Here is an 83,068-nt window from a genome sequence, read left to right on the forward strand (position 1 = left end):
GTCTGCCGTCCAACCGGGACCGAATACGCCTGCCGCCGTGCTCAGGGGAGCCGCCGTGGGGTCCTTGAGCGTTGTCAATGTGCGTCCGATCGATAGCCCGCCCAGCGATGACACGGCCGAAGCATCAGTCTCAGAGACCTGCAGGTCGCCGGTAAGGAGCGACAACGCCCCCGGTCCTACATCGGTCGCCGCTGAGGCGTACCCGAACGATGCTGGCGCATAGGTGAGGTTCCAGGCGGTCGCGCAAAGCGGCGATGGGTCGCTGGAACCCGTGGAATAGCAGGCGCGGGCCTGCAAACTTCGTCCACTCTGGTAATCCGCGCCAAGGGTCCCGGACACGTCCCATGTGTACGGTGCGAACTCCGCTGCGCTCCCCGTTCCGACCGCCTGGACCGGCCAAGAGCCAGGCTGAGCATTGGTCGAGTCCCTCACGTTCACGAGTGGTACGTCGTTCCAAAGACCACTCGTCCCTTCCCGATACTGGTACCTGACCCAGGTCCGCGAAGCCGCCAACCCGACACTGGAGGCCTTTAGCGTGACTTTCTTTTGAGTGATCGACTGACCACCCACAACAACCGCATCAGATGCCGCGAACCACCCTTGCAGTTGAATGAAGATCGAGATCGGCTGAGAGGAGTTGTTGTAGACATTGATCCTTCCCTCGGAGCCGACGCCAATAGTGGTCGAGGTCGACCGATACGAGGTCTCAGGGAAGACGAGAGAGGTCACATTCGGAAGGGGGAATCCGTCCGGCCACATCGAGACGTTGCCGGCGCCGCCGACATTGGCCTGATGCACGACGACGCTTGCCGCAACAGCGTTCACCCCCGAGCCGTTCACCGGAACCCCGCCAACCCCCGCGATGCTGTACGTGGCAGTGGTGTGAGCGGCGATCGTCTTGTTGTTCACAAGCCAGGAGTCCGCCGGGGTGAAGGTACCGGCGGCGTAGTCGTTGTCGGTGGCGGTGTAGAAGCCGACGATGTCAGCCACCATGTCCGCGGTGCCGGTCGTTGGAGTGAAGGTCAAGGTGACCTTCATCTTCCCGTCGGCAGACAACGGGACTACCGCGCCCAACGTGGTGTTCGCCGACGCCATGAAGTTCAAACCAGCGCCAGCCCCCGAGACATCTGCCGCATTCCCGTGAATCTGCCCGGCTGCGGTGGAGCCGTTGATGACGGTGAAGTTCACAAACACAGCCGACGCACCCATCGGAACCCCGCTCGCGGGGAGTCCATTCGAGCCGCTCGCCACCTGAACGGTCACGGGCACGTTGTTCGTCAACTTCGCCTGGGGCACCCCGTTGCCGTACCGCGAGTCGGCCACTCGGTAGGGCGTCAACGACGGGACGAAGCCGCCGGGCGCTGTGGATCCGGCCGTGAAGTAGCCCTGGGCGCCGATGATGACATCGATGCCCCAGTCGGCCTGAATGTCGAACTTGCCGGATCCAGAGAGTTTGATGACGACGGTGTTTGACATCCAGCCGGGCTTGTTGAACAGCATGGCGGTCCAGCCGGCCTGGCCGCTTCCCGTGGGGCGCACATAGATGTGCCCGTCGACTGTGACTGATGGAACGATCATGACGACCTGGACGGCGGAGACTCCGGTTGAGGGGATCCCGCCAACCCCCTCGACTGAGACCGTCCGCCAGGTACCGGCCACCAAGGAGCCGCCTGACCCAGCGGACCTGGTGTCGAGCAGTTGCGTCTGGTACGGCACGAAGACGCCGCCCGAGCCCGGGTCTGTGTCCGCCGCCGCCGGCGGCACGAGCGATGGTGCGGCCAGCGTCACGATCTGCAGTCCGGCCGCGACCAGCACCGCGATCACGGCGGAGATGAACGCGCGAGCACACCTTGAAACGATCATCGGGACCCCTTCCGGGTTACGGCCCCTTCGCGGCGCCTCGACAAAAGGCAAAGTGCCAGACTGTCCCGCTAGTGCAACAGGCTTCGGGCCGATTCGGGACCAATGTCCCGCCACGCGGGCTGCCGTCAAGGGCGAACGGGCGAATTTGGGGTGCAATGCGGGAATGTTGGGCGCACGCACGGCCAGTGGGTGTCAACCTGCGTGTGCGTGCGGCCCCAGGACGTCGGTTCTGAACCCGTCTCGATCAGGTACACACGCGCCAGATCGCCAATGCAGCGATCACCACGAAGAAGTTGGCGACCGGCTCGGTCACCAGCAGCAAGATCGCGACTGGTTCGGTCTCCGCGGCGAAACTGGCCACCGGCTCTGTCGGCGCTGCCAAGCTCGACACCGCGACACGGAGCAGCATCGTCCCGCCGTGGGGCACCATCCCCAAGGGCAGGTTGGTCACCGGAACCTTCGGCAGCGAAGGGCCCTCTGACGGCTCGCAGGTGATACAGGTCCTCACGCTGCCTGCCAAGGCACCCGTCGTTCTCACCGCTGCGAACCTGGCATTCGGAACCGACGTGAGCATCCCTGGCGATCCCCGCTGCGCCGGCGACTCGACCGCACCCAACCCCGCGTCCGGCGTGTTCTGCGTCTACTTCTACAACCGCAAGGGCCTCAGCAAGCCCTACCTTCAGCCCTATGACATCTTGGGCGGGACCCGGTCAGTGTTCATGTACGCCGACCCCAGTGTGGCCGTCGGCTCCGACGTCATGTGGTGGGGCGTGTTCGCCTACCAGGCGCCCTGACCTGGAACTGAAGGCTGTCGTTCTCACCGCGACACACTGCGCGGGCCGCGCGCCCTTGCTTCCTGGAGTGCAGTGATCCCAGACTCGCACCATGACGCACGAAGGCAGAGCCCATCGGCGCAGCCCGGCCGCTTCCCGATGAGCATGGACGAGGTGGCGATCGGACTCGTGTCGGCTCCGGGTGTGGCCACTGAGATCGCATCGTTGCTCGCCGACGACCTGCACGCCGAGCTGAGTCTGCACGTGCCCACCGTCCAATGGCGGGTGTCCACCGTGGTCGACGCCCTCGTGTCTCCACCTTCGGACGACGCAGCGCTGGTCGCCGCCGCACGGCACCGGCTCTTGAAGGAAGGATGGGACCTGGTCGTCTGTCTGACCGATCTGCCGCTGAAGGTTCGCCGGAGACCGGTCGTGGCTCACGCGAGTCCACTGCAGAGCGCCGCTGTCGTGTGCCTCCCGGCGCTCGGTGCCATCGGGCTGCGTCGACGCACCCGTGACACGGTCGTCGGGCTGGTGCGCACCTTACTCGGGGACACGGCGGATCGCGCCCTCTCGGGTGGTATCGCGGGTCTCGGGCGCCGCGCCAACGAGCTCGGAAGGAGCCAGCAGCGGGACGGAGACGGCAGCGTCATGTTCACCGCGCGAGTCCTCAGCGGGAACCTGCGACTACTCATCGGAATGATCCGAGCCAACCAGCCGTGGAGACTGGCGATCGGGCTCTCGGGAGCGCTGACCGCCGCTCTGGCAGCTGGGGTGTTCGCCCTCGTCACCCCCGACATCTGGCACCTGAGCGCCGCGCTCGACTGGATCCGGCTCTCGGCGATCGCAATGGGGTCTGTCGTCGGGATCACGATCGCCCTGATCGCGGGGGCCGGTCTGTGGGAGCACACGTCGCATCCGGTCGTTCGCAAGCAGGTGACCCTCTTCAACCTGGCTACCACCGCAACGGTCGTTCTCGGTGTCCTCTTCCTCTACGCGGCACTGCTCGTGCTCGCACTGCTGACCTCACCGGTTCTGGTGCCGACACACCTGCTCGGTGAGGGCGTCGGGCACGCCGCGGGAGTCGGCGACTACCTGAAGCTGGCGTGGCTCACCAGCTCTCTGGCAACACTGGGCGGCGCCCTCGGGGCCGGTCTGGAGAGCGACGATGCAGTCCGGGCGGCCGCCTACACCCACCGGCAGGAGTCGCGCCAGAGCATGCGCGAGGAGCGACCGGAGTCACCGCCGTACTCCCCGGAGTGACCTCGCGCAGCCAGCTATCAACTCGGACTTGCTGACGACCGCTGGGCCTCCCTCGTGAGCGCGTCGGCCAGTGCGGAGAACTCTTCGCGTGGGAAGCGCCGGAGCTCGGCGGCCAGTGTGCTTGTCTGCGTCTTGATCCTCGCGAGGTACGTGGTGTCGGCGACGGTGACCTGACGGGCGATCCGCGAAAGGATCCGCTTCGCGATTCGACTACTCATCGTCGGCATCGTCTGGTCCTTGATGTTGCTGGCGTGCTCCCGGACCGCTCGGTCGATCTGGGTCTTGATGGTCGCGAACGGTGTCTCTCGGGCGCCGATGAGAGTCGTCCACGTCGCGGCGTACTCCCGTAGTGCTGCGTTCTTCGAGGTGGCGAGCGACGCCAGGGTCTTCCTGCACGCGGCGGCTCGTTCCTGAGCGGCCACCCGTGCCTCGGCGGCCGCCAGCAGGCCGTCCGCTTGGCCTCAGGCGTCGCCGACGTCGAAGGCGTCGGGGCAGACGTGAGCCGATAGCCGGTAGTCGGAGAGGGCGTCGTAGTGGGAGTCTTGAAACCGGTTCCACGTCGTGGCGGCCGCCGTCATCTCGTCGTACGTGTCTCTGAGGTCCCCGTCCTGAAGGACGCTCGTTGCGCCCAACTGCTTGATTCGATCGTCGCGCTCGGCTTCGAGCTTGTGCAGGTTCGCCAGCCCGCTGGCAACGTTGCTAGGGGATTGCGTCGCTGCCTTCGCGGCGGTCGCCTGGTAGACGCCTTCCGCATGGATCAACGTCGCGTACGCCTCGGCCATCGCACGGTACGCCTTCGACGCTTCGGCGAGATCCTGAGCTCCCCGGCTGACGCCGGGGGTGCGTGAACCGGTTGGCGACGATGTCGCGCCGGCTCGATGGCCCTCGACCTGCGATGCGGTGTCGCCGCAGCCGACGAGAATGCCGGTCACCAGCGCCGTGCAGCCGACAAGCGAGGTCCATCGTGCGACGCCGGAAGGATGCCTCCGTGCCGAAGCGAGCATCGTCATCGCTGCGTTCCCTCCCGCAAGCCAGCACCGGTCGCACACGGGCGGCGGCCGACCGACCACGGACGTGGTCGTACGAGAGACGTAGGTCTCCCCACGTTCGTTACTGCCTTCTCGCAGAAACGCCACCGGGTGAGCGTCGGCGCGGTCCCATGTTGTGCCCGACGGCCGCCGCGTCGCGCCCTGGGCCTTCGAGGACGACCTGATCGGCGAGTCGCTCGGTTTCCTCCAGCAGGCCGACCGAGACCATGCCGCTTCCGGCCCCGCGCCCGCCCCGCTGGACATCGACTCCGATTCCTCCGCACTCGTCATGCTGGCACTCGCCGACGGTGGGACTTTGACGCGCTCGCCAGCGCCGCTGCTATCGGGCCAGCCTCCTCGGAGTCTGACCGCAGCGAACGTCCACGTTTCTGATGAGGCCGCCGCTGTCCTCGCGAGGACACACGACCTCGGTAGGTCGGTCCGCTTGCCGACTCACTCCTTCACGGCTGCCGCGAGGCGATCAACAGGCTCGCGTCGTCGTCGCCTGCAGACAGGCAGCTGACCGCAAGTGGTCTCAACTGGCTTGCGAGCCGTGATCGAGATCGCCCGTTCAGACCAGTTCACGACCACGCCGCCATGGGCTCCGCGTAGCTGCGCCGGTCCTCGGCGACTGCGCCGACGCGGTCCTCCAGGCGTCGGGCCTCGACGACGGCCTCGGACGAAGGGCCGCGGCCCGCTCTCAGCCGCGCATCTGTGCCCTCGGTCCGACGAGAGGTTCTCAGCCCGCCGCAGGCGCGGTCGTGGCGGGCGTGCCCTGGCCTGTCGAGTCCGGCGCGGCCGCCGGGTCGGGAGCGGGAGCCGGGTCCGGCGCAGGCGCCGGGTTCGGCGCGGGGTCCGGAGCCGGTGCAGGGTCAGGCGCGGGAGCGGGGTCGGGAGCCGGTGCCGGGTCGGGCGCAGGAGCGGGCGCCGGGTCCGGTGCAGGTGCCGGGTCGGGCGCAGGAGCGGGCGCCGGGTCCGGTGCAGGCGCCGGGTCAGGCGCCGGCGCCGGGTGAGGAGCGGGCGCTGGGTCGGGTGTGGACGCAGGCGTCGCGGCGGTGCCGCCTGTGGCGTGCCCCGGCGCAGCCGCGTGCTGTGCCGCGTGGTGGCCGTGGTGGCCGTGGTGGCCGTGGTGGCCGTGGCGGTGACCGGCATGACGGCCCCCCGTCGACGGGGACGCGCTTTCCTGGTCCGCGGCAGGCGTCGGCGCGGACTCATTCGTCAGCGACACGGCGGGCACGAACGCACCCACGGGGCCGGTCAGCGCGCTGGTGGGTGGCAGATCCGAGGAGCGGTAGGCGTCGGCGGTGCCGAGGACGGTCTCGACGTACGACGCGCTGTGGTTGTAGCGCAGGACGGCGGCCGTCTGCCCGGCGAGGGTGGCGAGGTCGTCGGGACCCGAGCAGAGGTAGACCGCCGCGGCCAGGGCGGCGTCGTCGATGTCCTGGGGGTTTCGTTGGCCGTCGCCGTCGGCGTCGACGCCGATGGTCGACCAGGTCGAGGGGATGATCTGCATGGGGCCGACGGCGTGGTCGAAGCTCGTGTCCCCGTCGTAGAGCCCACCGTCGGTGTCGCGGACCAGGCCGACGCCCTTGCCGTCGAGCGCCGGGCCGACGATGGCCGGTGTGGCGACCCCGTCGGCGTTCAGCTCGCTGCCGTGCGCACGGCCGTGGTCGGACTCGACGCGCCCGATCGCGGCCAGCAGCGGCCAGGCGAGATGGCAGGAGGTGTCCGCCTCGTTGATGACGTAGGTGGCACGCTGGTAGGCGGCCAGCGCTGCCGGCGGGATCGCCGTCGCGTTGGCGGTCGCCACGATGTCCGCCGCCGGCTCGGCCGTCAGGCCCGGCGCAGCGGGCAACGGCGTCGCAGCCACCGTGAGCGGCGCGTCGTACGTCGTGTCATACGGCGCGCTGGCGGTGTCGTCCACCGTTGTCGGGACCTGGAAGTCGTCCGGGACCATGGCCATGGCGGCCGATCCATAGACGGTCAAGGCGCCCGTGATCAGCGTCAGCGAGACGAGTCGCGTCGTCCGCCTGCGTCGAGCAGGTCGTGTGTCCATCCTGTGCTGTCCTCCCACGCACAGCAAGGTGACATCCGGAAGCGACACGCGGAGCCGAATGGGAACGTTTGACTAATTCGGTGGGTGTCGGCCCACGTTCGGGCCATCCGAGCACCCCCCATGTGGTATTGGCCACATCCCCGGCTGGCCCATGCCGGTGCATCGACGAGGCCTCGCGCCTAGCTCGGTCGGCCGTCGGCAGGTTCGGTAGCGCGCGGTCTGGTGGCATTCTGATCAACAGGGGCAGGACAGGGCTGCCCGGGGAGATGACACATGATCGGCAAGCCCGCGAGGGTCGCGATCGCCCTGGTGATCGCAGTGCCGACCGCCGTGCTGGCTGCGTGCGCCGCCACCAGCTCGACCAGTGGGAGCACCGCGTGGTCACTGGTGGCGCTGGGAGACTCGGTGCCGGCCGGCACCGCGTGCGACTGCACGCCGTACCCGCAGCTCAGCGCTCCCGAGCTGGCGCCCTCGGGATCACCGGCCACCACTCGGAACGACGCGGTGGGCGGATACACCACCGTCGACGTGCTCGACCAGCTGAGCGGAGGAGGCGAGGTCGCCAGCGACGTCGCCGGCGCTCATGTGGTGGAGGTTCAGGTCGGTGCGAACGACGTGCTCTACTCCAGCTCGTGCGGCGCCGTGGCGGCCTGCTACGAACCACAGGTCCCAGGGGTGGCGGCCAACCTGCGCGCCATCGTGGAGCGGCTGCACGAGCTGGGGAAGGGGCGCACCCTGGTCGTGCTGCTCGACTACTGGAGCGTCTGGCTGGGCGGGACATACGCCACCGAGCAGGGGCAGGCCTACGTCGACGCCGCCGCCACGGTCACGTCCCAGATCAACACCACGATCCGAGAGGTCGCCACCGAGACCGGCTCGGCGTACATCGATCTGCGCGCAGCCTTCAAGGGTCCCGACTATCAGTACGACGAGACGCACTATCTGGCCTCTGACGGCGAACACCCGAACGCCGCGGGACATCAGCAGATCGCGTCGGCGGTCGTGGACGTCGTGAACGCGCGGTGAGACTCAGTCGGCACGCGCTGGCCGGCCACGTCCGCGTCGCTCGGGCTCATCCGGGATCGCGTCGGATGCCACCTGCGCCCAGAGCCGAACCTGCTCAGGGGTGACGGCATGCCCGGCCTCGGTGATCGACTGACGGATGCGACGGCGCTGGTAGTCGGAGAAGCCCGCCCAGATGCCGTCCGCCTCGCGGTTGATCACGCTCGTGATGAGGCAGTCGACCCACACGGGACAGGTGGCGCACACGGCTCGCGCGCGGGTTCGGCCGGTCGCGGCTGTCTCGAAGAAGATCTCAGGGTCGCTGTCGACACACGCGGCGCGGGCTCGCCAGCCACGGTCCGTTCTCGTCGTCGAGGCGCCCTCCGCCCGGCTCACGGCCCGACCAGGGACGCGCGCCGTGGTCGTCGCGGTGTACACCGGTTGGAACGGCCGTCGGGGCGGCGTGGTGGGGACGGCTGCTGACACGGGCTGACCTCGGATGCGGAGCGGGGCATTTCCTTCGAGACGTCGGAGCCGGGTCGGTCGTGACGCCGGGCGGCCAGACCATCCTCAACAGGCGGCAGCGTGGTCCTCCACACTCCGGTGAGCTGCGGCGAGCGCCTTGTGAGCACGATGGAGCAAGGCCGCCGCGGCATTGGGCTTGAGGCCCAGCAGCTCGGCGACCTCGCTCGTCGAGTAGCCCTCGACCGCCCGGAGCCACAGCGCGTGTCGGTGCCGAGGGGAGAGCCGTTCGACGACCGTCCGGAGCAGGTCGGCGTCGTCGACCGACACAGTGGGGTCCGCCACTGCGCCGCCCGTCGACGGGTGGGCCTCGATGACCGTCTCGAGGCTCACGAGGCGCGCCCTCTGTCGAAGCGAGTCGACGAACCCATTCCGGACGGCCCTCAGCAGATAGGAGGGGAAGGAGTCGATCTCGTGCCCGCTGGCGAGACGCTGCCAGGTCTTGAGGAAGGCGTCCGCGACCACGTCCTCGCTGTTCGCCGCTCCGCGGGAGAGCTGACGAGCATGACCGAGCGCGAGCGCGGCATGGCGTCGATAGAGCTCGGCGACGGCCGCGCCGTGGCGGTCGCGTCCCTCGCGGATGGCGTGACAGAGCTCGGCGTCGGCGAGCTCTGCCTCATGATCTGGGCACCCTCCCGCGAGTTGGACGAAGGGGGCAGCGCTGATCAGCGCCGCATGGCGTTGCGACATGTCGAATCTCCCGTTGAAGCGCTCCCAGGAAGGGCTGCCTCATGACGGTAGAAACCCCATGCGTCAGCAGAAAGCCGCATCGCGCAGGCGATCTAGCCGCTTCGCGCGGGTCAGCTCGGGTCGGCGTGGCGGGCCGCCTCAGCCAGGCGCCGACGGGTCGGAGCGGCCCTTGGCGGGCTCCCCGGTGGCGATGGCCTCGAAGTAGCGCAGCATCTCGACCGGGAAGGGCAGCACAAGTGTGGAGTTCTTCTCCGCCGCGACCTCGACCATGGTCTGCAGCAGGCGCAGCTGGAGCGCGGCCGGCGTGCGGGACATCGCGTCCGCCGCCTCGGCGAGCTTCCTCGATGCCTGGAACTCGCCGTCTGCGGTGATGATGCGCGACCGCCGCTCCCGCTCGGCCTCCGCCTGGCGCGACATCGACCGCTTCATCGACTCGGGCAGCTCGACGTCCTTGATCTCGACGCGGTCGATCTCGATGCCCCACGGCACGGCGGGGCTGTCGAGCATGATCTCGAGGCCCTGGTTGAGGTTCTCGCGGTTGCACAGCAGGTCGTCGAGCTCGCTCTTGCCGATGATGGACCGCAAGGACGTCTGTGCTACCTGGGCGATCGCGTAGGAGTAGTCCTGCACCTCGATGACGGCCCGCACGGGGTCGATCACCCGGTAGTACACGACGGCGTCGACTCGCACCGTCACGTTGTCGCGCGTGATGCCGTCCTGGGCCGGGACCGTCATGGTCACGACCTGCATGTTCACGCGCTTGAGCCGGTCGACGAGCGGGATGAGCGCGGTGAGGCCGGGCTCACGGACCTCGGGCAGGACGCGGCCGAGCCGCAGCACCACCCCGCGCTCGATCTGCTTGATCACCCGAGCGCTGGCCGCCGCGACCACCAGCCCGAGCACGACGACGGCCACCACGATCGCCAGCACCATGTCCACGGCGCCTCCCGCAGGGAAGAAGTTCACTCCCAGCGTACGTCGGCCTCACAGCGAGGGTCAGAGACCAGAGCTCTCGGCCCCGATCGTGGTGTCGTCGCCGTGTCCGGTGTGGACCACCGTGTCGTCGGGAAGCTCGAAGAGCCGTGCCCGGATCGACTCGCGGATGAGGTCGGCGTCGGAGTAGGAGCGTCCGGTCGCACCAGGACCGCCGTTGAAGAGCGTGTCGCCGGTGAAGACGCAGCCCAGGTCGGGGGCGTAGAGGCAGACCGCGCCTGGGGCGTGTCCAGGCGTGTGGAGCACCTCCAGCGTGGTGCCGCCGACCACGATGCTCTGACCGTCGGTCAGGTCGTCATCCCAGCGTCGGGCGGGATGGGTGAGCTGCCACAGCGGCTCGTCGTCGGGGTGCAGCAGGATCGGAGCGCCGGTCCGAACGCTGAGGTCCGGGGCGACGCGGACGTGGTCGTCATGGGCGTGGGTGCACACGATCGCCGTGACCCGCCGCTCCCCCACCACCGCCAGGATCCCGGCGACGTCGTGCGGGGCGTCGATGACCACGCACTCGGCGTCGTCACCGACCACCCACACGTTGTTGTCGACCTCGAACCTCTGCCCGTCCAGGCTGAAGGTCCCCGTGGTGACGCCGTGATCCACCCGCACCGATCCGGCAGATCCCGTCACAGGATCACCACGCTGCGCAGCACGGTCTCCCCCGCAGGCGCGTGGTGCATCTTCTCGAACGCCGCCTCGACATCGCCGATGCCGATCTCCTCGGTCACGAACGCGTCCAGGTCCAACCGACCCTGCTGATAGAGGTCGATCAGCATCGGGAAGTCCCGGCTGGGCAGGCAGTCGCCATACCACGACGACTTCAGTGCCCCACCACGACCGAAGACGTCGATCAACGGCAGGTCGGGCACCTTCATGTCCGGGGTCGGCACCCCGACCAGCACCACGGTGCCGGCCAGGTCGCGGGCATAGAACGCCTGCTTCCACGTCTCCGGACGCCCCACCGCCTCGATCACGACGTCCGCGCCCTCGGCACCCTCATAGGTCTGCGCGCAGATCCGCTTGATCTCCGCCACCGGGTCCAGCCCCGACGACGCCGAGGAGTCGACCGTGTGGGTCGCGCCCAGCTCCTTCGCCTTGGCCAGCTTGGCCGCGTCGATGTCGACCGCGATGATCGGGGACGCTCCGGCCAGTGCCGACCCGGCGATCGCCGCCACCCCGACCCCACCGCAGCCGATCACCGCCACCGACCTGCCACGCGTCACCGCGCCGGTGTTGATCGCTGCGCCCAGCCCGGCCATCACTCCACAGCCCAGCAGGCCGGCCGCCGCCGGACGCGCCGACGGGTCGACCTTGGTGCACTGCCCCGCTGCCACCAGGGTCTTCTCCGCGAACGCCCCGATCCCCAGCGCGGGTGAGAGCTCGGTCCCAGCCCCAGGACCCTCAGCCAGCGTCATCCTCTGAGTGGCGTTGTGGGTGTTGAAGCAGTACTGCGGCTCGCCGCGCCTGCAGGCTCGGCACTCACCACACACGGCCCTCCAGTTGAGGATCACGAAGTCCCCCGGCGCCACAGCGCTCACATCGGGACCGACGGCCTCCACGATCCCAGCGGCCTCATGGCCCAGCAGGAACGGGAAGTCGTCGTTGATCCCACCCTCGCGGTAGTGCAGGTCGGTGTGACACACCCCGCAGGCCTGCACCTGGACGACGGCCTCGCCCGGACCGGGGTCGGGCACGTTGATCGTCACCACCTCCACCGGCTTCCCACGCTCGAGGGCGACGACCGCACGGACCTGCTGCATGTGGACACTCCTTCGGTGTTGAGCCAGGGACGAGACGAGTGTCCGCCGAGGCCGCGGACGTCCCTCGTCTGCTCCGACCAACGTAGCGGCACACAGGCGGGCTCCCGGCGCGGGTGTCCCCTCAGCGCCGGCCGGCCTCGCGCTCGAGTCGGAGCGCGAGCGCCGGACACGCGGCCACCGCCCGACGTGCGTGCCGCACCGCATGCGCCGGGACGCTCGGATCCGTGATGACGGGAAAGCCGTCGCGATCTGACGCCACGTGCTCGGGCAGGAGGAGCGAGCACATCGCGTGGCCGTCGCACCTGGTCCAGTCGACCTCGAGCCTCATCGTCGCCCGCCTCCCACCGGGAGGACACCGAGGTAGGGGCGCCCGCAGCCACGCCCTCCGGCATGCGCGGCGATCTCCTCCGCCATGGCGGCTAGCGCGCTGCCGACGAACGCAGCCGTGCCGTCCGGGTGGGCGCACGCCCCGCGCCTGGCCATGCCGCGCAGCCTGGCCGTCACCTCCGGAGCGGCTCGACCGGCGACGAGCGCTCCCACGTCCTGCGCGACCGCGTAGGTGCCGAACAGGCACGGACCGCACTGTCCGACCGACTGGTCCGCCAGCCACGACGCGACGGCCGCGACCTCCGCGAGCGGGCAGGCCTCCCGCGGGAGGCGCGCGACAACGCCGGCGTTGAGCGGTGCTCCCGCAGCGCGCAGCTCCGGACGGCTCACCTGCAACCCACGGATGTCGGTGACCCAATGACCGTGGTAGCCGCCGATCAGCACCGGTGCGCCGCGATCCGCCTCGTGGAGCAGGGCCTCGAGCGGGAGACCCGTCGGCACCTCGAGGACGCCGGGATGAGGCACGTCGCCCAGCAGGGTCAGCAACGTCGTGCCAGGCTCGCTCCGGTCCCCGACGGCGGCGTACTCCCGCACGCCGAGGGAGACGAGCACGGCGATCTGCGCGAACGTCTCGACGTTGCTCGCGAACGTCGGGTGGCCGTGCAGACCTCGGACGGTCGGCAAGGTACGCCGGCCCGGCGGGACCGCTGCGCCTCCGTCGAGCCCGTCGAGCACCGCCCGGACCTCGCCCGCGACGAACCGGGCGGGCTGCAGCCGCACCCGTACCGATTCGGGGTACGGCTCGTGGCGGCGCCTCTCCTCGAGTGCGTCCTTCAGCGAGGCACGGGCACGGGCGTCGTGCACGGCGATCGTGATGCGGCGGGTCTGCAGCGCACGGGCGACAACGAGAGCGCCGTCGAGGACCAAGTGGGGCGCGTAGGTCATGAGCGTGCGGTCCTTGCGGCTCGCCGGCTCGCTCTCGGAGCCGTTCACCACCACCTCGACGCCGCGTCCGGTCGGCATCGCCGCCAGCTTCGTCGCCACCGGGAAGGCGGCGCCGCCGCGACCGAGCAGCCGCACGCTCTCCGCCTCGCGCACCAGCGCGTCCCGTGTCCGGTGCTGCTGCACTCCGTGCATCGATCGGTGCATCCGAAGGTTGGCACGTCCCGTGTGAACGACACCGGCCAGCAGCCGTGCGGAGCCGAAGGCAGCCGGTGCATCCGGCATCTGAAGGGTCGTCATGACGTCCTTCCCGTTCCGATCATGGAGTGCTGCCGACCCTGCCGGCGGAGCAGATGTCGCCAACCGGCGAGCGGGGCGGCGGCGTGCTCCTCCTCGGCGGAGAGGCGTGTCCAGACGGCGGCAGTCACGGCCAGCGTGGAGCCGCCGTACAGGCACCAGGCCCACCAGCGCATCGAGTCCGTGCCCGCGAGGAGGCCGTGACCGACGGCGAGTGGCCAGGCGGCGTAGGCGAGGGCGTGCACCGGTCGCCACCACCGCACTGCGCGGGGGGAGCCGGCCAACCGTCCGCGCGCCGCACCAGTGAGGGCGACGACAGCGAAGCAGTACAGCGCCAGCGTGCCCAGGCCGACCGCGATGCCGCGGTATCCGGCCGTGAAGGGCACCAGTGCGCCCGGCACTGAGATGGCGACGTGGCTGTCGAGCACGAGGAGCACGGCATGGAGCCCGAGAAGGGCCAGCGTCACCACGGCGGCGGACCGGTGAGCGAGCTGCAGGACCAGGCGCGACTCCCGTCTCCGCAGCCGCGTCGACGGTGACGAACCCGCGGTCGTCGCGCCGAGGCACACGGCGGCCGTCGCGCCGATGAGGGCCATGAAGCCGGCGGCGCGTGCCAGGAACCACCACGTCATGCCGCACTCTCCTCCGCCGGCCAGCCCGACGTGCGCAGGACGGTGCCGGCCTGGTCGACGAGACGCGCAGAGATGCTCGCCAGCTCGAGGTAGGCCTGCGCCGCGGCACCCCAGACCAGCGCGGCGGTGCTGTAGGCGTTGGCGAGCGTGCAGCTGGGCGCCCAGACCGACGCCGTGCGGATGGGTCCCTCAGCCGGCACGCCCGAGCTCGGGTCGATGATGTGGTGTGCAGGACCGGAGGCGGTGCTCCAGCGGCGGGCCACCGTGGACGACGTGGCCAGGCCGCCGTAGACCAGCGCGATCACCTGCCCGGGCCCGTCGGCGACCTCCGCGACACGCACGTGCCACGGGGCGTCAGATCCTCCGGCGACTGCCACGTCGCCGCCGATCTCGACCATGGCCGGGCGCCGGTGCTTGGCCGCGACACGGCGCGCCGCCTCGTCGGCCGTCCATGCCTTCGCCGTCGCTCCGAGGTCGAGCCGGTGCCCGCGTGCCACGCCCACGCGGCCGAGGGTGCGGTCGACCACGACGTGACGCCAGTCGGCCGGTGCGGGGTCGTCGAGGACGCGACCGCGCCGGTCCGGCGCGGCACGGACCTCGTCGATGTCGGCGTCGTAGCCCCACGCCACCAGATGACGGCCGATCGTCGGGTCGACCGCGCCATCGGTCCGGCGGGCGGCATCGAGCGCAGTCTCGACGAGCTGGAGCGCGAGCGGCCCGACGGGCAGCAGTCGGGGGGCTGCGTCGTTGACGCGCTCCAACTCGGAGTCGTGCCGGAACCGGCTGGCCGCCCGCGCCACGTCGTCCATCAGCCGGCCGACCATCACCGCCGCGTCGTCCGCGACGTCGTCCGGGGTGGTGTCATCCTGGCCGACCACGACCCTGACCTTGCAGGACCAGTCGCGCCACTCGCGGGCGGTCATGATGCGTTCGACCCGCCTTGTGGCTGGCTGCTCGACGGCGCCGGCGCCACGCCGGAGCCGCCGCTCGACGAGCCCGAACCTGACTGGGTCGAGCCCGAGGAGCCGGAGGAGCCCGAGGAGCCCGAGGAGCCCGAGGAGCCCGAGGAGCCTGACGACCCTGACGAGCCGGAGGACTTCGACGACGAGCCGACGCCGGTCTGGGCGCCGCTCTTGCCGGAGAGGCTGGACCTGCCGGCTCCGCCTGTGGTGCTCTGCCCGGTCTGCCCGGTGTGCGCCGTGCCGGTCTGCGCGGTGGCGTGCGATGCCGCGGCCGTGAGGCCGGCCGTCCCCGCGGCCGCCGTCACGATGATCCCGACGGTGGCGAAGCGGGCCCGGCGGAGGATGGTGCGGCGAGGGTTCTCGGTCATGAAGCTACCGTCCCTCGACCGGGCTCAGACGAACCGGAACCGGCTCTCAAATCGACGTCAAATCATGCTGTGCCGGGGCAATGGGCCGGGGCAATGGGCCGGGGCCATGGGCGGACGGCTCCCGCGGCCGCCAGACCGCTCAGGGACGCCCGAGCAGGAGCGTGACGACGGTCCAGTCGTCCTCGCGGCGCACGTCCAGCCGGCCCCCGCTCGCCTCCGCGCAACTGCGCGCGATGTCGAGCCCTAGCCCCGTCGAGCCGCGGTCGCTGCGGCCGCGGTGGACGCCGCCCTCGGGGATGCCGGGGCCTCGGTCGCGCACCTCGAGACGGACCAGGTCGCGCGAGTGCAGGCCGGGATCGACCAGCACCACCGAGATCGCGGCTCCCTCGGGCGTGTGCGCGATGCAGTTCTCCAGCAGCGCGTCAACGGCGGCACGCAGATCGTCGCCGGCGCTCCGCACCGGCACCGGGTGATCGGGCACCTCCAGCGTCGTCGAACGGCCCTGGTCCTCGGCGAGCGGACGCCAGAAGTCGACCTGGTCGCGGAGCACCGCGGCCGCGTCGCAACGCGGCCGGACGCCCTCGCGCTCGGGACGCCGCGCCGCCCGGATGACGGCCGTCAGGGTCCGCTCGAGGTGATCGAGGTGCGCGTCCAGCTCGTCGGTGCGCTCCGAGGCCGGGAGCGCCTCGACATCGAGGCGGACGGCGGTCAGCGGCGTGCGGAGTCGGTGCGAGAGGTCCGCGACGGTCTCCCGCTCGGCGGCCAGCAGGTCGCCGATCCGCCCGGCGAGACGGTTGAGGGCGGCCGAGACGCGGCGCACCTCCGAGGCGACGCCCTCCTCCGGCGCCCGAGCCGACAGGTCGCCCTCACCCAAGCGGTCAGCGACCGCTGCGGTGCGGTCCAGGTCGCGGACGAGCCGTCGCGCGACGACCTCGGCCGCGCCCGCGGCGAGCAGGAGGAGCGCAAGAGCAGCGGCGGCAAGCCAGAGCAGCCGATCGACCGCCCGCGAGCGCTCGTCGCTCGCTGAGCTGAAGGCGAGGACCGTCACCGGGCCGTTGGAGGTGGTCGCCCGCACGCTGACCAGCTGGCCTCCCGCGACCTCGTGAACCTCCGGCTCCGAGACCGGCATGAGCCCGGAGTCGTCGGCACTGCCGCCGCCGTCTTCGTCGCCGTCGGCGTCCTGTCGGGTGGGCGCCGGGTGGGGGTCGATCCGGGCGCCGGCAGGGAGTGACGCCCCGACGTGCGATCCGTCAGGGAGGACGACGGTGACGATCGCCCGCTCGTTGCGGTCGTTGAGCCGGTCGACGTACGCCGCCAGGACCTTGCTGCCCGTCGGGCCGGTGCTCACGTAGTCGGCCACTCCACGGGCCACCGCGGAGGCCCCTTCGCGGCTCTCCTCGCTGGCGGCGTGGTCGAGCAGCAGCCACAGCGGGATCGCGAAGAGCACCATCACGCTCGCCGTGGCGCCGACGGTGAGCAGGAGGATGCGCTGACGCAGGCTCATCGCCGCGCTCACGGGGCGTCGGGGGCGGTGAGCTTGACCCCGACCCCGCGCACGCTGATCAGGTAGCGCGGCTCAGCCGCCGTCTCCCCGAGCTTGCGGCGCAGCCACGAGAGATGCACGTCGACGGTCCGGTCGGCACCGCCCCACGGCATCTGCCAGACCTCGGCGAGCAGCTGGCGCTTCGTGACGACCTCGCCGGCCCGAGAGGCGAGCGCGAAGAGGAGGTCGAACTCCTTGCGGTTGAGGGTCAGCTCGCGGTCCTCCAGCCGCGCCGTGCGCGAGACCGGGTCGATCACGAGATCGCCGACGACGACGCGGGGGTCCTCGCGGACAGAGGGCGTCGTACGCCGCAGGACGGCCCGCACCCGCGCGAGCACCTGCGCCGCGGAGAACGGCTTGATCAGGTAGTCGTCGGCGCCGGCGTCGAGCAGACGGACGATCTCGCGCTCGTCGTCACGCGCGGTGGCCACCACGACGGGCAGGTCGCTGCTGGCGCGGATGAGCGCCAGCACGTCGGCGCCGTCGAGGTCGGGCAGCCCGAGGTCGAGGACCACGGCGTCCGGGCGTTCGGTGCTCACCGCCTTGATCGCCTCCACAGCGGTGGAGACCGGCACCACGGTGGCACCGTGCTCGGTGAGGCCGCGAGCGAGCGTGCGCCTGATGTCGGGGTCGTCCTCGACGAGCAACAGCCGCACCATGCCCGCCACGCTACTGCTCTCAGCCGTCTGAGCTCCCCGAACCGCTGCCGGTGTCGGCCCAGGCGGCCTTGGCTCCACTGTGACCGATCCGTGCGACCTGCACTCCGGTGCCGACCGCCGCGAGCAGGGCGAGCAGGCCGACGGCGACCGCGAGCCCGCGCAACCGGTCGTGGCCCTCGGCGCCGGGGCCACGCACGGGCCGACGCCTCCCCAGCCACCACTGGGCGGCGGCGAGGACGAAGAGGACGATCGTGAAGCCGATGAGCTGGTCACCGAGCTCGGCGTGCTGCTCGATGAGCGAGTTGTGCGGCAGCGAGCGCTCGAGGTTCTCGCCGGTCGAAGTGGAGAGAGGTGTCAGCACCAGCGCGACGAGGCTCAGCAGCGCGGGCAGCGGTCCTGCCCAGCGGCGGAAGCGCGGCGCCAGCACGGCGGCCGCGACGGCGAGCGCCGCGAGCGGCACGAAGACGACGGTGGCGTGGACGATCAGGGGGTGCAGGGGCAGGCCGAAGATCGTGGACGGCATCAGGTTCCTCTCATGGGGGACGGTCGTCGTCATCCTCGCGTGCCGCGGTCAACACCGAGGACAACGCAACATCAAATGCAACTCAAATCCGACGAAGGCCTGGCGAAGCGGCGGACCTTCGGCTCTGCTGTTCCACTCGCGTGCGCGCTAGACCGGAGTCGAGAGAGGACGAGCACCAGACCTCGAGGGAGGCCGGACCATGAGCCAACAGCGAGCGTTGCCGTCCCCCCTGCCGCCGTTCGAGCCCGGCGGTGACTTCCATCTGGGTGCCGAGGAGGAGATCATCCTCGTCGATCGCGACGGCTGTTTGACCGACGCCGACGTGGCCCTGCCCCGACTCACCTCATGGTCGAGCCCGGCGGGTCGGTTCTCGCCGGAGATCTACTCCTGCCAGGTGGAGTTCGGGACTCCGGTCGTCGCTACTGCTGACGAGCTCGTGCGGAGCCTCGCCTACGGCCGGCGGCGGGTCGCGGCGGAGGGCTTCTGCCTCCTGGCGACAGGGCTGCACCCACTCGCGGGGGTCGGCGACGTCCACTTCGTGCGCTCGGCACGATACGACGCCATCTCGGGCGAGCTGGCCGGGCTCATGCGCACCCCGACGGCGGCGTACCAGGTGCACGTGGGCCTCCCGGACGCAGCGACGATGGTGACCGCCTTCCGCGGTCTGCGCAACCAGCTCTCCCTGTTCCGCGCCCTGGCTGCCGGATCTCCCTTCTGGCACGGGCGGGACTCCGGGCTCGCCTCGACACGAGCCGGGATCATGTGGTCCTATCCACGAGTCGGCGTGCCACCGGTCTTCCACAGCTTCGACGAGTACGCCACAACCGTTCACGAGCACATCACCGCAGCCGGCGTCCCCGACTACACCTACTTGTGGTGGGATCTGCGCCCGCAGCCTCGTCTGGGCACCATCGAGGTCCGAGTGATGGACTCCGTGCCCTCGCTCGAGCTGGCCGGCGGCCTCGCCGCCCTGGCGCAGGGGCTCGCGAGGCATGCGGTCGAACGACACTCGGTCACCGACCTGCCGGACATCGTGCTGCGCGAGAACGACTTCCGCGCGGCACGGTTCGGCCTCGACGCGTCGATCACGGACGTCGACGGCTGCCAGCGCCCGATCCGGGACGTCGCCCGAGAGGCGATCGCGCAGGCTCGCGGTGCGCTCGGCCCGGGATCCGCGGACGCGCTCGACACCTTGTCGGCCGCACTGACCTCCGAGTGCGAGAGCGAGCGACAGCGCCGCTTGGTCCGGCGCGGCGGCTTCGGCCTCCTTCTCGACGACCTGGCACACCGAACCCTCGCGGCGTGTCCAAACCCACGACTCCCGGCACTGGTCTGACGGCGTCGCCATCACGCGAGCGCAGAACCTGACTGCCCGAGACCAACTGCCGCGGGACCAGGGCCTTTCGGCCGTGCCGGGCAACAAGCGCCCGGCGCTGCACTGGACGGACGCGAGGCCCGGCCTGCCGGTCTCGCCGACAGCGCCAGAGGCAGAAGCGTCCGACAGCGAGGGCAGCATGACCAGTGCGGCGGCCGGTCCCCGAGCCGGTGAGCGAGGACGAGGGGCGGCGCGTCCCAGCTATGCCGACGCCTGCGGTGCCTTCTCGTGGGAACGGGCGCGGGAGCGGATGGCGGGTCTGCCCGGGGGCGGCCTCAACATCGCCCACGAGGCGGTCGACCGGCACGTGTCGGAAGGTCGAGGTGCTAGGACGGCGATCCGTGCGATCGCTGAGGACGGGAGGGCGACGTCGGTCGACTTCGAGGAGCTGCGCGAGCGCACGAACCGCTTCGCCTCGGTGCTCTCATCACTGGGGGTCGGCAAGGGCGAGCGGGTCATGTCGCTCCTCGGCCGGGGCGTCGACCAGTACGTCGCAGCCATCGGGACCCTGAAGCACCGCGCGGTGTTCAGCCCGCTGTTCTCGTCCTTCGGCCCGGAGCCGATCCGCGACCGACTGCTCCTGGGCCGAGGCGCGGTGCTCGTCACGACGCCGGCGCTGTACCGCCGCAAGGTGCTCTCCATCCGCGCGGGCCTGCCAGACCTGCGCCACGTGCTGCTGACCTCCTCGCCGGAGAGCGAGGGGACGAGCGACCCGGCGACCATCGACCTCGCCGCGGCCATGGCGGCGGCCGAGCCTGAGTACTCGATCGGGCCGACCGATCCCGAGGACATGGCGCTGCTGCACTTCACCAGCGGGACGACAGGCAAGCCGAAGGCGGCGATCCACGTCCATGACGCCGTGGTCGCTCATCACGCCACCGCGGCGTACGCGCTTGACCTGCACCCCGAGGACGTGTTCTGGTGCACCGCGGACCCCGGCTGGGTGACAGGCACGTCGTACGGCATCATCGCGCCGCTCACGCACGGCGCCACGCTCCTCAGCTACGCCGGCGAGTTCGAGCCTCATGCCTGGTACCGGCTGCTCGAGCAGGAGCGCGTCAACGTCTGGTACACAGCCCCGACGGCCCTGCGCATGCTGATGCGGCACGGTGTCGAGCTGGCGCGTGGGCACCACTTCGCAGCACTGCGCCACATCGCCAGCGTCGGCGAGGCACTCAACCCCGAGGTGGTGGAGTGGGGCGAGAAGGCCTACGGCCTGTCGATCCACGACAACTGGTGGCAGACCGAGACCGGCGCCATCATGATCAGCAACTACCGCGGGATGCCCCTGTGGCCGGGCTCGATGGGCCGGCCGGTGCCGGGCGTCGAGGCCACCGTGCTGACCCGTGGCCCCGACGGGCGGGCGAGCGTCGTCGACGGGGGGTCAGGGTCGCGGCTCCCGGCGAGGTCGGCGAGCTGGCCCTTCGCCCCGGCTGGCCGTCGATGTTCCGCGGCTACCTCGGAGACGTCGAGCGCTACCGGGACTGCTTCGCCGGAGGCTGGTACCTCAGCGGCGACCTGGCCAGGATCGACCACGACGGCTACTTCTGGTTCGTGGGACGCGCCGACGACGTGATCAAGTCCGCCGGCCACCTCATCGGTCCCTTCGAGGTGGAGACGGCCCTCATGGAGCATCCCGCTGTCGTGGAGGCCGGTGTCATCGGCAAGCCCGACCCGGTCGCCGGTGAGCTGGTCAAGGCCTTCGTCACCCTGCGCGAGGGGGTCGAGGCGACCGATGAGCTGAAACTGGAGCTGCTCGCCTTCGGCCGGCGGCGCCTGGGCGGCCTGGCCCCCAAGGAGATCGCCTTCGACCAGCACCTGCCGCACACCAGCAGTGGCAAGGTGATGCGTCGCCTGTTGAAGGCCCGCGAGCTCGGTCTGCCCGAGGGCGACACGTCGACGATGGAGGCGACCCCGTGACACGGAGACGTGCCGCCGCGCCCGCGGATCGCAACGAGGCAGCCGACACAAGCGACACCACCGACTCAGCCGGGACGCCCGTCGCCAAGCACGAGCTCGACCTGCTCCGGACCATGCTGCTGATCCGACGCTTCGAGGAGACCTGTGCCGAGCTCTACAGCGCGACCAAGATCCGAGGCTTCCTCCACCTCTACGTCGGCGAGGAGGCCATCGCGGCGGGCGTGCTCGCGGCCGTCGGCGCCGACGACAGCGTCGTCTCGACCTACCGGGAGCACGGACACGCGCTCGCACGCGGCGTCTCGGTCGACTCACTCATGGCCGAGATGTTCGGAAAGGTGACCGGCTGCTCACGTGGCCGTGGCGGGTCGATGCACATCTTCGATGCCCAGACGAGGTTCGTGGGCGGGAACGCGATCGTGGGAGGCGGCATCGCTCTCGCGGCGGGGCTGGCCCTGGCCGACAGGCTGCAGGGTCGCAGCCGGGTCACCGTCTGCTTCCTCGGCGACGGCGCCGTCGCCGAGGGGGCCTTCCACGAGTCGCTGAACCTCGCGGCGCTGTGGCAGCTGCCCGTCCTGTTCTGCTGCGAGAACAACCAGTACGCGATGGGCACCGCCCTGGCACTCGAGCACGCCCAGACCGACCTCGCGCTGCGCGCCGCCTCCTACGGCCTCGCCGCCTGGCCGGTGGACGGGATGGACGTGCTCGCGGTCGAGAGGGCGGCCCAGCGCGCGGTCGAGGACATCCGAGGCGGAGCCGGGCCCCACTTCCTCGAGATGCGCACCTACCGGTTCCGCGCACACTCGATGTACGACCCCGACCGATACCGGGACAAGGCCGAGATCGCGACGTGGAAGGAGCGCGACCCGATCCGGCTCCTCTCCGACCGGATGCGAGCCGACGGCCGCCTCTCTGATGCCGCTCTCGCCTCGATCGAGGACGACATCGCGAGTCGGCTCGCGAGCGCCGTCGCAGCAGCGGAGTCCGCACCTGAGGAGCCGGTCGAGGACCTGACCCGCTTCGTCGTCTCGGAGCGCCCGACATGAGCACCGATGTCGAGACGACCTACCGCGAGGCGCTGCGCGAGTCCCTGCGAGAGGCGCTGATCAAGGACGAGCGGGTGTTCCTCATGGGCGAGGACGTCGGGCGATACGGCGGCTGCTTCGCCGTGAGCCTGGGGCTGCTGGAGGAGTTCGGACCCGAGCGGATCCGCGACACACCCCTCTCGGAGCTGGCGTTCGTGGGAGCCGGGATCGGCGCCGCCGTCGGCGGGATGCGCCCCATCGTCGAGATCATGACCGTCAACTTCAGCCTGCTCGCGCTCGACCAGATCGTCAACACGGCCGGGTCCCTGCTCCACATGTCCGGCGGACAGTTCAACGTCCCCCTGGTCATCCGGATGACGACCGGGGCGGGCCGTCAGCTCGCGGCCCAGCACTCGCACAGCCTCGAAGGCTGGTACGCCCACATTCCCGGTCTTCGCATCCTCGCACCCGCCACTCTCGAGGACGCCCGCGGGATGCTCTGGTCCGCCCTGCTCGACCCCGATCCAGTGCTGCTCTTCGAGCACGGCTCCCTCTACAACATGAAGGGCTCTCTCGCGGCGGACGCTGGGCCCGTGGACATCGAGCATGCCGCCGTACGCCGTCCCGGCGACGACGTCACCCTCGTCACCTACGGAGGGACGCTCCCGACGACGCTGGCCGCCGCCGATCTGCTCGCCGAGGACGGCGTCTCCGCGGAGGTGATCGACCTCCGTGTCCTGCGGCCGCTCGACGACGAGACCGTCCTCGGGTCGGTGCGCCGCAGCCACCGGGCCGTCGTGGTCGACGAGGGCTGGCGCAGCGGCAGCCTCTCGGCAGAGATCAGCGCACGTATCACCGAGCAGGCGATGTTCGACCTCGACGGGCCCGTGGAGCGCGTCTGCTCGGCCGAGGTGCCGATGCCGTATGCCCGGCATCTGGAGGAGGCGGCACTGCCGCAGCCGGCGGCGATCGTCCGAGCCGCTCGACGCACACTCGGAATGCACGATGGTTGAGTTCACGATGCCGTCGCTCGGCGCGGACATGGATGAGGGCCGGCTGCTGGAATGGCTGGTCAAGCCCGGCGACGCCGTCCACAAGGGCGACGTCGTCGCCGTGGTGGACACCTCCAAGGCTGCCGTCGAGGTCGAGACCTTCCGCGACGGCACCGTCGAGGCATTGCTGGTCGAGCCAGGCACCATGGTCCCGGTGGGCACGCCCCTCGCGAGGATCACGACGCCGCCCACCGTCGCACCCACCGTCCCGGCCTCCGCCGCGCCCACCGCGGCCCACACCACCCCACGGGCTGCCATCCCCTCACCGTCGGCCCCTGAGCCGCGGATCCGGCGCCTGGCACGCGACCTCGAGGTCGACCTCGCCACGGTCCACGGCACCGGGAGCGGCGGGCGCATCACCCGCCAAGATGTCGTCCATGCCGCGGACGGAACAGCACAGCGTCCCCCTGCCGTCGAGCGGGTCGACGCCCGCGTCGCGACGCCGGCGCCGTCTCCGCCGCAACGGTCGCAGGTGACGCCGTACGCTCGCAGGCTCGCGGCCGAGCTCGGCGTCGACCTCAGTGACGTCCCCCTCCCGGAGACCGGGGTGGTGCGGGCGGCGGACATCCGCGCGGCCGCTGCCGCGGCGCCCCCCGAGCCGGAGTCGACTCCTGCAACCGCGGCCCAGGTCGCATCGTGGAGCGGTGACCGCAAGGAGCGCATGCGCGCGACGATCGCCGCGGTGATGTCACGGTCGAAGAGGGAGATCCCGCACTACTACCTGTCATCGACGGTCGACCTTGGCGCCGCACTCGACTGGATGGGCAGACGCAACCTGGAGCTGCCGGTCTCCGAGCGGCTGGTCCCCGCCGCGCTGATGCTGAAGGCGACCGCCCTGGCAGCCGTCGAGGTCCCCGAGCTCAACGGGTTCTGGACCGACGGTCGCTTCCAGCCCGGTGCCGGCGTGCACCTCGGCGTCGCCGTTGCGCTGCGGGGCGGCGGCCTCGTGGCGCCGGCGATCCACCACGCTGCCGACCGATCGCTCACCGAGATGATGGCCGCGATGCGCGACGTCGTCGTCCGGGCCCGCAGCGGGCGGCTGCGCGACGCCGAGCTGCGCGACCCGACGCTGACCGTGACGAATCTCGGCGAGCAGGGGGTCGAGTCCGTCCTGGGGGTCATCTATCCCCCGCAGGTGGCGCTGGTCGGATTCGGTCGCGTCATGGAGCGCCCCTGGTCGGTCGACGGCCTCCTGGGCGTGCGTCCGCTCACCGTTCTCACCCTTGCCGCGGACCACCGTGCGACCGACGGATTCACTGGCAGCCGGCTGCTCGCCGCCATCGACCGACACCTACAACGACCGGAGAAGCTGTGAGCCTCACACCGTTGACGACACCCCGCGCCCGCACGCTCGTGACCGACGCCCTCCACCACGTCGTGCCCGACGCGGACGTGGACGGCCTGGGCGACGACCTCCCGTTCCGGCCCGAGCTCGAGCTCGACTCGCTGGACTTCCTGTCCTTCGTCGAGACGCTGAGCACCACCTCAGGCGTACGCATCGACGAACGCGACTACCCCGCCCTGACGACGATCGCGTCGTGCGTCCAGTTCCTCACTGGACAGGGCTGAGGCGATGCCGAGGGCTCGGGACTTCCTCGACCGGTTCCGCCCGATCGGCACCGGGGGCCGGCGTGCGGTTCAGTCAGCTCTCTTGGTCATCGCCGTGGTGATGACGCTCGTGCCGGGATCGAGCAGCGGGGCGCCACCACAGCCAGGCACGTTCCGCGGGGGCGGCTTCGACGCCTGCAGTGCTCCGCCGTCGACCACGATGGACGCGTGGCTGACCTCGCCCTACCGCGCGGTCGGCGTCTACATCGGCGGTGCGAACCGCCACTGTGCCCAGATCGAGCTGACCGCAGCGTGGGTCGCGCATCAGCAGGCAGCGGGCTGGCATCTGCTGCCGATCTATCTCGGCCTCCAGGCGCCCTGCACCACGTCAGGAAAGCGTTATCTGATGGATCCGGCGCATGCTGCGGCACAGGGGCGGGCGGAGGCGAGCGCCGCGGTCACCGCAGCACATTCGCTCGGCATGTCTCCCGGCACCGCCTTGATCTTCGACATGGAGGCCTACCGGCCCGCGGATGCCGGCTGCAGCAGGCCGGTCCTGGCCTTCCTCGGCGCTTGGACGGCACGGCTTCACGACGTCGGCTACCTGTCGGGCGTCTACGGAAGCCTCGGCTCGACCGTCCACGATCTGGTCGACGACTACCACTCGGTCCGGTGGCCCCATCCCGACTACCTCTACTTCGCCCGGTTCGATGGTCGTGCGAGCGTCGACAGCCCCCAGATCCCCGCGACCTACTGGTCGCCACATCGCCGGATCCACCAGTACCGCGGCGGCCATGATGAGTCCTACGGGGGCGTGACGATCAACATCGACAACGACTACGTCGACGTCCGCCCCCTCCCGCGTGCCCGGTTCGGCGACTTCACCGGCAACGGGTGGAGCGACCTCCTCGCCCGCGACACGACCACGGGCTCTCTCTACGCCTACCCCGGCAACGGAAGCGGACTGGAGTCACCGGTGCGGATCGGCGCGGTTCGACATGCTCGCGGTCAGATCACGAGGCTCGGCGACTTCAACCGCAACGGCCACGAGGACGTGATCGCGCAGGACTCGTCGACGGGCTACCTGTGGCTCTACCCCGGAACAGGGTCAGCGCTGCGCCCACGCGTCCGGCTCGGCACGGGCTGGAACAGGATGAAGGAGATCACCGCCGTCGGCGACCTCGATGGCGACGGCTACCCGGACATACTCGCCATCCGGAAGTCGACGGGACACCTGCTCTTCTTCCCTGGCCGCGGCACCAGACTCGGCCGACGCGTCGACCTCGGCCCTGGCTGGAACACCATGAGTGAGCTGACCGGCATCGGCGACCTGACCGGTGACGGTCACCCCGACCTGCTCGCCAGACACACGGCGAGCGGCCAGCTCTTCCTGTATCCGGGCCATGGCGTCGGGTTCCGGCCGCGAGTCAGTCTGGGCCGCGGCTGGTCGGGACGGCGAAGCCTCGTCGGCGTCGGAGACTTCAACCGGGACGGGCATCCCGACCTGATGGCCGTCGACTCCGAGACCGGGACGCTCCGGCTCTTTCCCGGTCGGACCGGCGGCCTCTCCGCCGGCATCAGACTGCCAGGGGCCTGGGCGAACCGACGGCCGCTCCTCTGACCGCGGGTCGTGATGCTGCTGGGGCGGTCGGCGGAGTCGAAGGGGTCCTCGGTCGGCCCGGCTGGGGACGTTGGTCACTCCCGCGGCGGCGCCCGCGTGGACGAGCCTGGAGGTGCGAGCGACGAGGAGGTCGAGATGTCGAGGATGCAGACGAAGCTTCCCGAGCGCCGTCATGACGCCCAGCGACCAGCCGCGGACGCCGATCGGTCCGGCGTCTCCGCGGCCGCTGATCTGCCGGCGATCCAGACCGAGGGGCTGACCAAGGTGTTCGGCAAGCAGGTCGCCTTGGACGGGGTCGACCTGGCAGTGCCGCAGGGTCTGGTGTTCGGCTACCTCGGGCCGAACGGGGCAGGGAAGAGCACGACGATCCGCGCGGTGACAGGACTGATCCGTGCGACGTCTGGACGCATCGAGGTCCTCGGACACGACGTGGCCCGCGGACGCGACGCAGCACAGCGGCTGATCGGCTACCTGCCCGGCGACTTCGTCGCCTATCCCGATCTGACGGCAGCCGAGTACCTCCACCATCTGGCTTGCCTGCGCGGCGGCGCCGGCGCCTCAGCGATCAGCGTGTTGGCGGAGCGCCTGGAGCTGCCGCTGGACCGCCGGTTCGGCTCGCTCTCCCACGGCAATCGGCAGAAGGTGGGGATCGTCCAGGCCTTCATGCACGATCCGCCGCTCCTGGTCCTCGACGAGCCGAGCTCCGGGCTCGACCCGCTCGGCCAGCGGGAGTTCCTGACGATGGTGCGGGAAGTGCGCGACCAGGGACGCACCGTCTTCCTCTCGTCCCACGTGCTGAGTGAGGTGGAGGCCGTCGCCGACATGGTCGGCGTCCTCCGACGCGGTCGCCTGTTGCTGACCGACACACTGAGCAACCTGCAGGGTCAGGCGATGCGGCGCATCGACCTCGTCTTCGACGGCGCTCCCCCGGTCGAGGCGCTGCGACGTGCAGGCGGCGTACGCGAGGTCGTCGTGACGGCCTCGACGGCGCACGTCAGAGTCGAGGGGTCGACCGCCGAGCTGCTGCGCGTGGCCGCCCCCTACGGCGTGGAGAACGTGCTGACCCACGAGGCAGACCTCGGCGATCTCTTCCTTGGCTGGTATGAGGAGGACGGCACGTCATGAGACTGATGAGGAGCGTCTTCGGCAAGGGCGTGCGCGACCAGCGCTGGGCATTCCTGGGTTGGGGCCTCGGCGTGGGCCTGCTGGTGCTGATCGAGGCCGCCGTCTGGCCCTCGATCCGCGACATGCCCAACTTCGACGAGCTCATGAAGAACTATCCCGAAGCCATGCGCAAGCTGTTCAACGTGCAGGAGATGACCACGGGCACGGGGTTCATGAACGCCGAGCTGTTCACCCTGATCCTCCCGATGCTCTTCATCTTCTACGGCGTGAGCCGTGGCGCCCGGATGGTGGCCGGCGAAGAGGAGCGCGGCTACCTCGAGACGGTGCTGGTCACGCCCGTCTCCACCCGATCCCTCCTGCTTCAGAAGGCGGCTGCCCTGGCGACGGGCGTCGCCGCACTCGGGGTGGTCCTGGCAGTCGTGCTGGTGTCCTGCTCAGCGGTCTTCGACATGGGCATCGGGCTCGGTGAGACCTTCGTGGGCTGCTTGGCCATGGTCCTTCTAGGCTTGGAGTTCGGCTGGCTCGCGCTAGGCGTCGGAGCGGCCACCGGCCGTCGTGCCGTCGCCATCGGCGTCGGTGGTGGCGCTGCCGTCGCGGCGTACGTCCTCTATGCCCTCGGCCAGCTCGTGGACTCCGTCGAGGCCTACCAGACGCTCTCGCCGTTCCACCAAGCCCTGCACAACGGCCCGCTCGGCGATGGCGTGCCGCTGACCATGATCTGGGTGGCCTTGGGCGCCGTCACCGCCGTCGTCGCCGCAGTGCCGGTCTTCGATCACCGCGACCTGCGCCTCCACTGAGAGGCGCAGGAGGCTCGTCGAACATCACGGTGTCGTGAGAACATCACGGTGTCGTGACCCGCGCCCTGCCCCGCTATCGACGGATCACGACCTTGAGGGCCTTGGTCTCCGCGGCGTTCCCGAAGGTGTCGTAGGCGTCGAGGATCCGGTCCAACGTGAAGTGGTGAGTGCCGAACTTCTCGGCGGCGAGTTGGTGCTGCGCCACGAGCTTCAGCAGCATCGCCGTGGTGTTGGTGCTCACCAGACCCATCGTGATCGCGATGTCCTTGATCCACAGCTCGTTGAGCGCCAGCTGCGCGGGCGCGCCGTGCACACCGATGTTGGCGACTCGCCCGCCGGGTCGCACGATCTGCGTGCAGGCCTCGAACGTGGCGGGGATGCCGACGGCCTCGATGGCGACGTCGACGCCGAGCCCATCAGTCATCGCGAACACCTGCTCCTTCCAGTCGACGGCCCCGCTGTCGACGGTGTCGGTCGCGCCGAAGGAGCGTGCCTGATCCAGCCGGTTGGCGTCGAGATCGAGGGCGATGACACGCGCTGCGCCGTACAGGTGGGAGGTCAGCATCGCGGCCAGCCCGATCGGCCCCGAGCCGACCACGGCGACCGTGTCGCCCGGCTTGACCTGCCCGTAGCGCACACCGATCTCGAAGGAGGTCGGGAGGATGTCGCTGAGCATGACAGCGGCCTCGTCGGGGACGCCGTCGGGCAGCTTGTAGACGGAGTTGTCGGCGAAGGGGACGCGCACATACTCGGCCTGGGTGCCATCGATCAGATGCCCGAAGATCCAGCCGATGCCGCTCGCGCCCTCGTCTGCCAGGCAGTGCGCATAGAGGCCGGCGTGGCAGTAGGAGCAGGCCCCGCACGCGCTGATGCAGGAGATGATGACCCGATCACCGATCGACACCGTCCGCACGGCGGACCCCACCTCGATCACGGTGCCGACGCCCTCGTGACCGAGGATCCGCCCTTCGCTGACGGCTGGTACGTCGCCCTTCAGGATGTGGAGGTCGGTGCCGCAGATCGTGGTGGTGTCGATCTGCACGATCACATCGGTGGGCTGCAGGATCCGCGGGTCTTCGTGCTCTTCCCATGCCTTCTGGCCGGGGCCGTGGTAGACGAGTGCCTTCATTGCGCAAGCCCTTTCCGCTGTGCGAGGCGACCGGGCGTCTCCCGGTCGCCTCCCACGCTGCTCCCCCCGGCAGATCCGGACACGGGCCAAAGGACCTCGGTCTGGCAAATCGAAGGTCCCGCCTCACGCGGGCACGAGCCGCCGGCCGGTCACGCGGGTCGGGTGGATCCGCACGTAGTCCCAGTAGCTGCCGGCGGGCCACGGCACCGGCCGGTCGGTCTCGCTGACGAGGGTGTCGGCCTCGGCCGCACGCGCCGTCCCGTTCACCAGGACGCTCCAGCCCGACTCGGTGTACTCGTCGTAGTCGTCGACCTCGAAGGTGAGGTCGGCGTCCGGCCCGTTGTCGCGCAGGTAGCGAGCCGTCTGCCCGGACGGCGAGAGGCGGACGACGATCTCGCCGCCGATCACGGCGTGGTTGACCGGCAGGACGACGGCGCCTCGGATCGTGCAGTAGCCGATCCGTCCCACCGAGGTGCTCTCCAGCAGCTGAAAGCACTCCTCGCGCGCGATCTCCCGCAGCTGGCCCCGGAACCACAGCTCCTTCATCGTCCCTCTCCTCCGCCTGATCCGCGTCCGCCTGTGCGGGCGACTCCACCGTGCGTGCCCCGGTGCCGGCGACGTCAGAGGCGCAGGTCCCGCCCCCCGGGCACAAGGACCTCCCGCGCCGAGCGTCGGGCGGTCAGCACGCCGTGGCGATCCATGACCTTCATCAGCACCCCCGGCAGTGTGGCGAGGGCGAGCACGAGCGCCCAGGCCGGCGCCGGAAGCGGCTCGGTGCCGAGCAGGGCACGCAGCGGCGGTGCGACGATGGCCAGGGTCTGCAGGAGCACCGACGTGGCCACCGCGCACTCGACCGCGCGCTCCGCCCATCCGCTGCCCGAGCGCGGAGCACGAAGCGCAAGCGCGACGCCGAGCTGAGCGAACCCGAGCGTCGCGAAGATCGTGGTCGAAACGTGCCACCCGTGCTGGACGGCCAGAAGGCCGCTCACCAGCGTCACCAGGGTGATGAGGAGGCCACCGACCGCGACCTGGGTGCCGAGGCGCCGTCCGAGCACGGACTCCTGAGGGGACGGCGAGGGCTGCCGCATCAGCGCCGGGTCGAGGGGCTCCGCGCCGAAGGCGACGCCCGGCACGCCGTGAGTGAGCATGTTGATCCACAAGATCTGGCCCGGCAGCAACGGCGCCGGCATGCCCAAGAAGGGCGCCAGCAGGATGACCAACACCTCGGCGAGCCCACCGGACAGGGCGTAGCGCAGGAAGGTGCGGATGTTGGCGTAGATCCGCCTGCCCTCCCCGACGGCGGTCACCACGGTCCGGAGATTGTCGTCGGCGAGCACGAGGTCCGCCGCCTGCCGGGCGACCTCCGTCCCGCGGTCGCCCATCGCAACGCCGATGTCGGCCCGGCGTAGCGCGGGAGCGTCGTTGACCCCGTCGCCCGTCATCGCGACGACGTGGCCGCGGCGCTGCCACTCGTCGACGATGTCGACCTTCTGATCCGGCTTGATGCGGGCGAAGACGTCGATCGACTCCAAGCGCTCCGCGTGCTCTCCGGCGGTCACGGCGGCGCCGTCCACCACGCCGCCATCTGGACCTGTCACGCCGACCTGACGCGCGATCGCGAGCGCGGTGGCGGGGTGGTCTCCGGTGACCAGGACCGTCCGGATCCCCGCCTCCCGGCACGCCGCGACCACAGATGCCGCGTCGGGCTTCGGCGGGTCGACGAGGCCGACGAGGCCGACCACCTGGGCTACCTCGGATCCTTCGGCGTCACCAGCGCCCACCTCGGCCACCGCCAGCACCCGGAAGCCGTCCGCCGCCATGGCGGCCGCCGCAGCACGAGCCGCCTGGGTCTGAGCCGTGCCCGGCGTCAGGCCCAGCACGACCTCGGGGGCGCCCTTGACGATGCGGCACCGACCACCCGGCAGGTCGTGCACCGTCTCCATGCACTGGCGGACGCTGTCGAACGGCGTCTCGGCGACGCGTGGCCACCTCAGCGACGCATCGAGCAGGGCGGCGTCGTACGACACGGCGGCGAGGAGAAGGGCGCCCTCCATCGGGTCGCCCACCACCGACCACGTCCCCTCCGGGCGGACGAGTCTGGCGTCGTTGCAGAGCACCAGGTCCCGGAGCAGCCGTCGCAGTGAGTCGGGAGACCCGCCCGCCTTCTCAGGCTCGCTCGCCTCTCCCACTTCCTCGGCCTCGCGGGCGGTGTCAACCACGCCGGACCAGGGCGCGCCGACCCCCGCCGGCACGTCCACGACCCCCTCCGGCAGCCAGAGCCGCGTGAGGGTCATGCGTCCTTCGGTGAGGGTGCCCGTCTTGTCGGAGGCGAGGATCGAGACCGACCCGAGCGTCTCCACGGCCGGAAGCCATCGGACGATCGCCGACCGTTGGGCCATCCGGTAGGCGCCGAGCGCAAGCGCCACCGACACGGCGGCTGGGAGGGACTCCGGGATGGCGGCCACCGCCAGGCTCACCGCAAGCACCAGCGACTCGCCGAAGGGGTCGCCGCGGAGGACGGCGAGGAGCAGCACCAGTCCGGCGAGCGCCGTGACCGCCACGATCAGCTGCCGTGAGAGGCGGCCCAGTCGGGTCTGCAGGGGCGTACGACGGACAGGAGCCGATGCGACGAGGGCGGCGATGCGGCCCAGGCCACTGGCCGCGCCCGTGCGCACGGCGACGCCGAACCCGCGCCCGCGCGTGACCACGGTGCCGGCCTGCACCTCCTCGCCCAAGCCACGCGACACCGGCACCGACTCGCCCGTCAGCGACGCCTCGTCCAGCATGAGCGAGACCGCCTCGACCAGCCGGAGGTCCGCCGGCACCACGTCGCCCGCCTCCAGGCGCACGAGGTCGTCGGGCACGACGTCTCGGGCAGCGATCTCAGCGAGGTCGCCGTCGCGCAGGACCCTCGCGTGTGGGGCCGCCATCTGGTCCAGGGCCGCCATGGCGTGCTCGGCGCGTCGCTCCTGCAGCACGCCGAGCGTGGTGTTGAGGGCCACGACGGCGGCGATGATCACCGCGTCGGAGGCGTCGCCGAGCCAGCAGACGATCACGAACGCCGCGCAGAGCATGAGGATCATCGGATCGGCGAGCTGGAGGCCGATCCTCGCGAGCATGGTGCGGGGCCGCGGCCTCGGCACCTCGTTCGGGCCGACGACCTCGAGTCGCCGTGCCGCCTCGCCGGAGCTCAAGCCGCCCTCACGCGGCTCCACAGCATCTTGGATCGTCACGGCGCCCTTCCGGCCGAGCTCGCGTGAGCTCGGCTGTTCCGAGGCCAGCGTCCGGCCGTGACGACCCGGACCTGCAGAGCGCAAGGACTTGCGAGAGGGGGTCGAACGTCCCTCCCACCGGGGGCGGGAAGCCCCTCTGCCCCGGGGCCATCACGGCCGCACGCTGGGTGTGTCCGAAGAGCAGTGAGGAGATGGAACGATGTCACCCTCGACTCCGCGGCCACGAGCCGTCGTCGTCTACGAGTCCATGTTCGGCAACACCTCCGCCATCGCGTCCGCCGTCGCCGAGGGGCTCGCGGAGCAGGGCGTGGAGGCCACGATCACCGACGTCCGGGAGGCCGAGCCCACCGCGTGCCTCAGTGCCGACCTGCTGGTTTTGGGCGCTCCGACCCATGCGTTCTCGCTGAGCCGCGCGAACACCCGCGCCGGGGCCGTGCGCCAGGGAGCTGAGGAGAGCAAGGCCGTCACGGGGCTGCGCGAGTGGATCGCGACGATCCCCGTGAGCGGGACGCGACCCGTCGTCGCGACCTACGACACCCGTGCGTCGCAGGTGCGCCGTCTCCCCGTGGGCGCCGCGCGGTCGGCTGCTCGTCTCGCCCGCCGGCATGGCCTCCAGGTCATCGACAGGCCGACCGGCTTCGTCGTGACCGACACCAAGGGGCCCCTGCAGGACGGCGAGCTCGAACGCGGCGCTGCCTGGGGCCGCATGTTGGCGCGAACGCTCGCCGCAAGCGACCGGCCCGGTGGAGATCGAGCCTCGACAGGCGAAAGCCGGCCCGAGGGTCGGACGTCATGACTGACCGACTCCGGATCACGGTCGGCATCGACGGGTCCGACGGAAGCAAGGCGGCCGCCATCTGGGCCGCGAATGAGGCTCGCAGGGTCGGCGCCGACCTGCGCCTGCTCCACGTCTTCACCGACTACGCCCCGACGATCGGCTACTTCGCCTCTCCCGGCTCTCCCGGTTCGATGGAGGGTCATCGGATGGCCGAGAAGCTCGTCCGGGAGTCGGCGCGGGGACTCGAGTCCTCCGCCGGCGAGATCCGCGTCGAGCCCCTCGTCCTGCGAGGTGACAGGCGCGCGGGCCTGCTGCGGGCCGCCGCCGACTCGGCGCTTCTCGTCCTCGGTGACGAGCCGCACCCCGTGCACCATCGGCTCATCACCGGCTCGATCATCGGGGGCGTGGCGGGACACGCCGCCTGCCCCGTCGTCGTCGTGCCCGCCGGCACCGAGCGACGTCCGGCCCTCGGCGTCATCGTGGCCGGGGTCAAGATCGTCTCGGCCAGCCACGACCTGGTCCGTCAGGCGTTCGAGCTGGCGGCAGACCGCGGCTCGCGACTGGTGATCCTGCACGCCTGGGAGAGCCCTTCGCCGTACGACGACCTCCTCTCGTCCCGACTCGACGTTCCGGGGTGGGAGGAGCGGTCCGTCAAGGAGCTCGATCAGATCGTCGATGAGGTCTCGGCGGACTTCACGAACGTCACCGCAGAGGTGCGCATCGTGCACGGTCAGCCGGCACGCGCCCTCATCGACGCCTCCGCGGAGGCGGACCTGCTCGCGATCACCCGGCGGCTGCACGGCTTCCCCCTCGGCCACCTCGGCGCTGCCGGCCGAGCAGTGCTGCGTGAGACGAGGGCCCCGGCGATCGTCCTCCCGCCCGCCCTCCACGAGATTCCGCTCAGCGAACCCGTCGAAGCCCCCACGAGGTGATCGCCATGGAGCCGACCCATCACCGCATCGTCGTCGGATACGACGGCTCGCCTGACGCCGACCTGGCGCTGCAATGGGCAGCGTCGATGTCGCGTCAGCGCGGCCTGGCCGTCGAGACCGTCATCGTGGTCAACGAGACCGACCTCCTTCTCGGCCGGCATCAGGAGCGGGCCGATCGCGAGGCGGCCGCGTGGCGAGAGCTCGCGGTCACGGTCCTGCGCTCCTGCGATCTCGACGACGCCGGGATCACCATCCGGCACGGATCGACGGTCCCCGCACTCCTGGCAGCCTCCCACCGTGCCGAGATGCTGGTCGTCGGCAGCCGGGGGCACGGGCTGCTGACGGGCTCCTTGACGGGATCGGTCAGTCAGCACGTCGCCCGTCACGCCACGTGTCCGGTGGTCGTCGTCCGACGGTCGCAGCGTCCGCGCTCGCGCCACATCGTCGTCGGCATGGACGGATCGGCCGAGAGCGGCCGAGCCCTTCGGTTCGCCTGCGAGCTGGCGAGCGGGGAGAAGCAGGCCGTCATCGCTCTTCACGCCCTTCCCGCCGTCACGGCGCCACTGAGCCCGGACGACGACTTCTTCGCGCCCGAGGACGAGATCCGGATGAAGCATGCGGAGCGTCTGCTCGGCGACTGGGCGGCGCAAGCGGTGCGCGACCACCCTGACGTCGACATCAGCACGGAGGTGGTCGCTTCGTCGCCGGTGCGGGCGCTCCTCGACTCGAGCGCAGCGGCCTCGATGGTCGCCGTCGGGTCCCGGGGGCGGGACGCATTCGCCGACCTGCTGCTGGGCTCCGTCAGCCAGCGCGTCCTGCACGACGCGCTCTGTCCGGTGGCGGTGGTCCGGTGACAGCAAGCTGCGGCGTGACCGGGCTCCGACTCTCCAACCGCAGGTGAGGAACATGAGCGACAAGACCTGGAGCATCTACATCCGCATCGCCGACAGCGACGTCACCAGCCAGGCCGACGTCGTGCTGACCACCGACAGCGGGAGGACGCTCCATGAGGTCGGCGTTGCACACCGACGCACAGACCCACATCACCAGGGCATCGACAACCGTCTGGCCGCCTGCCGTGCGCTGGCGGCGCTGGGCCAAGCGCTCCGGGAGGAGGCCATCGAAGGCGTGCTGTCCTCCGCCCCAACGGTCCGCCTTCGGTCCGACACCGGCATCGTCTGACGTCGCCGATGGCCGGTGCGGCAGAGACGATGGTCCCTTCATTCACCGACTTCTGACTGTGCGACCGGCGTAGGGCGGGGGGTGATCCTGAGTCCATGACACGCGAGGGTGACGAGATCGTGGTCGGAGTCGACGGATCAGCGCACGCAGAGAGAGCCGTGTGCTGGGCCGCTGACGAGGCGTGGCGGGAAGGTCGTCGCCTCGTCGCGGTGACGGTGGGCGAGGGCGATGTCGAGAGCGCCTCGCGAGCCGTCGTGACGGCACGGGCCCACCACCCGCTCCTGGATGTCGAGCCACTGGCCATCCCAGGCGATCCACGCCGAGTCCTGCTCGATCTCGCACGCGAGGCGGAGATGGTCGTGCTCGGCTCCCGCGGTCGCGGTGCGATGAAGTCCCTGCTCCTGGGATCGGTCAGCGCGACGGTGGCGGCACACGCGGCGTGTCCGGTGGTGGTCTGCCGTCCGGATGGCCACCGACCGCAGCCGCGTGGCGTGCTGGTGGGGGCCGACGGCACCGCGGAGTCGGTTCCGGTGATCGAGTTCGCCTACCGGCAGGCCGCGCTGCACGACTGTGCGCTCACCGTCCTGCACTGCTTCTGGGACGTGGCGGCTGCCGTCGCGCAGTACCACGAGGCGCGAGGCGAACCGGTCGCAGGACCCGAGCTGGAGGATCTGCGAGCGTTGGTCGCAGAGTCCGTGGCCGGTCTGGCCACCCTCTATCCGGACGTGCCAGTCGCGCTCGACCTGAAGCACGGCCTCGTGGATGAGGCCCTGACCTCCGACGTCGAGCGGTGGGAGCTCGTGGTCGTCGGGCGCCACCCGATGGACAGTCTCGGCAGGACGCTCACGGGATCGATCGCGACGACGGTCCTCGAGCGCGCGCGCACCACCGTGGCGGTCGTCCCCGAGACACGCCCGGCGGCGATGGCGCAGGCCCGCACGTCGGACTAGCGCGATCAGGGCCGACCAGCGAAGGAGGACGGGGTGGACCTGCACATCATCGGCATCAACAAGCCTGAGGACATGAACGTCATCGTCGCCCAGGCCCACTTCATCAAGACGGTCGAGGACGTCCACGAGGCGCTTGCCGGAGGGGTTCCCGGACTGCGTTTCGGGCTGGCCTTCTGTGAGGCCTCCGGGCCCTGCCTGGTCCGCAGGTCGGGCAACGACCCCAGCCTGGTCGATCTCGCGGTGGAGAACGCGCTCGCCGTCGGTGCCGGACACTCGCTGATCGTCCTGCTCGAGGACGGCTACCCGGTCAACGTGCTCAACGCGATCAAGCAGGTCCCCGAGGTCTGCACGGTCTACTGCGCCAGCGCGAACCCGGTGGAGCTCATCGTGGCCGAGACGGCCCTGGGCCGGGCCATCCTCGGCGTCGTCGACGGCAGCTCCCCAGCTGGAGTCGAGACCGAGGCCGACGTCGCCGACCGCAAGAAGCTGCTGCGGGACATCGGCTACAAGCTCTGAGAGACCCGGGCGCCACCTACGCGTGGATGCGCACGCACGCCTGCGGGGTCTGCGGCTCCGGACCGTGCGTCGAATCGAGCACGAGCCGACCGGCGAGGAGCTCCCGGGCCAGCCACTCGGCCTCGGTCGCCAGCTGTGTGGTCGGGCAGCCCACGCGCCGCACGTGCCCGACGGCGCGTGAGAAGCACCGCAGGACTCGTCCGGCGGGGACCTCGTCAAGCTCGTCGACGAGCCGGGCGACCGTGTCCAACAGTGCCTGGTTCGCGACCTTGACCTCGGCCACCGTCATCGTCGTCTCCCTCCGCCGCCCGACATGGCCCGCCCAGTTCACGGGCGAGACACAACCCCGCCATAGGGACCAAAGTCCCGAACATCGAGAGCAAACCGGCCCGCTCCGATCCGGCGGCGGCCGCGCGGGACGCCCCGTAGGCCCAAGAGCCCACGACGCCGGTCCTTCCGGCCCTGTCCGCGCCGCGGGACCCTCGAGACCGTGTCATGACCACAAGGACGAGCTCTGAGGGAGGCGCATCATGCGCAAGAAGGTCGTGGTGTTGGGCGGCAACTTCGCCGGGTTGACTGCTGCCCTGCAGGTCAGGCACGAGCTGCACGGCGACATCGTGGTGACGGTCGTGTCCGCTGCGGACCGCTTCCTCTTCACCCCCAGTCTGATCTGGTTGCCGTTCGGGAAGCGCACCGCCTCGGACATCACCTTCGAGGTCGCCCCGACGCTCGCGCATCACGGCATCGAGTTCGTCCACACTGAGGTGACCGGCATCGATCCGGTGACGCACGTCGTCACGACCTCCGACGGTCAGATCCGGCCCTACGACTACCTCGTGATCGCGACCGGCTACCGCAACGACGACGACGTCGCCCCGGGATTCCGCGAGCATGCCCACACCATCACGACGCTGCCGCGGGCCGAGGAGACCGGTGCAGCGTGGCGTTCCTATCTCGAGAAGCCGGGTGACGTCGTGATCGCCGCGACGCAGGGCGCTGGCTGCTTCGGTGCAGCCTACGAGTTCCTGTTCAACACCGCCTACCAGCTGAAGAAGGCAGGGCTGCGCAAGGAGGTCAACCTCACCTACGTCACCGCCGAGCCGTTCCTCGGCCACTTCGGCATCGGAGGCCTGCCACACGGCGAGCAGCTGTTGGGCATGTTCTTGGAGAAGCAGGGCATCAAGGCCAAGCTCTCGACCGCGATCGAGGGTGTCGAGGAGGACGCGCTCGTCCTCGCCGACGGTGAGCGCGTGCCGTTCACGTTCGGCATGGTGGTGCCGCCGTTCCTCGGCCAGCGGTTCCTGAGCGCGGTCGACGGCCTGACGGACGCCAAGGGCTTCGTCCCCGTGCGCGGCACCTATCAGTCCGAGAAGCACGATGACATCTACGCCATCGGCGCCGCCGCGGCAGTCGCGGTGCCGTGGACGACGCCCGTGCCCGTCGGCATCCCGAAGACCGGGTTCCCCACGGAGACGCAGGCAGTGACCGCGGCGCACAACATCGCGGCACAGGTGCGCGGTGACCAGCCGAGCCAGGAGAAGCCGTTCGGCGAGATCCCCGCGGTCTGTGTGATGGACGCGGGCAACAACGGCGTGGTGATCCTGGCCGACAAGATGCTCCCACCGCGCAAGCACGGCGTGCTGGTGCCAGGCCCGCAGTCACACCTCATGAAGCTGGGGTTCGAGCGCTACTTCCTGTGGAAGATGCGCAACGGCTACGTGCAACTGCCCTGAGGGCCGCTTAGCCGCCTATCGGCCCAGCTTCCTATCGGCCGAGCGCCCGGCGCAGCCAACCGTCGTTGCCCGAGCGGACGCGCCGGTCACCGCCGGGTGCGTCGTGGCCGGCGCACCATTCATCGGCCGGCACGCCGGCCTTGACTTGGGCGACGTGGCGGCCGCAGCCGGTCCAGGTGACCTTTCCGCAGGTCCTACAGCGCGTGGGACGGCACATGCCGCCCTCCTTCCAGGTGTGCTGACGGGCGTGGTTGCCGGGCGTGGATGCCGGTGGAGGCTCAGGCGGGCAACTCGTCGGCGTCGACCGCGTCGGCGAACTCGCAGAACGCCTCGTAGGCGCGCGCGCCGTGGATCGTAGCCGGGCCGCCGTGCATGACGAACGTGACGCCGATCGCCTCAGCCGCCTGCTGCCTGGTCGCGCCGGCGCGGGCGGCCGCCTGGCCATGGGAGGCGATGCATCCGTCGCAGCCCTCGACGACGCCGATGGCGAACGCGATCAGCTCCTTGGCCCGGCGGTCGAGCGCGCCGTCGGCGAACGCGGCCTTCGACAGCTCCCCGAAGCCGCGGTAGACGTCGGGGACCGCCCTCCGCAGCTCGCGGTGCTGCGGAGTGAGCTCTCGCAGGACGCCCTTGCCGTAGGCCGATGCCGACGTCGAGCCGCCATGGATGTCGGTGCCGGCGTCGCCCGGATGGGTGGTGGTCATCATGTCCCCTTCCAGAGGAGGTTCCTGTCCTATCCCCCAGGGGGGATCCAACGAGTGATAGCATATCCCCCATGGGGGATGTTTCCAACCAGAGACCGGAGGACACAGATGCAGCTCGAGCCTGACGAGATCAAGGCGGTCACCACCCGTCTCAAGCGGGCCAACGGCCATCTGGCCTCGGTCATCCGCATGCTCGAGGAGGGCGCCGAGTGCGAGGACGCGCTCACCCAGCTGGCCGCCGTCACCAGGGCGGTGAACCGTGCCGGCTACGCGCTCGTCGCCACGGGACTGCAGCACTGTCTCGCCGAGGGCGGCCGCGACAGCGTCGACATGAAGAAGCTCGAGAAGGTGTTCCTCGCGCTCGCGTGACGTCGTGGTGAGCGTCGGGAAGGTCGTGGCGTGCGTCGGGAAGGAGGGCTCATCGGCTCAGGCACAAGGACCCTGTGCCGGCCGCGCGCATCCGGCTTGACTGGACACGAGGACGACGAGGGCCCGAAGTGGGAGGGACGACGGCAACCGCGGTCGACCATGCCGCGCCCGTCACGACTCCGAAACCGTGTCAAACGGCAGCAGGACCCCCGTCGTCCTCCTTTCCCATCGGGGCGCTCACGGGAGGCGGAGATAGATGCCACACGAAGTCGACATCGTGAAGGTGCGGCCGATGACGGTCGCGGTCGTCCGCTTCACCGTCCACACCGACGATCTGCCGCGCATCGGTGAGCAGATGGGTCCAGCGTTCGAGAAGGTGGCCTCCGAGCTGGGTGCGGCACACGTGCCGCCGCTCGGGGCGCCGATGGCCTACTTCGAGCCGGCCGCCGACGGGTTCGAGGTCGCCGCCGGCTTCCCCGTCCCAGCCACCGCCACCGTGCCCGCGAGCCTGGGCAGACTGGACGTGGCCGAGACCGAAGCCGCGCACACGACCCACATCGGGCCCTACCAGGAGATGCCGAGCACCTACGAGGACCTCCTGGCACAGGCGTCTGCCGCTGGGCGAGCACCACGTGCAGGCGGACCGATGTGGGAGACCTACCTGAGCGCGCCCGAGACGCCCGCGGACCGGACCCGCACCGAGGTCTACTGGGTGCTCTCCTCGTCGGCGACAGACGCCGCCCTCCCTCACTGAGGCGAGGGCCGCGGCGATGCAGTCCGCTCCTGCGCGGTCCGGGCAGGTCCGGCGCGAAGCGACGCTGCTGATTGCCACCTTCAGCGCCGCAGGGGCCGTCATGGCGCTGCTGTTCGGTCTCGTCGGCGTGGTCTCGATGCTGAGCATGGGCCTGCTGATCGTGGCTCTGCGCCCCCGAGTGCCCGTGGTCTGGCTGCTGTGGATGTATGGCGCCGAGCCGCTCCCCCGGTGGGTCGCTCCGGGCCTGCACGACATGGTCGACCTGCTGGCGGGACGAGCGGAGCTGCCACGGCGTCCGGGCCTGTACTACGTGGCGAGCCCGATCGCCAACGCCTTCGTCGTCGGACCGCCCGACGGCGCCGTCCTCGTCGTGTCGGACGGCCTGCTGCGCCTGCTCAACGGGCGTGAGCTGGCCGGCGTGCTGGCACATGAGGTGAGCCACCTGCGCAACGGCGACACCTCGCTCATGAATCTGTCCGATCTCGTCGCTCGCTTCGCGCAGGCGCTGGGCTGGTTCGGATGGGTGTCGTTCCTCGTGACCGTGCCGGTCGCCTTCTCGACCGGAGAGCCGCGCCGGCTCATGCTGTCGGTGCTGCTGGTGCTGCTGCCCTCGCTCGTCGGACTGACCCAGCTGGCGGTGTTCCGCCGGGCGGAGTACGCCGCCGACCGCGAGGCAGCCTTCCTCACCGGGGATCCCGAAGGCCTCGCCAAGGCCCTCATCACACTCGAGTACGTCGAGGGGCGGATCTGGGAGCGGATGCTCATCGGGCGCACGCGGCCACCGGATCCCCTGCTGCTCCGAACTCATCCCCGCACCCGCGAGCGCGTGCGACGGCTTCGCGCCCTCGAGCTGTCGCCGAGGAGGTTCGACCACCCTGAGCGCCCGACCCCCGTGGGCTACCCGGCGGCGACGCACCGCCCCCGGCTCCGCCGCACCGGAGCCCATTGGTGACCCGATCAGACCCGTGTCGAGGGTCGAAGCAGCGAGGCCCAGCACACGGCGCCGATCGGGATCGGCAGCCAGAACTGCAGCAGGCGCCAGGTCAGGACGCCTGCGAGCGCCACCGCGGCGGGAGCACCCGCAGCAGCCATCGCCGGCACCAGCAAGCCTTCGACGATGCCGATCCCGCTGGGCGTCAGCGGAAGGAAGGCGAGCATGTTCGCCAGACCGTAGGAAGCCAGGACCAGCTCGACGGGAACGGTGGCGCCGAAGGCCCTCAGGCTGACCCACAGGCAGATCGCGTCGAGCAGCCAGTTGGTCGAGGCCCACGCGATCCCGCGTCGCGTCAGACGGCTGTCCCGCAGCCAGCGCGCACCGCTGACGACGGCGGTACGGACCGAGCTGCGCCACCGGACCGGCAGGACCTGCAAGGCCCGGCTCCCGATCCGGCGAAGCCGCGGCGGCAGCTGCGGCCGGCGAGGGGCGACCTCCAACGCCAGCAGCACGGCAGTCGTGGTGAGCACCAGGGCGACGACGGTCGTCGTGACCCCTGTGCGGGGCACTGCCATCAGCACTCCCAGGAGCCACACCGTCATCAGGCCGCTCACCGAGAGTGCAAGCTGGACGACCGTGAGTGCCAGCGCGGTCGCAGATGCGACGCCGTGGCCGACCATGAGCCGCACACGGAGTCCTGCGCCCGTCGCGCCGCCGCCGGGAACGGCGTGGCTGAGACCGCATCCGGCCAGGTCGATGCGCCACTGAACCCCGAAGCCGAGTCGCACCGACGACTCGAGCAGCGACTGCGTCAAGCCCGTGTACGCCGCCAGCGACGCCGCCTCGAGCGCGCCGGCAACGAGCAGCAGCGGCCAAGAGACCTCGTCCAGCACCGAGGCCTCGTGGCGCGCTCGCGCCAGGAAGGGGATGACGCCGTACTCGAGGGCGGCGATCGCCAGGACCGCCGCACCAGCGCCACGGAGCCAGGTCCATGCCGACGTGGTGAGGGCACGGTGTGCCGAAGTCGTCATCTCCACTCCTCGACACGGGCCTCTCGCCCGGCCATCGACGTCCTCGCTGAAGTCAACCGGTCCCGGGTCCGAGCACCTAGGGTCCTTGGGCCTGCCGATCAGGGGCGAGCGCCCGTGCCGGCGAACTGCTCGGCGTAGCTCCCCGCAGGTGAGCGGACCATGGTGCGCCCGCGCTGCCAGGCCTAGACTCGGTGTGCCGAGCCCTAGGAAGGTCGGGGCTCTCCATCCCGGTCGTCATGGGCAGGGTGCACGGACCCGTCATGGCGGTCGATGAAGGCAGGGCGTCCTCCGACGGGTGGGGATTCGTCGGCCGCGTGATGATCGGCGACCACGAGTGCTACCGCACCCTCCGCGCCTACGTCGCACCCTCCGAGGCCCTCGAGGCGGCCAGGTCCTGGTCGGTCACGCCCCGACGCGCCAGGACCTCAAGCTCGGCCTGTCTCGTCCCCGAGGGCCTTAGCCGGAGGACAGCCGGCAGGCGCGCGACTAGCCCCTCACGGGCGCAGCGTCTGCCCGCACAACCGTCCCTTTCCGGGTCCAAGGTCCACTTCGCAGCAGGCCCTCCTCCCCTCCCGGGCGCCGGCCGGGTGACCACACCATGTCGGTGGAGCGCAGGGTGCGCTGCAGGACGAGGAGGTGGGCGACGTGACGTTCGGGGTGCATTCCGAGGTCGGTCGGCTCCGCAAGGTGCTCGTGCACCGGCCGGGGTTGGAGCACAGCAGGCTGACACCGTCCACGGCTCACGAGCTGCTCTTCGACGACGTGCTCTGGGTGACCCGTGCGAAGGCGGAGCACGACATGTTCTGCGAGGTGATGCGCGAGCGCGGTGTGGAGGTCTTCCACGCAGAGGAGCTGCTGGCCCAGGCACTGGCTGACGAGAAGGCCCGCGAGTGGGTGGGCGACCACATGCTCAACGAGCTGGAGGTCGGCGTCACCGCCGCCCCACGCGCGCGGGAGTGGATCACCACCGCCGATGCCCCCGAGGTCGCCGAGCTCCTCATCGGAGGGATCACCAGGGCCGACGTCGCGCAGGACCTGGGCCTGCTCTGGCAGTCCTCCGACCCGACGTCGATGCTCCTGCCGCCCCTGCCCAACTTCCTCTTCCAGCGCGACCCGTCGTGCTGGATCTTCGAGGGGGTCACGCTCAACCCGATGACGAAGTCGGCGCGCAAGCCCGAGACGCTCATCATGGAGACGATCTACCGGTTCCACCCGATGTTCGCGGCCGAGACGTTCCCCTACTGGCTCGGCGGCGCCGACGCCGACTGGGGCCGCGCGCACGTCGAGGGCGGAGACGTCCAGCCGATCGGCAACGGGACCGTGATGATCGGCATGGGCGAGCGTACGACGCCACAGGCTGTCCTCTGGATCGCCCGGTCGCTCTTCCGAGCCGGTGCGGCGCGCCTCGTCCTCGCGGTGAAGCTGCCGGCGTCGCGCAGCTACATGCACCTCGACACGGTCATCACGATGTGCGACCGCGACCTGGTCACGGTGTTCCCCAAGGTCGTCGACGGGGCCCGCACGTGGGCGATCCGGCCCGGCGACACGGCCGAGGACCTCGTCATCGAGGAGCAGACCGCACGGCTCCCCGAGATCATGGCGGTCGCGCTCGGCGTCGGGGAGATGAGGGTCGTCGAGACCGGCGGGGACTCCTTCGAGGCCGAGCGTGAGCAGTGGGACGACGGCAACAACGTCGTCGCACTCGAGCCCGGCGTCGTGGTCGCCTACGAGCGCAACGTCGGCACGAACACCTCGCTCCGCAAGGCAGGCATCGAGGTCATCACCATCGAGGGCTTCGAGCTCGGCCGCGGTCGCGGCGGCTCGCACTGCATGACGTGCCCGATCGAGCGCGAACCCGCGTTCTGAGACCGAAGAGAAGGCGAAGATGTCGTACAACCTGAGGAACCGCTCCTTCCTGAAGGAGATCGACTTCACGCCCGCCGAGCTGCGCCACCTGCTGCGGCTCGCCGAGGCGCTCAAGCTCGCCAAGTACGCCGGCACCGAGCAGCGGAGACTGGAAGGCAAGGAGATCGCGCTGATCTTCGAGAAGACCTCCACCCGGACCCGGTCGGCCTTCGAGGTCGCGGCATTCGACCAGGGCGCCCACGTCACCTACCTCGACCCCACCGGGTCCCAGCTTGGCCACAAGGAGTCGATCGCGGACACCGCAGCGGTGCTCGGACGGATGTATGACGCGATCGAGTTCCGGGGCAACTCCCAAGGCGAGGTCGAGACGCTCGCGCAGCATGCGGGCGTACCGGTCTACAACGGACTGACTGCGGAATGGCATCCGACCCAGATGCTGGCCGACTTCCTGACCATGCACGAGGCAAGCGGCAAGTCCTACGACGCCCTGGCCTACGCCTACCTCGGCGACTGCCGATTCAACATGGGCCGCTCCTTGCTCGTCATGGGCGCCCTCATGGGCAGCGACGTCCGTCTGTCAGGCCCCACGGATCTCCAGCCACCCAAGGACATCCTCGACCTGGCCCACGACATCGCTGGACGCACCGGCGCTCGCATCACCATCACCGACGACCCCAACGCCGCGGTCGACGGGGTCGACTTCGTCCACACCGACGTGTGGGTGTCCATGGGCGAGGCCAAGGACGTCTGGCAGGAGCGCATCGACCAGCTCTCGCCATACCAGGTCAACTCCGCGCTCCTCGCCGCCTCCGGCAACCGCTCGGTGAAGTTCATGCACTGCCTGCCGGCCTTCCACGACCTCGAGACGGTCGTGGGCCGGCAGATCATGGAGCAGGTCGACAGGCACGACGGGCTCGAGGTGACCGACGAGGTGTTCTCCTCCGACGCCAGCATCGTCTTCGACCAGGCGGAGAACCGCCTCCACACCATCAAGGCGGTGCTCGTCGCGACCCTGGGCTGAGTCCCAGGACGCCCGGCGCCCCCACCCAGAAGGAGACCAGCCATGTCGGCTTCAGTCACGACCCACAAGGGTCAGAGCCAGGGACAGACTGCGGACCAGGGCTTCGGCCTGACGACCGCGGTCGCCCTGATCATGGGCAGCATCATCGGGGTCGGCATCTTCAACCTGCCGACGTCGCTGGCGTCCTACGGGCCGATCACGCTGGTGTCGATGGGCCTGACCACCGTCGGCGCCCTGGTCCTCGCCCTCCTCTTCGCTGCCCTGTCTCGACGCATGCCGGCCGACGGCGGGCCCTATGCCTACGCACGCTCGGCGTTCGGGAACCCACTCGGCTTCGCCAACGCCTGGTCCTACTGGATCACCGCGTGGGCGGGCAACGCCGCGATCGCCGTCGGGTGGGTGCTCTACGTCGAGGAGTTCGTGAACAAGGGGCACAACCGGTTCTTCTCTGTCCTGCTGGTCCTGGTGGGGCTCTGGCTGCCGGCCGCCGTGAACCTGTCGGGCGTCAAGAACATCGGTGCGGTCCAGGTCGCGACGACGGTCCTCAAGTTCGTCGCCCTCGCGTTCATGTCCACTGTCGGGCTGTTCTTCATCAGCTCCGCCAACTTCACGCCGTGGAACACCAGCGGGGAGAGCGCCCTCAACGCCATCGGCGGCGGGATGGCGATCGCCCTGTTCAGCTACCTCGGCGTGGAGGTCGCCGCGGTCGCCGCCGGCCGCGTGCGCAACCCCGACCGCAACGTCCCGCGCTCCACGATCCTCGGCACGCTCGCGACGGCGGTCGTTTGCATGCTCTCGCTGACTGCCGTCTTCGGGATCCTGCCGGCCTCGAAGCTGACCGACTCGACCGCGCCCTTCTCCGACGCGGTCAACCAGATGTTCGGGGGCACCTGGGGTGGTGACGTGATGAGCATCGTGGTGATCATCTCCGGCCTCGGCGCGCTGAACGGCTGGACGATGATCTGCGCGGAGATGCCCTTCGCCGCGGCCAAGGACGGCCTCTTCCCCGAGCAGTTCGCCCGTCAGTCACGCAAGAACGTCCCCGCTTTCGGCATCGTCGCCTCGACCGCGCTCGCCTCGGTCGCGATGATCATCAACTACCTGGGCTCGAACGGCGCCACCGTCTTCACGACGTTGGTGCTCATGACGGGCATCACCGCCGCGATCCCCTATGGGTTCTCGGCACTGGCCCAGCTGAAGTGGCGGATCGCCGACCACCGCGCCTTCGAGACGCCGCGGTTCGTCCGCGATGTCGTCGTGGCCGCAGTGTCGGTGGTCTTCTCCGTCCTGTTCATCTGGTATTCCCGCAACACCGGCCACAGCTTCTGGGTCTACTGGGCTCCCTTCCTGCTCGCCGGCGGGGCCCTCCTCCTCGGCATCCCGGTCTACCGGCACCAGCGGGGCAGGATGACCGACCCCGCACCCGTGCCCGAGTACCGCTGATGCGCGTCGTCGTCGCCCTGGGCGGCAACGCGCTGCTGCGGCGAGGCGAGCCCATGACGGCCGAGGCGCAGCGGGCCAACGTGCGGGCCGCCGCCCCGGGGCTCGCCGCCGTCGCAGAAGAGCACGAGTTGGTGCTCAGCCACGGCAATGGCCCCCAGGTCGGGCTGCTGGCCCTGCAGGCGGCCGCCTACACCGAGGTGGCGCCCTACCCGCTGGACATGCTGGGCGCACAGTCGGAGGGCATGATCGGCTACGTGCTCGAGCAGGAGCTCGGCAACGTGCTGCCCACCGAGGCCGCGCTGGCCACGATCCTGACGATGGTCGAGGTCGACGCCGACGACCCGGCCTTCGCCGACCCCACCAAGTTCGTCGGCCCGATCTACACGCAGGAGGAGTCGGAGCGGCTGGCCAAGGAGAAGGAGTGGACCTGCAAGCCGGACGGCGAGGCCTGGCGCCGCGTGGTGCCTTCGCCCGAGCCCCGTCGGATCTTCGAGATCCGGCCCATCCGCTGGCTGCTCGACCACGGCGTCGTGCTCATCTGTGCCGGTGGCGGTGGCATCCCCACCATGTTCGAGGGCGACGGGGAGCGGAGGCTGACCGGCGTCGAGGCGGTCATCGACAAGGATCTGGCCAGTGGTCTGCTCGCCCAGCAGGTCCAGGCGGACGTCCTCGTCATGGCCACCGACGTCGACGGCGTGTACGTCGACTGGGGCACGCCCGCGCGACGCCGCCTCGACCGCGTCACCCCGGCAGAGCTGCGGGCCACCCCGTTCCCCGCAGGCTCGATGGGGCCGAAGGTGGAGGCGGCGTGCCGCTTCGTGGAGGCGACGGGAGGGCGTGCGGCCATCGGCGCACTCACACAGATCCAGTCGATCGTCGACGGCACCGCCGGCACCCAGGTCGTCGCCTCGTGACTCAGCCTCCCTCAGCAGGGCACGGGCACGGATCGGTGATCGGCAGCCTCCGCCAGCGGCTCGACATACGTGCTCTCGACATACGTGCTCCAGCGCGCGACCGGCCAATGGACGCGCAGGGTCTCGTCGATCCTGTCGACGTCGCCACCCGCGATGACCAGTGCCGACGCCGTCGGAACGACCTCGTCGCGCAGTCGATTCACCGCCGTGCGGTCCAGACCCAACGGCGGCTCGCGGTCGACCTCCGCCGCGATGCCTCCGTCGAGCGCCCGCAGCGGCGCCAGGAACACGGCATCGAACAGGGCGCTTCCCCATCTGACCGCATCCGGGGCACGGCGTCGCACGGCATCTCGCCCGGCGAAGGACAGCTCCGGCGCAGCCCGTCCGGCGCGCCAGCCGATCACGACCGCCGGAGTGTCGGCTGCGAGTGCCGCTCGCTGACGAAGGGTTCGTGACGCCGCCCGTGCACCGTCAGCCGTCCCGAACACCCAGACGTTCAACGTCGACATCGCGGGCGGAGCCGTCTGCGCATGGATCGTCATGCCCCTAGCGTCAAACGCGCCGCTGGGGCGCCTGTAGGGACCAAGTTCCTCACCTCAGGGCCCATGGACCGGGCGCGATCGGCCAGGACGTTCGTCCCCTCGAAGCGGCACGACGACCCTCCCGCGTCCGGCCTGAGGCGCGGAGAGTCGAGACATGACCAGTTCGTCCCGCCTCCGCACAGCGCGGCACCGTGTCGTCGGTGCGGTGGACCGCTCGTGGCCCGTGCTCGCCGGCGCCCTCGTCGCCGTCGGCGGCGTCTCCTTGATGCGCGCCTGGAGCATCGCAGGCCTGGTCGCCGTCGCGGTGATCACGTGGGCTTTCGTCGCTGCGCTGGTCTACGGGCTGCTCTCGGACTTCGACGTCCCGACCGACAAGGGCATCTGGCTGGCGACGGTCGTCACGGTCGCCTCATTGGACCTGATGGGCCTGTTGCTGCTCTCCCCGATGATCGGCTCCGCTGCTGCCCTGGTCGCTGCTGCGACCTCGCCGCTCGTCACGGACCGGCGCCTGGCGATCCTGCGCCGGTCCGCGTCCCGCGCCAGCCAGAAGACGGTCGATCGGCGGTTCGCGCACATCGTCGCCGAGCTGGACGACGACCCGTCGTGGAGAGCTGGAGCGTGAGCAGGTGAACCTCTCCTGGCTTCGGGGCCACCACATCGGATCCCGCGACGGCGAAGTGGATGATCACCGCCTGCTGGCGAGGCCTGCGCTGACACATCATCACCGGCGGGTCGACTTCGAGTTCACAGGAGCGCCCGACGCGGTCCCCGCCGATGCCGCCGCAGCGCTCGCCCGTGTCGTCCGCTGGTGGCTGGGCCATGCCGACCGACACGATGCTCGTGCGGCAACCGCTCGCATCGGGCTCACCGAGACAGAGCTCAGCGTCGCGGTGGTCGACCCCGAGTGCTCGCCGACGTGCCTATACGGCGTCGGTGAGGCGGATCTCGCCGCAGCGCGACCTCCGTCCGACCTCCTCGACGGACGGATGTCGCTGCTCCGAGCCGGAGACGGCGCCCTACGCCTCGAGTGGGCTCTCGACCCGGCGGCTCGACGACGTCACGAGTCGGCGACGTACCGACAAGACAGCCGACCGCCACGGTGACCTGCTCCTGTTGACGTCCCCTCGTACTCTGGGGTCAGGACCTCGGCGACGAGCCGGGTGGTGGGAGGATCAGCCGCAGATGCATGTCCTTGTCGCGGTCATGAAGTCGCGGGCCGCGCTGGTCGTCGGCACGATCGTCGCCCTCTCCGTCCCCCTCATCACGCTTCCTCGGCTGCCGCATGTCGACGCCTGGCCGTTGCTGCTCGGTCTGCTCCCGTGGGTCGTCGGGAAGTATCTGCTGTGTCCGCTTCGGTGGCGTGCCCTGACGCGGCCGGCGCGTCCGAGGTCCTGGCATCTGCGGGCGTACGCCGAGTCGGAGCTGCTCGGTCTGCTCACCCCCGGTCACGTCGGCGCCGACCTGTGGCGCATCGCACGGCTCACTCGCGCCGGCGCGGCTCGCGGCGACGCTGTCCTCAGCGTCGGCGCGGACCGTCTGGTCGGCGCCGTCGCGCTCGCGCTGTTCGTCGGGTTTGCCGGCGCGGCGCTGCCGACACGGATGCTGGTCGTCGCAGGCATCCTGGGTGTCGTCCTCGTCGGTGGTGTGCTCGTCCTCCGGCGCCTGCGACCGCACCTGTTCCCGACGCGCCCTTGGCCGCCGCCCAAGGACCTCCTCCACGGGCTGGTGCTCTCACTCGGCTACCAGCTCTCGATCGCCGGCCTCCTGCTCGGCGCCGTCGCCGCCACCGGTCACCACGTGGCGCCACTCGCGTTGCTGGGCGCCTTCGGCGCCAGCCAGCTGGCGGGAGCCGTGCCGGGTCCCAACGGTGCCAGTCCACGTGACGGCGCCCTGGTCGCGGCACTCGTCGCGCTCGGCATGCCCTGGACCGCCGCGCTGGCCGCCGTCTCGCTCAAGGCCGCCCTCGCGTGGCTCCCGGCGATCCTCTTGGGCGGCGCGAGCCTTCTCATGACGCGTCGTGCCATGCGGCGTGCCGACGAGGCGTCGCCCGCCTGACCGCGGACCGGACCCGAAGGGCTTTCCTCTGCCCCTCGGGACCTTCGCCTCCCGACATCCGCCGAGACCCGTCGCAGGATCGAGGTGATGACCAGATCCCACAGCGATGATGTCCAGCGCCCGGGGGCCACGCCGGCACTCTCCCCCGCCGCGTGGGCCGTGGCCTGCCGCCGACTCGCGGCCCGCACGCCGTGGGCCGCCCGCCAGGCGCTGGTCGCGACCGGGCTGGTCGCCATGTACTTCCTGGTGCGAGGGCGCACCGAGGGCGCCGCGACGACAGCCGTCGCCCACGCTCATCAGCTCGAGCGGGCCGAGCGCATCCTGGGCCTCGACGTCGAAGGAGCCCTGCAGTCGGCTGCCGCGCGCTCCGACCCGTTGATCGACGTGGCCAACTGGATCTACATCTGGGGTCATTGGCCGGTCATCGTGGGCACCCTCGTGTGGCTCGCCCTGCGGCACCGGGACCACTATCGGCGTCTACGCGACGCGATGGCGATCTCCGGCGCACTCGGCATGCTGGTCTTCGTGAGCTATCCCGTTGCTCCGCCTCGGCTGGTCGACGACGGCTTGGTCGACACGGTCACGGAGCGGTCGACGTCCTATCGCGTCCTGCAGCCGCCGTTCTTCGTCGACCGCTATGCGGCCATGCCCAGCCTCCATGTCGGGTGGGATCTGCTGGTGGGCATCGCGATCGCCACGACGGCGAGCGTGGTGGCGGTGCGGCTGGTCGGCTGGCTGCTGCCCCTGCTCATGACTCTCTCCGTCATCGTGACGGCGAACCACTACGTGCTCGACGTCGTGGTCGGTGTCGCCTTAGTCCTCGCCGGCCACGCGTGCGCCCTCTGGCTGGAACGTCGACGCCGTCGTCGGGCACCTCGGGCGGTCTCATGAGTGTCCTGGCCATCGCTCACCGTGCCGGCAACTCGCTGGCCGGTCTCCACGCCGCCAACGAGCTCGGGGCCGACGTCATCGAGTGCGACGTGCACGCCTATCGGGGCAATCTCGAGGTCCGCCATCTCAAGACGGCCGGTCCCTTGCCGTTCCTCTGGGACCGGTGGGAGCTCGTGGCCGCGTCGGCGCCGCGGCTCGGACTGGCCGAGCTTCTCGCCGCACACCGTCACGATGCCAGGTTCATGCTCGACATCAAGGGACGCAGCGTCCCGGCCGCCCGCGCGGTGGCGCGGATGCTGCACGAGGGAGGGCACCACCGGCCGGTCCTGGTGTGCAGCCGTCACTGGCCCTCGGTCGACGTGCTCGGGCAGCTGCCCTACGTGCAGCCCGTCCTCTCGGCCCGCAACCGCGTCGAGCTCGCCTCCCTCCTGCGCCGCCTCGAGCTGCGACCGGCGAGCGCGCACGGAGTCTCCGTGCACCGGTCGCTCCTGCAACCGGCGGTCATCGCCGCGCTGCGTGACCTCGTGCCGCTCGTCATGAGCTGGCCGGTGAACGACCTGGCGACCCTCGATCGTCTGAGCTCCAGCGGCGTGAACGGGATCATCTCCGACGAGGAGCCGGTGCTCGCGGCCGTCATCGCCGCCCGCAACGCTCCGCCCTGACGTCCGTGCCACGAGGGTCCGCGTCACGACGTCCGCGCGGCGGCCGCCGGTCGCTCCGCTCTCCCCAGCGCGAACGTCGAGGCGAGCGCGCCTGCCTCCTCGGCGGCCCGCGTCTCACGCTGGAGGAACGTCGACAGGTCGCCGATCGTGCTCATCAGCGGCGCGGGGAAGACCACGGTGGTGTTCTTGTCGACACCGATCTCCACCAGGCTCTGCAGGTTGCGCAGCTGGAGCGCCAACGGGTGGGCCATCATGGCGTCCGAGGCCTCGCCCAGGGCGGTCGCCGCCGCGGCCTCACCCTCGGCGGCGATGATCTTGGCGCGCTTCTCGCGCTCGGCCTCGGCTTCGCGAGCCATCGCGCGCTTCATGCTCTCGGGCAGCTGGATGTCCTTGAGCTCGACCAGCGTCACCACGACGCCCCACTCGGTCGTCGTGCGATCGAGGATCTCCCGGATGCTGACGTTGATGCTGTCGGTCTCCGCCAGCGCCTGGTCGAGAGTGTGCTGACCGACCACATTGCGAAGCGTCGTCTGGGCGATCTGGTTGATCGCGGTCTCGACGCTCTCGATGGCGACGACCGACTTCACGGCGTCGACGACGTGGAAGTAGGCGACACCCGCGACGTCGATGCTCACGTTGTCCTTCGTGATGATGCCCTGTGACTGGATCGGCATCGTCACCGTGCGCAGCGACACGTGTCGGAGGACGTCGACGAACGGGATGATGAGCCGCAGCCCCGGCTCACGGACGCCGTGCAGACGGCCCAGTCGGAACTGGACGCCCTTCTCGTACTGCTGCACGACCTTGACCGAGAGCGCCAGAAGCACCACGCCCACCGCTACCACGATCAGGACCACGAGCCAGGTCGACATCTCTCTCCTCGTTCCTTCCGACGACGGCAGACCCGCCGCCCTCTCACACTGGATCTCGGGGTCGACCGCGGGACAGAGCCAGACGTCCTCGTGCGAGGGACCTCACGCCCTCATCACGGGGCCTGACGTCCTCCTCAGGGCTATGACGTCACGTCGAGTGCGGCCCGCCCGTCCAGCCGATCCCGGCGAGCTGCAGCATGCGTGCGATGTCGGCCGCCGTCACGACGCCGACCGGACGGCCGTCCTCGACGACCACGATCGTCCCACTCTGCCAGTGCTGCGGTGTCACCAGCGCCGCGATGTCATCGTCCGGCTCGATCTGGGTGAGGCGGTCCGGCGGGACCGCGAGCTCTCGCAGCCTGACATCGGCGGCCCGGTCGGAAGGCAGCCGAGCGAGCGCCGGAGGCGACAGCAAGCCGGCGAATCGACCGTCGAGATCGACGAGCGGGTAGACGGGCTGCCGGGCCGCCTCCGGCGTGAGCGAGCCGATGAACGTCTCGACCGTCCACCATGCAGGTGCGACCACGGGTGTCGGCGTCATGGCGGCTCGAGCCTGCACCCCGTGCAGCCCCTCGCCCTGCCGGGCCCGCCGCTCACTCTCGGCACCCGCCAGGATGAACCAGCCGAGAAGGGCCGACCAGAGGCCGACGTAGGCGCCCATCACGAGCTCGATCAGTCCCACAGCGACCAGCACCTGCCCGACCCGGCGTCCTGCGTGCGCGGCCTGGGTCGCAGCCCGGCGACGGTCATGGGTCCTCGCCCACAGCGCCGCTCGGAGCAGCCGTCCCCCGTCCAGAGGTGCGCCCGGCAAGAGGTTGAACAGCCCTATCACGACATTCATGCCGGCGAGCCAGGCGAGGGTGGCGGCGGGGAGCCCGGTGCTTCGCGTGAGCCAGGCGGTGCCAGCCAACAGGGCGCCGGTCCCGAGGCTCGCGAGGGGACCCGCAGCAGCGATCGCCGCATCTGCCCGAGGTGTCGGCGGCTCCTCAGTGAGCTCGGTGAGCCCGCCCAGCATCCACACGGTCAGCTGCCTCACCTTGACGCCGTAGTGGCGCGCGACGAGTGCGTGCGCGACCTCGTGGACCAGGAGCGTGACCATGAGGACGACAGCGCCCACGACTCCGTCCAGCCAGTACGCCGAGGTCGAGGAACCCGGGTGGGAGGCAGGGAGGTCGAAGGCGGCGATCAGCGCGGTGAAGAGCCCGAGGGTGACGAGGACGGACCAGTGCGCGCGCACCGGGATCCCGAACCACGTGCCGAGAGAGAACGCGGACCCGAACGCCGTGCGTCCCGGCGGTGGAGCAGGGGTTCCCGCGGGCTCATGGTCGGCCCGCGGACGGTCGGTGGTGCTCAGCATCGCGCGCCTCCCCAGGACCCTCGGCTCGTCACGAGTCCGGCGACGGCGCAGCCACGCACCCAGCGTCGTCGCAGCCAAGGTCGCACGACCGCGTATCCTCCGAACAGACCGGACTGCGCGCTCATCGCTCACTCCGCTCTCTCGGCCGCCGGCCTGACGCGGTGCCGCATGGCACGGACCGTGTCGCTGAGCGCCTGCGCCGTCTGGACCCTCGTCGCCTCGGGCCACGCCTCGAACCTGGCCCGCATGGCCCTCGCCACCTCCACGTCGGCATCGGAGACGCCGGCCGGTCGGGTGGCGAGGCGAGACTCCGCCACGTCGTCCGAGACGGTGCACTGGAGCTGGACGAGGTCGCTCGACGTGCAGCTCGCAACCGCGGCAGCCTCGTCTCGGCGACCCTGTTGCGACCAGGTCGCGTCGAGGATGACGGTCTCACCCATCGCCAGCAGCCGGGCGGCGCGATCCAACAGCTCGCGGTAGGTGCGCTCGGTCCACGAGGGGGTGTAGATGCCCTCCTGGAACGCGGCGCCGCCGCGAGCAGTCGGCGTGATGCCCGCCAGCTCCTTGCGCAGCCGGTCGCTCGAGAGGTGCACGGCGCCCAGGTCGTCGGCGAGTGCGGCGGCCGCCGTGCTCTTGCCCGTCCCAGGCGCTCCGCCGACGAGCACGAGCGCGACCGCGCTCTCCCGAAGGTGATGGAGCGCCAGACACGTCAGCGTAGCCGCGTCCGAACGAGTCCGGTCGTCATCGGCTCGCAGGCAGGTGACCTTGGCACGCATGAACGCGCGGTAGGCGATGTAGTGGTTCAGGAGGGACACCGGCCCGGGGTCCCCGCTCAGCTCGAGGTAGTGCGCGCAGAAGGCCCGTGCCGCATCGGGCGCACCCAACCGCTCGAGATCCATCGCCAGACACGCCACGTCGTCGAGCCGGTCCAAGTGGCGCAGGGCGTCGTCGAAGTCGAGGCAGTCGAGGATGCGGGGCCCGTCGGGCAGGCAGAAGATGTCGTCGGCCAGCAGATCGCCGTGCCCGTCGACGACCGCGCCCCGAGCGATGCGGTCGGCGAAGAGCGCCTCCCTGCCGTCGAGGAACCGCCCGGAGAGGCGCTCCACCTCGTCGAAGGCACTCGCCCCCAGAAGCGTGCCGCGGAACCGGCGGGACTGACGGAGGTTGTCGCGCCAGCGGTGCGCCACCGCGTCGCGAGTGCCCTCGGCTGCGACAGCAGGTCCGGCATCGCATCGGGTGTGGAAGTCCGCGACCGAACGCGCGACCGCCCACAGGTCGGCGTCGCCCAGGAGTCCTGCCACGACCAGCCGCGCCAGCCGGCGCTCACTCGGCATGCGCCTCATCAGCACCAGGTGCTCCAGTGTTCGGCCCTGAGCGTCTCGGACCTCACCGACCCCCTGGTAGACGTCCGGCGCGAGACGTCGGTTGAGCTCGACCTCGCGCCGGCAGGACGCCTCACGACGCTCGGGCGTCGAGAAGTCGAGGAAGCCGAGGTCGACCGGCTTCTTCAGCTTCCATGCACGGTCGCCGACGAGCAGGACGACGGCCGAGTGCGTCTCACGCAGCTCGACGTACTGCTCGTCGGCCGGCCTCGGGCTCCGGCCGTGGTTGCTGGCGCCCATGGCCGAGTGCTCGTCAGCCTCGGCTGACGGCGACCTTCTCCGGCGGCTTCGCCGCCGGTGCCGGCGGGTTCGGCACGCGGACCTCCAGGATCCCGTCCTTGTAGGTCGCTCGGACCTGCTCCGCGGAGACCCCCTCGGGCAGCGCGAAGCTGCGCACGAAGCTCCCGTAGTGGAACTCGCTGTGATAGCCGTCCGGGCGCTCCTCCTCCGACCGCTCCTCACGCGAGGCGCTGAGCCGGAGGACACCGTCCTCGAACATGATCTCGATGTCCTTCTGGGGGTCCAGGCCCGGCAGCTCGGCGCGGACCACGATCTCGCCGTCCTCGACGAACTCCTCGGTCCGCATGAGGCGACCGCCGTTGTCGAAGATCCGCTCGAACGGCCCGTCCCCGGCCATCAGACCCCGGAGCCGGTCGTTGAGGAAGGCGTCGAAGAAGTCGCGGCCCCACAGACCCTCCAGGGTGCGCGGCGTGTGCTGCTCGCGCTTGATGATGCTCATTCGGTGACTCCTCTCTGCATCAGTGGTGCCTCCATGCTGCTGACCTGCGGCGCCCCGTCACAGGGCCGTTCGTCCCGCCTCCGGTGACCTTTGACCGATGGCACGCGACCTTGCCGAGCGCAGGCTGGTGGCCACCGCCGTCGAGGGAGGACGCCATGACCTCGCAGATCACCGACCCCGTTCCCGAGCCTGTCGGCCATCCGGTCGTCGTGACCGGCGCGCTCGAGCCGCACCTCAGTCGAGGGCTGTGGCTCGTCAAGTGGCTACTCGTCATCCCCCACGCCGTGATCCTGTTCTTCCTCTGGGTCGCGGCTGCGGTGCTGACCGTGGTCGCCTGGTTCGCGATCGTGTTCACGGGCCGCTACCCGCGGTCGATCTTCGACTTCAACGTCGGCGTGCTGCGGTGGTCGTGGCGCGTGTGGTTCTACGCCTACGGTGCGCTCGGCACCGACCGCTACCCGCCCTTCACCCTCGCCGACGACCCCGGCTACCCGGCCCGCCTCGACGTCGCCTACCCCGCCCGGCTCTCACGCGGGCTCGTCTTCGTGAAGTCATGGCTGCTGGCCATCCCTCACTACCTGGTCCTCGGCTTCTTCCTCGGAGCGGGCGTCGCCGCGTCGAGCGCGGACCGGCGCCCCGCATGGCCGTGGAACGTCGGCCTCGTCGGCGTTCTCGTGCTCATCGCCGCCGTGGTCCTCCTCTTCACCGCGCGGTATCCACAGCCCATCTTCGACTTCGTGCTCGGCATGGACCGATGGGCCGCTCGCGTGGGGGCCTACGTCCTCCTCATGACCGACGTCTACCCGCCCTTCAGGCTCGACCAAGGAGGCGAGGAGGCCCCGCGTCCACCGGCTCCCGGCTCCCCGCCCACTCCTGCGGCGGCCTCGGCGTCTGCTCCCGGGTCCGCTCCCGTGTCCACTTCCGGGCCGACGGGACCGCGGCGTTGGACGTCCCTGCGGATCGTCGGTCTCGCGGCGGGCAGCGTGCTGCTCGCGGTCGCGCTGGCCTCCGGGCTCGGTGGAGGCGCCCTGCTGTTCGCCCACCAGGCACTGCGCGACGACGACGGCTTCCTGATGACCGGCGGCGAGCGGTTCACGACCGCGTCCTACGCCATCACGACCCAGGACATCGACCTCAACACCGGCAGCCTCACGCATGCCTTCATCGGCGACGTGAAGCTGACCGCCCGCGACGCGAGCAAGCCGGTCTTCATCGGGATCGCGCCCACGCCGCAGGTGCGTGGCTACCTCGCCGGCGTCGCCCACGCTGTCGTCATCGACATCCGCAACGGCACGCCTCTCTACCGCGAGATCGGCGGCGGACCGATCAGCAGCGCACCGACGCAGTCGCTCTCGTGGTCGGCGTACGCGTCGGGCAGCGGCACGCAGACGCTCCGCTGGAACGCCGACGACGGTCATTGGACCGTGCTGCTCATGAACGCCGACGGATCACCGAACGTGTCGGCCGTCCTGTCCACCGGCGCGACGCTGCCGGCGCTCGGCTGGGGCGCGGCGACTCTGCTCGTGACCGCGGGCCTGCTGGCCATCGTCGGGCTCGTCCTCGTCCTCGTGTCGCTGCCGCGGGCTCCAGCCTCGCCTCCGGTGAGCACGCCCCCGGCAGCGGCACCGCCTGGCGTGGCGAGCACCACGCTCTGACCGGCGGAAGGAGAGCCGGCGATGGCGAAGGCGAGCGGCGCGACGTGTGCACCGTCGGGAGCCCTCTACGGGTTGGGCATCCTCGGCGCCTGGGTCTGGTTCTGGCAGCAGAGCGACGGGTTCTGGGGTCACGTCTGGGCGCTGGTCGAGGGGGTGCTGTGGCCCGCCTATCTGGTGTACCAGGCGTTCGCGGCGCTCTCGTGACGACGTGGCTGTGGCATGCGACCGCTTGGCACCTCCTTGACCTCTCGGCTCATGGCGCTCTCCGTGGGCCCATTCATCGGGCTTGGGCCGAACAGGACCTTCCTCTCGCCTGACCGGGACCTTCCGCACTCCCGTCCTGACCCACGGCCGAGAATCGTGGCGTGCATGAACGTCCAGCACGCTGCCTTCGCGACCGGCACCCACTATGTGAGCCTCGACGTCGGGGGCGCCCTCGATGCGCCCGTGTCGTGCCCGTCCTGTCACGACGAGACACTCGGACCGGTCGGCGACGGCCAAGCAATGGTCTTCGGTTGCCGACGCTGCGGTCGGCTCTGGCGGGCGGAGCTCGACATGCTGGTGGAGGTCGACCCGTCGTCGACGCATGCTCACGCGGCGAGGCACGACTGAGCTGAGGCCGCCATGTCGGACCCATGGCTGTTCACCGGAGCACCCGAGACGCGCGGCGGCACTGCCGTCACCTTGATGGAGGGCACGACGTTCTGCATCAGCGACCCGCACGGTGACGTGGGGACGCAGGCCGTCGACGGCCTCTTCGTGCGCGACACGCGAGTGCTGAGCGCGTGGCGACTCCGACTTGTCGACCGCCGGCTCGGCCAGCTCACCGTGGCCGTCGAGTCGGCACACGAGGCGACCTTCCACCTGCTCTCGACAAGCTCGCTCGATCACGGCACGTCCGTCGTGGTGAGCCGACGCCGGCAAGTCGGTGAGGGTCTGCGAGAGGACCTCACCATCCGCAACGGGGGTCCGCAGCCCGCGCACCTCGATCTCGTGCTCGAGGCGGACACGGACTTCGCCGACCTGGTCGAGGTGAAGGAGGGCCGAGTCCGACCGACGGTGACGACGTCGTCCGCGGTCGCCGGGACCCTCGCCCTGCATGCCCGTCGAGACGGTGAGGATTTCCAGGTCGCGATCAAGACCGATGGGCACGCCGACCCCCACGCGCGCGCGATCGCCTGGACGGTGGACGTGCCAGCCCGCGGGTCATGGAGGTCGAGCGTCCTGGTGCAGCCCGTCCTCCGGGGAAAGTCTCTCGAGACGCCCTTCCCCCGGGACTCGCCCCCGGAGCAGGCGACGCCCGCCGTTCGCCGCCGTCAGTTCCGCAGCAACGCTCCCGGACTCTGGACGGCGGACCGGCGGCTCGCCGACGCCCTCGGCCGGTCGATCGAGGACCTCGCGACCCTGCGGATCTTCGATCCGGATCGTCCCGAGCTGCCCGTGGTCGCGGCCGGCGCGCCGTGGTTCATGGCGCTGTTCGGCCGCGACTCCCTGCTGACGTCGATCATGCTCCTGCCGGTCGACGCGTCGCTGGCGCTGGGAACGGTGACGGCACTCGGTCTCCACCAGGGTGTCCGCGACGACGACCTCACCGAGGAGCAACCGGGCAGGATCCTCCACGAGCTCCGGTTCGGTCCGGCCGGCTCGCTGGCACTCGGGGGACGACCCGCCTACTACGGCAGTGCCGACGCCACTCCGCTCTTCGTGATGACCGTCGGCGAGCTCTTCCGCTGGTGCCCGTCGGCGGTGACGCCCGCGCTCCTCGACCAGGTCGACCGCGCCCTGGAGTGGATCGTGGGGGCGGGCGACGCTGACGGCGATGGCTTCGTGGAGTCCGAGAGCAGCAACGGCCGCGGGCTCGCCAACCAGGGCTGGAAGGACTCCTGGGACGGGGTGAACTTCGCGAACGGCACGATCGCGAGCCCTCCGATCGCACTCGCGGAGGTCCAGGCCTACGTGTACGGCGCCTTCGTGGCGCGGGCTGAGATCGCGGACGGCCTCGGTGACGTGCGCACGGCTGCGACGTGGCGCGATCGTGCCGCCCGCCTCTGGTCCGCCTTCGACGAGGCGTTCTGGCTGCCGGACCAGGAGTGGTACGCCGTCGGCCTGGACCGTGACAAGCGGCCGATCGACGCGCTCACGTCGAACATCGGCCACTGCCTGTGGACAGGCATCGCCGACCCACTGAAGGCCACCGTCGTGGCGCAGCATCTCTCCTCTCCCGAGATGTTCAGCGGCTGGGGCGTCCGCACGCTCGGCGTCTCGATGGGCGCCTACGACCCGCTGAGCTACCACAACGGCTCGGTGTGGCCGCACGACACGGCGATCTGCGTCGCCGGCCTGGCTCGCTACGGGCATGTCGAGGAGGCGCGCCGCCTCACTCTCGGGCTGCTTGACGCCTCGACGCACTTCGGGCACCGCCTGCCGGACCTCTTCGCCGGCTTCGCCCGCGAGGAGATGTCCGTGCCGGTGCCCTACCCTGCTGCGTGCTCACCTCGAGCATGGGCGGCCGCAGCGCCGATCGAGCTCGTGCGAGCGCTTCTGGCTCTTCAGCCCGACGGCGAGACACCGACCTGCCGCCCGGCGCTCCCTGAGCAGTTCCTGCCGTTCCGACTCACGAACATCGCCTACCGCGACCAGCACTACGACGTGGTCGTTGGCGCGTCGGGCTGGACGATCCGTCCGGCAAACAGACGGGGGTAGCCACGTGCCGTGGTCGCGCGCCTCTTCCTCAGGCCCGGCGTGGGTCTGGCCGCGTCAGGTCTCCGGATCACCACCCAGACCGTGGAAGCGGCACCCGCCACTCGACCGAGGTGCCGACTCCGGCGGCGGGCACGCCGAGGACCAGCTCCCCGGACCGTGACTCGGCACGCGTCTGCATGTTGCCCAGTCCGCTGGACCGGGTGATCTCGCCGAGCCCGCGGCCGTTGTCGCTGACGAGCACCCGAAGCTGGTGGCCGCGCGCCTCGACGAGGACGTCGATTGCCGTCGCGTCCGCGTGCTTGGCCACGTTCGAGAGCGCCTCGCGGACGACGGCGGTGACGTCGTTGAGGAGGTCGGCCGTCGTCAGAGAGTCGACCGGCCCGTCGAAGACGACGTGTGGCTCGAACCCGAGGGTGCTGCGGACCTCGCCGACGACGTCGAGGATCGCTCCACGCATCCCGCCCGGGGTCGGCCTGAGCTGGAAGATCGCGTTGCGGATCTGCTTGATCACATCGTCGAGGTCGTCGACGACCGCGTCGATCGCGTCCGCTGCATCGCCGGCCCGCATCGCCAGCGCCTGGAGACCGAGACCGGCCGCGAACAGCCGCTGGATGACGTGGTCGTGGAGGTCGCGGGCGATCCGGGCGCGATCCTCGAGCAGCTCGACGCGCATGTTGGCCGTTCGCGCGTCGGCCAGCTCCCACGCGACTGACGCCTGGTTCGCGAAGGTGGTCAGCATGTCCTCGTCGGAGGCCGTGAACGGCCGCTCATGCCTCATCCTCGCCACCCAGAGCACCCCGCGGGCGCCGCTGCCACCCATCAACGGCACGACCACGGCAGGACCCAGCGCGACCTTGTCGGCGAGGAACGCGCGGCGCGACCCGTGCGCGCGGGTGTCGCTCGCGTCCGACAACCGCATCGCCGCGCCCGTCTCGAGCACCAGCTCGGTGAACGTGTCCTTGAGGGGATAGATCGCCCCGGCCACCGACGGCGCCGACGCCCCGACCGCCACACGCACATGGATCGCCTCACCGTCATCCCCGACCTGGGCGACGGTAACGAGGTCGGCCTGAGCCAGCTGGTAGACGCTTTCGGCGATCACTTCGAGCGGCTCGGCCGTCGCATCGGCGAGCAGCCGCCGCGTCACCTCGGTCGAGGTGCTGAGCCAGTCCTGTCGCCGGCGTGCGTCGTCGAACAGGCGAGCATTCTCGATCGCGATGCCTGCCGTCGCCGCCAACGCGGTCACGAGCTGCTCGTCGTCGTCGCTGAACTCCTTGCCTTCACGACGAGTCAGGTAGAGGTTGCCGAACACGTCGCCGCGTACGCGCACGGGCACTCCGATGAAGGCCTGCATCGCCGGATGGTGGGCGGGGAATCCGGCCGACTGAGGGTGATCGCGCAGGTCGCGCAACCGGATCGGCTTCGGGTCGTCGATGAGCAGGCCGAGGAGGCCCTTGCCCTCGGGAAGGTGGCCGATGGCCTCGGCCGTCCCGGCATCGAGGCCTACATGGATGAACCGCTCCAGTCCCTGCCCCTCAGGACCGATCACGCCGAGCGCGGCGAAGTCCGCCTCGACGAGCTCGCATGCCGCTTGGGCGATACGGGTGAGCACGACCTCGATGTCGAGGTCGCCGACGATGCGGCGGTTGGCGCGCAACAGGCCACGGAGTCTGCTCTGCGAGGCCAGCACCTCCTGCGCGCGCTGGATCAGCGTGGCCAGGTTCTGGTCCAGCTCCAGCCCCGAGCGCTCGAGCGGGTCGTCCCCGCTCAGTGGGGACTCGCCCAGTGGCTCCTCCATGAGGAGACGGTATTCCGCTCGTCTCCACTGGTACAGGCCCAAGTCCCGTGCACGGGTGACGGATGCCTCCCGCCGCCGGGACTTGCGACCCTGTCCGCCCGGCATCTGCGAGCCGGAGGCTGGAGTCGACCCAGATGGCCCGAACGAGGAGCGTGCACCGTGGCCGAGACCGGCGAGGACCGACGCCAGGACGTGCTGCTGGTCGGCGTCGACGGCTCCTCCGCTGCGGACGCCGCGGTCCGCTACGCCTCGATCGAGGCAGACGGACTGGGTATCGGCGTGCGGCTTCTCCACGTCGTCCCACGGATCACGATGGCCGGCCTGGATGACAGCCCCCGGCTGCAGCGACGCCGCGAGCAGGTGCTCGGCAGTGCCGAGGAGCTGGCCCGGACCATCCTCTGCACCGACCGTGTGGAGAGGTCGTTCGTCGTCGGCGAGCGTGTGCCGACCTTGGTCGACGCGGCCAGGAGCGCTCGCATGATCGTGCTCGGGGCACCGTGGCACGGCCGCGTCGACCGACTCGTGACCGGCTCGGTCGTCGGCGGCGTCGCGTCCCGGGCGACGGTGCCGGTGGTCGCCGTGCCCGAGGACTGGATGACCGCCCGCGAGCGCGGGCGCATCGTCGTCGGCGTCAAGAGGCCCGATGATCCGGCGTCGCAACGCCTCGTCGCGCGCGCCGTCGAGATCGCGGCGGCTCGCAAGTGCCGCCTCACGGTCCTCCACGCCTGGGAGTTCCCCGTCGTCTACGACGAGATGATCGCCACCACGTATGAGGAGTCCGCGTGGAGCGACATCAAGCGCGGCTCCCTCGAGGAGCTCGTCAGCCGCGCACGAGGCTCACACCGGGAGGTAGGGGTCGACTACGTCGTCCGGCACGGGCAGGGCGCCCACGCTCTGGTGGACGCCTCACATGGGGCAGACCTCGTCGTGATCACACGCCGTCGGCACGGCCTCCCCTTCGGCTACCTCGGCGCACCCGGTCGTGCCGTGCTGCGGGAGAGCCGTTGCCCGGTCGAGGTCATCCCCCCTGCGGAGCTCGCATCCGGCGGGCCGCCGAACGCGCCCGACGAAGACTCTGATCTCACTCTGGAAGGACGGGAACATGACACACCGTGACTGGATCGCCGTCGGCGTCGACGGCAGTGAGGGAAGCAAGGCAGCCGTGCGCTGGGCCGCCCGTGAGGCCGAGCGGGCCGGCTCCCGCCTCTTCCTCGTGCACGCCTACATCGGCTACCACGCGATGGGCAGCTTCTACAGCTCCGCCTACCCGTTGACCCCGGTGGAGGAGCGCATGCTCCCGCAGAACATCCTCGAGGAGGCGGTCAAGGAGGCCGAGCGCATCCTGCCCCGCGACCGCATGGACACCTCAGCCCTGCGTGCGGATCCGCGCCGAGCACTGCTGCAAGCAGCTGCGGAGGCCGATCTGCTCGTCCTCGGTGACGAGCGGCACCCGGCCCTCTCGCGCCTGGTCACCTCCTCGGTCGTCGGCCCGATCGCCGCGCACTCCCCCGTGCCGGTCGTCGCCGTGCCGGCGAACTGGGAGGACGCGCCCGCGCACGGAGCGGTCATCGTCGGGATCAAGAACGACGACTCCTCCGCCGGCCTGATCCGGCACGCCTTCGAGCTCGCCGCCGCCCGGAAGGCACGGCTGACGCTGCTCCATGCCTGGGAGTTCCTGGCCCTCTACGACGACATCATCGCCCGGCACTCCGAGTTCCCGGACTGGGAGAAGCAGACGAGCGCCGACCTGACCGAGCGAGCCGACCGGGTCGCACGCGACTTCCCCGACGTCGCCTTCGAGGTCCGGCTCGTGCACGGCCAGCCCGCTCAGGTGCTGGTCGAGGCGTCCTCCGAGGCCGACCTCCTGGTCATCACGCGGCGGCCGCACGCCTTCCCGTTCGGTCACCTCGGCGGGACCGGTCGCGCCGTCCTGCGCGAGACGCGTTGCGCCACCGTGGTGCTGCCCCCGACGGCTGAGCGCCTCGAACTCCCCGTCGAGCAGGAGACCAGCGACCAGGCAGGCGACCGGCCAGTCTCCGCGGCGCAGGGCTGATCCCGGCCATGGCCGTGCCCGCACCCATCCTCACCTTCTACGGCGCCGCCGGCTCCGTCACGGGCAGCCGCTTCCTGGTGGAGCACGGCGGGCAGCGGGTGCTGGTCGACGCCGGCCTCTACCAGGGGGTCCGCGCGCTGAGGGCTCGCAACTGGGATCCGTTCCCGGTCGCGCCGAAGACGATCGACGCCGCCGTTCTCACGCACGCCCACCTCGACCACACCGGATACCTCCCGGTCCTCGTCCGTGACGGGTTCGTCGGGCCGGCCCTCTGCACGCCGGACACCGCCGCTCTCGCAGCGATCGTCCTGCGCGACAGTGCCCACCTCCAGGAGGAGGACGCTCGGTATGCGAACGACGGCGGCTGGTCGCGCCACAGCCCGGCGCTTCCGCTCTACACCGCCGCCGATGCCGAGGCGGCCATCCGGTCGCTGAGCCCGATCCCCTTCCGCGAGCCGCACGATCTCGGAGAGGGCACCCACGTGACCCTGATGCCCGCCGGACACATCCTCGGCTCGGCCGTGGCAGTGCTGGAGGTCGGCGGGGAGCGCGTGGTCTTCAGCGGCGACCTGGGGCGTGCCGGACACCCGCTGCTCGCTCCGCCGGCCCCGCCGCCCGCCGCGGCGACGCTCGTGCTGGAGTCGACGTACGGCGACCGCCGGCACCCTGAGCCCGATCCGCACCGGCTCGCCGACGCGATCCGCCGGACGGTGGAGCGTGGGGGCAGCGTGCTCATTCCCGCGTTCGCCGTCGATCGCACCGAGCTCGTCCTGCTCGAGCTGTTGAGGCTCGAGCAGGACGGCGCCATCCCGCGCGTCCCGGTGTTCGTCGACAGTCCCATGGCGCTCGCCACGCTCGCGATCTACCGACGAGCGCTCCACGAGTCGTCGCCCCAGCTGCGCGACGGACGCGCATCCCCTCTCGACGAGCTCGACCATCTCGACGTACGCCTGGTCAAGGACGCGGCCGGCTCAGAGCTCCTCAACCGGCCGAGGACGCCCTGCATCGTGATCTCCGCCTCTGGGATGGCCACGGGCGGGCGGGTCGTGCACCACCTCGAGCACCAGCTTCCCGACCGCCGCAACTGTGTGGTGCTGACCGGCTATCAGGCGCCCGGCACGCGTGGGCGTGACCTGGTCGAGGGGACGCGGCACCTGAAGATGCACGGGCGCTATGTGCCCGTGCACGCCGAGATCGTCGACATCCCCGACTTCTCGGTGCACGCCGACGCCGACGAGCTCGTCGCCTGGGTCGGATCGGCCCCGTCGCCTCCGCGAACGGTGTACGTCGTGCACGGCGAGCCGGCCAGCTCCGAGGCCCTGGCCCATCGCCTCGAGGACGAGCTCGGCGTGTGCGCGGTCGTGCCGCGGCTCTTCGAGCGGGTGCGCCTCGACTGAAGGCCTCACGGCTGGTAGGGCGGGCCTCACCGCTGGTGGAGGGCCGCCAGCTCTGCCGCCAGGGAGCGGCCCCATGAGGTGGCGCGCAGGATCTCACCCTCGAGGACGGGGCCCCGGGTGTGCTCGACGAAGAACCCCATGGGTTCGCCGACGACTCGGAAGCCTCGCTCCCGCGCGAGGTCTCCCATGGCGGTGGCTGCGGCGAGCGTGAGGCGCTCGAACAGCGCCAGCCGCGTGTCGAACGTCGCCACGACCAGTCCTTGTCGATCGGCCTCGAGGTGCGTGAGCCACTCCTGGAGGCCGATGGTCGCATGGCCGGGCGGGGCGCCGCGCCGCAGCGCCTCCTCCCGCGTGCCGGGCGAGCTCAGCGTGAAGCGGTGGGTCGGGGCGCCGACGACGAGCAGGTCGGCGTACACCGGCTCACCGACATCGAGCCCGCTCACGTCGCAGCAGGCGACGTCCGCGACCTCCTCCGCCAGCCCACGAGCAACCGCGTCGGCAATCGATGCGGTGTCGCCGAACATCGACTCGTAGACGACCACGGCCTGTCGGTCACCCATCGTGATCCCTCCCTCCGTCTCCCTCACCATCCTGCGCCGAGGCGCGCATCCGCGGCAGGTCGCATGGTCCGCCACCGATGGGACTTCCGACCCTCCACACCTGAGTCGCTCGACGCGAGGCTGACAGCATGACGACACGGACGCCAGCGGTGCCGGACCTTCTCGCCCACACGTCCGCGCCACGGGTCGGACGGCGCATCGTGGGCGGCTTCTTCGTGTGGACCGGAGGCATCCACGTCGGCATCCTCGCCGCCGACCCGTCCACCTACCGGCACTTCGCCGACCAGGCACTGCTCGGGTTCGTCTCCCGCGGCTGGTCCGACGTCTTCATGGCGCAGCCACGCCTGTGGGCGCTCGCGCTGGCCATCGCCGAGACGGCTGCGGGTGTGCTCCTGCTGACCCGCGGTCGCGCGGTGGCAGTGGGATGGTGCGCCGTGATCGTCTTCCACGCCCTGCTTCTGCTCTTCGGCTTCGGCTTCTGGCTGTGGGCGGTCCCGGCCATCGTGGTCCTGAGCACGCTCGCCTGGGCCGACCGCGCCGAGTGGCGCCGCGCGGGCACCCGTGCCGGTCGACATGCCACCGCCGTCTCGGCGCCGAGGCAGATGCACGCGTGAGAGCCTGGCGCACCGTCGGCGACGGCCGGCTCGAGCTCGGCCACCTCGCCCTGCCGGAGCCGGCGGACGGCGAGCTGCTGGTCCGGGTCGAGGCCTGTGGCGTCTGCCGCACCGACCTGCATGTCATCGCCGGCGAGCTCCCTCGCCATCGCTCGCCCGTGGTCCCGGGCCATGAAATCGTCGGCGAGGTCGTCGGCACGCTCGGCCACACAGGCCGCATCGACGTCGGCGACCGTGTCGGGGTGCCATGGCTGCGCGCGACGTGCGGGACCTGCCGCTGGTGCCGCTCAGGTGCGGAGAACCTGTGCCGCACCTCCCGATACACCGGGTGGGACGCCGACGGCGGCTATGCGGAGTATGCCGTCGCCCCCGCGGCGTACGTCTATCCCGTGCCGGCCTCGCTCGACGCCGTCCATGTCGCGCCGCTCCTCTGCGCCGGCATCATCGGCTACCGAGCTCTCAAACGTGCCGCCGTCCCGCCAGGGGGCCTGCTCGGTCTCTACGGCTTCGGTGCGAGCGCACACCTGACGGCGCAGCTGGCACTCGCCTTCGGCGCCGAGGTGCACGTGGTCACGCGGGGTGAGGAGGCGCGGCTTCTGGCTCGTGAGCTCGGGGCGTCGACCGCGGTGTCGCCCGGTGGATCCGTGCCGCCGCTCGACGCCGCCATCGTCTTCGCGCCTGCCGGCGACGTGGTCGCCGAGGCGCTGGCTGCCGTGGGCCCGCATGGCACCGTGGCGGTCGCCGGGATCCACGTGTCGCAGATCCCGCCGCTCGACTACGCGACCCAGCTCTTCGACGAGCGCACGTTGACCAGCGTCACGTCCAACACGCGCACCGACGGCGCCGAGCTCATGAGGCTCGCGGGCCGGCTCGGGCTGCGCCCCAGTGTGGCCTGCTACCCGCTCAGCCGGGCCGACGTCGCCGTCAGCGACCTGGCGGCAGACCGAGTCCGGGGCGTTGCGGTCCTCGAGACCGAACGACCTTGAACACCCACAGCAAGCGACAGGAGAGGTGATAACCATGTATGCAACAGTTGGCGACCGACTCATCGTCATGGGCGTCCACGAGGGCGTTCCCGCTCGCGACGGCGAGATTCTCGAGGTACGGCACGCGGACGGCAGCCCGCCCTACGTCGTGCGCTGGTCAGACAACGGTCACGAGAGCCTGGTCTTCCCGGGCCCCGATGCCCATGTCCAGCACTTCGAGCACGAGGCCTGAGGGATCAGACCACACTCACGTGGGCGGCGGGGTCGACCGCGTCGCCCACCAGCGCCGCGCCGCATCGGGGGCAGTGCTCGCGCGAGCAGTCGTCGAGGTCCTGGCCGCACCCGCACAGCGTCGGTCGCCGCGTCGACGGGTGGAGGGAGAGCCACAGGTAACGATCGGTGGTCATGGCCAGGATCCCTCCTCGAGTCCGACTCCGCTGCTGCTGCGCCGATGTCTCCATCCTGCTCAGCTCCACCGACCACAGGCAGAGCAGCTCGTCGCATCCGGGACGGACCTTGGGCACCTCGGGCACCGCACCTTGGCCCGGACCTTCGGCCCTCTGCCCGCCGAGCGACGGCCGCCGGCGTCTCAGCCGGCGTCTCAGCCGGCGTCTCAGCCGGCGTCTCAGCCGGCGTCTCAGCCGGCGTCTCAGCCGGCGTCTCAGCCGGCGTCTCAGCCGGCGGGCATCGCCGCCGGGTGGCGACGGCCGAGGTGGGCCTCGAGGTCGAGGACCGCACGGGTCGTGCGGATGACGCTGTCCGGGTTGAGGCTGATGGAGTCGATGCCGATCCGGACGAGGAACTCTGCCATGTCGGGGTGGTCGGACGGCGCCTGCCCGCAGAGGCCGGAGTGGCGACGGTTGCGTCGTGCGCCCTCCACCGCGAGCTCGATCATCCTCTTGACGCCCGGATCCCGCTCGTCGTAGTCGAAGGCGACCACCTCGCTGTCGCGGTCGACCCCCAGGGTGAGCTGCGTGAGGTCGTTGGACCCGATCGAGAAGCCGTCGAAGCGCTGTGCGAACTCGTCGATGAGGATGACGTTGTTCGGGATCTCGCACATCGCGTAGACCTCGAGGCCTGCCCGGCCGCGTTCGAGGCCCATCTCGGCCATCCGACCGAGGACGAGGTCGGCCTCGGCCAGTCGTCGGACGAAGGGCAGCATGACGACGACGTTGACCAGGCCCATCTCCTCGCGGACGCGGCGGATCGCACGGCACTCGAGCGCGAAGCCCTCCTCGTAGGCCGGATGGGCGTAGCGCGACGCTCCGCGGAACCCGAGCATCGGGTTCTCCTCGTGGGGCTCGAAGTCGGCGCCGCCCAGGAGGCTGGCGTACTCGTTGGTCTTGAAGTCCGACATCCTGACGACGACCGGCTTGGGCCAGAAGGCAGCGGCGATGGTGCCGATCCCCTCCGACAGTCGCTCAACGACATACGCTCCCCCGTCGGCATAGCCCCGCAGCAGCTCCCGGACCCCCGCTCGGACGCGCTCGTCGCCGATGCGCTCGGGGTGGAGCGCCGCCATGGGATGAACCCGGATGGACTCGCTGATGATGAACTCCATGCGCGCGAGCCCGACTCCGTCGTTGGGCAGGAAGGAGGTGGCGAACGCGATGTCGGGGTTGCCCAGGTTGAGCATGATGCGCGTGTGCGGTCGGGGTAGGTCGTCGACGCGGTGCTCCTCCACGTGGAAGGCACCGGGTCCTCGGAAGACGCGACCGGTGTCGCCGCCGGCGCACGAGACCACGACATCCTCTCCGTCGCGGAGCACGGTCGTCGCCTCACCGGTGCCGACGACGGCCGGGATCCCGAGCTCGCGGGCCACGATCGCGGCATGGCAGGTGCGCCCGCCGCGGTCGGTCACGATGGCGGCGGCCAGCTTCATCACCGGCTCCCAGTCGGGGGTCGTCGTGTCGGCCACGAGCACGTCCCCGGGCTGCACCTCGGCGAGCTGGGCGAGGCTCGACACGACCCGGGCCACTCCCACCCCGATGCGATCGCCGACGGCACGACCGGTGATGAGCAGGTCGCCGTGGCGGTCGAGCACATGGCTCGTCAAAACCGCTCCGGACCGCTGGGACACGACGGTCTCGGGTCGGGCCTGGACAATGTAGAGCAGTCCGTCCACTCCGTCGCGCGCCCACTCGATGTCCATGGGCCGGCCGTAGTGCCTCTCGATCGCCAGGGCTGAGCCCGCGAGCTCCAGCACGTCGGCGTCCGACAGGCTGAAGCGGGTCCGGTCACCGACGGGGGTCGCCTCGGTGAGCGTCGTCGTCATCGCCGACGCCCCGTCACCCAGCACCATCCGGACCGACTTGTCCCCGAGCCGGCGGCGCAGCACCGCCCGATGCCCCTCCTCATAGGTCGGCTTGTGGACGCAGAACTCGTCGGGGTCGACCGAGCCCTGCACGATGAGCTCGCCGAGCCCGTAGGACGAGGTGATCAGAACGACGTCGCGGAAGCCCGACTCGGTGTCGAGCGTGAAGATGACCCCTGAGGAGGCGAGGTCCGAGCGCACCATCTTCATCACGCCGACCGACAGCGCGACCTCGAGCTGTCCGAAGCCCTGCGTGGCGCGGTAGTGCACTCCACGATCGGTGAACACGCTCGCGAAACAGCGGAGGACCGCGTCGACGAGCTGCTCCTCGCCGCTGACGTTGAGCACCGTCTCGTGCTGGCCTGCGAAGCTCGCGGTCGGCAGATCCTCGGCGGTGGCCGAGCTGCGGACGGCGACGGCGACGCCTGTGCCGTACTCCTCCTCGAGAGCACGGTAGGCCTCGCGCACCGCCTCCTCCAGGTCGGCGGGGAGCCCCGCCGCATAGACGAGGTGGCGCGCCGCCCCCGCGCGGCGCGCCAGGTCGGCAGGGTCGCCGGGTCGCAGGCCAGCGAACAGGTCACCCAGCGGCTCGCGAAGGTCCGCGCTGTCGAGGAGGTGCCAGTAGGCCTCGGCGGTGATGGCGAAGCCGTTGGGGATCCGCACACCCAAACCGCCGAGCCGTTGGTACATCTCCCCCAGCGAGGCGTTCTTGCCCCCCACCGCCGCGACGTCGGCGATGCCGATCTGCGCGAAGCCACTGATGAACCCCATCGTCTGCTCCTTCGTCTGCGCGCGCCGCGCCGGTCACGCGTCGCGACCCAGCACACCGCCCGTCGCCGACGGTTCCTACCGGCCAAGGTCCGCGGTCTCGGGACCTATGTCCGTCGCGACAGTGACCCTTGGCTGGTGCGCGACGGGCTACCGGCGGCGCACGCTGGCGGGAGAGCCGAGTCGCCGCCCGCGGCACCGCTGAGCCTTGAGGAGGAGCCATGCACACGAGGACCTGGCACGTGGAGATCTACCTCTACGAGAACGACGACAGCACGCGCGCGGAGGCCGTGCTCCGCACAGACGCCGGGACGGAGCTGCGCCATCAGGGCATCGCGCGCCGCAACCCCGCGGATCGGAACGTCCCGGAGGTCGGGGACGAGCTGGCCGCGTGCCGAGCCGTCACCGGACTGGCGCACGACCTCCTCGAGGCGACGCTCATCGACGTCGCAGCGCTCGACCCCGAGCACAGCCCGGCCGCGATCAGCGTCGAGTGACGCGATGACCACGACCGAGCGACGAAGTCTCGCCAGTCTGGGGCTGGATCCGGGCAAGCGCAGCCGCCTGCACACGATCCTCTTCGACCATGGGCTGAGGAACGGCACCGGGCTGTTCCTGCCCTATGACCAAGGGCTCGAGCACGGACCTCGCGACTTCTTCGCCAACCCTGCGGCCTCCGATCCGCGCTACATCCTCGACCTGGCGGTCGAGGGTGGCTTCAACGGCGTCGTGCTGCAGATCGGCCTGGCACAGAAGTTCTTCTGGGAGTACGCCGGCGAGGTCCCCCTCATCCTGAAGCTCAACGGCAAGACGGAGATCCCGTCCGACGCGCAAGCGCTCTCTCCGCTCAACGCCTCCGTCGAGGAGGCCGTCCGGCTGGGCGCCGACGCGGTCGGCTACACGCTCTACGTGGGCACGCCGGCGCAGGAAGCCGACTTCGGGCAGCTGCGCCGGGTGCGGGCCGATGCAGCACGCTTCGGCATGCCGCTCATCGTGTGGGCCTATCCCCGGGGCTCTGCGATCGAGGCCAAGGGCGGCCGCGACTCCTTCTACGCCGTCGACTACGCAGCGCGGACGGCGAGCGAGCTCGGCGCCGACGTCGTCAAGCTGAACTTCCCGCACCCCGAGAAGACCGACCAGGTCCCCCAGCCCTATGCCGCGGCGGCCTCGAGCCAGCAGGCCGTCGACGCCGTCGTACGCTCCGCGAACCGGTCGCTCGTCCTCATCTCGGGTGGCAGCCAGGCCGGCGACGACGCGATGTTCGAGAAGGCCCGCCGCTCGATGGACGCCGGCGCGACGGGACTCATCTTCGGGCGCAACGTGTGGCAGCGCGAGCGCGACGAGTCGCTGCGCTTCGTCGCCGCCCTCCGCAAGATCCTCGAGGAGCACCCCAGCTCTGCGGGGTGAGAGAGAAGCAGTCATGGACGCGACATCATCACCATCGTCACCGCGCCTCGTCGTCGGCTACGACGGCTCGCCGGACGCAGACCTGGCTTTGACCTGGGCAGCCGAGACTGCCCGGCGGCGCTCCCTCACTCTGGAGACGTTCATCGTCGCCGCCGCCACGGAGCCGCTCGTCGGCGATCCTCACGAGCTCCTCGACCACACCGCGTCCGAGGCGCGCGAGCGTGCCATCAGTCTGCTGAAGTCGCTGGAGCTCGACGACGGCGGGATCGCCGTCCGACGGGGCCCGGTCGTCGCGAGCCTGCTGGCGGCCGCCCACGGCGCTCAGATGCTGGTGGTCGGCAGCCGCGGTCATGGTCTCGTGGCCGGGTCGCTCACCGGCTCGGTCAGCCAGCACCTGGCGCGCCACGCATCCTGCCCGGTCGTCGTCGTACGACGCCCCCAGCAGCCCGATGCCACCCGTGTGGTCGTCGGGATCGACGGCTCCTCGGAGAGCAAGCGCGCTCTCCGGTTCGCCTGCGACATGGCCTCCGGCACGGGGCAGCAGGTCGTGGCCCTGCACGGCTATCGCGCATTCCCGGCGGCTTTCGGCTCACGCGACGCCGTGTTCGCCCGAGACACGGCGCACCGCATCCAGAACGCGGACCGACTGGTGCACGACTGGGTCGCCGAGGAGCGCGAGGCCCATCCCGAGCTGGACCTCGCCGCCGAGGCGATCGCGGTCGCGCCCGAGCGGCTGCTCGTCGACGCGAGCGCCGCCGCCTCTCTGGTGGTGGTCGGGTCGCGCGGCATGGACGCGTTCGCCGATCTGCTCCTGGGTTCGGTCAGCCAGCGCGTCCTCCACGACGCGCACTGCCCGGTCGCCGTCGTCCGCCGGATCGCGGCCGCGCCGAAGGCGTGAGGCGATGGCGGCCGACGTGCTGCTGGCGGACGGGCGTATCGCATCGATCCGCCCGGTCGCCGGCTCGGACCGGGCCGGTCTCATCGCGCTCCACGACGAGGCCGGTGAGGAGAGCATCCGGCTGCGCTTCTTCACGGCGGGTCGCACGAGCGGGCACCGGTACGTCGAGCACGTCCTCGACGCGACCGACGACGCCGTCATCGGCCTGGTCGCTGTCATGTCCGGACGGATCGTCGGTCTGGTCACCGCCGAGCGAATCGGGACGGACGCGGCCGAGGTCGCCATGCTCATCGCCGAGGAGGAGCACGGGCACGGGCTCGGCAGCCTGCTGCTCGAGCACGTAGCCGCCGCCTGCCGCAGTCAGGGCATCCACCGCTTCGTCGCCGAGGTGCTCGCCGACAACGACGCGATGCTGCGCGTCTTCCGCGATGCCGGCTTCGACCTGACCCGGCGGACGGACCGTGGCGAGGTGACCATCGAGATGAGCACGGAGGCGACGGCACGCGCGATCGAGGCCGCCGACGCCCGCGAGTGCGCCTCCGAGGCGCACTCGCTGCATCCGCTGCTCTACCCGCGGAGCGTCGCCATCCTCGGAGCACGCCGCGACGGCAGCGGCCTCGGTCACGCCGTGCTCCGCTCGGTGCTCGACGGAGGGTTCACCGGCCGGGTCCACGTCGTCCATCCGGACGCGCCCGCCATCGAGGGCATCGCCGTCCACCGCCGCCTCCAGGACATCCCCGACCCGGTCGACCTCGCCATCGTGGCCGTGCCCGCCCCGCAGGCGCTCGCGGCCATCGAGGACGCCGCGGACGCCCATGTCGGGGCGGCCGTCGTCATCAGCTCGGGCTTCAGCGAGCTGGGACCCGCGGGCGCGGACCTCCAACGCCGGATGCAGCAGGTGGCACGCAGTCATGGGCTGCGCTTGATCGGCCCCAACTGCATGGGTGTCACCTGCAACGCCCCGGAGATCAGGCTCAATGCGACGTTCACCGACAGCGTGCCGGGTCCGGGCGGTCTCGCCATGGCCTCGCAATCGGGGGGCGTCGGCATCGCCCTCCTGGATGCCGCCCGCGGGCACGGGGTCGGCGTGCACAGCTTCGTCTCGCTCGGCAACAAGGCCGACGTCTCGGGCAACGACCTGCTCTCGGCCTGGATCGACGACCCGTCGGTCACGGCTGCGGCCCTCTACCTGGAGTCCTTCGGCAACGCCCGCAAGTTCGCTCGGGTCGCGCGCCGCTTCGCGATGAGGAAGCCCCTCCTCGCGGTCGTCGGCGGCACGACGACGAGCGGCCGACGGGCCGGCACGTCCCATACCGCTGCGGCGGCCACGCCAGCGGTCGGCATCGACACGCTGTTCGCGCAGGCCGGCGTGATCAAGTGCCGCGGTGCCGAGTCGGTGGTCCTGACGGCGATGCTCCTCGAGCAGCAGCCCCTGCCCGCAGGCCGACGGCTGGGAGTGGTGAGCAATGCCGGTGGACTCGGCGTCCTCGCCGTCGACGCGGCGGAGTCCGAGGGACTGCTCGTCCCGGCGCTCTCGGGGCCGACCCGCGAGGTGCTGGCTCGACACGTGAGCGTGACGGTCGGCACGAGCAACCCCGTCGACCTCGGCGCGGGCGCGAGCCCTGAGGACCTGACCGCCGTCGCGCAGACGCTGCTGAGCTCCGGCGAGATCGACGCCCTTCTGGTCGTCCTCGTCCCCACCACCGTGGCGCCCGCCGCACCCCTCGTCGAGGCGCTCGGTCGTCTCCGCGCCGACCATCCCGACACGCCGATCGTCCTCGTGGGCTTCGGCGGGCTCGGAGCGGGCGCGGAGGACATCACCGTCTTCCATGCTCTCGACGATGCGGTCGAGGCGATGGCGCACGCGGCGCGATACGCCGAGTGGCGACGGACGCCGGAAAGCCCTCTCCCGGCGCGTGACGTCGAGCGCGCCGAGTGCGCGCGGGCGCTCGCCGGCAAGCTGCTCGACCCCGCGTCGCCGGCCATCCACTGGTTGGGCCCAGCAGACGTGGTCGACCTGCTGCTCCCCTATGGCCTGACGCCCGTCGGCGTCGTGGCCGAGGACGCCGACGAGGCGGTCCTGGCTGCCGAGGAGCTGTCCTTCCCCGTCGTGCTCAAGGTCGCCGATCCGGACATCCTCCACAAGACCGATCGCGGGCTCGTCCACGTCGGCCTGCGCACGCCCGCGGACGTACGCGCCGCCGCCGCCGACCTCGACGCGAAGACGGGTCGAGCGCGCACCCCGCTCGTGGTCCAGCCGATGGTGGACGGCGTCGAGATCGCCCTCGGTCTCACCCGGGACCCGAGCTTCGGACCGATGATCATGGTCGCCGCCGGCGGCATCGCGACGAACATCCTGGAGGACCGGACCTTCCTCCTCCCGCCCGTCTCCGCCCAGGACGCGGCACGGGCGATCCGGTCCCTGCGGATCTGGCCGCTCCTGGACGGCTACCGCGGCACTGCTCCGGCCGACGTCGCGGCACTGGAGCGGATGATCGTCGCCCTGGGCGAGCTCGCGCTCGACGTCCCGCAGGTCGCCGAGCTCGACCTGAACCCCGTCTTCTGCCGCTCGCGTGGTGCTGTCGCCGTCGATGTCAAGGTCGGCCTCCAGGAGATGGCCACTGCGGGCGACGGGATTCCGCGCCAGCTCCGGGCACCGGTCTGACCGGACTGCACCACGGATGCGGCGATGACCTCCACTCTCGGTCGTGCAGCGACGGCACGCGCGGGTGACACCAGCGAACTGGAGGAGCTCGACGAGGAGGCACGCGAAGGACCAGACCCGGTTGCTCGCCGGACTGCGCACCTCTGCGGGTGGCCTGACCGACCGCGAGGCCGCGCGTCGCCTCGAGGTCGACGGCGCCAACGAGCTGACCGGCCACCGGCGCTCCGGCCTGGCCACCGAGGTCGTGGGCCAGCTCGTCCACCCACTAGCGCTGTTGCTGTGGCTCGCTGCCGCGCTCTCCGCCGTGAGCGGCTCCCTGCCGTTGGCCACGGCGATCGTGACGGTCATCCTCCTCAACGCCGTCTTCGCCGTCGTGCAGGAGCGCCATGCCGAGCGCGCCGTGGAGGCGCTCGCCAGCTACCTTCCGGCAACCACCCGGGTCGTGCGCGACGGCGCGACCCGGGTCGTGCCGGCGCGTGAGCTCGTCCGTGGCGACATCGTCCGAGTGTCCGAAGGTGAGAGCGTCAGCACAGATGCCCGGGTGATCTCGGGGAGCCTCACCGTCGACATGTCGATGCTGACCGGCGAGTCTGCGCCGGTCCTCCGCTCGGTCGCCACGCCGACGTCGGCCGGTCCCCCGGTCGAGGCGACGAACCTCCTCTTCAGCGGCACGACGTGCACCCAGGGCAACGCGGTCGCCGTCGTGCTCGCGACCGGAATGCGGACCGAGATCGGTCGCATCGCATCGCTCTCCCAGCGGGTCCGGACCAAGGACTCCCCCCTGGAGCGGCAGGTCAAGCGAGTCGCCAGGGTGATCGCTCTGGTCGGGCTGGGCCTCGGCGCCGCCTTCGTGCCGCTCGGAACCATCGGCGCCGGTCTGCCGCTGAGCGACGCGATCACCTTCGCGATCGGGCTGCTCGTGGCCAACGTCCCGGAGGGACTGCTCCCCACCATCACACTCTCCCTGGCCGTCGGTGTGCGGGTCCTCGCACGGCAGGGGGCCATCGTCAAACGACTCTCGGCGGTGGAGACGCTCGGGTCCACCAGCGTGATCTGCACTGACAAGACCGGCACCCTCACGATGAACCGCATGCAGGTCCAGCGATGCTGGACACCGTCCGGCATCGTCGATCTGGCGACGGCGGAGGCCGATCTTGCCGACACGGGCGGCGATTGGGGCGCCGACTGCCGGCTGCTGCTGGCCACGGCCGCTGCCTGCACCGATCTGACCGCGCTCGAGGGCGGTGGGCTCGCCGGCGACCCTACAGAGACAGCGATCCGTGCGGCCGCAGACGCCTGGGGCGTTCGCGCGATGCCCGAGCGCATGGTCGAGTTCCCCTTCGACCCGACACTGCGCCGCATGACGACGATCGACCGGGACGAGAGCGGGCTCTGGGCCCACAGCAAGGGAGCACCCGAGGATCTGCTGCCGCTGTGCACCGAGGTCACGGGGCGGCCTCTCGACGACAGGGAGCGCGACCGCGTCATCGCGATCGTCGAGAACTGGGCGGCGACGGGACTGCGCGTGCTCGCCGTCGCGCGGCGGCCGGTCGACGTCGTGGGGGTGCAGCCGGAGCGGGAGGAGATCGAGTGCGCCCTGGAGCTGCTGGGACTCGTCGCGATGATCGACCCTCCGCGAGCAGAGGCACGCGCTGCCGTGGAGCAGTGTCATCACGCTGGCATCCGGCTCGTCGTCGTCACCGGAGACCATGCGCTGACGGCCCAGGGCATCGCACGACGGGTCGGCATCGGAGACGACCAGACCCCCCTGGTGACCGGGCGTGAGCTCGACGCGATGACGGAGCGACAGCTCGATGCTCTGCTCTCCGATCACGACGAGCTCGTCTTCGCCCGCACCTCCCCTGAGGCGAAGCTGCGGATCGCCGACGCCTTGCGGAGCCTGGGTCACGTCATCGCCATGACGGGCGACGGGGTCAACGACGCGCCGGCGCTGCGACGGGCCGACATCGGCGTGGCGATGGGCCGCAGCGGCACGGACGTCGCACGGGAGGCGTCGACGATGATCCTGACCGACGACAACTTCGCCACCATCGTCACCGCCGTCCAGTCCGGGCGTCAGGTCTACGACAACGTGCGCAAGTTCATCATCTACATCTTCGCCCATGCGACGCCTGAGGTCGTCCCGTTCCTGCTCTATGCGCTCTCCGGTGGACAGATCCCCCTCCCGCTCACGGTGATGCAGATCCTCGCGATCGACCTCGGCACCGAGACGCTCCCAGCACTCGCCCTCGGCCGGGAGCCGGCGGAGCCCGGCCTGATGGACCAGCCGCCGCGACGGCGCACCCAGAACGTCATCGACGGCCCGATGCTCGCTCGGGCGTGGGGGATCCTGGGTGGCACGTCGGCGGTGCTCGTCACGGGCGTGTTCCTCTGGACTCTCCTCGAGGGCGGGTGGACCCCGGGAGCCGACGTGAGCATCGGCCCGCTGCACGATCTGTGGCGACAGGCGACGACGATGACGTTCCTCGGCATCGTCGCCTGTCAGGTCGGCACGGCCATCGCCGCCCGCACGCAGATCGCGTCGCTGCGCGATGTCGGGCTGAGGACGAATCCGATGCTGTTGTGGGGCATCGGGTTCGAGATCGCCTTCTCCGCACTGGTCGTGACCGTGCCGGCGTTCCAGCGCGTCTTCGGGACCGCGGTGCCCTCGTCGTGGATGCTCGCTGCTCTTCTGCCGCTGCCGGTCGTGACGTGGGGGGTCGACGAGCTGGTGCGTGCGGCACGACGTCGGCGGCACGTCCGTCAGGCAGAGTGACGGCCGCCCCGGGGATCCCGGAGCGGCCGTCAGGTCACTGCGATGTCGAGCGTGTCGTCAGCGCAGCCAGGGGAACCTCTGGACGAGGGCGGTGCGTGACCACCACCCGCCGAGACCCCAGGTGTCGCCGGCCTGCGTGAGTGCCAGCGCCACGACGGTGATGGCACCGAGGATGTGCTCATCGATGACGGGGTTGTTCGTCGGTGGAAGCACGACGCTCCACATGAGCACGTAGAGCAGGGCGCCCGCCACAGCGGCGATCCTCATCCCGACGCCGAGCGTGAGCGCGAGTCCGATCCCCAGCAGTCCGATCATGAACAGCCAGTCGGCCCACCAGGTGCCGGCGATGTTGTGGTACAAGTCCTTGAGCGGTCCGTCGGCGCCGTTCTTGAGGAAGCCCTCGGTCGGGCTGCCGCCGTGGATCCACGCGGCGTCCCCGAAGCGGTCCACCGAACCGTCCGGTGCCGTGCCCGTCGCGTAGCCCAGAGCGAGCAGTTTGTCGAAGAAGGCCCACAGGAACGTGAAGCCGAAGGCGAGACGCAGCGTCGCCAACACCCGGCGGGCGGCGACGGAGCGTACGACGGGCTCAGCCTGTGCGACGACCCTGATGTTGCCGCGTGTGCTGGCGCCTGCCGATCCACGGAATAGGTGATGGTGCGTTGCGGTCATCGCGACCGCCTCCTCGATAGGTGAAGGTTTGCTTGTCCTTGCACCTTCAGCGTCGTCCCATGGGCCCTCGACGGGCAGTGCCGAACGTCTCCGACCGGACGGGTCCTTGGTCCTCCGGCCCGCTGAGCTCGCCCGGCGGCTCAGGCGTCGTGGTTGCCCTGCCGAGCGATGAGGATCGCGGCCTGGGTGCGACTCTCCAGGCCGAGCTTGGCGAGCATCGAGGAGACGTAGTTCTTCACCGTCTTCTCCGCCAGCGAGAGACGCGTCGCGATCTGCCGGTTGGTCAGCCCCTCCCCGATCAGCTCGAGGATGCGCTGCTCGTGGACGGTCAGCCGGGCGATCGTCGGGTCCTGCTTCGGGCCGGTCCTGATGCGGTCGAGCACCTGCGCCGTGACGGCAGGGTCGAGCATCGAGCGGCCGGCAGCCACCTGGCGGACCGTCTCGACGAGGTCGCTGCTGCGCACCTGCTTGAGGAGGTAGCCGGCGGCACCGGCCATGATCGCGGCGAACAGCGCCTCGTCGTCGTCGTACGAGGTCAGGATGAGTGCCGCGATGCTCGGGTCCACCGAGCGGACCTCGCGGCAGACGTCGATGCCGGAGCCGTCGGGAAGGCGGCCGTCCAGGATGGCCACGTCGGGCCGAAGCGCCGGAATGCGGCGCTTGGCCTCCTCGGCGGAGTCGGACTCGCCGACGACGACGATCCCGCCCGCTGTCTCCAGCAGGGTCCTGATGCCCTGCCGCACCACTTCGTGGTCGTCGAGCAGAAAGACCTTGATCAGTGCGCGCTCCTCGTCCTCCATCCGCTCACCGTAGGCCTTGACGCCACTCCTCGGACAGGCCCATGACCCCGATGCTGCGGGACTTTGGTCCATCGCCGTCCCCGCGGCAGGGCCGTGCAGGGGACCTTGGCCCTCGCCTCCGTGGCCCCAAGCCTCCTCACGCGCGGCTGCGCGCGAGGCACGCTCAGCCAATGACCTGGTTCCTGCGGACGATCGAGCTTCCCGATGGGCATTGGCAGTGTCGCCACGGCCTCCTCGAGATCGACACCCATCCCACGCTCGCAGCGGCTGCGGAGCACCTCGCTGCGATGGCCGCGAGCCTGAGGTCTGCCGAGTGCTTCGCGCACTATCAGGACGGCCGCATCGTCCAGGTCGGCAGCACCGGTGAGACCTGAGCCGGCTACTCGAGCAGCCCGGTCACCGAGCGTGTGTCACCGTCGCGCTCGGTGACCAGCTGGACACCGTGGGCGTTGTCGAGATACTCCCGCACGACGTCCAGATCGAGCCCGGTCGATGACGCGATGGCGGTGTCGGTGACCGTCGCCGATCCATCCGGCGCGTCCCACCAGAGCGCGCGGATGGTGTTGTAGAGGTCGTCGGTCGTCGTCTCCAGATCACTGGTCATGGGGTGCGCGGTACCCCCGACCGCGGGTGTTCACGAGTGCTCGGGCGATCCCGATGCCAATGGAATCGCAGCTCCCGCCTCATGGTTACCTGCCATGGACCCCTCGTCCGGCCACCGACCAGGAAGCAGTCACCTGTGAGCCAGATCTTCACACCCCTCACGCTTCGCGAGGTCACCGTCCGCAACCGCGTGTGGGTCGCACCGATGTGCCAGTACTCCGCCGCCGACGGCGTGCCGAACGACTGGCATCTCGTGCATCTCGGCTCGTTCGCGCGTGGCGGCGCAGGACTTGTCTTCACCGAGGCGACCGCTGTGTCGCCTGAGGGGCGCATCTCCCCTGAGGACACGGGTCTGTGGAATGGCGAGCAGCAGGCGGCGTGGACGCGCATCGTGGCGTTCCTCCACCAGCAGGGAGCGACCGCCGGCATCCAGCTGGCCCACGCCGGCAGGAAGGGGTCGACGTACTCCGGCTTCGACGGCCGACGTGGCGGCGTTGCCGACGCCGACGGTGGCTGGCGCCCCGTGGGGCCGTCTCCCTCGCCGTATCCGGGGCTGCGCGAGGATCCGGAGCCGTTGGACCCCGACGGCATCGCGCGGGTGGTGCGTGACTTCGGCGACGCCGCCGAGCGTGCCGTGGCAGCCGGCTTCGATGTGCTCGAAGTGCATGCGGCGCACGGCTACCTGTTGCACGAGTTCTTGTCACCCCTGTCGAACCAGCGCGACGACGAGTACGGCGGCTCCTTCGACAACCGCGTCCGGATCGTGCTGGAGGTGGTCCGCGAGATCCGCACGCGGGTGGACGGCGGTGTTCCGGTCATCGTTCGGGTGTCTGCCACCGACTGGGTCGAGGGCGGCTGGGACGACGACGACACGGTCCGTCTGGCCGTGCTCCTGCGGGAGGCCGGCGTCGACCTCATCGACACCTCGAGCGGCGGCAACGCGCGAGCGGACATCCCGATCGGACCCGGCTATCAGGTGCCGTTCGCTCGCCGGGTCCGCACGGAGGCCGGCATCCCCTCCGGCGCCGTCGGTCTGATCACCGAGCCCAAGCAGGCCGAGGAGATCCTCGCCGAGGGCTCTGCAGATGTCATCCTGCTGGCCCGTGAGCTCCTGCGTGAGCCACACTGGGCCCTTCGGGCCGCCTACGAGCTCGGCGAGACCGACACGGACCTGTGGCCGGTGCAGTACCGGCGGGCGGCTCGCTGAGGGTGCCGGGCTTCGCCGGCGATCGTCGGTGACCTCTGGTGAGATGCCTCTGTGTCCATCTCGGGCCGTCTTCTGCCGCTGGTGCGGCTGGTTGGCGACCACTTGTGCTCCACGGCCAGGCTTGAGGAGGCTGATTCCACAGGCGATCGGACGGCACAACAGATTGTCGGTGGCCTCTGATTGGCTTCTTCCATGTCGATCTCGGAACCGCCTCCGGCACCTGACGGGGAGGAGTGGCCGCTCCCGTCCGATGAGGATGTGCCGCCGCTCGACGAGGAGTGGCCGCTCCCATCCGATGAGGATGTGCCGCCGCTCGAGGAGGAGTGCCCACCCCCGCCCGATGACGAAGGCCCGTCGCCGCAGGACGGTGGGTCGTGGGAGTCCAGTGGGGAGTTGTTGGAGGCCTTCACCGCCGCGCAACGCCGCGAGGCCCGCGAGCAGGTCCGCAAGATCCAAGTCGCGGTCGACTACTGCGCCTTCAACTCCCCCGACTCCACCCACCCCGCCGCCCGACTCCCCGGCACCCAAGGCACCATGGCCCTGGCCGGG

The 83,068-nt window shown here is 70.6% G+C and carries 87 protein-coding genes; 50 read left to right on the forward strand and 37 right to left on the reverse strand.

Going from position 1 to position 83,068, the window contains the following annotated elements; all coding sequences use genetic code 11:
- The coding region (locus ACYQ1K_RS20405) for a hypothetical protein (RefSeq protein WP_459985095.1) at window positions 1-1,863 on the reverse strand (1,863 nt) is incomplete at its 3' end.
- 244 nt (window positions 1,864-2,107) lie between these two features.
- Window positions 2,108-2,314 carry a hypothetical protein gene (locus ACYQ1K_RS20410; protein WP_459985096.1) on the reverse strand — a complete coding sequence of 69 codons (207 nt, stop codon included), beginning with the start codon at window positions 2,312-2,314 and terminating at the stop codon, window positions 2,108-2,110.
- Between the two features lie 115 nt (window positions 2,315-2,429).
- On the opposite strand from ACYQ1K_RS20410, the gene ACYQ1K_RS20415 reads away from it, so the two are divergent.
- Both ACYQ1K_RS20415 and ACYQ1K_RS20420 read left to right on the forward strand, forming a co-directional pair.
- Window positions 2,430-2,657, forward strand: coding sequence for a hypothetical protein (locus tag ACYQ1K_RS20415; RefSeq protein ID WP_459985097.1), 228 nt, complete (start codon window positions 2,430-2,432; stop codon window positions 2,655-2,657).
- Window positions 2,658-2,801: 144 nt separating this feature from the next.
- A complete protein-coding gene (locus tag ACYQ1K_RS20420) occupies window positions 2,802-3,899 on the forward strand; it encodes a hypothetical protein (RefSeq protein ID WP_459985183.1) in 1,098 nt (365 codons plus the stop codon).
- 17 nt (window positions 3,900-3,916) lie between these two features.
- On the opposite strand, the gene ACYQ1K_RS20425 is transcribed toward ACYQ1K_RS20420, so the two are convergent.
- From ACYQ1K_RS20425 to ACYQ1K_RS20435, 3 genes are all read right to left on the reverse strand, one after another.
- On the reverse strand, window positions 3,917-4,321 hold the full coding sequence (locus tag ACYQ1K_RS20425; protein ID WP_459985098.1) for a hypothetical protein: 405 nt from the start codon (window positions 4,319-4,321) through the stop codon (window positions 3,917-3,919).
- A gap of 39 nt (window positions 4,322-4,360) precedes the next feature.
- A complete protein-coding gene (locus tag ACYQ1K_RS20430; protein WP_459985099.1) occupies window positions 4,361-4,909 on the reverse strand; it encodes a hypothetical protein in 549 nt (182 codons plus the stop codon).
- 757 nt (window positions 4,910-5,666) lie between these two features.
- A complete protein-coding gene (locus ACYQ1K_RS20435) occupies window positions 5,667-6,983 on the reverse strand; it encodes a lytic murein transglycosylase (RefSeq protein ID WP_459985100.1) in 1,317 nt (438 codons plus the stop codon).
- A gap of 273 nt (window positions 6,984-7,256) precedes the next feature.
- Here ACYQ1K_RS20435 and ACYQ1K_RS20440 point away from each other — a divergent pair, with 273 nt between their 5' ends.
- Window positions 7,257-8,009, forward strand: a complete 753-nt coding sequence (locus tag ACYQ1K_RS20440; protein ID WP_459985101.1) for an SGNH/GDSL hydrolase family protein — start codon at window positions 7,257-7,259, stop codon at window positions 8,007-8,009.
- 3 nt (window positions 8,010-8,012) lie between these two features.
- On the opposite strand, the gene ACYQ1K_RS20445 is transcribed toward ACYQ1K_RS20440, so the two are convergent.
- From ACYQ1K_RS20445 to ACYQ1K_RS20505, 13 genes are all read right to left on the reverse strand, one after another.
- Window positions 8,013-8,471 (reverse strand): WhiB family transcriptional regulator, encoded by a 459-nt coding sequence (locus ACYQ1K_RS20445; protein ID WP_459985102.1) that lies wholly within the window; start codon window positions 8,469-8,471, stop codon window positions 8,013-8,015.
- 84 nt (window positions 8,472-8,555) lie between these two features.
- A complete protein-coding gene (locus tag ACYQ1K_RS20450) occupies window positions 8,556-9,197 on the reverse strand; it encodes an RNA polymerase sigma factor (protein WP_459985103.1) in 642 nt (213 codons plus the stop codon).
- 138 nt (window positions 9,198-9,335) lie between these two features.
- Entirely contained in the window at window positions 9,336-10,163 is an 828-nt protein-coding gene (locus ACYQ1K_RS20455; RefSeq protein WP_459985104.1) for a slipin family protein, read from the reverse strand.
- A gap of 30 nt (window positions 10,164-10,193) precedes the next feature.
- Complete coding sequence (locus ACYQ1K_RS20460) at window positions 10,194-10,814, reverse strand: MBL fold metallo-hydrolase (RefSeq protein WP_459985105.1); 621 nt, start codon at window positions 10,812-10,814, stop codon at window positions 10,194-10,196.
- On the reverse strand, window positions 10,811-11,944 hold the full coding sequence (locus ACYQ1K_RS20465) for an S-(hydroxymethyl)mycothiol dehydrogenase (RefSeq protein ID WP_459985106.1): 1,134 nt from the start codon (window positions 11,942-11,944) through the stop codon (window positions 10,811-10,813). The genes ACYQ1K_RS20460 and ACYQ1K_RS20465 overlap by 4 nt, the downstream gene beginning before the upstream one ends.
- Window positions 11,945-12,065: 121 nt before the next feature.
- Window positions 12,066-12,272: a ferredoxin gene (locus tag ACYQ1K_RS20470; protein WP_459985107.1), complete on the reverse strand. Its 207-nt coding sequence runs from the start codon at window positions 12,270-12,272 to the stop codon at window positions 12,066-12,068.
- Window positions 12,269-13,513 carry an NADH-ubiquinone oxidoreductase-F iron-sulfur binding region domain-containing protein gene (locus tag ACYQ1K_RS20475; RefSeq protein WP_459985108.1) on the reverse strand — a complete coding sequence of 415 codons (1,245 nt, stop codon included), beginning with the start codon at window positions 13,511-13,513 and terminating at the stop codon, window positions 12,269-12,271. The genes ACYQ1K_RS20470 and ACYQ1K_RS20475 overlap by 4 nt, the downstream gene beginning before the upstream one ends.
- Window positions 13,510-14,142 (reverse strand): hypothetical protein, encoded by a 633-nt coding sequence (locus tag ACYQ1K_RS20480; protein ID WP_459985109.1) that lies wholly within the window; start codon window positions 14,140-14,142, stop codon window positions 13,510-13,512. The genes ACYQ1K_RS20475 and ACYQ1K_RS20480 overlap by 4 nt, the downstream gene beginning before the upstream one ends.
- Window positions 14,139-15,065 (reverse strand): FAD:protein FMN transferase, encoded by a 927-nt coding sequence (locus tag ACYQ1K_RS20485; RefSeq protein WP_459985111.1) that lies wholly within the window; start codon window positions 15,063-15,065, stop codon window positions 14,139-14,141. The genes ACYQ1K_RS20480 and ACYQ1K_RS20485 overlap by 4 nt, the downstream gene beginning before the upstream one ends.
- A complete protein-coding gene (locus tag ACYQ1K_RS20490; protein WP_459985112.1) occupies window positions 15,062-15,472 on the reverse strand; it encodes a hypothetical protein in 411 nt (136 codons plus the stop codon). Before ACYQ1K_RS20490 ends, ACYQ1K_RS20485 begins: the two co-directional genes overlap by 4 nt.
- A 139-nt stretch (window positions 15,473-15,611) precedes the next feature.
- A complete protein-coding gene (locus ACYQ1K_RS20495; RefSeq protein WP_459985114.1) occupies window positions 15,612-16,976 on the reverse strand; it encodes a sensor histidine kinase in 1,365 nt (454 codons plus the stop codon).
- Between the two features lie 8 nt (window positions 16,977-16,984).
- Window positions 16,985-17,674 (reverse strand): response regulator transcription factor, encoded by a 690-nt coding sequence (locus tag ACYQ1K_RS20500; RefSeq protein WP_459985115.1) that lies wholly within the window; start codon window positions 17,672-17,674, stop codon window positions 16,985-16,987.
- A gap of 19 nt (window positions 17,675-17,693) precedes the next feature.
- On the reverse strand, window positions 17,694-18,197 hold the full coding sequence (locus ACYQ1K_RS20505; protein ID WP_459985116.1) for a DUF2231 domain-containing protein: 504 nt from the start codon (window positions 18,195-18,197) through the stop codon (window positions 17,694-17,696).
- A 199-nt stretch (window positions 18,198-18,396) separates the two neighbouring features.
- Between ACYQ1K_RS20505 and ACYQ1K_RS20510 the strand changes: the two genes are divergently transcribed.
- From ACYQ1K_RS20510 to ACYQ1K_RS20555, 10 genes are all read left to right on the forward strand, one after another.
- The gene (locus ACYQ1K_RS20510) at window positions 18,397-19,533 is read left to right on the forward strand and encodes a carboxylate-amine ligase (protein WP_459985117.1); all 1,137 of its coding nucleotides are present in this window, start codon (window positions 18,397-18,399) and stop codon (window positions 19,531-19,533) included.
- A 178-nt stretch (window positions 19,534-19,711) separates the two neighbouring features.
- Window positions 19,712-21,148, forward strand: coding sequence for an AMP-binding protein (locus ACYQ1K_RS20515; protein WP_459985118.1), 1,437 nt, complete (start codon window positions 19,712-19,714; stop codon window positions 21,146-21,148).
- Window positions 21,127-21,492, forward strand: a complete 366-nt coding sequence (locus tag ACYQ1K_RS20520; RefSeq protein WP_459985119.1) for an AMP-binding enzyme — start codon at window positions 21,127-21,129, stop codon at window positions 21,490-21,492. The genes ACYQ1K_RS20515 and ACYQ1K_RS20520 overlap by 22 nt, the downstream gene beginning before the upstream one ends.
- A complete protein-coding gene (gene pdhA / locus ACYQ1K_RS20525) occupies window positions 21,489-22,535 on the forward strand; it encodes a pyruvate dehydrogenase (acetyl-transferring) E1 component subunit alpha (RefSeq protein WP_459985120.1) in 1,047 nt (348 codons plus the stop codon). Before ACYQ1K_RS20520 ends, pdhA begins: the two co-directional genes overlap by 4 nt.
- Window positions 22,532-23,527 carry an alpha-ketoacid dehydrogenase subunit beta gene (locus ACYQ1K_RS20530; protein WP_459985122.1) on the forward strand — a complete coding sequence of 332 codons (996 nt, stop codon included), beginning with the start codon at window positions 22,532-22,534 and terminating at the stop codon, window positions 23,525-23,527. Before pdhA ends, ACYQ1K_RS20530 begins: the two co-directional genes overlap by 4 nt.
- Window positions 23,520-24,881: a dihydrolipoamide acetyltransferase family protein gene (locus ACYQ1K_RS20535; protein ID WP_459985123.1), complete on the forward strand. Its 1,362-nt coding sequence runs from the start codon at window positions 23,520-23,522 to the stop codon at window positions 24,879-24,881. Before ACYQ1K_RS20530 ends, ACYQ1K_RS20535 begins: the two co-directional genes overlap by 8 nt.
- A gap of 11 nt (window positions 24,882-24,892) precedes the next feature.
- Window positions 24,893-25,135: an acyl carrier protein gene (locus tag ACYQ1K_RS20540; protein WP_459985124.1), complete on the forward strand. Its 243-nt coding sequence runs from the start codon at window positions 24,893-24,895 to the stop codon at window positions 25,133-25,135.
- Between the two features lie 4 nt (window positions 25,136-25,139).
- On the forward strand, window positions 25,140-26,735 hold the full coding sequence (locus ACYQ1K_RS20545; RefSeq protein ID WP_459985125.1) for a glycoside hydrolase domain-containing protein: 1,596 nt from the start codon (window positions 25,140-25,142) through the stop codon (window positions 26,733-26,735).
- 135 nt (window positions 26,736-26,870) lie between these two features.
- Window positions 26,871-27,860: an ABC transporter ATP-binding protein gene (locus ACYQ1K_RS20550; RefSeq protein WP_459985126.1), complete on the forward strand. Its 990-nt coding sequence runs from the start codon at window positions 26,871-26,873 to the stop codon at window positions 27,858-27,860.
- Window positions 27,857-28,657 (forward strand): ABC transporter permease subunit, encoded by an 801-nt coding sequence (locus ACYQ1K_RS20555; protein ID WP_459985127.1) that lies wholly within the window; start codon window positions 27,857-27,859, stop codon window positions 28,655-28,657. Before ACYQ1K_RS20550 ends, ACYQ1K_RS20555 begins: the two co-directional genes overlap by 4 nt.
- Before the next feature lie 73 nt (window positions 28,658-28,730).
- On the opposite strand, the gene ACYQ1K_RS20560 is transcribed toward ACYQ1K_RS20555, so the two are convergent.
- The 3 genes from ACYQ1K_RS20560 to ACYQ1K_RS20570 all read right to left on the reverse strand — a co-directional run bounded on the left by ACYQ1K_RS20560 (window position 28,731) and on the right by ACYQ1K_RS20570 (window position 33,019).
- Window positions 28,731-29,786 carry a zinc-dependent alcohol dehydrogenase family protein gene (locus ACYQ1K_RS20560; RefSeq protein WP_459985128.1) on the reverse strand — a complete coding sequence of 352 codons (1,056 nt, stop codon included), beginning with the start codon at window positions 29,784-29,786 and terminating at the stop codon, window positions 28,731-28,733.
- Window positions 29,787-29,909: 123 nt separating this feature from the next.
- Complete coding sequence (locus ACYQ1K_RS20565; protein ID WP_459985129.1) at window positions 29,910-30,332, reverse strand: pyridoxamine 5'-phosphate oxidase family protein; 423 nt, start codon at window positions 30,330-30,332, stop codon at window positions 29,910-29,912.
- Between the two features lie 74 nt (window positions 30,333-30,406).
- Complete coding sequence (locus ACYQ1K_RS20570) at window positions 30,407-33,019, reverse strand: cation-translocating P-type ATPase (protein ID WP_459985130.1); 2,613 nt, start codon at window positions 33,017-33,019, stop codon at window positions 30,407-30,409.
- A gap of 199 nt (window positions 33,020-33,218) precedes the next feature.
- On the opposite strand from ACYQ1K_RS20570, the gene ACYQ1K_RS20575 reads away from it, so the two are divergent.
- The 6 genes from ACYQ1K_RS20575 to ACYQ1K_RS20600 all read left to right on the forward strand — a co-directional run bounded on the left by ACYQ1K_RS20575 (window position 33,219) and on the right by ACYQ1K_RS20600 (window position 37,377).
- Window positions 33,219-33,815 carry a flavodoxin domain-containing protein gene (locus tag ACYQ1K_RS20575; RefSeq protein ID WP_459985131.1) on the forward strand — a complete coding sequence of 199 codons (597 nt, stop codon included), beginning with the start codon at window positions 33,219-33,221 and terminating at the stop codon, window positions 33,813-33,815.
- On the forward strand, window positions 33,812-34,729 hold the full coding sequence (locus ACYQ1K_RS20580) for a universal stress protein (RefSeq protein WP_459985132.1): 918 nt from the start codon (window positions 33,812-33,814) through the stop codon (window positions 34,727-34,729). Before ACYQ1K_RS20575 ends, ACYQ1K_RS20580 begins: the two co-directional genes overlap by 4 nt.
- 5 nt (window positions 34,730-34,734) lie before the next feature.
- On the forward strand, window positions 34,735-35,583 hold the full coding sequence (locus ACYQ1K_RS20585) for a universal stress protein (protein ID WP_459985133.1): 849 nt from the start codon (window positions 34,735-34,737) through the stop codon (window positions 35,581-35,583).
- A 52-nt stretch (window positions 35,584-35,635) separates the two neighbouring features.
- Complete coding sequence (locus ACYQ1K_RS20590; RefSeq protein WP_459985134.1) at window positions 35,636-35,911, forward strand: dsRBD fold-containing protein; 276 nt, start codon at window positions 35,636-35,638, stop codon at window positions 35,909-35,911.
- 95 nt (window positions 35,912-36,006) lie between these two features.
- Window positions 36,007-36,861, forward strand: coding sequence for a universal stress protein (locus tag ACYQ1K_RS20595; RefSeq protein WP_459985135.1), 855 nt, complete (start codon window positions 36,007-36,009; stop codon window positions 36,859-36,861).
- Between the two features lie 33 nt (window positions 36,862-36,894).
- Entirely contained in the window at window positions 36,895-37,377 is a 483-nt protein-coding gene (locus ACYQ1K_RS20600) for an adenosine-specific kinase (protein WP_459985136.1), read from the forward strand.
- Window positions 37,378-37,393: 16 nt separating this feature from the next.
- On the opposite strand, the gene ACYQ1K_RS20605 is transcribed toward ACYQ1K_RS20600, so the two are convergent.
- Window positions 37,394-37,666, reverse strand: coding sequence for a hypothetical protein (locus ACYQ1K_RS20605; RefSeq protein ID WP_459985137.1), 273 nt, complete (start codon window positions 37,664-37,666; stop codon window positions 37,394-37,396).
- Between the two features lie 241 nt (window positions 37,667-37,907).
- On the opposite strand from ACYQ1K_RS20605, the gene ACYQ1K_RS20610 reads away from it, so the two are divergent.
- Window positions 37,908-39,110, forward strand: a complete 1,203-nt coding sequence (locus ACYQ1K_RS20610; protein WP_459985138.1) for an NAD(P)/FAD-dependent oxidoreductase — start codon at window positions 37,908-37,910, stop codon at window positions 39,108-39,110.
- A gap of 31 nt (window positions 39,111-39,141) precedes the next feature.
- On the opposite strand, the gene ACYQ1K_RS28100 is transcribed toward ACYQ1K_RS20610, so the two are convergent.
- Together ACYQ1K_RS28100 and ACYQ1K_RS20615 are read right to left on the reverse strand one after the other, a co-directional pair.
- Window positions 39,142-39,327, reverse strand: a complete 186-nt coding sequence (locus tag ACYQ1K_RS28100; protein ID WP_488199520.1) for a hypothetical protein — start codon at window positions 39,325-39,327, stop codon at window positions 39,142-39,144.
- Between the two features lie 61 nt (window positions 39,328-39,388).
- Window positions 39,389-39,814, reverse strand: a complete 426-nt coding sequence (locus tag ACYQ1K_RS20615; RefSeq protein WP_459985139.1) for a carboxymuconolactone decarboxylase family protein — start codon at window positions 39,812-39,814, stop codon at window positions 39,389-39,391.
- Window positions 39,815-39,922: 108 nt separating this feature from the next.
- On the opposite strand from ACYQ1K_RS20615, the gene ACYQ1K_RS20620 reads away from it, so the two are divergent.
- The 3 genes from ACYQ1K_RS20620 to ACYQ1K_RS20630 all read left to right on the forward strand — a co-directional run bounded on the left by ACYQ1K_RS20620 (window position 39,923) and on the right by ACYQ1K_RS20630 (window position 41,889).
- A complete protein-coding gene (locus ACYQ1K_RS20620) occupies window positions 39,923-40,183 on the forward strand; it encodes a metal-sensitive transcriptional regulator (RefSeq protein WP_459985140.1) in 261 nt (86 codons plus the stop codon).
- Between the two features lie 256 nt (window positions 40,184-40,439).
- Window positions 40,440-40,937: a GyrI-like domain-containing protein gene (locus ACYQ1K_RS20625; protein ID WP_459985141.1), complete on the forward strand. Its 498-nt coding sequence runs from the start codon at window positions 40,440-40,442 to the stop codon at window positions 40,935-40,937.
- 16 nt (window positions 40,938-40,953) lie between these two features.
- The gene (locus tag ACYQ1K_RS20630) at window positions 40,954-41,889 is read left to right on the forward strand and encodes a zinc metalloprotease HtpX (protein WP_459985142.1); all 936 of its coding nucleotides are present in this window, start codon (window positions 40,954-40,956) and stop codon (window positions 41,887-41,889) included.
- A 5-nt stretch (window positions 41,890-41,894) separates the two neighbouring features.
- Here the strand turns inward: ACYQ1K_RS20630 and ACYQ1K_RS20635 are convergent, their stop codons facing one another.
- A complete protein-coding gene (locus ACYQ1K_RS20635) occupies window positions 41,895-42,902 on the reverse strand; it encodes a lysylphosphatidylglycerol synthase transmembrane domain-containing protein (protein WP_459985143.1) in 1,008 nt (335 codons plus the stop codon).
- Window positions 42,903-43,547: 645 nt separating this feature from the next.
- On the opposite strand from ACYQ1K_RS20635, the gene ACYQ1K_RS20640 reads away from it, so the two are divergent.
- From ACYQ1K_RS20640 to arcC, 4 genes are read left to right on the forward strand one after another with little or no spacing between them, the layout of a single operon-like run.
- Window positions 43,548-44,768 (forward strand): arginine deiminase, encoded by a 1,221-nt coding sequence (locus tag ACYQ1K_RS20640; RefSeq protein WP_459985144.1) that lies wholly within the window; start codon window positions 43,548-43,550, stop codon window positions 44,766-44,768.
- A 19-nt stretch (window positions 44,769-44,787) separates the two neighbouring features.
- The gene (gene argF, locus ACYQ1K_RS20645; RefSeq protein WP_459985145.1) at window positions 44,788-45,789 is read left to right on the forward strand and encodes an ornithine carbamoyltransferase; all 1,002 of its coding nucleotides are present in this window, start codon (window positions 44,788-44,790) and stop codon (window positions 45,787-45,789) included.
- Window positions 45,790-45,831: 42 nt separating this feature from the next.
- On the forward strand, window positions 45,832-47,232 hold the full coding sequence (locus ACYQ1K_RS20650; protein ID WP_459985146.1) for an amino acid permease: 1,401 nt from the start codon (window positions 45,832-45,834) through the stop codon (window positions 47,230-47,232).
- Window positions 47,232-48,146, forward strand: a complete 915-nt coding sequence (arcC, locus tag ACYQ1K_RS20655; RefSeq protein ID WP_459985147.1) for a carbamate kinase — start codon at window positions 47,232-47,234, stop codon at window positions 48,144-48,146. Before ACYQ1K_RS20650 ends, arcC begins: the two co-directional genes overlap by 1 nt.
- Window positions 48,147-48,157: 11 nt before the next feature.
- Here the strand turns inward: arcC and ACYQ1K_RS20660 are convergent, their stop codons facing one another.
- On the reverse strand, window positions 48,158-48,688 hold the full coding sequence (locus ACYQ1K_RS20660) for a hypothetical protein (protein WP_459985148.1): 531 nt from the start codon (window positions 48,686-48,688) through the stop codon (window positions 48,158-48,160).
- Window positions 48,689-48,842: 154 nt separating this feature from the next.
- On the opposite strand from ACYQ1K_RS20660, the gene ACYQ1K_RS20665 reads away from it, so the two are divergent.
- The 5 genes from ACYQ1K_RS20665 to ACYQ1K_RS20685 all read left to right on the forward strand — a co-directional run bounded on the left by ACYQ1K_RS20665 (window position 48,843) and on the right by ACYQ1K_RS20685 (window position 52,296).
- Window positions 48,843-49,310 (forward strand): hypothetical protein, encoded by a 468-nt coding sequence (locus ACYQ1K_RS20665; protein WP_459985149.1) that lies wholly within the window; start codon window positions 48,843-48,845, stop codon window positions 49,308-49,310.
- 4 nt (window positions 49,311-49,314) lie between these two features.
- Window positions 49,315-49,791, forward strand: coding sequence for a hypothetical protein (locus ACYQ1K_RS20670; protein ID WP_459985150.1), 477 nt, complete (start codon window positions 49,315-49,317; stop codon window positions 49,789-49,791).
- A gap of 79 nt (window positions 49,792-49,870) precedes the next feature.
- Entirely contained in the window at window positions 49,871-50,743 is an 873-nt protein-coding gene (locus ACYQ1K_RS20675; RefSeq protein ID WP_459985151.1) for a lysylphosphatidylglycerol synthase domain-containing protein, read from the forward strand.
- 87 nt (window positions 50,744-50,830) lie between these two features.
- Complete coding sequence (locus tag ACYQ1K_RS20680) at window positions 50,831-51,634, forward strand: phosphatase PAP2 family protein (RefSeq protein ID WP_459985152.1); 804 nt, start codon at window positions 50,831-50,833, stop codon at window positions 51,632-51,634.
- Window positions 51,631-52,296 (forward strand): glycerophosphodiester phosphodiesterase, encoded by a 666-nt coding sequence (locus tag ACYQ1K_RS20685; protein ID WP_459985153.1) that lies wholly within the window; start codon window positions 51,631-51,633, stop codon window positions 52,294-52,296. Before ACYQ1K_RS20680 ends, ACYQ1K_RS20685 begins: the two co-directional genes overlap by 4 nt.
- Before the next feature lie 23 nt (window positions 52,297-52,319).
- Here ACYQ1K_RS20685 and ACYQ1K_RS20690 read toward each other — a convergent pair whose 3' ends face one another.
- From ACYQ1K_RS20690 to ACYQ1K_RS20705, 4 genes are all read right to left on the reverse strand, one after another.
- Complete coding sequence (locus tag ACYQ1K_RS20690; RefSeq protein WP_459985154.1) at window positions 52,320-53,168, reverse strand: slipin family protein; 849 nt, start codon at window positions 53,166-53,168, stop codon at window positions 52,320-52,322.
- A gap of 148 nt (window positions 53,169-53,316) precedes the next feature.
- Entirely contained in the window at window positions 53,317-54,525 is a 1,209-nt protein-coding gene (locus tag ACYQ1K_RS20695) for a site-2 protease family protein (RefSeq protein ID WP_459985155.1), read from the reverse strand.
- Window positions 54,526-54,653: 128 nt separating this feature from the next.
- Window positions 54,654-56,147, reverse strand: a complete 1,494-nt coding sequence (locus tag ACYQ1K_RS20700) for a bifunctional aminoglycoside phosphotransferase/ATP-binding protein (RefSeq protein WP_459985156.1) — start codon at window positions 56,145-56,147, stop codon at window positions 54,654-54,656.
- A gap of 13 nt (window positions 56,148-56,160) precedes the next feature.
- Window positions 56,161-56,646 carry an Hsp20/alpha crystallin family protein gene (locus ACYQ1K_RS20705; protein ID WP_459985157.1) on the reverse strand — a complete coding sequence of 162 codons (486 nt, stop codon included), beginning with the start codon at window positions 56,644-56,646 and terminating at the stop codon, window positions 56,161-56,163.
- Window positions 56,647-56,801: 155 nt separating this feature from the next.
- Here ACYQ1K_RS20705 and ACYQ1K_RS20710 point away from each other — a divergent pair, with 155 nt between their 5' ends.
- From ACYQ1K_RS20710 to ACYQ1K_RS20725, 4 genes are all read left to right on the forward strand, one after another.
- Window positions 56,802-58,301, forward strand: coding sequence for a DUF4389 domain-containing protein (locus ACYQ1K_RS20710; RefSeq protein ID WP_459985158.1), 1,500 nt, complete (start codon window positions 56,802-56,804; stop codon window positions 58,299-58,301).
- Between the two features lie 21 nt (window positions 58,302-58,322).
- Window positions 58,323-58,505: a hypothetical protein gene (locus tag ACYQ1K_RS20715; protein ID WP_459985159.1), complete on the forward strand. Its 183-nt coding sequence runs from the start codon at window positions 58,323-58,325 to the stop codon at window positions 58,503-58,505.
- A 165-nt stretch (window positions 58,506-58,670) separates the two neighbouring features.
- Window positions 58,671-58,913 (forward strand): hypothetical protein, encoded by a 243-nt coding sequence (locus ACYQ1K_RS20720; RefSeq protein WP_459985160.1) that lies wholly within the window; start codon window positions 58,671-58,673, stop codon window positions 58,911-58,913.
- Window positions 58,914-58,925: 12 nt separating this feature from the next.
- Window positions 58,926-61,004 carry an amylo-alpha-1,6-glucosidase gene (locus ACYQ1K_RS20725; protein ID WP_459985161.1) on the forward strand — a complete coding sequence of 693 codons (2,079 nt, stop codon included), beginning with the start codon at window positions 58,926-58,928 and terminating at the stop codon, window positions 61,002-61,004.
- Between the two features lie 67 nt (window positions 61,005-61,071).
- On the opposite strand, the gene ACYQ1K_RS20730 is transcribed toward ACYQ1K_RS20725, so the two are convergent.
- Window positions 61,072-62,802 (reverse strand): sensor histidine kinase, encoded by a 1,731-nt coding sequence (locus ACYQ1K_RS20730; protein WP_459985162.1) that lies wholly within the window; start codon window positions 62,800-62,802, stop codon window positions 61,072-61,074.
- Window positions 62,803-62,961: 159 nt separating this feature from the next.
- Here ACYQ1K_RS20730 and ACYQ1K_RS20735 point away from each other — a divergent pair, with 159 nt between their 5' ends.
- The 3 genes from ACYQ1K_RS20735 to ACYQ1K_RS20745 are packed head-to-tail and all read left to right on the forward strand — an operon-like array spanning window position 62,962 to window position 66,252.
- Window positions 62,962-63,918, forward strand: coding sequence for a universal stress protein (locus ACYQ1K_RS20735; RefSeq protein WP_459985163.1), 957 nt, complete (start codon window positions 62,962-62,964; stop codon window positions 63,916-63,918).
- Window positions 63,905-64,855 (forward strand): universal stress protein, encoded by a 951-nt coding sequence (locus ACYQ1K_RS20740; RefSeq protein ID WP_459985164.1) that lies wholly within the window; start codon window positions 63,905-63,907, stop codon window positions 64,853-64,855. The genes ACYQ1K_RS20735 and ACYQ1K_RS20740 overlap by 14 nt, the downstream gene beginning before the upstream one ends.
- A gap of 8 nt (window positions 64,856-64,863) precedes the next feature.
- Complete coding sequence (locus ACYQ1K_RS20745) at window positions 64,864-66,252, forward strand: MBL fold metallo-hydrolase (protein ID WP_459985165.1); 1,389 nt, start codon at window positions 64,864-64,866, stop codon at window positions 66,250-66,252.
- Window positions 66,253-66,278: 26 nt separating this feature from the next.
- Here the strand turns inward: ACYQ1K_RS20745 and ACYQ1K_RS20750 are convergent, their stop codons facing one another.
- The gene (locus ACYQ1K_RS20750; RefSeq protein ID WP_459985166.1) at window positions 66,279-66,812 is read right to left on the reverse strand and encodes a flavodoxin family protein; all 534 of its coding nucleotides are present in this window, start codon (window positions 66,810-66,812) and stop codon (window positions 66,279-66,281) included.
- Window positions 66,813-66,940: 128 nt separating this feature from the next.
- Between ACYQ1K_RS20750 and ACYQ1K_RS20755 the strand changes: the two genes are divergently transcribed.
- Genes ACYQ1K_RS20755 through ACYQ1K_RS20765 form a run of 3 tightly spaced genes read left to right on the forward strand, consistent with a single transcriptional unit; the run spans window position 66,941 to window position 68,644 of the window.
- Entirely contained in the window at window positions 66,941-67,426 is a 486-nt protein-coding gene (locus tag ACYQ1K_RS20755) for a hypothetical protein (protein ID WP_459985167.1), read from the forward strand.
- Window positions 67,423-68,412 carry a zinc-binding alcohol dehydrogenase family protein gene (locus ACYQ1K_RS20760; protein WP_459985168.1) on the forward strand — a complete coding sequence of 330 codons (990 nt, stop codon included), beginning with the start codon at window positions 67,423-67,425 and terminating at the stop codon, window positions 68,410-68,412. Before ACYQ1K_RS20755 ends, ACYQ1K_RS20760 begins: the two co-directional genes overlap by 4 nt.
- A gap of 34 nt (window positions 68,413-68,446) precedes the next feature.
- Entirely contained in the window at window positions 68,447-68,644 is a 198-nt protein-coding gene (locus ACYQ1K_RS20765) for a DUF1918 domain-containing protein (protein ID WP_459985169.1), read from the forward strand.
- Between the two features lie 4 nt (window positions 68,645-68,648).
- On the opposite strand, the gene ACYQ1K_RS20770 is transcribed toward ACYQ1K_RS20765, so the two are convergent.
- Both ACYQ1K_RS20770 and ppsA read right to left on the reverse strand, forming a co-directional pair.
- Window positions 68,649-68,819: a hypothetical protein gene (locus tag ACYQ1K_RS20770; RefSeq protein WP_459985170.1), complete on the reverse strand. Its 171-nt coding sequence runs from the start codon at window positions 68,817-68,819 to the stop codon at window positions 68,649-68,651.
- A gap of 266 nt (window positions 68,820-69,085) precedes the next feature.
- Window positions 69,086-71,497, reverse strand: coding sequence for a phosphoenolpyruvate synthase (gene ppsA, locus ACYQ1K_RS20775; protein ID WP_459985171.1), 2,412 nt, complete (start codon window positions 71,495-71,497; stop codon window positions 69,086-69,088).
- Between the two features lie 218 nt (window positions 71,498-71,715).
- Between ppsA and ACYQ1K_RS20780 the strand changes: the two genes are divergently transcribed.
- The 5 genes from ACYQ1K_RS20780 to ACYQ1K_RS20800 are packed head-to-tail and all read left to right on the forward strand — an operon-like array spanning window position 71,716 to window position 79,240.
- The gene (locus ACYQ1K_RS20780) at window positions 71,716-71,991 is read left to right on the forward strand and encodes a DUF1876 domain-containing protein (protein WP_459985172.1); all 276 of its coding nucleotides are present in this window, start codon (window positions 71,716-71,718) and stop codon (window positions 71,989-71,991) included.
- Between the two features lie 4 nt (window positions 71,992-71,995).
- On the forward strand, window positions 71,996-72,901 hold the full coding sequence (locus ACYQ1K_RS20785) for a class I fructose-bisphosphate aldolase (RefSeq protein ID WP_459985173.1): 906 nt from the start codon (window positions 71,996-71,998) through the stop codon (window positions 72,899-72,901).
- A gap of 13 nt (window positions 72,902-72,914) precedes the next feature.
- The gene (locus tag ACYQ1K_RS20790) at window positions 72,915-73,799 is read left to right on the forward strand and encodes a universal stress protein (RefSeq protein ID WP_459985174.1); all 885 of its coding nucleotides are present in this window, start codon (window positions 72,915-72,917) and stop codon (window positions 73,797-73,799) included.
- Window positions 73,800-73,803: 4 nt separating this feature from the next.
- Entirely contained in the window at window positions 73,804-76,464 is a 2,661-nt protein-coding gene (locus ACYQ1K_RS20795) for a bifunctional acetate--CoA ligase family protein/GNAT family N-acetyltransferase (protein WP_459985175.1), read from the forward strand.
- 43 nt (window positions 76,465-76,507) lie between these two features.
- A complete protein-coding gene (locus ACYQ1K_RS20800) occupies window positions 76,508-79,240 on the forward strand; it encodes a cation-translocating P-type ATPase (RefSeq protein WP_459985176.1) in 2,733 nt (910 codons plus the stop codon).
- Window positions 79,241-79,297: 57 nt separating this feature from the next.
- On the opposite strand, the gene ACYQ1K_RS20805 is transcribed toward ACYQ1K_RS20800, so the two are convergent.
- Window positions 79,298-79,909 carry a hypothetical protein gene (locus ACYQ1K_RS20805; RefSeq protein WP_459985177.1) on the reverse strand — a complete coding sequence of 204 codons (612 nt, stop codon included), beginning with the start codon at window positions 79,907-79,909 and terminating at the stop codon, window positions 79,298-79,300.
- Window positions 79,910-80,049: 140 nt separating this feature from the next.
- Entirely contained in the window at window positions 80,050-80,709 is a 660-nt protein-coding gene (locus tag ACYQ1K_RS20810) for a response regulator (RefSeq protein ID WP_459985178.1), read from the reverse strand.
- Between the two features lie 170 nt (window positions 80,710-80,879).
- Between ACYQ1K_RS20810 and ACYQ1K_RS20815 the strand changes: the two genes are divergently transcribed.
- Complete coding sequence (locus tag ACYQ1K_RS20815; RefSeq protein ID WP_459985179.1) at window positions 80,880-81,083, forward strand: hypothetical protein; 204 nt, start codon at window positions 80,880-80,882, stop codon at window positions 81,081-81,083.
- Window positions 81,084-81,088: 5 nt separating this feature from the next.
- Here ACYQ1K_RS20815 and ACYQ1K_RS20820 read toward each other — a convergent pair whose 3' ends face one another.
- Window positions 81,089-81,313: a hypothetical protein gene (locus tag ACYQ1K_RS20820; protein WP_459985180.1), complete on the reverse strand. Its 225-nt coding sequence runs from the start codon at window positions 81,311-81,313 to the stop codon at window positions 81,089-81,091.
- Window positions 81,314-81,448: 135 nt separating this feature from the next.
- Between ACYQ1K_RS20820 and ACYQ1K_RS20825 the strand changes: the two genes are divergently transcribed.
- Both ACYQ1K_RS20825 and ACYQ1K_RS20830 read left to right on the forward strand, forming a co-directional pair.
- The gene (locus ACYQ1K_RS20825; protein ID WP_459985181.1) at window positions 81,449-82,519 is read left to right on the forward strand and encodes an NADH:flavin oxidoreductase/NADH oxidase; all 1,071 of its coding nucleotides are present in this window, start codon (window positions 81,449-81,451) and stop codon (window positions 82,517-82,519) included.
- 192 nt (window positions 82,520-82,711) lie between these two features.
- On the forward strand, window positions 82,712-83,068 hold a 357-nt coding region (locus tag ACYQ1K_RS20830), incomplete at its 3' end, for a hypothetical protein (RefSeq protein ID WP_459985182.1).

The sequence above is a fragment of the Nocardioides sp. AN3 genome (genome assembly GCF_054653495.1).

Bases quoted from the DNA above. Each gene is read 5' to 3' on its own strand.
- ACYQ1K_RS20420 (WP_459985183.1), top strand. From the start codon at position 2,802: ATGGACGAGGTGGCGATCGGACTCGTGTCGGCTCCGGGTGTGGCCACT.
- ACYQ1K_RS20430 (WP_459985099.1), bottom strand. From the start codon at position 4,909: ATGACGATGCTCGCTTCGGCACGGAGGCATCCTTCCGGCGTCGCACGA.
- ACYQ1K_RS20435 (WP_459985100.1), bottom strand. From the start codon at position 6,983: ATGGACACACGACCTGCTCGACGCAGGCGGACGACGCGACTCGTCTCG.
- ACYQ1K_RS20440 (WP_459985101.1), top strand. From the start codon at position 7,257: ATGATCGGCAAGCCCGCGAGGGTCGCGATCGCCCTGGTGATCGCAGTG.
- ACYQ1K_RS20450 (WP_459985103.1), bottom strand. From the start codon at position 9,197: ATGTCGCAACGCCATGCGGCGCTGATCAGCGCTGCCCCCTTCGTCCAA.
- ACYQ1K_RS20465 (WP_459985106.1), bottom strand. From the start codon at position 11,944: ATGCAGCAGGTCCGTGCGGTCGTCGCCCTCGAGCGTGGGAAGCCGGTG.
- ACYQ1K_RS20470 (WP_459985107.1), bottom strand. From the start codon at position 12,272: ATGAGGCTCGAGGTCGACTGGACCAGGTGCGACGGCCACGCGATGTGC.
- ACYQ1K_RS20475 (WP_459985108.1), bottom strand. From the start codon at position 13,513: ATGACGACCCTTCAGATGCCGGATGCACCGGCTGCCTTCGGCTCCGCA.
- ACYQ1K_RS20480 (WP_459985109.1), bottom strand. From the start codon at position 14,142: ATGACGTGGTGGTTCCTGGCACGCGCCGCCGGCTTCATGGCCCTCATC.
- ACYQ1K_RS20485 (WP_459985111.1), bottom strand. From the start codon at position 15,065: ATGACCGCCCGCGAGTGGCGCGACTGGTCCTGCAAGGTCAGGGTCGTG.
- ACYQ1K_RS20490 (WP_459985112.1), bottom strand. From the start codon at position 15,472: ATGACCGAGAACCCTCGCCGCACCATCCTCCGCCGGGCCCGCTTCGCC.
- ACYQ1K_RS20495 (WP_459985114.1), bottom strand. From the start codon at position 16,976: ATGAGCCTGCGTCAGCGCATCCTCCTGCTCACCGTCGGCGCCACGGCG.
- ACYQ1K_RS20500 (WP_459985115.1), bottom strand. From the start codon at position 17,674: ATGGTGCGGCTGTTGCTCGTCGAGGACGACCCCGACATCAGGCGCACG.
- ACYQ1K_RS20505 (WP_459985116.1), bottom strand. From the start codon at position 18,197: ATGCCGTCCACGATCTTCGGCCTGCCCCTGCACCCCCTGATCGTCCAC.
- ACYQ1K_RS20510 (WP_459985117.1), top strand. From the start codon at position 18,397: ATGAGCCAACAGCGAGCGTTGCCGTCCCCCCTGCCGCCGTTCGAGCCC.
- ACYQ1K_RS20515 (WP_459985118.1), top strand. From the start codon at position 19,712: ATGACCAGTGCGGCGGCCGGTCCCCGAGCCGGTGAGCGAGGACGAGGG.
- ACYQ1K_RS20530 (WP_459985122.1), top strand. From the start codon at position 22,532: ATGAGCACCGATGTCGAGACGACCTACCGCGAGGCGCTGCGCGAGTCC.
- ACYQ1K_RS20535 (WP_459985123.1), top strand. From the start codon at position 23,520: ATGGTTGAGTTCACGATGCCGTCGCTCGGCGCGGACATGGATGAGGGC.
- ACYQ1K_RS20545 (WP_459985125.1), top strand. From the start codon at position 25,140: ATGCCGAGGGCTCGGGACTTCCTCGACCGGTTCCGCCCGATCGGCACC.
- ACYQ1K_RS20550 (WP_459985126.1), top strand. From the start codon at position 26,871: ATGTCGAGGATGCAGACGAAGCTTCCCGAGCGCCGTCATGACGCCCAG.
- ACYQ1K_RS20555 (WP_459985127.1), top strand. From the start codon at position 27,857: ATGAGACTGATGAGGAGCGTCTTCGGCAAGGGCGTGCGCGACCAGCGC.
- ACYQ1K_RS20560 (WP_459985128.1), bottom strand. From the start codon at position 29,786: ATGAAGGCACTCGTCTACCACGGCCCCGGCCAGAAGGCATGGGAAGAG.
- ACYQ1K_RS20565 (WP_459985129.1), bottom strand. From the start codon at position 30,332: ATGAAGGAGCTGTGGTTCCGGGGCCAGCTGCGGGAGATCGCGCGCGAG.
- ACYQ1K_RS20575 (WP_459985131.1), top strand. From the start codon at position 33,219: ATGTCACCCTCGACTCCGCGGCCACGAGCCGTCGTCGTCTACGAGTCC.
- ACYQ1K_RS20580 (WP_459985132.1), top strand. From the start codon at position 33,812: ATGACTGACCGACTCCGGATCACGGTCGGCATCGACGGGTCCGACGGA.
- ACYQ1K_RS20585 (WP_459985133.1), top strand. From the start codon at position 34,735: ATGGAGCCGACCCATCACCGCATCGTCGTCGGATACGACGGCTCGCCT.
- ACYQ1K_RS20590 (WP_459985134.1), top strand. From the start codon at position 35,636: ATGAGCGACAAGACCTGGAGCATCTACATCCGCATCGCCGACAGCGAC.
- ACYQ1K_RS20595 (WP_459985135.1), top strand. From the start codon at position 36,007: ATGACACGCGAGGGTGACGAGATCGTGGTCGGAGTCGACGGATCAGCG.
- ACYQ1K_RS20605 (WP_459985137.1), bottom strand. From the start codon at position 37,666: ATGACGGTGGCCGAGGTCAAGGTCGCGAACCAGGCACTGTTGGACACG.
- ACYQ1K_RS20610 (WP_459985138.1), top strand. From the start codon at position 37,908: ATGCGCAAGAAGGTCGTGGTGTTGGGCGGCAACTTCGCCGGGTTGACT.
- ACYQ1K_RS28100 (WP_488199520.1), bottom strand. From the start codon at position 39,327: ATGTGCCGTCCCACGCGCTGTAGGACCTGCGGAAAGGTCACCTGGACC.
- ACYQ1K_RS20615 (WP_459985139.1), bottom strand. From the start codon at position 39,814: ATGACCACCACCCATCCGGGCGACGCCGGCACCGACATCCATGGCGGC.
- ACYQ1K_RS20620 (WP_459985140.1), top strand. From the start codon at position 39,923: ATGCAGCTCGAGCCTGACGAGATCAAGGCGGTCACCACCCGTCTCAAG.
- ACYQ1K_RS20625 (WP_459985141.1), top strand. From the start codon at position 40,440: ATGCCACACGAAGTCGACATCGTGAAGGTGCGGCCGATGACGGTCGCG.
- ACYQ1K_RS20630 (WP_459985142.1), top strand. From the start codon at position 40,954: ATGCAGTCCGCTCCTGCGCGGTCCGGGCAGGTCCGGCGCGAAGCGACG.
- ACYQ1K_RS20635 (WP_459985143.1), bottom strand. From the start codon at position 42,902: ATGACGACTTCGGCACACCGTGCCCTCACCACGTCGGCATGGACCTGG.
- argF (WP_459985145.1), top strand. From the start codon at position 44,788: ATGTCGTACAACCTGAGGAACCGCTCCTTCCTGAAGGAGATCGACTTC.
- ACYQ1K_RS20650 (WP_459985146.1), top strand. From the start codon at position 45,832: ATGTCGGCTTCAGTCACGACCCACAAGGGTCAGAGCCAGGGACAGACT.
- arcC (WP_459985147.1), top strand. From the start codon at position 47,232: ATGCGCGTCGTCGTCGCCCTGGGCGGCAACGCGCTGCTGCGGCGAGGC.
- ACYQ1K_RS20660 (WP_459985148.1), bottom strand. From the start codon at position 48,688: ATGACGATCCATGCGCAGACGGCTCCGCCCGCGATGTCGACGTTGAAC.
- ACYQ1K_RS20665 (WP_459985149.1), top strand. From the start codon at position 48,843: ATGACCAGTTCGTCCCGCCTCCGCACAGCGCGGCACCGTGTCGTCGGT.
- ACYQ1K_RS20675 (WP_459985151.1), top strand. From the start codon at position 49,871: ATGCATGTCCTTGTCGCGGTCATGAAGTCGCGGGCCGCGCTGGTCGTC.
- ACYQ1K_RS20680 (WP_459985152.1), top strand. From the start codon at position 50,831: ATGACCAGATCCCACAGCGATGATGTCCAGCGCCCGGGGGCCACGCCG.
- ACYQ1K_RS20685 (WP_459985153.1), top strand. From the start codon at position 51,631: ATGAGTGTCCTGGCCATCGCTCACCGTGCCGGCAACTCGCTGGCCGGT.
- ACYQ1K_RS20690 (WP_459985154.1), bottom strand. From the start codon at position 53,168: ATGTCGACCTGGCTCGTGGTCCTGATCGTGGTAGCGGTGGGCGTGGTG.
- ACYQ1K_RS20695 (WP_459985155.1), bottom strand. From the start codon at position 54,525: ATGCTGAGCACCACCGACCGTCCGCGGGCCGACCATGAGCCCGCGGGA.
- ACYQ1K_RS20700 (WP_459985156.1), bottom strand. From the start codon at position 56,147: ATGGGCGCCAGCAACCACGGCCGGAGCCCGAGGCCGGCCGACGAGCAG.
- ACYQ1K_RS20705 (WP_459985157.1), bottom strand. From the start codon at position 56,646: ATGAGCATCATCAAGCGCGAGCAGCACACGCCGCGCACCCTGGAGGGT.
- ACYQ1K_RS20710 (WP_459985158.1), top strand. From the start codon at position 56,802: ATGACCTCGCAGATCACCGACCCCGTTCCCGAGCCTGTCGGCCATCCG.
- ACYQ1K_RS20715 (WP_459985159.1), top strand. From the start codon at position 58,323: ATGGCGAAGGCGAGCGGCGCGACGTGTGCACCGTCGGGAGCCCTCTAC.
- ACYQ1K_RS20720 (WP_459985160.1), top strand. From the start codon at position 58,671: ATGAACGTCCAGCACGCTGCCTTCGCGACCGGCACCCACTATGTGAGC.
- ACYQ1K_RS20725 (WP_459985161.1), top strand. From the start codon at position 58,926: ATGTCGGACCCATGGCTGTTCACCGGAGCACCCGAGACGCGCGGCGGC.
- ACYQ1K_RS20730 (WP_459985162.1), bottom strand. From the start codon at position 62,802: ATGGAGGAGCCACTGGGCGAGTCCCCACTGAGCGGGGACGACCCGCTC.
- ACYQ1K_RS20740 (WP_459985164.1), top strand. From the start codon at position 63,905: ATGACACACCGTGACTGGATCGCCGTCGGCGTCGACGGCAGTGAGGGA.
- ACYQ1K_RS20745 (WP_459985165.1), top strand. From the start codon at position 64,864: ATGGCCGTGCCCGCACCCATCCTCACCTTCTACGGCGCCGCCGGCTCC.
- ACYQ1K_RS20750 (WP_459985166.1), bottom strand. From the start codon at position 66,812: ATGGGTGACCGACAGGCCGTGGTCGTCTACGAGTCGATGTTCGGCGAC.
- ACYQ1K_RS20755 (WP_459985167.1), top strand. From the start codon at position 66,941: ATGACGACACGGACGCCAGCGGTGCCGGACCTTCTCGCCCACACGTCC.
- ACYQ1K_RS20765 (WP_459985169.1), top strand. From the start codon at position 68,447: ATGTATGCAACAGTTGGCGACCGACTCATCGTCATGGGCGTCCACGAG.
- ACYQ1K_RS20770 (WP_459985170.1), bottom strand. From the start codon at position 68,819: ATGACCACCGATCGTTACCTGTGGCTCTCCCTCCACCCGTCGACGCGG.
- ppsA (WP_459985171.1), bottom strand. From the start codon at position 71,497: ATGGGGTTCATCAGTGGCTTCGCGCAGATCGGCATCGCCGACGTCGCG.
- ACYQ1K_RS20780 (WP_459985172.1), top strand. From the start codon at position 71,716: ATGCACACGAGGACCTGGCACGTGGAGATCTACCTCTACGAGAACGAC.
- ACYQ1K_RS20785 (WP_459985173.1), top strand. From the start codon at position 71,996: ATGACCACGACCGAGCGACGAAGTCTCGCCAGTCTGGGGCTGGATCCG.
- ACYQ1K_RS20790 (WP_459985174.1), top strand. From the start codon at position 72,915: ATGGACGCGACATCATCACCATCGTCACCGCGCCTCGTCGTCGGCTAC.
- ACYQ1K_RS20795 (WP_459985175.1), top strand. From the start codon at position 73,804: ATGGCGGCCGACGTGCTGCTGGCGGACGGGCGTATCGCATCGATCCGC.
- ACYQ1K_RS20805 (WP_459985177.1), bottom strand. From the start codon at position 79,909: ATGACCGCAACGCACCATCACCTATTCCGTGGATCGGCAGGCGCCAGC.
- ACYQ1K_RS20810 (WP_459985178.1), bottom strand. From the start codon at position 80,709: ATGGAGGACGAGGAGCGCGCACTGATCAAGGTCTTTCTGCTCGACGAC.
- ACYQ1K_RS20815 (WP_459985179.1), top strand. From the start codon at position 80,880: ATGACCTGGTTCCTGCGGACGATCGAGCTTCCCGATGGGCATTGGCAG.
- ACYQ1K_RS20820 (WP_459985180.1), bottom strand. From the start codon at position 81,313: ATGACCAGTGATCTGGAGACGACGACCGACGACCTCTACAACACCATC.